Source organism: Variovorax boronicumulans, assembly GCF_019352895.1.
Taxonomy (GTDB): Bacteria; Pseudomonadota; Gammaproteobacteria; order Burkholderiales; family Burkholderiaceae_C; genus Variovorax; species Variovorax boronicumulans_A.
The window spans coordinates 607,144-722,154 of record NZ_JAAAFX010000009.1; the positions used below are offsets into that span (position 1 = coordinate 607,144).

The following is a 115,011-nucleotide window of genomic DNA, read 5'->3' on the forward strand; positions in this document are numbered from 1 at the left end:
ACACGCGCTGGAGCGCGACCGAGATGGTGCATTCGCTGGACGACTGCGGCACTGCGATCCTGTGCGCCGACGACGCCTTCGTGCCCCTGCTCGGCAGCTTGCGCGCGCAATCGAAGGCGCTGCGGACCTGCATCTACATGGGCGAGGGCACGGCGCCCGAAGGCCTGCACGACTGGGAAACCCTGCTGCGCGAGAGCGAAGCGGTGCCCGATGCGCTGCGCAACGGCGAGGACCTGGCGGGCGTGTTCTACACCGGCGGCACCACGGGCCGGCCCAAGGGTGTGATGCTCAGCCATTCGGCGCTGGCGCTGAACTCGCAGATCTCGCTGCTCGGCGCTTACTTCGATGAGAGCGCACGGCTCTTGCAGGTGGCGCCGCTGTTCCACCTGGCCGGGCTGTCCTTCCTGCTGCGCGGCGTGGTCGCGGGCTGCACACAGGTCATCGTGCCGGGCTTCTCGGTCGACGCCATGCTGGCCGCCATCGCGCGCGACCGCAGCTCGCACCTGATGGCGGTGCCCGCGATGCTGCAGGTGCTGGTGGACGACCCGCGCACCGCCCAGGCCGACCTGTCGAGCGTGCAGTTCGTGGGTTACGGCGCCTCGCCGATCACCGAGGCGCTGCTCGAACGCGCCTTCGCGATGTTCCCGCAGGCCGAGTTCGCGCAGGGCTACGGCATGACCGAGCTCTCGGCCGGCGTGAGCTACCTCACGAGCCGCTACCACACGCCCGAGGGCCGCAAGCTGGGCAAGCTGTCGTCGGCGGGCCAGGCGCTCGCGGGCGTCGACCTGCGCATCGGCGACGCCGACGGCCGCGAGCTGCCGCGCGGCGAGGTCGGCGAACTGATGGTGCGCAGCCCCTGCGTGATGCAGGGCTACTGGAACCTGCCCGCGCAGACCGCCGCCGCGCTGCGCGACGGCTGGATGCACACCGGCGACGCCGGCCGCATGGATGCGCAGGGTTTCGTCTTCATCGTCGACCGCTTCAAGGACATGATCGTGAGTGGCGGCGAGAACGTCTACTGCGCCGAGGTCGAGGGCGCGCTCGCGGGCCACCCCGGCGTGGCGGCGGTGGCAGTGATCGGCGTGCCCAGTGCGACCTGGGGCGAGGGCGTGCACGCGGTGGTGGTGCGCAAGCCCGGCGCCAGCGACGAGGCCGAGGCGCTGATCGCCCACTGTCGCACGCTGATCGCGGGCTACAAGTGCCCGCGCAGCATCGAGTTCGTCGATGCGCTGCCGATCTCGGGCGCGGGCAAGGTCATGAAGTACAAGTTGCGCGAGCCGCATTGGGCCGGGCACGACCGAAGAGTCGGCTGACGCACCCGTAGAAACACAACGAAAGAGGAGACAAGCGACATGATCCTGACCCAACCCCTGCACAAGGGCCGGCGCGAGAAGCCCGAAGCCATGGCCGTGGTCTTCGGCGAGCACCGGCTGAGCTTCAGCCGTTTCACCGACCGCGTGGCCCGCCTGGGCGCCGCGCTGCGCGCGCTCGACATGGGGCCGGGCGACCGCGTCGGCATGATGAGCTTCAACTCGCATCGCTTCGTCGAGTTCTTCTTCGGCACCTGGTGGGGCGGCGGCGTGATCAACCCGGTCAACATCCGCTGGAACCCGAAGGAGGTCGCGTACTCGCTCGACGACTGCGACACCCGCATCCTGCTGGTCGACGACGCCTTCGCGCCGCTGGCGGCCGAGCTGCGCGCGCTGTCGAGCTCGCTGCGCACCGTGGTCTATTGCGGCGACGGCCCGGTGCCCGAGGGCATGCTGGGCTACGAGGCGCTGCTCGAGAAGAGCGCGCCCTGCGAGGATGCGCCGCACAGCGCCGACGAGCTGGCCGCCATCATGTACACCGGCGGCACCACCGGCCGGCCCAAGGGCGTGATGCTCACGCACGGCAACCTCTACATCGACGCGCTGGGCTCGATCGCGGCGCTGCCGCGCACCGCGCAGAAGCCCGCGATCGTGATCACCACGCCGATGTTCCACGTGGCCGGCTGCGGCCTGTCGATCCAGGCGATGCTGCGGCTCGCGCCCCAGCACGTGCTGCCGATGTTCGACGAGGTGGGCATCCTGCAGGCCATCGAATCGGCCCGCGCGACCGAAACCTTCCTGGTGCCGACCATGATCAAGCGGCTGATCGAGCATCCGCGCTTTGCCGAGTTCGACCTCTCGAGCCTGGACCTGATGCTCTACGGCGCCGCGCCGATCGATGTGCCGCTGCTCGAGAAGGCCATGCTGGCGCTGCCGCGCGCGGGATTCTCGCAGGCCTACGGCATGACCGAGCTCTCGCCCACGGTGGCGGTGCTGCAGCCGCACTGCCACCTGTCGGGCCCCGACCGCGAACGCCTGCTGCGCTCGACCGGCACGCCGCTGCCCATGGCCGAGATCCGCATCGTCGACGGCGAGGACAACGAGGTGCCCACCGGCCAGATCGGCGAAATCGTGGCGCGCGGGCCGATGGTCATGCGCGGCTACTGGAACAAGCCCAGGGAAACCGAAGAGGCGCTGCGCGGCGGCTGGATGCACACCGGCGACGGCGGCTATGTCGATGCACACGGCTTCCTGTTCGTGGTCGATCGCATCAAGGACATGATCGTGAGCGGCGGCGAGAACGTCTACTCGGCCGAGGTCGAGAACGCCATCGCGCAATTGCCCCAGGTGCTGATGTCGGCCGTGATCGGCGTGCCCGACGACAAGTGGGGCGAGCGGGTGCACGCGGTGGTGGTGCTGCGCCCGGGCGCGACGCTCGAGGCGGATGCACTGATCGCCCATTGCCGCAGCCAGATCGCGGGCTACAAGTCGCCGCGCAGCGTGGAGTTCCGCGATGCGCTGCCGCTGTCGGCCGCCGGCAAGCTGCAGAAATTCCAGTTGCGCGAGCCCTTCTGGGCCGGCCGCGAGCGCCGCGTCGCGTGAACTGAACCACTCAGAAAACAAGGAAAAGACATGCCCATCGACTTCCGCCGCTCCTGGAGCGACGAGGACCTGGAGCTCTACCGCGACAACGTGGTGCGCTTCATCGACACCGAGATGCTCCCGCACGACGAAGCGGCGCGCAAACGCGGCCACGTCGGCCATGAGATCTGGCACAAGGCCGGCGCGCTGGGCCTGCTGTGCGCGGACATCCCCGAGCAATATGGCGGCGGCGGTGGCGACTTCCGCCACGAGGCGGTGTTCTACGAGGAGATGTCGCGCCGCGGCCTGACCGGCATGAGCACCTCGGTGCACGCCATCGTCGCGCACTACTTCCTCAACCACGGCACCGAGGCGCAGAAGCAGAAGTACCTGCCGCGCATGGCGCGCGGCGAGCTGGTCGGCGCCATCGCCATGACCGAGCCCGGTGCGGGCTCCGACCTGCAGGGCATCCGCACGCGCGCGCAGAAGGACGGCGAGGGCTACCTCATCAACGGCTCGAAGACCTTCATCACCAACGGCTTCCTGGCCGGCGTGGTGCTGGTGGTGGTCAAGACCGATCCGACCCAGGGCGCCAAGGGCACCTCGATCCTGATCGTCGAAACAGAGGGCTGCAAGGGCTACCGCGTGGGCCGCGTGCTCGACAAGATCGGCATGAAGGCGCAGGACACCTCCGAACTCTTCTTCGACGACGTGCGCGTGCCGGCCGAGGCGCTGCTGGGCGGCACCGAAGGACAGGGCTTCTTCCAGCTCATGGGCGACCTGCCCTACGAGCGCACCATCATCGGCGTGACCGCGCTGGCGACGATGGAAGGCGCCTTCCAGGCCACGCTCGACTACGTGCGCGAGCGCAAGGCTTTCGGCAAGCCGATCGCCGAGTTCCAGAACACCAAGTTCAAGCTGGCCGAGATCGCGACCCAGATCAAGGTCGGCCGGGCCTTCATCGACCGCTGCGTGGAAGACCTGGTGGCCGGAAAACTCGACACCGCCACCGCCTCGATGGCCAAGCTCTGGGGCTCGGAGACCCAGGGCCGGGTGGTCGACGAATGCCTGCAGCTGTTCGGCGGCTACGGCTTCATGAACGAGTACATGGTCGCGCGCATGTACGCCGACGGACGCATCCAGCGCATCTACGGCGGCACCAACGAGATCATGAAAGAGGTGATCTCCCGTGCGCTTTGACACCGTGACGCGGGAGCTGCTGCGATGAGCGTGCTCGAACTGCGCGAGGAGGGTGGCATCGCCTGGCTCACGATGAACCGGCCCGAGCGGCTCAACGCGATGAACCCGGAACTGGTGCAGGCGCTGCGCGACTACTTCGAGGGCCTGAACGCCCGCAGCAGCGCGCGCGTCGTCGTGCTGCAGGGCGCGGGCCGCGCCTTCTGCGCCGGGCTCGACCTCAAGGACCAGGTCGGCGGCCCCGAGAAGCCCTCGGTGCCCGAGGTGCTCGACCAGCAGAAGAGCATCCGCGACATCATGCTGGCGATGCGCGGCTGCCCGCAGCCCATCGTGAGCGTGGTGCAGGGCTCGGCCAGCGGCGGCGGCTTCGCGCTGGCCCTGGCATCCGACGTGCGGCTGGCCACGCCCGAGGCGCGCATGAACGCGGCCTTCATCCGCATCGGCCTGTCGGCCTGCGACGTGGGCGTGAGCTATTTCCTGCCGCGCATGGTGGGCAGTTCGGTCGCGGCCGAGTACCTGCTCACCGGCCGCTTCATGGACGCGCAGCGCGCCTACGCGCTGGGCTTGGTGAGCCGCGTCGCGCCGCTGGCCGAACTGCAGGCCGAGGCGCAGGCGCTGGCCGAGGACATGCTGCATGCCACGCCGCTGGCGTTGCGCCTGACCAAGGACGCGCTCAACTTCGCGATCGACGCGCCCAGCATGGAGGCGGTGATCGCGATGGAAGACCGCAACCAGGTGCTGTGCACCCAGACCGCCGATTTCCGCGAAGGCATGCAGGCCTTTCTCGAGAAACGCGCACCCAACTACGCCGGCCGTTGAACGGCCCCAAGGATTCCACGACATGACCCTCGACGACCTGATGTACAAGCCCGGCCTGCTGGCCGGCAAGCGCTACCTCGTGACCGGTGGCGGCAGCGGCCTGGGCCGCGTGATGAGCGAGGCGCTGCTGCTGCTGGGCGCCGAGGTCTACATCTGCGGCCGGCGCGAGCCCCTGCTCGAACAGACCGCGGCCGAACTCATGGCCGCGCACGGCGGGCGCGTGATCCCCAAGGCCTGCGACATCCGCCACGAGGCGCAGATCGGCACGATGCTCGACGAGATCTGGGCCGACGGCGGCGCGCTCGACGGCCTGATCAACAACGCGGCCGGCAACTTCGTGAGCCGCACCGAGGACCTGTCGCCGCGCGCCTTCGACGCCATCTCCAGCATCGTGTTCCGCGGCAGCTTCTGCATGACGCTGGACTGCGGCAAGCGCTGGCTGGCGGAGGGCAAGTCGGCCTCGGTGCTGTCGATCCTCACGACCTGGGTCTGGAACGGCTCGCCCTTCACCGTGCCCTCGGCGATGTCGAAGGCCGGCCTGCATGCGATGACGCAATCGCTGGCGGTCGAATGGGCCGGCCGCGGCATCCGCTTCAACGCGATCGCGCCGGGCCTGTTCCCGACCGAGGGCATGAGCGCGCGCCTGAATCCCGGCGGCGGCGAGCACAAGGCCGACCGCAACCCCATGGACCGCAACGGCCGCATGCCCGAACTGGCCAACCTCGCGGCCTTCCTCATGGGCCCGGGCTCCGAATACGTCAACGGCCAGACCATCGCCATCGACGGCGGCCAGTACCAGGCCACGGGCGGCAATTTCTCGCGCATGGCCGAATGGACCGACGGCGATTGGCGGCGCGCGCGCGAGAATATCGCCGAACGTGACGCCAAGGACCGGAGACAACGCCATGCCAACGACTGAGACCCAGAGATTCCACGACCGCGTGCAACTGCAGCTGGACGGCGACGGCGTCGCCCAGCTGCGGCTGTCGCGCCCCGACAAGATGAACGCCATCGACGCCGGCATGTTCGCCGGCCTGGTGGCAGCCGCCGAGCATCTGGCCGGCGTCCGCGGCCTGCGTGCGGTGGTGTTGCACGGCGAGGGCCGGGCCTTCTGCGCCGGCCTCGACATGGCGAGCTTCGACCGCATGAGCGAAGGCGGCGTGGTGGCCGACGGCCTGACCGACCTGCTGGCGCGCACCCACGGCCTGGCCAACGCGCCGCAGCAGGTGGCCTGGGCCTGGCGCGAGCTGGCGGTGCCGGTGATCGCCGCGGTGCATGGCGTGGCCTTCGGCGGCGGCCTGCAGATCGCGCTGGGCGCCGATGTGCGCTACCTCGCGGCCGACACGCGCATGTCGGTGATGGAGATGCAGTGGGGCCTGGTGCCCGACATGGCCGGCATCCCGCTGATGCGCGAACTGCTGCGCGCCGACGTGGCACGCGAACTGGTGTTCAGCGCGCGCATCGTCGAGGCCGAGGAAGCCTGCCGCATCGGCCTGGGCACGCGCGTCTGCGCCGACCCGCTGGCCGAGGCGCTGGCCTTCGCGCGCGGCATCGCGGGCCGCAACCCCGACGCGGTGCGCGGGGCCAAGCGGCTGCTCAACCAGTCGGCCGATGGCGATGCGGCCTCGCTTCTGATGGCCGAGTCGGTGGAGCAGGCCAAGCTCATCGGCAGCGCGAACCAGCGCGAGGCGGTCAAGGCGGCGATGGAGAAGCGGGTGCCGCGCTTCCAGGACTAGGCACGTTCCAGGAACGACGACGGCGCGCGCCCCAGCCGCTTGCGGAACATGGTCGAGAAGGCGCCCGGGCTGTCGTAGCCCAGCTCCAGCGCCACCGTGGTCACGGGCGTGCCCGAGGCCAGCCGCGACAGCGCGGCCAGCAGGCAGGCCTGCTGGCGCCATTCGCCGAAGGCCATGCCGGTCTGCTGCCGGAACAGGCGGCTGAAGCTGCGCTCGCTCTTGTGCAGCTGGCGCGCCCAGTCGCCGGGCGCGGCGTGGATCAGCGGCTGGTGCAGGAAAGCGATGCACAGCGCGGCCAGGCCCGGGTCGCGCGGCAGCGGCGCGAAGAAGGGCAGCGTCTCAGCGCGCGCCAGCTCGTGCAGCAGCAGCTGCATCAGCACGCCGTCGCGCGTGTGTTCCTGGTAGTCGGCCCGCGTGTCGGTGGCTTCCAGCAGCAGCTGGTGCAGCAGCGCCGAGACCTTGAGCACCGCGCACTGCGTGCCGGCGCGCGGCGCCGCGGCCGGTTCGATGTAGAGGCTGCGCGTGCTCACGCCCACCATGCGCACCCGGTGCGGCTGGCCGGCCGGAATCCAGACGCCGCTGTAGGGCGGCACGACCCAGGCGCCGTCGTCGGTGCCCACCTCCATCAGGCCGGTCGCGCCGTAGAGGAACTGCGCGCGGCGGTGGCTGTGGGTCTCGAGCATCACGCCTTTCGCATAGTCGGTGCCGATGGCCAGCACGGCCTGGGGCAGGGCGTCGACATCGGCGAGGGGCACGTTGCGCATGGGTGGACGAGTTTGGCTGAACGGCGAACATTATTGGCGAATCGGCGCAGGCGGGCCGGGCGTCGGGTCCGGACACTCGGTCTCTTTAGCGAAGAGGTTGCCCGTGTCCTTCTATGTCCTGCTCGGCGCGTTCGGTCTTCTGGCCGGCGTCACCACCGTGTTGTTCGGCTTCGGCGGCGGTTTCGTCGTCGTGCCCTTGCTCTACCGGATGCTGCTGATGGCCAACGGCGAGCAGAGCGCGGTCGGCCGCTCGGCCATGCAGATCGCGGTCGCGACCTCGACCTGCGTGATGGTCTTCGGCGCCGCGCTGGCCACGCGTCGGCACCAGCGCGCGGGCACGCTCGACTGGGCCCAGGTGCGGCCGCTGCTCGCGCCCATCGCCGTGGGCGCGGCGCTCGGTGCCTTGGCCGCGAGCGCGGCGCAGGGCGAGTGGCTGCGCTGGGCCTTCGTGGGTTACCTGGTGCTGACCATCCTCGACAGCGTGTTCCGCCCGGGCTTTCTCTCGCGCCGGCCCGCGCTGGCGCCCGAGCCCTCGGGGCTCGCGACCGCCGCATCGGGCCTGGGCATCGGCACCGTGGCCGCCTTGCTGGGCGTGGGCGGCAGCGTGATGACGGTGCCGCTGATGCGTCGGCGCGGCGTGGCCATGACCCAGGCCACGGCGATGGCCAACCCGCTGTCGCTGCCGGTCGCGCTGGCGGGCGCCGCGACCTACGTCGCGCTGGGCTGGCATGCGAGCGCCTCGCTGGGCACGGGCTACATCGGCCTGGTGGACCTGCGCGCGCTGGCCGTGCTGGTCGCGGGCTCGTGGGGGGGCATCCGGCTGGCCGCGCCGCTGATCGGGCGCATTCCCGACGCGGTGCACGCCCGGGTCTACCTGGGCCTGCTCACGGCCGTGCTGCTGGCGATGGTGCTGCGCTGACGAAGCTTCAGCGGATCACGCCCAGCTTGCGCGCGATGGCCACCGCCTGCGTGCGGCTCTTGGCGTCGAGCTTCATGTTGATGTTGCGCAGGTGGGTGCGCACCGTGCTGTCGGACACGAAGAGCTTCTCGGCCATCGCGTTGTTCGAGTAGCCCTCGGCCAGCAGTTGCAGCACCCGGATCTCCTTGCGCGTGAGCGGCTCCTTGTTGCCGTCGGCGCTGGGCGCCTCGACATTCGGCGCGACCATCGGGCCCAGCACCTGCAGCAGGCGCTGCAGGTACTCGGCCAGGATCGGGTCGCTGCGCCCGTCGGCCGCGCTGCGTTCCTGCGCCGCGGTGGCGTAGCGCTGCACCAGCAGGCCCACGGCCGGACCCTCGTCGAGGATCAGGCGCATGAAGCCTTCCTGGCTCGCGGTCTGCAGCACGGCGCCGATCTCCTCCAGGGCCGCGGCCACGTCGCCCGCGCGCTGCAGGGCCAGCGCTCGCAGCACGCGCAGCTTGAGCGCGCGGCGGCTGCGCGCGGCGGCGATGGCGGCGTGCAGTTCGGCGTCGAGCGCGGTGAGCGCGACGCGCGGGTCGCCGAAGCTGATCTCCCAGCGCGCCCGCGCCAGCGCGAGGTAGTCGAGGTCGTGCGCGGGCAGGCGCTGGCGGCGCTCGCGGTCCCACAGGGCCGGGTCGTCGGCGCGCGCCAGCTCGTCGCGCGAGGCCGGGCCGTTGCCCTGCAGCAGCAGCATGCGCGAGCGTTCGAGCTTGGCGCCCGCCACCACGCGCGGCAGCTGGCGGTGGTGGCCCAGGTACTCGAGCTCGGTCAGCGCCTGGAAGGCGGCGTCGATGTCGCCGGTGTAGAAGGCGATGCGCGAGCGCATCACATGGCTCAGGATCATGTGGTCGGGCAGGCCCACGTCGCGCGCCAGCGGCAGGTAGACGTTGAGCAGGTGGTCGGCCTGCGGCAGCTGGTTGGCCTCGTAGACCACGCCCGCGTACAGCACGCCGGCCCAGGCGTTGCCGTGGCTGTGGTTGTACGAGACCGCATGGGTGGAGTCGACCGCCATGCGGAAGCGCGCCGTGGCCTGGCGCAGCCGGCCGCCGTGCAGGTCGAGCATGCCCTCGAGCGACTCGGTGTACATGCGGTTGAAGGTGCTGTTGCCCTGGCGGCTGCGCGCCGCGTCGAGCAGGCGCTGCGACTCGTGCTGGTCGCCCACCACCGAGATGATGTTGGCCATCGCGTTGAGCAGCGCGCTGTCGGCGAAGGGCAGGCCGGTGGGCAGCCGGGCCAGGCTCTCGCGGCCGGCCTCGTAGGCCTCGTCGTAGCGGTCCTGCATGGCCAGCAGCAGCGGGGTCAGCGTGTGGGCGCTGGCGCGCACCTCGGGGATGCCACTCTCGGCGCAGCCCGACTGCTCGAGCTTCTTCATCGCGTCCCAGGGGCCGTAGGTGAAGCAGGCGGCCCACAGCGCGATCAGCTGCAGGAAAGGGTGGGCGCGCAGCTGGTGCTCGGGGATGGCCGAGAACCAGCGCGAGAGCATGCGCATGCGGCCCTGCTCGAGGAATTCCTCGGCGTAGCTGTCGAGCAGCGTGAGCGCATGCGGATGGTCGCCGCCCTCGATCGCGTGGTCGATCGCGGGCACCGGCCGGCCCTGCGATTCGTACCAGCCCGAGGCCGCGAGGTGCAGCCGCGCGAGTTCGTCGGGCCGCTCGCGCGCCAGCTGCGCGCGCAGGAAATCGGCGAACAGGCTGTGGTAGCGCCAGGCCGGCGTGTCGCTGGCCACCGGCGTGAGGAACAGGTTGGACGCGGCCAGCTGGTCGAGGATGGCGGCGCAGTCGACGCGCGGGTTCAAGGTCTGGCAGACCGAGGCGTCGAGCTGGCGCAGGATGCTGGTGCGCAGCAGGAAGTCGCGGATCTCGCGTGGCTGGTGCGCGAGCACGTCCTCGGCCAGGTAGTCGGCCACCGCGCGGTCCGAGCCCGAGAAGCGCTCGACGAAGCCGGTCTCGAGGCCGTGCCGCTCCAGCGCCATCGAGGCCAGCCAGATGGCCGCCACCCAGCCCTCGGTCTTGCGGTGCAGCTGCGACAGCATGTCGGCCGGCAGCGCCTGGCCCGCGCGCTGGCCGAAGAAGGCGCTGGTCTCGTCGATGTTGAAGCGCAGGCGGTCGGTGTCGATCTCCATCAGCTGGCCGCGCGCGCGCAGCCGGCCCACGCCCAGGTCGGGCAGGCTGCGCGAGCCGATCACGATGCGGCCGCGGCGCGGCAGGTGGTCGATGACCTCGCGCACCAGGCCCAGCACCGCGGGCTCCTGCACCACCTCGAAGTCGTCGAGGAACAGCGTGAAGGGCGAGTCGTGCGCGGCCAGCGCGGCCACCGCGTCGAAGGGCGCGTTGGCCGGCGGCTCGTCCACGCCCAGGCGCTGCACCGCTTCGCCCAGGCAGATCAGGAAGCGCGAGACGTCGTTGTCGGCCCGGTCGAGCGTGAGCCAGGCGGTGGCCACGCCGTCGGCCTCCATGCGCTGGCGGCTCTGCGCCATGGCCGTGGTCTTGCCGAAGCCCGCGGGCGCGCGCACCAGGACCAGCTTCACCGCCGCCGCCGCGATCTGTTCGCTGATCGCGGTGCGCAGCACCTGCGTGACGACCACGGCCGGCGGGTTGAGCTTGGTTTCCAGGATGCGGGGCGAGGTGGGGGGCATTGCGGGTGGTTGGAAGAAGAAGGAAAAAGGCGGATCGGGGCCGCGCGCCAGGGCGCGGCGGGCAGGGCAGCGGTGTTGTAGCGGGCTATCGCCTCGGGTCTTGTCTCCTTGGGCGCAGCGCTTCGGGCCAGGCACCGCGAGGGACCCATTGTGGGGGTCGCCCGGGCGGGGATTTCCGTCGCTTCCGACGATTTCGCGCTTCGATTCTGCTTTCTAGACTGGCCGCCGACCCACTGAAAAACCCTTGCAGACCGAGGCGATCCGGGCTGCAGCGCACCGACATGACCGACGTATTCCTCTATGACCACGTGCGCACGCCGCGCGGCAAGGGCCGCCCCGACGGCGCCCTGCATCCCATCACGCCCGTCCAGCTCGCCGCCCAGGTGCTGCAGGCCCTGCGCGAGCGCAACGGGCTGGACCCGACGCAGATCGAGGACGTGGGCCTGGGCGTCGTGATGCCGGTGGGCGAGCAGGGCGCCGACATCGCGCGCTTCGCGCTGCTGGCCGCGGGCTACGGCGACAGCGTGGGCGGCTACCAGCTCAACCGCTTCTGCACCTCGGCGCTGGACACGCTCAAGATGGGCTTCGGGCTCGTGGCCTCGGGCCAGGCCGACGCGGTGATCGGCGGCGGCGTGGAGTCGATGTCGCGCGTGCCCATCGGCAGCGACGGCGGCGCGGTCTACACCGACCCGGCCATCGGCCGGCGCTTTCCCTACATCCCCAACGGCGTCGCGGCCGACCTGATGGCCGCGCTCGACGGCGTGGGGCGTGAGGCGGTCGACGCCTATGCGGTCGAGAGCCAGCGCCGCGCGGCCCAGGCCCAGGCCGAAGGCCGCTTCGACCGCTCGCTGGTCCCGGTGCGCGACGTGCTCGGGCGCACCGTGCTGGCACGCGACGAGGCCAACCGGCCCGGCACCACCATGGCCGACCTCGCCAAGCTCAAGCCGGCCTTCACCGCCGCGGGCGAGCAGGGCTTCGACGCGATCGTGCTGCAGCGCTACCCGCAGCTCGAGCGCGTGCCCCACATCCACACCGGCGGCAATTCCAGCGGCATCGTCGACGGCGCCTGCGCGGTGCTGCTGGGCAACCGCGCCTACGGCGAGCGCAACGGCCTGAAGCCGCGCGCCCGGCTGGTGGCCGCGGCCTCCTGCGCCGACGAACCACTGCTGAGCCTGGGCGGTCCGTTGCCCGTGACCGAGCGCGTGCTCGCGCGCTGCGGCATGGCCATCGGCGACATCGACCTGTTCGAGGTCAACGAGGCCTTCTCGGTGGTGCCGATGCGCTATGCGCGCCATTTCGGCATCGACCCGGCGCGCATCAACCCCAACGGCGGCGCGATCGCGCTGGGCCATCCGCTGGGCGCGACCGGCGCCATCCTGGTCGGCACGCTGCTCGACGAGCTCGAACGCAGCGGCCAAGCGACCGGCCTGGTCACGCTGTGCGCCGCCGCGGGCCAGTCGACCGCGCTGGTGATCGAACGGGTCTGACCCTCTCCTGAAGCCTTCCTCCCCATGACCCAGACCCCCAACCTCCGCTTCGAGGTCGACGCCGACGGCATCGCCCTCATCACGCTCGACGTGGCCGACCGGCCCATGAACGTCTTCACGCCCGGCTTCTCGGCCGACCTGCGCGCGGCGGTGGCCGAGCTCACGCGGCGCGAGGACGTGCGCGGCGCCGTCATCACCTCGGGCAAGCGCAACGGCTTCCTGGCCGGCGCCGACCTCAAGGATTTCGTCGGCTTCCATGCGCGCGGCGCCACCGCCATCGAAGCCGCCGAGCTGATCGCGGAGAGCGCCCAGCCGCTGCGTGCGCTCGAGCGCTGCGGCAAACCCGTGGCCGTGGCCATCAACGGCCTGGCGCTGGGCGGCGGTTTCGAGCTGTGCCTGGCTTGCCACCACCGCGTGCTGGTCGACGACCCGCGTGCCGTGGTCGGCCTGCCCGAAGTCACGGTGGGCCTGCTGCCCGGTGGCGGCGGCACGCAGCGGCTGCCGCGGCTGATCGGCATCGAGCGCGCCTTGCCGCTGCTGCTGACCGGGCGCCATGTGGCACCGGCCGAGGCGCTGGCGCTGGGCCTGGTCGATGCCGTGGTGCCGGCCGACGAACTGCTCGCCACCGCGCGCCGCTGGGTGCTCGCGCATCCCGGGGCGCAGCAGCCCTGGGACGTGAAAGGCTTCCGCGTGCCCGGCGGCACCGGTGCGCTGGCGCCGCATGCCAACGGCAGCTTCGGCGCCACGGTGGCGCGCATCCGGCGCGAGACGCAGGACAACTACCCCGCGCCGATGGCCATCCTGTCGGCGGTCTACGAGGGCACGCAGCTGCCGATCGAACTGGGCCTGCGCATCGAGGCCCAGTACTTCGGCCCGCTGCTCGCCGGCCCGGTGGCGCGCAACCTGATGCGCACGCTGTTCGTCAACCGCGGCGCCGCGCAGAAGCTCGCGCGCCGGCCGGCCGGGGTGCCGCGCCAGCCGGTGCAGCGCCTGGGCGTGCTGGGGGCCGGCATGATGGGCGCGGGCATCGCGCAGGTCGCCGCGGCGGCCGGCATCGAGGTGGTGCTGGTCGATGCGACGCAGGCTGCGGCCGAGGCCGCCAAGGCGCGCATCGCGACCGCGTATGCCAAGGAAAAAGGTGCCGATGCCGCACAGCGGCTGGCGCGCATCACCGCCACGGCCGACCTCGGCCTGCTGCGCGGCAGCGACTTCGTGGTCGAGGCGGTGTTCGAGGACCGCCGGGTCAAGGCCGATGTCATGGCCCGCGCGGCCCTGGCGCTGGGCGACGTGCCCGCGCATTTCGTCTGGGCCAGCAACACCTCGACCCTGCCCATCGACAGCCTGGCCGCGCACTGGCAGCAGCCGGCGCAGCTGATCGGCGTGCACTTCTTCTCGCCCGTGCCGCGCATGCCGCTGGTCGAGGTCATCCTGGGCCCGCAGACCGCACCGGCCGCGCTCGCGCGCGCGCTGGACTTCGTGCAGCAGCTGCGCAAGACGCCGATCGTGGTGCACGACAGCCCGGGCTTCTTCACCAGCCGCATCTTCTGCGCCTACATCGACGAAGGCATGGCGATGCTGGCCGAGGGCGTGGCACCCGCGCTGATCGAGAACGCCGCGCGCCAGGCCGGCTTCGCGACCGGGCCGCTGGCCGTGACCGACGAGGTCTCGCTCGACCTGCAGCAGCAGGTGATCGACCAGGCGACCGCCGACGGCCTCGATGCGCGCTTCCTGCGCGGCCATGCGCAGGCCGTGGTGGCGCGCATGAACGCGCTGGGCCGGCTGGGCCGCAAGAGCGGTGGTGGTTTCCATGACTTTCTGGCCGAGGGCGGCAAGCAGCTCTGGCCGGGATTGGCGGATGAATTCCCGTTGGCGGCCGATCAGCCCGCGGTCGAGGCACTCAAGCAACGCCTGCTGGGCATCCAGGCGCTGGCCTCGGCGCAGTGCATGGAGGAGTGTGTGGTCACCGAGGCGGCCGACGCCGACCTGGGGTCGATCCTGGGGCTGGGCTACCCCTCATGGACCGGCGGCACGCTGTCGTACATCGAGACCGTCGGCCTGCGCGAATTCGTGGCGCAGTGCGACGCACTGGCCGAACGCCACGGCGAACGCTTCCGCCCCTCGGCCTGGCTGCGCGCCCGCGCCGAGGCCGGCCAGCCCTTCCATCCCCCGGCCGCGCAGGCCGTCGATCCTCATGCCCTGGAGAACGCATCGTGAGCAGCATCCGCACCCGTGTCACCGAACAGTTGGGCATCGCCTACCCGATCATCCAGGGCGGCATGCAGTGGGTGGGCGTGGCCGAGCTCGCCGCGGCCGTGTCGAACGCCGGCGGCCTGGGCATCCTGACCGCGCTCACCCAGCCCACGCCCGAGGACCTGGGCCGCGAGATCGCGCGCACCCGCCGGATGACCGACAAGCCCTTCGGCGTGAACCTCACGATCCTGCCCTCGATCAAGCCACCGCCGTACGCCGACTACGTCGAGGCGATCGTCGAAGGCGGCGTGCGCATCGTCGAGACCGCGGGCAACAGCCCCAAGGAATTCATCGCGCGCTTCAAGGAACGCGGCATCACCATCGTCCACAAGTGCACCACGGTGCGCCACGCGCTGTCGGCCGAACGCAATGGGGTGGACATGGTGTCCATCGACGGCCTCGAGTGCGCCGGTCATCCGGGCGAGGACGACGTGGGCGGCCTGGTGCTGATCCCGGCCGCGGCGCGCGCGCTGAAGATCCCGATCATCGCCTCGGGCGGCATCGCCGACGGCCGCGGCCTGGCCGCCGCGCTGGTGCTCGGCGCCGAGGGCGTGAACATGGGCACGCGCTTCTGCGTGACGCAGGAGGCGCCGATCCACGACAACATCAAGCAGGCGCTGGTGCGCGGCTCGGAGCGCGACACCGCGCTGCTGTTCCGCACGCTCAGGAACACGGCGCGCGTGTTCCGCAACGCCATCGCCGACGAGGTGCGCGCCATCGAGCAGCGCCCGGGCGGCTGCGAATTCGAGGACATCCGCCCGCTGGTCGCCGGCGCGCGCGGCCGTGCGGCGCTGGCTTCGGGCGCCGTCGACGACGGCGTGATCTCGGCCGGCCAGTGCATCGGCCTGATCGACGACGTGCCCAGCTGCGCCGAGCTGATCGCACGCATGGTCGCCGACTGTCGCGAGCGCCTCGACGTGGCCCGGCGTTTCGTCTCGTGAGCCCCTGGAGCGAAGGCGAGCGCGGCGCCGCGCTGCAGGCGCTGGTCGCGCAGCTGCGGCTGGAGCAGCTCGAGCACAACCTCTTTCGCGGCAGCAGCAGCGACATCGGCGCACCGGCCGTGTTCGGCGGCCAGGTGCTGGGCCAGGCGCTGATGGCCGCGGCCCGCACCGTGCCGCAGCATGCGGCGCACTCTCTGCACGGCTACTTCCTTCGGCCCGGCGACAAGGCCGCGCCCATCGTCTACGACGTCGACCGCATCCGCGACGGCGCGAGCTTCACCACCCGCCGCGTGGTCGCGATCCAGCACGGCGAGCCGATCTTCCACATGTCGGCTTCCTTCCATCGGCGCGAGGAGGGCGTGTCGCACGCGCCCGCGATGCCCGAGGTGCCGGCCCCCGAGCAGACCCGCCCGCGCGAGGCGGCGCTGCGCGCGGTCGACGAGGTCTTCGACCTGCGCTTCGTCGACCCGCGCGACCCGGCCACCGCGGGCCCGCGCCCGGCCGTCAACCGCGCCTGGCTTCGCACCGCCGAAGCCTTGCCCGACGACCCGGTGCTGCACCAGGCCTTGCTGGCCTACGTGTCCGATTACAGCCTGCTGGGGGTGGCGATGCAGCCGCACGGCCTGCACTTCAAGCAGCCTGGCGTGCAGGGCGTGAGCCTGGACCACGCGATGTGGTTCCACCGCGATTTCCGCTGCGACGACTGGCTGCTCTACGACACCGAGTCGCCCTCGGCCGCGCATGCGCGCGGCTTCTGCCGCGGCAGCCTGTTCAGCCGCGACGGGCGGCTGGTGGCGTCGGTGGCGCAGGAAGGCCTGATCCGCGTGCGGGGCTGAAGCCGCACTCAGGCCGTCATGGGCTGGCGCGCGAGGAAGGGCGCGATGTTGCGCATCGCGCGCTCGACATAGGCTTCCTTCTCGCCCACCGGCGCCACGTAGTGCAGGGCGCCGCGGGCCGCTTCGTCGCCCTCCAGCCGCGCGATCATCCAGGCGGCCAGGTACTGCGCCGCCAGGCAGCCGCCCGCGGTCGCCACGTTGCCCTTGGCCACGAAGGGCCGGTCCAGCACCTCGATGCCCGCATCCTGGACCCAGGGCCTGGTCGTCAGGTCGGTGCAGGCCGGCAGGCCGTCGAGCAGGCCCAGCCTGGCCAGCACCAGCGTGCCCGAGCACTGCGCGCCCAGCAGCTGCCGGGCCGGGTCGAGCTGCAGCTGCGCCATCAGGGCCGGGTCGGCGACGACGTCGCGCGTGAGCCGGCCGCTGCCGACGATCACCGCATCGGCCGCGCAGGCCTCGCGCAGCGTGGACTGGGCCTCGACCACGACGCCGTTCATCGAGCGGACATGGCTGGCGGGGCTGGCGAGCGACACGCGCCAGCCGGGCTTCTGGACGCGGCGCAGGATGTTCAGCGCGATGAAGGAGTCGAGTTCGTTGAAGCCTTCGAAGGTGAGGATGGCGATGTGCATGAGGGTGTTCCGGCGAGCGGTCGTGGGTGGAGGGTTCCGGCATCGTAGGAAGTGCGTTCAATACAATCAAATAATTGTCATGAATACACTGGTCCATGGCCCACGCCCGCTACAAGTCGCTGGTCGACACCCTCGCCGCCGAGATCCGTGAGGGCCGCCTCGTGCCCGGCACCCGGTTGCCTACGCACCGCAAGCTGGCGGCGCGCGAGGGCGTGGCGCTGGTCACCGCCACCCGCGTGTACGCCGAACTCGAGGCCATGGGCCTGGTCAGCGGCGAGACCGGCCGCGGCACCTTCGTGCGCGAAACCCTGCTGCCGCGCCACCTGGAGATCGACCCGTACGTCGTGGCGGCCGACACCACGGACCTGAACTTCAACTACCCCGCGCTGCCCGCCCAGGCCGGCATGCTGCGCGCCGCGCTGCGCCAACTGGCGGCCACGGGCGACCTGGAATCCCTGTTGCGCTACCAGCCGCACGGCGGTCGCATGTCGGAGCGGTCCGCCGTCGCTCAGCACCTCGCGGACCGAGGCCTGGCGGTGGATGCGGCCCAGGTCGCGATCGTGGGCGGCGCGCAGCACGGCCTGGCGACGACGGCCATGGCGCTGCTCCAGCCCGGCGACGTGGTGGCGGTCGATGCCTTGACCTACCCGGGCTTCAAGCTGCTGGCGCAGGCGCAGCACCTCGAACTGGCGCCGCTGCCCGCGGCCGGCGCGGGCCCGGACCTCGATGCGCTGGAGGCGCTGTGCCGGCGCCGGCGCGTGCGCGCCGTGTACGTCATGCCCACGCTGCACAACCCGCTGGGCTGGGTGGTGAGCGCCAGCCGCCGCCGGCAGCTGGTGGCGCTGGCGCGCCGGCACGGCCTGCTGCTCATCGAGGACGCGGCCTATGCCTTCCTCGCCGCCGATCCGCCGCCGCCGCTGGCCGCGCTGGCACCGGAGACCACCGTCTACGTCTCGGGCCTGTCGAAGAGCGTGGCCACCGGGCTGCGCGTGGGCTTCGTCGCGGCGCCGACCGCTTGGATGCCCAGGATCGAGCGCGCCATCCGCACCACGACCTGGAACACGCCCGCCGTGATGACGGCCATCGCCTGCGGCTGGCTGGAGGATGGCACGGTCGCGCGGCTCGAGGCCGAGAAGCGCGCGGACGCGATGCGCCGGCAGGCGATCGCCACGGACGCGTTGGCCGGGCTGCGTTGCTTGCGCCATCCCGCGTCGTACTTCCTGTGGCTCACGCTGGCCGAGGAGGTGCGGGCCGACCGTGTGGCCAAGGCGCTGCTGGCCGAACGCATCGCGGTCTCGACAGCCGAGCCCTTCGCGACCACGGCGCACGTGCCACATGCCTTGCGCCTGGCGCTGGGGTCCGTCCCGCTGGAAGGCCTGGGGGCGGTGCTGCGGACGGTCCGACAAGTGATCGAGGCGCAGACATTCTGAGGGTGTTCGGAGTCTTGAGCGCCCGCGAGTTCAAGCCCCTTTTTTCCGTGGTGACGGCGGGTGCGTGTGCGAGCCGCCCAGAGGCACGACAACAGGTGTCAGCGTCGAGATAACAGAAAAGTAACACGATAACAGCTGTTATGTTATTGTGCGGAATTCGAGTTACCAAGGAGGGGATGTGAGCACCCTCGCAACTGGCGTTCTACGCTACTTTGAAGAGGTCCTGGGTGTCGAAGCCTCAGGTTTCAGGCCGTGGGCGCATTCGAACGAACTGCCGTACTTCCTGCGCGACGCTTTCGCGTTTCATGAGCTGGCGTTGCTGGGCCAGCCCATCCTCCTCGCGACCGGGCGCGTCGAAGCGAAGCAGTCGCTCAAGGACGTTCGGATCTGGCTGGACAAGGTCAAGTCCTTGACAGGATTGCCGGTGGTCTATGTGACCGATGCGCTGGCCTCGTATGACCGTCGGCGCCTGATCGCGCAAAAAGTCCCCTTCGTCGTTCCGGGCAACCAACTCTATCTGCCGGACCTGGGTTTGGACCTGCGCGAGTACTTTCGGAAACGCGCGCCAGCCGCGGACACGGCGCTGAGCCCGTCCGCCCAGGCGATGCTGATCACGGCCTTGCTCCGCCAGCCGTGGCAAGCCGATTGGCAGCCCTCCGCGGTCGCGGTCGCCTTGGGCTACACGCCCATGACGCTGTCGCGCGCCGTCAAGGAGCTGACGGCGACCGGACTGGCCACTGCCTACACGGTCGGCCGCGCGCGTTGGCTGCGCATGGAACTTCCGCCCGCACAGACCTGGGAGCGTGCGAAGCCTGCGTTGCGCACGCCGGTCAAACGCACGGTCTGGGTGGCAGGCCATGGGCATGACGCGGAGCGGACTCGCCGGGTGGCCGGGCTGAGTGCACTGGCGCTCGGCTCCATGCTGGCCGAGCCGAGATGGCCGGTGTATGCAGTGACGTCTGCCGAATGGAAGGCAGCGACGAATGCCGGTGTTCGGGCATTGCCTGAGCCCGAAGCGGGCGCACAGGAATGGCAGCTGTGGCGCTACAGCCCGGCGCTGATCCCTGACGTCACCACGGTGGATCCGCTCTCGCTGATGCTCAGCCTGGAAGACAACGCCGATGACCGCGTCCAGCTCGCACTGGACGAATTGAAGGCGCAGCTCCCATGGTGAGAGGGCTGCGTGTTTTCCAGGAGAGGTTTGCGCCTTACGTCGACCAGTACGTGCTGATCGGGGGCACGGCAGCGAGCCTGACGATGGAGGAGGCCGGGCTGGAGTTCCGGGCCACCAAAGACCTGGACATCGTGTTGCACGTGGAGGTGCTGACGCCGGCATTTGGCGAGGCCTTCTGGCAATTCGTCGAGGACGGCGGCTATGAGATCCGCCAGGCCAGCGACACGGGACGCCCGATCTTCTATCGCTTTCAGAAGCCTGTTGACGATCGCTACCCGGCGATGGTCGAACTGTTCGCCAGAGCGCCCGACGGACTGCGGCCCGCTGAAGGCAGTCGACTGACACCGATACCCCTGGACGAGGCCGTCTCCAGCTTGTCCGCCATCCTGCTGGACGAGGGCTACTATGCTTTCGTCATGGCCGGGCGCCGTGAAGTCCTGGGCCTGCCCTGCATCGCAGAGGATCGACTCATCCCGCTCAAGGCCATCGCCTGGCTGGAACTGACGGCGCGGAAAACGCAAGGCGCCCAGGTGGATGCCAAGGACGTCCGCAAGCACCTGAACGACGTGCTGCGACTCTCTCAACTGCTGACGCCCGTCACACGCATTCCGCTCGATCCAAAGATCAGCAGCGACATGAAGCGCTTTCTGGTCGCGGTGGCAGCCGATACGTCCATCGACCTCAGGGCGCTCCAGCTTGGGAAGCTCGCAATGGGCGATGTGGTGACCCGTCTCGCACAGGCCTATGGCATTGAACTGCCACCGCAAGGGGGCGGATGACAAGCGATCGGGCGCAGGGACTGTCGACTCGTCGCTGACCTCGCACGCATCCATGCAAAATGACCCGCATCAATGCATGGAACGAGCGAATGAACGGCCCCGACAACGAAGCGCGAGAAGAAGACGGAAGCAACCCGAATACCGCCTCTGAACCGGGCCAGCCGATCCCCTCGACCGGGCCGGTGGCCGTCGAGATCGAAGCCGACCCCACGCTCGGCTACGCCTCCATCCAGAACGCCGTGCCCGTGGTGCGGGCCCTTCGGATCAGGAACAGTGGCGCCCACGCGCTGGAACACATCGAAGTCGTCGTGAGCTGCAACCCGCGCTTCGCCGAGGGCATCATGCTGCGCTTCGAGCGCCTGGCGCCCGGCGAATCGCGCCGCATCTCGCCGCTCGACCTCCAGCCGGACCATGCCTACCTGGCGCAATTGCAGGAGGCTGTGACGGCCACGATCGGCGTCACCGTGCGCTCCGGTACGACGGAACTGGGCCAAGCCAGCCAGGCGGTCCAGGTGCTGGCCTACGACCAGTGGGCCGGCACCCGTGCCTTGCCCGAACTGCTGGCGGCCTTCTGCATGCCCAACAATCCGGCGGTCGACGTGTGGGTCGGCAAGGCCTCGGCGCTGCTGCGCGGTGCGCACCACGAGCTCTTGATGAACGGCTACCAGTCGAAGAGCCGCGAGGTGGTGTGGAAGCAGGTCTCGGCCGTCTACAGCACGCTGGCCGCGGCGGGCTTGCACTATGCCGAGCCGCCGGCCTCCTTCGGCAGCGACGGCCAGAAGATCCGCACGCCCGACCGCATCCTGGACGCCGGCGTGGCCACCTGCCTGGACCTGGCCATGCTCTTCGCCTCCTGCTTCGAGCAGGCCGGCCTGCGGCCGGTGGTGCTGATCAAGGAAGGCCATGCCTGGGTCGGCGTCTGGCTGCACCCCACGAGCTTCCCCGATCCGCTGACCGACGATCTGCTGGCCGTGCGCAAGCGGGTCGACAGCGGCGAGCTGCTGGTCTTCGAGACCACCGGCATCGCGCGCCACCACAGCCAGCGGCCCAGCCTCCGGATCGCGATGGAATCCGGCGGCGAGCATCTGCGGGACGAGGAGGGCTTCCGCTATGCCATCGACATTCATCGGGCGCGTGAAGTGCAGATCAAGCCGCTGCCCTCGCGCGCGGTGCCGGTCGCGCCCGGCGACGGTGCCACCGAGGTGCAGCCGGGCGCGGTCATCGAACCGATGCCGCATCTGCCCGAACTCGACGCGGCCAACGCCGTCATCGACTTCCCGGTCGACGACACGCCCGAAGGGCGCCTTGCCAAGTGGAAGGCGCGCCTGCTCGACCTCACGCTGCGCAACAAGCTGCTGAACTTCAAGGTCACGAAGACCACGCTCAAGTTCGTCGCGCCCGAGCTGGCCCGGCTGGAAGACGTGCTGGCCGAGGGCAAGGACTTCAAGCTGCGCGCCGTGCCCGCGCTCATGGAAGGCGCCGACCCGCGCATGGCGCAGGTGCATGCGAACCGCGGCGGGCGTTCGCCGCTGGACGACATGGCGCTGCAGGCCCTGGACAACCGCGAGCTGCTGGCGGAGGTCAAGGCCGAGGAGCTCGACGCGCGGCTGCTGGCGATCCACACCGCCGCGCGCACCGGCCTCGAGGAAGGCGGCGCCAACACGCTGTACCTGGCGATCGGCCTGCTGCGCTGGACAGAGGACGAGAAGTCCGAGCGCCGGAACATGGCCCCCATCCTGCTGGTGCCGGTCACGCTGCAGCGCCAGTCGGTGCGTTCGGGTTTCCGTCTCACGCGGCACGACGACGAGACCATCGTCAACCCGACCCTGCTGCAGTTCCTCAAGAGCAGCTTCGAGCTGCGCATTCCGGGGCTCGATGCGCTGCCCAGCGACGAGAAGGGGGTGGACGTCGAGCGCGTGTTGCAGGCCTTCCGCCTGGCCGTGGCCGAGATCAAGCATTGGGAGGTGCGCGAGGAGGCCTGCCTGGGCCTGTTCTCCTTCACCAAGTACCTGATGTGGAAGGACCTGCAGGACCGCACCGCGCAGCTCAAGGCCAACCGCGTGGTCCGGCACCTGATCGAGAACCCCGGCCAGCCCTTCGAACGCGACGGCGAGGCCGGCGAGTTCGACCGGCTCGACCAGAGCTTCAAGCCGCAGGACATCCTGGCGCCGCTGCTGTCGGATTCGTCGCAGCTGAAAGCGCTGTGCGCCGTCGACACCGGCCGCGACCTGGTGCTCGAAGGCCCGCCGGGCACGGGGAAGAGCCAGACCATCACCAACATCATTGCGCACAGCCTGGGCAAGGGAAAGACCGTGCTGTTCGTGTCCGAGAAGATGGCCGCGCTGTCGGTGGTGCATCGGCGGCTGGAGGCCATCGGGCTCGGGCCCTTCTGCCTGGAACTGCACTCGTCGAAATCGAAGAAGTCGGAGGTGCTGCAACAGCTGGGCATCGCGCTCGACGTGGCGGGCCAGCGCAGCACCGAGGACTGGTCGCGCGAGGCCGAGCGCCTGGCGCAGCTGCGCCAGGAACTCAACGGCCTGGTCGACGCGCTGCACCGGGCCTATCCCAACGGCCTGACGGTCTTCGACGCGATCGGCACCTGTATCGGCTCGCCCAGCAAAGAAGCTTCGGCCATGCCCTGGTCGGACGCGCTGACGCACCAGCGCGCAGAGCTCGACCAGCTGCGCGAGATCGCGCGCAGCATGGCGACGCTGGCCGGCTCGATCGGCGGCCTCGATGCCCATCCGCTGCGCCTGATCGGCATGACCGAGTGGAGCCCAACCTGGAGCGACACGCTGCTGGCGGCCGGCCAGCAGTTGGTGACGCGGGTCGACGCGCTGCAGGCACGGTCGGCGGCGCTGGAGCCCGTGCTGGGCTTGCCGCTGACCGGCCTGAGCATGGAAGGTTTCGCGCATCTCGATGCACTGGCCGACGAACTGCTCGGCGCTCCGAAGGTGCCGGTGAGCCTGGCGCGGCAGGCGCACGACAGCGGCGCGCGGGCGCGCGTGAACGCGCTGGTGCGCCATGGCACGGCGCGGGCAGGACATTGGGCGCGCATCGGCGCGGGATGGACGCCGACCCTCGCCAAACTGAACGGCACCGAACTGCTCGCCGAATGGTCGGCGGCCCGCGCGGCCTGGTGGTTGAGCGCCTTGCTCAGGAAGCGCGCCGTGACCGGCAAGCTCGCGGCCTTCCGCACCGACGGCCAGCGGCCCACGGCCGCGCAGGTCGAGGCCATGCTGCAGCCGCTGGTCGACCTCAACGAAGAAGACCAGGTGCTGCGCGCGATGCAGGCCGAGGCGCAGAGCCTGCTCGAAGAGGTCTACCATGGCACCGGCACTGACTGGAACACCTTGGCTTCGCACGAGGCCTGGACCCACCGGTTCGCGGACGCCGTCGTGCGCCTGGCGGCCGGCGACGATCCGCGGGCCGCCGCGCTGCGCGCTTCGCTGCAGCCCCTGGTGGCCGAGAGCCGGGCCCTGCTCGAACCCGGCGCACGCATTGGCCGCGATCTGCTGGCCTATCGCGCGGCCTGGCGCGAGATGCGCGAAGGCCTGGCCGAGGTCGAGGCACTGGCCCGGCCCGCCGCGCCGATCGTCGGCGATGGCCATGCCGATGGCGCGCTGGAACGCGTGCGCGGCGTGCTGGCCGGATGGCAGTCGGCCAGGCCGCGCCTGCAGACCTGGTGCCTGTGGCGCAATGCGCGGGACCGCGCCATTGCCGGCGGGCTGCAGGGACTGGTCGCCGACCTCGAGGCCGGCAAGGTCGCCCTGCAGGACATCGAAGCGCACTTCGAGTTCAGCTACCGGAACTGGTGGGCCAAGAAGGCCATCGACGTGGACCCGATCCTGCGCAACTTCGCGAGCGCGGAGCACGAGCGCAAGATCCGCGAATTCCGTGCCGCGGATGCCAACTTCCAGAAGCTCACCGAGCAATACCTGGCGGCCACGCTCGCGGCCAAGGTGCCGTCGTCGGCCGGCGTGGCCGCCAAGCCCACCAGCGAGATGGGCCGGCTGCTGCGCGAACGGCAGAAGCAGCGCGCCCACATGCCGGTGCGCCAGCTGGTGCAGGCCATGCCGACACTGCTGCCGCAGCTCAAGCCCTGCCTGCTGATGTCGCCGCTGTCGGTGTCGCAGTACCTCGATGCAGGCTTCTCGCAGTTCGACCTGGTGATCTTCGACGAGGCCTCGCAGATCCCGGTCTGGGATGCCGTGGGGGTGATCGCGCGCGGCAAGCAGGTGGTGGTGGTGGGCGACCCCAAGCAGCTGCCGCCGACCAACTTCTTCAACAAGTCCTCGGACAGCGACGAAGCCAGCGCGGCCGACGACGAGCGCGTGGAGGACCTGGAGAGCATCCTCGACGAATGCATGGGCGCGGGCATGAACAAGCTGAGCCTGCAATGGCACTACCGCAGCCGACACGAGAGCCTGATCACCTTCAGCAACCACCGCTACTACGACGACTCGCTGATCACCTTCCCGTCGCCGGTCACGGACGACCTGGCGGTGAAATTCCAGCGCGTGGCGGGCGTCTACGACCGCGGCGGCAGCCGCACCAACCGGGCCGAAGCCGAGGCGATCGTCGAAGGCATCGAGGCGCACTACCTCGATCCGAAGAAGCGCGAGCTGACGCTCGGTGTCGTGACCTTCAACCAGACCCAGCAGGCGTTGATCGACACCTTGCTGGATGCGCGCCGGCACGCCAACCCCGAACTCGACCGCGCCATCGCGGCCCAGGTGCGCGAGAAGCTCTTCGTCAAGAACCTGGAGAACGTGCAGGGTGACGAGCGCGACATCATCTTCTTCTCGATCACCTACGGCCCCGACGCCGCGGGCAAGACGACCATGAACTTCGGGCCGCTGAACGGGGAGGGCGGCCATCGCCGGCTCAACGTGGCGATCTCGCGGGCGCGCGAAGGCGTGGTCATCTACAGCAGCCTGATGCCCGAGCAGATCGACCTGGCACGCGTGCGCGCGGCCGGCGTGCGCGACCTCAAGCACTACCTGGAATTCGCCATCCGCGGTGCACGCGCATTGGTGGAGCAGAAGGTGCCGACCGGGGTCGACCCGGAGAGCCCCTTCGAGGTGGCCGTGATCAAGGTGTTGCGCGAAGCCGGCTGGACGGTGCATCCGCAGGTGGGCTGCTCGGGCTACCGCATCGACCTGGCGGTGGTCGATCCACGGGCGCCGGGCCGCTACCTGGTCGGCATCGAATGCGACGGCCGCGCCTATCACTCCGGCGCCACCGCACGCGACCGCGACCGGCTGCGCCAGCACGTGCTCGAAGGGCTGGGCTGGCAGATCCATCGCATCTGGTCGACGGACTGGTGGCTCGATCCGGAAGCGGAGGTGCGCAAGCTCAGGCTGTTGCTGGAGGGCTTGACGGCCGACGCAGCGGAGCCAGCACCGGCGGCCGAGGTGGCGGCCGCGCCCTGAGCCCTGAGCGAGGGCGCGGCCGGCGGTCCGAAGCGCGCTACGGTCGCTTCGGGTCCCGATGCGGATTCGGCCACCGGTCCTGCGGCCCCTCGGTGCGCAGCAGCGCGTCGGCAGGTTGCCGGTAGTCCTCGTCCTTCCATTCGGGCGGCCTGCGCCAGATGGCGTGCCAGAGGGCGACATGGAGCGGAAGCGCGTCAGCCTTGACGCGTTCCCAGTCGTGCTTGAGCAGCAGGGCGATGCGCTCGATGAACACGTCCATGTCGGTCGCGTCCTGGAAAAACAGGCGGTCGAAGTGCTCGAGGATCTCGACGTCGAGCGGGTCCTTGGGATTGAGCGAGGTCGCCAGCTTCGCGCGGAGCTTCCAGATCCGCCCGGGCATCGACGCCTGGACCGGAAGCAGCTGGAACTCTGCGATCTCCGCGGCGAGCGCGCGCATGTCGCTGCGCCACTTCGCTCGTTCGCCGCTCACGCTGGCGATCTGGATCGCATGCGCGTCCTTGCGGAAGGCGATGAAACCGACGGCCACGCCAGCCAGCGCGGGCCAGAGGGTGGCCGCCTTGAAGAGTTCGATCATGTTCGATGCCAGGGCGAGGCAGATGCCTGGCCCATTCTGCCGCTTTAGTCCGCGGTCCGTGGAGACGCGCTGCGCGGCGCATCGTGGCGCGACGGCAGGTGCCCGAATCCCCGGGACAAGGCGGCGCCCCTGGCTGCGGGCAAGAGTCCGGGCGCGTTGAGACAAGAAGCGCACGGTCGATCCGCTTAGCCTTTCCCGGCAGGCCGGCGCCCCGGCCGCGATCCCCTGTCCCCCGGAGAAAAGCACCGCCATGACCTACATCGCCGCCGCCGAGCGCTACCAACAAATGCACTACCGTCACACCGGCCGCAGCGGGCTCAAGCTGCCCGTGCTGTCGCTGGGCCTGTGGCACAACTTCGGCGACAGCACGCCCTTCGAGCGCCAGCGCGACATGCTGCGCACCGCCTTCGACCTGGGCATCACGCACTTCGACCTGGCCAACAACTACGGCCCGCCCTTCGGCAGCGCCGAGAGCAACTTCGGCCGCCACCTGAAGGAAGACTTCCGCACGCACCGCGACGAGCTGGTGATTTCCACCAAGGCCGGCTGGAGCATGTGGCCCGGGCCCTACGGGCGCGGCGGTGGCTCGCGCAAGCACGTCCTCGCCAGCCTCGACCAGTCGCTCGGGCGCATGGGCCTGGACCACGTCGACATCTTCTACTCGCACCGTTTCGATGCCGACACGCCGCTCGAGGAGACGGCCGCCGCCTATGCGAGCGCGGTGCGGCAGGGCAAGGCACTGTATGTGGGCATCTCCTCGTACTCGGCCCACAAGACGCGCGAGTTCGCGGCGCTGCTGGCCTCGCATCAGGTGCCGCTGCTGATCCATCAGCCGGCCTACAACATGCTCAACCGCTGGATCGAGCCGGAGCTCACCGGCACGCTCGAGACGCTGGGCGCGGGCTGCATCGCCTTCACGCCGCTGGCACAGGGCCTGCTCACGGACAAGTACCTGAACGGCATCCCGGCCGATGCGCGCATCAACCAGCCGGGCGGCGATTCGCTGCCGGCCTCGCACCTGAGCGAACGCAACCTGGCGGCCGTCCGCATGCTCGACGAACTGGCCCGGGGCCGCGGCCAGACGCTGGCTCAGATGGCGGTGGCCTGGATCCTGCGGGATCGGCGCATGACCTCGGTGCTCATCGGTGCCAGCAGCGCCCGCCAGATCCGGGAGAACGTGAAGGCGCTCGAACGCCTGGACTTCACCGCCGCCGAATTGGCGGAGATCGATCGGCACCTGATCGATGGCGGCGTGAACCTCTGGGAAAAGCCTTCGACCGACCAGCGGATCTGATGCATGTCCGTGTGTCGCATCGATGTCCGACTTGATTGCAAATGAACGGAAAACCGCCAAAAGAAGCCGATGCGGCAATTTGCAAGTTGTTGAACGTATTGGAACAAGAGGGAGCGCGGTGGCCTGAAATAACCTGAAAGCACCGGCATGACACGAGAGGAGGAATCAATTCCATGTGCGTGCCGGAGCTGCGTTTTTCCCACGTTGAAAACGCATGGTTCTTTCATCTCGGAACACTGAAGGTATTGAAATGATCAAGCGTTGTATTTTGGGTGCTGTCGCTGCCATCTCCTTTTCTGCGCACGCCCAGAGTTCGGTCACCATCTACGGGATCATCGATGCCGGCCTGACCTACATCGACAATGAACGCGGCTACAGCGAATACCGGTTTGCGGACGGCGCCAATTACGGCAACCGCCTCGGATTCCGCGGCGCGGAGGATCTGGGCGGCGGACTGCGCGCGCTGTTCAACCTGGAAATGGGCTTCAACCTGAAGAACGGTACCTTGGCGCAGGGCGGCCGCGGCTTCGGCCGGCAGGCCTGGGTCGGCCTCGAGAGTGCGTCGCTGGGCACCCTCACCGCCGGCCGCCAGTACGACTTCGTGCGGGAGTACCTGACCCAGTTCAACTACGGCGGCTTCGCCAGCGTCTACGCGGGCCACCAGGGCGACTACGACCGCATTTCCGGCAAGCAGATGGACAACTCGGTGAAGTACCTGAGCCCGAATTTCGGCGGCTTCACCTTCGGCGCCATGTTCGCTTTCGGCGAGCAGATCGACGCCTTCAAGAAGAAGAGCCAGTTCAGCCTGGGCAGCGGCTACCGGAACGGCGCGCTCACCATCGGCGCGGCCTACGTGCGCATCAACGACACCACGGTCTTCCCGTACGCCCAGACCGGCGTGTACTCGTTCATGGGCCTGCCCTCGGCGGCGCAGGGCCCGACGCCCAACAGCGTGGTCGACTTCTACCCGGTCACGGGCGCCGGCTTCACCGTCGACAAGCAGGAGGTGGCCGGCATCGGCGCGAGCTACAAGTTCGAGAAGTTCCTGCTGGCGGCGAACACCACGGCCACCCGTTTCACCAAGGGCGCCAACAGCACCACGCAGAACGTCTACGAGATCGGCGGCATGTACTTCCTCGACGGCCCGTGGGCGCTGGTCGGCGGCTACCAGCACGTGACCATGGAAGACGACAAGTGGAACCAGTACACCGGGGCGGTGCGCTACAGCTTCTCGAAGCGCACCACGGTCTACGCCTCGGTGTCGTACCTGCGCAGTTCGTCGAAGGTCAACGCCTCGCAGGGAGCGGCCTTCTACATGCAGCCATCGAGCGACAACGCGCAGACGACCTACCGCGTCGCGCTCGTGCACTCGTTCTGAAAGAAGGGTGGGGCGCATGAATCCGACCATGCCATTGCGCTACTGGTGGCTGTGCATCTTCAGAACGCGGCCAGCCTTTCTCGCCACGGCCGGCATGTGACTTGCTCGCCCGCATGACATGCGGCATTCCGATTGCCGCCCCCCTTTGAACGCTCCGTCCGAAAGAACCCCATGACCACCGTCGACACCCTTTCCATCCGCAAGCTCAAGGACAACTACGGCGCCGAAGTGCTCGGCATCGACGTGTCCGCCGGCGACGCCGAGACCCTGCAGGAGGTGGTCAACACCTTCAACCTGCACGGCGCGGTGCTGCTGCGCGGCCAGTCGCTCACGCCGGCGCAACTGGTGAACTTCGCGCGCGCCTTCGGCGAACCCGAGGGCCACACCATCAAGGAGCACACGATGCCGGGCTTCCCGGAGATCTACATGCTTTCGAACCGCGAGGTCGGCGGCAAGCCGATCGGCAGCCACCGCGACGGCGTGGGCTGGCACACCGACTACTCCTACAAGGAGCAACCCGTGATGTGCACCATGCTCTATGCGGTCGAGGTGCCGGCCGAGGGCGGTGACACGCTGCTGGCCGACATGTGCGCCGCCTACGACGCGCTGACCGAGGAGAAGCGCGCCGAGCTCGACGGCCTGAAGGTGCACCACAGCTACGAGCACCTGATGACCACGCGGCTCTATGCCAAGCGCGAGCTCTCGGCCGAGCTCAAGGCCGAGAACCCCGACGTGATCCATCCGCTGATCCGCACCCATCCGGCCAACGGCCGCAAGGCGCTGTGGCCCAGCAGCGGCACGGTGAAGGGCGTGGTCGGCATGGACAACCCCGAGGGCGTGGACCTGGTCGAGTCGCTGGTCGAGTACGCGACGCAGCCGGAGTTCGTCTACCGCCATCGGTGGCAGGTCGGCGACCTGCTGGTCTGGGACAACCGCTGCTCGCTGCACACCGGCTCCCTGTTCGACGACAAGAAGTACATCCGCGAGGCCCATCGGCTCTGGGTCAAGGGCGACAAGCCTTACTGATCCGCTGCACCGACCTCCGCCGCACCCGTCGCGCCGGAGGTTTTCTTTCCCCGCTGAGGAACCGCCATGATCCATCGCCGCCAATTCACGCAGTCCGTTTCCACCGGCCTCGCCGGCCTGCTGCTCGCGCAATGGGGCCTCGACGCCAGCGCGGCGACCGAGCAGGTGCGCATCGCCTATCCGATCGACGTGCCGAGCTGGGACCCGAGCCGCAGCGCCGCGCCCAACCCCACCGCGCTGTTCAAGTGCGTGTTCGACCAGCCGCTGGAATACACGGCCGATTCGACACTCCAGCCCGGCGTGGTCACCGCCTGGGAGTGGCTCGACAAGGAAGGCCTGGTGCTGCAGCTGGACCTGCGCGACGACGTGTACTTCCACAACGGCGACAAGCTGACGTCGGCGGATTTCAAGTTCACCTTCTTCGAGCGGCTGCGCGCCGAGAAGGGGCTGCAGCTGAGCTTCATCTGGAGCGGCATCACCGCCATCGACACGCCGACGCCCAAGCGGGCGATCGTCCGCTTCGCCAAGCCGATGGTCACGGCGCCGCAGTTCCTGGGCTACAGCGCGGCCTTCATCCTGCCCAAGGCTTACTTCGAGAAGGTCGGGCTCGACGGCTTCCTCGCCAAGCCCATCGGCTCGGGCCCGTACCGGCTGGTCGACCATCAGCGCGATGCGAGCATCACGCTCGAGGCCTTCGACAAATACTGGCGCGGGCCGGCGAAGATCAAGCGGTTGGTGTTCCAGGTCGTGAAGGACCCGACCACGCGCGTCTCGGCCGTGCAGTCGGGGCAGGTGCAGGTGGCCGTCGCGCTGCCGATGCGCGAGGCGCTGCGCCTGGGCCAGAGCAAGGGCCTGGCCAACAGCCTCACGCCCACGGTCGACACCTACCTGATCCAGATGGTCAACAGCGGCCCGCTGGTCGACAGGAACGTGCGGCTCGCGATGCACCACGCGATCGACAAGCAGGCGATCTCCAAGGCCTTCTTCAACGGCATCGCGGCGCCGCTGTCGACCGCGGCAGCGCCGGGCACGCCGGCCTATGCGCCCGACTACCGCTTCGCCTTCGATACCGCCCAGGCGCAGGCCCTGCTCAAGGCCGCGGGCTACGGGCCGCAGAAGCCGGTGCAGTTCCGCTTCTTCGCGACCAACGGCATCTACCCGAACGACTTCGAGATCGCGCGGGCCATCGTGCAGATGTGGAAGAAGGTGGGCATCGAGGCGGCGCTGGAAGTCATCGAGACCGCGCAGTACTACCCCAAGGTGCAGGCCGGCAAGCTCGAGGGCCCGACGCTCTGGTTCTGGACCAATGCCACCGGCGACCCGGAGCTCTCGGCCGGCTACTACCTCGATCCCAAGAAGAGCTTCTCGGTCTGGCGCAGCGCCGACGTGTCGACGCAGCTCGATCCGCTGCTGGTCGAGCTCGACGACCGGAAGCGCATCGAGGGCTACCGGAAATTCCACGTCTGGGCGGTGGAACAGGGCTATTCGTTGCCGCTGGTACAGGGTGTCTCGACGGTGGCCTATGCGAAGGCCGAGGCCGCCTACAGGCCCTTCAAGAACGGCTGGATCCTGCCGTATTACTGGCAGGCCTGACAGCCGACGCCGATCCTGCAAAAGCCGCGGCACCGCAATGCCGCGGCTTTTTTTGCGTCTGTATTCAGGCGGTGGCGCGGTTCTCGCTATGGGTCGAAACCGATGTCTCGCTGCACGCCGCTCTCGATCGCCCACGGCCCAAGATGGTGCGCACCCAGGCCATTGCCCGTGCGCCTGACGCCAAGACCCATTCGGGGGCGACTCCTAAGATCATTGCATCCAAAAGCCTTTCTTTTCGGAAATTCCAATTCCTCCAAAAGAATTCATTCTGAAAGCGCAGCAATGACTTTTCATCCCACGGACCAATTCTTCGAAGAACTCGACAGCTCGGTCCTGTCCGTTCAAAAAGCGCGGGCATTGCCCCCGGTCTGCTATACCGATCGGAATTTCTACGAATTCGAGAAGGAAGCCGTTTTCAACCATGAATGGCTGTGCGTCGGCCGCGAATCGTGGGTGGCGAAGGCCGGCGACTATTTCACGACGAAGATCATCGGCGAGCCGCTGGTGATCGCGCGCAACCGGCTGGGCGAGATCAAGGCCATGTCCTCGGTCTGCCAGCACCGCGCCATGCTGGTGGCCGAGGGCCACGGCAACGCCAAGGCCTTCCTGTGCCCGTACCACCACTGGGCCTACTCGCTCGACGGCGAACTGATCGGTGCGCCGGCCATGGAGCAGACCGTGGGCTTCGACAAGAAGGCCTTCTGCCTGCCGACGCTCCAGGTCGAGGTCTGGCAGGGCTTCGTGTTCGTGAACTTCGATCCGGCGGCCGCGCCGCTCGCGCCGCGCCTCGCGGAAGTGACCGAGGCGCTGGCGAACTTCGACTTGGCCAACCTCGATGGCCCGCGGCCTGACAAGCCGGCGCATTTCGCCTGGAACTGGAAGGTCATGTTCGAGAACAACAACGACGGCTACCACGCCAACCGGCTGCACCACGGCCCGCTGCACGACTTCGTGCCGAGCGCGATGGCGAGCTTCCCGGAGCTGCCCGAGACCACCGCCGGCTACTACCGCTTCAACGGCACGCTGCACCAGGATGCGAGCTTCAACGCCACGCAGAAGGCGATCCTGCCGGTGTTCCCGAAGCTCACGCTCGAGGAGCGCAACCGCATGATGTTCGCCAACATCCCGCCCACGCTGTCGCTGGTGATGATGAGCGACATGGTGATCTACATGATCCTGCGCGCCGACGGCCCCGAGACGCACGAGATGGACACCGGCCTGCTGTTCGCGCCCGGTGCCATGCAGGACCCGCTGTTCCAGCAGCGCATGGCGATGAACATGCACGCGGCCAACGAGATCATCGCGCAGGACCTGCATGTCGACGAGCTGGTGCAGGTCGGCCTGCGCTCGCGCTTCGCGACCCGCGGTCGCTACTCCTGGCAGGAGCAGGCGCAGCGCGAGTTCAACAACTGGCTGGTGCCGCGCTACCAGTCGACCTGGAAGGCCGGCGGGAAGAAGGGCGTGCGCATTCCCATCCGACCCGTCGCCGACACGGCAGCGGCGCACAGTTGCTGAGCGCTACCGCGGAACGCCTCGCCATGTCCACTTCCTCTGCGCTTCCCCGCCCGGTGCCGGCCGGTCGCCCGGGTGCCATTGCAGGCCGCGCCCTCGGTGCCCTGCCGACGCTGTGGCGCATCCTCTGGCGCATCCCGATGCTGCTGTTCCTCGCGGCGCTGGTATTCTTCGTGCTGCGCGTGCTGCCGGCCGACCCGATGGGCATGCTGCTGCCGCCCAGCGCCACGCCGGCCGACGTGCAGGCGCTGACCGCGGCGCTCGGCCTCGACAAGCCGATCCCGGTGCAGTTCGGCATCTGGCTGGGCCACGCGCTGCACGGCGACCTGGGCCGCACGATGCAGTCGGGGCTGGCGGTCACGCCGCTGATCCTCAAGGCGCTGCCCACCACGCTGCAGCTCATCGCCTGCGGCCTGCTGCTGGGCATGGTCTTCGGCATCGGCGGCGGGCTGCTGGCCTTTCGCTACCGCGGCACGCGCATCGAGCGCGCGGTCGAAGTGATCAACAGCATCTCGATCTCGGTGCCCGAGTTCCTCTGGGCGATCCTGCTGATCCTGGGCGTGGGTATCGGCCTGCAGTGGCTGCCCTTCCTCGGACAGCTCGATGCCGGCCTGAGGGTGCAGCCCGTCACAGGCTTCCTGCTGGTCGATGCGCTGGTGGCGGGCGACTTCGCGGCGCTGTGGAGCGCGATGAAGCACCTGGCCTTGCCCTCGATCGCGCTGTCCCTGGGCATCGCGCCGCCGCTGATGCGCATCCTGCACTCGAGCCTGCTCGACGCCTACACCGAGGACTACGTGGCCGCGGCGCGCCTGCGCGGCCTGAGCGAGAACCGCATCCTGATGCGGCACGCCTTGAAGAACGCGGCGCTGCCGACGGTCAGCATGCTGGGCATCCAGGCCAGCACGGTGATCGGCGGCACGCTGCTGATCGAGACCATCTTCGGCTTTCCCGGCATCGGCAGCCTGATGGTCAACGCCATCGGCGGCCACGACCTGCCGATGATCCAGGGGCTGGCGCTGACCTATGCCGTCGCCGTGCAGGCGGTGAACATGGTCACCGACGCGGTCCTGCTGCTGCTCAACCCCCGACTGCGAACGCCATGAGCACCTTGTCCCTCTCCGCGCCGGCGCCGCTGCGGCGCGTCCTCGGCGAACCTCGCGTCGTGATCGGCGCCGGCCTGTTGCTGCTGCTGATCGCGCTGGCGGTCTTCGCGCCCTGGCTCGCGCCGCACGGCCCCAACGAGCAGGACCTGCTCAGCACCTTGCTGCCGCCGGCCTGGGCCCCGGGCGGCGACCGGGCCTTTCCGCTGGGCACCGACGCGCTCGGCCAGTGCGTGCTGTCGCGGCTGATCTACAGCACCCGCGTCACCGTGATCATCGCGCTCACCGCGCCGCTGGGCGCCGCGCTGCTGGGTTGCACGCTGGCGCTGGTCGCGGGCTACCGCGGCGGGCGCACCGAATGGGCGATCCTGCGCATGGTCGACCTGTGGATGTCCTTTCCCGCGATCGTGCTGGCGCTGGTGCTGATGGTGGCGCTGTCGCCGGGCCTGCTGAACGTGATCATCGCGATCATCCTGGTCGACTGGACGCGCTTCTGCCGCGTGATCCGCGCCGACGTGGTGGTGCTGCGCCGCAAGGACTACGTGGCCGCCGCGCGCATCACCGGCGCATCGCACTGGCAGGTGGTGATGAAAGACATCGTGCCGGGCATCCTGCCCACGCTGATCTCGCTGATCAGCCTGGAGATGGGCATTTCGGTGGTGGCCGAGAGCATCCTGTCCTTCGTCGGCATGTCGGTCGAGCCCAACGTGCCGACCTGGGGCGTGATGATCGCCGACGGCCTGAAGAGCGTGTTCAGTTCGCCCTGGGGCCTGATCGCGCCGGTGCTGTGCACGGTGCTGACCGTGCTCGCCACCACCTGCCTCGGCGACGGCCTGCGCCGCACGACCGATCCCCGCCTGTTCAACCGTTCGGGGAGCTGAGCGATGAGCCTTCCTGCCCATGCCATGCCCCTCGAGACCGCGGTGCCGCCGGTGCCGCCCGCACTGACCCGACCCGCCGGTGCCGTGCTGCTCGAGGCCCGCGGCCTGACCGTGTCCGCACCGGGCCGGCCCGAGCGGCTGCAGGTGCTACGCGACCTGAGCTTCACCTTGCGGGCCGGCGCCACGCTGGGCCTGGTCGGCGAGTCCGGCGCCGGCAAGAGCATGATCGGCCGGGTGCTCGCGCGACATCTGCCCGAGGGCTTCGCGGTCGACGCGGGCACGCTGTGCTTCGGCGACGACGACCTGCTCGGCATGCCGGCCGAGGACCACCGGCGCCTGCTCGGCGCGCGCATCGCCTTCATCCCGCAGGAGCCGATGACGGCGCTGAACCCGGTGCTCACCATCGGCCAGCAGCTGCAGGAACACCTGCTGCGCCTGGGCATCGCCAAGGACGAGTGGCGCGAGCGCGCGACTGCGATGCTGGCCGAGGTGCGCATCCACCAGCCCGCGCAGGTGCTCGACAAGTACGCCTTCCAGCTCTCGGGCGGCATGTGCCAGCGCGTGATGATCGCGATGGCCTTCGCCGGCGATCCGCAGCTGGTGGTGTCCGACGAGGCCACCACCGCGCTCGATGCGAGCACGCAGGCGCACATCGTCACGCTGATCCGCGGGCTGCAGGAACGGCGCGGCACCGGCGTGGTCTTCGTGACGCACGACCTGGGCCTGGCTGCGCACGTGTGCGACGAACTGGTGGTGCTCTACGCGGGCGAGATGGCCGAGCGCGGCCCGGCCAAGCGGATCTTCACGCGCTCGCTGCATCCCTACACGCAGGCGCTGCAGCGCGCCAACCCGCACCTCACCGGCCCGCGCCGGCTGCTGTTCTCGCTGCCGGGCCAGATGCCGGGCATCAGCGACTTTCCGTCGCTGAAAGGCTGCCGCTTCCAGCCGCGCTGCGCGGTCGCGACCGAGGCCTGCGCCACCAGCGTGCCGCCGATGCGCGAGGTGCTGCCCGGCCACCATGTACGCTGCGTGCACGGCGCCGCCGCGCCCGAGCCGCTGCTGGCGGCGGACGCGAGCGACGCGACCCTCTTCCAGGCGCCGCGCATGAGCGAGTCGCCGTTCCTGCAGGTGCAGGGCTTGTCGAAGACCTACCGGCCGCGCGGCAGCTGGCTGCGTCGAGACACGCCGGTGCAGGCGGTGAAGGACGTGCACCTCAGCATCGCGCCCGGCGAATTCGTCGGCATCGTGGGCGAGAGCGGCAGCGGCAAATCGAGCCTGGCCCGGCTGGTGATGGGGCTGGAGAGCGCGAGCGAAGGCACGATCCTGCTCAACGGCCGGGCCCTGGTCGCCAAGGCCGAGGACTGGGAGCGCCGCATCGCCTCGATCCAGATGATCTTCCAGGACGCGCGCTCGGCCCTCAATCCGCGGCGCCGCGTGCAGAGCCTGGTCACCCAGTCGATGGAAAGCCGGCCCAACCTCCACAGCGACCGCGAAGCGCGCGCCCGCGAGCTGGTGGGCGACGTCGGCCTCGCGCCCGACATGCTGACGCGCTTTCCCTCCCAGATGTCGGGCGGCCAGCGGCAGCGCGTGAACATCGGCCGCGCACTGTGCGACCTGCCACAGCTGCTGGTGGCCGACGAGATCGTCTCGGGGCTCGACGTGTCGGTGCAGGCGCAGATCCTCAACCTGCTGCTGCGCATCCGGCGCGAACACAAGATCTCGCTGTTGTTGATCTCGCACGACCTGGCGGTGGTGCGCTACCTCTGCAGCCGCGTGCTGGTGATGCACCAGGGCGTGGTGGTCGAGAGCGGCGAGACCGAGCGCGTGCTGGCCGACCCGCAGCACGACTACACCCGCAGCCTGCTGGCGGCCGTGCCGCCGCGCGACCTCGGCCAGCGCTGGCCGGCGTGAGGCCCGGGCCGGCGCCGCTTTCCCTCAAGTCGCCATGCGCGGCGATGCAAGAGGAATCGGGTGGCGCCGCCCAAGAATGAAGTCCTTCAGGAGTGATTTGTTCATGCAATACGAGACGATCCAGGTGGCGCCCATGACGCTCACCATCGGCGCCGAGATCGGCGGCGTCGACCTCACGCAACCGCTGCACCCGCAGCAGGTGCACGAGATCCACGAGGCGCTGATGACGCACCAGGTGGTGTTCTTCCGCGACCAGAAGCTGGACTTCGAATCGCACCAGCGCTTCGCGCGCCACTACGGCGACCTGGTGCTGCACACCGGCGGTTTCGGCGTGGAAGGCTATCCCTACGTGGTGCCGATCCATGGCGACGCGAACTCCAAGTCGGTGGCCGGCGAGAGCTGGCACTCCGACCTGAGCTGCAACGAGGAGCCGCCGATGGGCAGCATCCTGCACCTGCACATCGTGCCGCCGATCGGTGGCGACACCCTGTTCTCGAGCCAGTACGCGGCCTACGAGGCGCTGTCCGGGCGCATGAAGGCCTACCTCGAAGGCCTGACCGCCGTGCACGACGCCGAGCACATCTATCGCAAGTACACCAGCGACCCGAGCAAGCGCTTTCCGGCCACCGCCCAGCCCATCGTGCGCACGCACCCGGTCACGAAGCGCAAGTGCCTGTTCGCCGATGCGCAGTACACGACCCACATCGTGGGCCTCGACAAGCCCGAGAGCGATGCGGTCCTGCGCTTTCTTTTCGCGCACTGCCAGAACCCGAACTTCCAGGTGCGCTTCCGCTGGCAGCCGCATTCGGTCGCGTTCTGGGACAACCGCTGCGTCGAGCACCACGCGGTGTGGGACTACTACCCCCAGACCCGTTCGGGCCACCGCGTGACCATCCAGGGCGACAAGCCCTTCTGAACCGACTTTCCTTCACGGAGCGCTTCTTCCCATGACCCACCGCAGAGATTTCGTCACCAAGCTGCCGCTCGCGCTGTTCGGCGCGACGATGGCCACCACCTTCGGCACCGGTGCGTTCGCGCAGGACGCGCGCACCGTGACCGTCGCGTTCCCGATGGACATCCTGAGCTGGGACCCGGTGTCGCTCAATCCCACGCAGTCGGCCGTCATCAAGTGCGTGTATGACCAGCCGCTCGAGCTCGCGCCGGACCTCCAATTCGCGCCCAGCGTGGTGTCGGATTTCAAGTGGCTCAACAAGGACTGCACGCTGCTGGAATTGAACTTCCGCGACGGCGTGACCTTCCACAACGGCGACCGGCTCACGTCGGCCGATTTCAAGTTCTCCTTCCTCGACCGGCCGCGCGCGCAGAAGGCCTCATTGCTGGCGGGCGTGTGGTCGGCGATCGAATCGATCGACACGCCGACCCCGCTCAAGGCGGTGGTGAAGTTCAGCACGCCGATGGCGATCGCGCCGGTGATGTTCGCCGACATCCCGGCCTATATCCTGCCCAAGGCCTACTACGAGAAGGTGGGCAAAGACGGCTTCGAGGCCAGGCCGATCGGCTCGGGCCCGTACCGGCTGGTCGAGTACCAGCGCGACCAGCGCATCGTGCTCGAGGCCTACGAGGGCTACTGGCTCGGGCCGGCCAAGGTGAAGCGGCTGGTGTTCCAGGTGACCAAGGACCCGACCGCCCGCGCCGCCGCGATGCAGGCCGGCCAGGCCGACCTGACGATGAACATCCCGGTGCGCGAGGCCGAACGCCTGGGCGCGCTGCCGGGCCTGTCGCCGCACCTGGACTCGACCACCGGCGTGATCTTCCTGCAGATGGCCAACAAGGGCATCCTCACCGACAGGAACGTGCGCCTGGCCTGCCATCATGCGATCGACAAGGCGGCGATCTCGAAGGCGCTGTTCGGCGGCCATGCGACCGCGGTCTCCATGCCCGCCGGGCCGGGCTTCCCGGCCTATGTGCCGGACTTCAGGATCGTCTTCGATCCCGAGAAGGCCAAGGCGCTGCTGGCGGCTTCGGGCTACAACGCGGCCAACCCGGCCAAGCTCAATTTCTACACGAGCAAGGGCGTGTTCGCGAGCGACTTCGACACCGCGCGCGTGATCGCCCAGATGTGGCAGAAGGTCGGCATCGAGGTCAACCTGCAGGTGCTCGACAGCCCGGCGCTCTACGAGTACCAGCGCACCGGCAAGTTCGACGGCCCGGTGCTCAAGCCCTTCAATCCGGCCGCGGGCGACCCGGGCACCTATTCGGGCTACATGCTCGACCCGAAGATGAGCTTCTCGATCTGGAAGGGCGAGGACATCCCGCCCAGGCTGTATCCGCTGATGGGCGAGCCCGACTACGCCAAGCGCATCGAGGGCTTCAAGGCCTTCGACATGTGGCAGGTGGCGCAGGGCTATTCGATCCCGCTGTTCCTCGGCCTGAGCACCATCGTCGCCAAGAAGTCCCTGGGCTTCAAGCCGTACCGGAGCGGCATCCTGATTCCCTACAGCTGGGTCTGAGCCGTTTTTTTCCTCGCCGCATCGCCGCGGCACCTTCCAACCCCCATCCTCTTTCTCAAGGACATCCACATGACACTCACCATCGTCGGTTACGGCAACGTCGGCTCCGGCCTCGCCAAGCAATTCGTCAAGGCCGGCCACCGGGTGACGCTGACCGGCCGCTCGCTCGACAAGGTCCAGGCCGTGGCCGAATCGCTGGGCGCGCAGGCGCTGCCGCTCGACCAGGCCGCGAAGAACGTCGAGGTGCTGGTGCTGGCCGTGCCCTACGACCAGGCGCCGGCTGCGCTCGCCGCGCTGGGCGACCTCAAGGGCAAGGTCATCGTCGACGTCTCGAACCCGCTGACGGCCGACTACATGGGCCTGACCGTGGGCTTCAGCACCTCGGCGGCCGAGGAGATCGCCAAGGCCGTGCCGACCGCGCATGTGGTGAAGGCTTTCAACACCCTGTTCGCGCAGGTCATGCATCAAGGCGCGGGCTTCGGCGACGCCAAGGGCAGCGTGTTCTTCGCCGGCGACGAAGCCAAGGCCAAGGACACGGTCAAGGCGCTGATCGAGAGCATCGGTTTCGATGCAGTCGACGCGGGTGGCCTGAAGAATGCGCGCTACCTCGAGCCGGTGGCGGGCCTGAACATCTACTTCGGCTACGGCGCGGGGTTGGGCACGCAGATCGCGCCGGCCTGGCTCCAGCGCTGAGAGCAGGCGAAAACGGGCGCGAAGCCCTTCCCACCGACCCGGCAGCCGCCGGGTTTTTTTGCGCCAGGCCGCCGCTTCAGTCGCCCTGCGCCTCGGCGCTCTCGCTCTCGACGAGCCCCAGCTGCGCCTGCCGGTAGGCCCGCGGCGTGGTCCCGAACTCGGCGCGGAAGCTGCGGCTGAAATGGGCCGGGTCGCTGAAACCCCAGCGGAAGCAGATGTCGGAGATCGACAGGTGGCGATGCAGCGTACTTTGCAGGTCGGAGCGGCAGCGCTCGAGCCGCCGCTGGCGCAGGTAGTGGCCGAAGCTGTGGCCCGCGGCCTCGAACAGCTTCTGCACATAGCGCAGCGAGGCATGCTGCTCGGCGGCGATCTTTCCGACCGTGAGCTCGGGGTCGCCCAGCTGGTTCTCGATCGACTGGCAGATGCGCTGATAGTGCACGAGACGCGCCGCGCTGCCGAAGGTCTGCAGCGCGGTGCTGCCGGCCAGGCTCACCACCACGAACTCGGTCAGCGCCAGCTCGATGGGGCGCAGCTCGGCGGCGTCGAGCGCCTCCATGTTGTCGGCCACCGAGGCCAGCATGCCGGCGAAGATGCGGTTGATGGCCTTGTGCCCCGACAGGGTGCCGGTGCGCAGCGAGCCCAGGTTGACCAGCCGCGGATGCAGCATCAGCTGCGGGATCTTCACGTAGAGCATGCGGAAGTCGCTCTTGAGCGTGAGCGTGGAATCGACACCGGTCGGGCCGTAGATGATGTCGCCGGGCATCAGGTCGATGATCGGCTCGCCCTGGCTGCCGCCGAAGGCGAAGCGGCCCTCCATCAGGATCGACAGCCAGACCGAGAAGGGCTGGTCGGCCGAGCGGCCCGAGATGGTCTGCGGCGAGGCGCTCATGCGGGCGAATTCGATGCCCTGCGGCGACACCAGGCTGGCTACGTCGCCGTGGAAGGCGGAATGGGTGCCGAGCTGGCCGACGGCAGGCAGGTGCAGGCGGGTCAGCGCCTGCTGCCAGACGCGCGAGCGTTCGCCCTGTGTGTAGGTATGGGTGGAAACATTCCATGCATTCACGGTGGACCTCCGGTGGCTGGTTCTGAACGGTGCGGATGCGGCCGTTCTTCGACTTGCGTCAAGGTCCTGAGCAATTTTCCGGCCACCGCGAGGGCGGAGGCGCCGATCGACAAGTCGCCGTGCGTGCCGTGGCGACTGGGCGCCGGTTCGGCGTTGCGCGTCGGGCTGCGCGTCGGTTGCTGGCCGGGAGGCGTGCCGCGCTGTCAGGTGATGTGCCTGACGGCGCGCACCGTCGCCAGCCTGGTGCCGCGGTGGCCGCCGTTCAGGCACTTCAGGGGCGTGTGCACCGCAATGGTGTTCTCGTCGCCCACGAAACGGTACGCGCCCCCCCGGGAGCGCAGGCCCGTGATCGGCGACGCGGGCCTGCGGTCGAAGCGCTGTCCGGGCCGGTCGCCCAGCGGATCATGGTGCGCGCCGGCTCAGAACCCCTTGGGCGGGAAGATGTCGCGCGGGATGCGCACATGCGCGCCCTGCGTGGCGTCGACCACCTGCGTCACGCCGAAGTCGGCAGCCACGCTCATCAGCGAATAGCTGTCGTTGCGCGACAGGCCGTGGTGCTCGTTCAGGAGCTTGAGCATGTCGAGCGCGGCGTTGCGCGTGGCCACGTTGAGGTCCGGGTCGAAGCCGTGGACGATGAAGGAATCCTCGGTCTCGAGCAGTGGTGAGGGGAAGAAGAAGTCCTTGCGCAGGATGATCTGCATCGTCACGTTGAGCGAGCTCTCGATGGCCGTGCCGCTGATCTCGCCGTCGCCCTGCGACACGTGCGGGTCGCCGATGGAGAACAGCGCGCCGTCGACCTGCACCGGGTAGTACATGGTCGCGCCCGCGCCGATGCGCCAGTTGTCGATGTTGCCGCCGTGCAGGCCCGGCGGGATGGTGCTCACGCGGCCATGCACGTTGGGCGCCACGCCGGCCGTGCCGAGGTGGGGGCGCACCGGCACCCGCACGCCCTTGAGCGCTTCCTGCCGGTCGCACACCGGGCATTCGGTGACCGTGCCGGGCACCAGGTACTTGCCGGGGAAGTCGTAGGCGTACATCGCGCGTGCATTGTTCGAGTTCGGGTCGAGTTCGTAGATGGTCACGCGTTCCTTCTCGTCGAATTCCTTGTAGAGGTAGCCCCAGTTGGCCGCGAGGTTGGAGCCGTAGTTGTTGCGCGGCGTCATGCGGTGGTAGCGCACCTCCAGCATGTCGCCCGGCTTGGCGCCTTCGACATGGATCGGGCCGGTCATGATGTGCACGCCGGGGTTGCGGTCCTCCTCGGGGATCTCCTTGAAGATCTTCCAGACCGCGTCGTCCATCATCAGCTCGGGGGCATCGCCCGCATGGTGCGTGATGGCCTCGGCATGCACCAGGTCGCCGCTCTTGACCTTGAGCGAGGGCGCCTGCGCCGGATCGAAGTAGCCCCAATGCACGTTCTGTGGCGTGGCACGCAGGATGTGCAGCGCGCCGGGTTCGACAGGGGCGCGGCGTTGGTTGTGTTCGCAGATGAGGGCCATCGGGGTGCTCTTGGCGGTGGTGGAGGAAACAGGGGAGGAGGGCGGGCGCTCAGAGGTCCAGGACCAGCAAGGGCGTCTTCGAGCGCGAGCAGCAGGGCGTGAACGCGGTGTTGGCCGCCTGCTCCTCGGCACTCAGCAGCAGGTCGCGGTGGTCGGGCACGCCCGCCAGCACCCGCGTACGGCAGCTGCCGCACACGCCGACCTCGCAGGACACCGGGATCTGCACGCCAGCTGCGGCCAGGGCCTGCGTCACGCTCTGGTCGGCCGCGACGGGAATGCGGCGGCCGGTCGACGCGATCTCGACCTCGAAGGCTTCGCAGCCGCCCTCGACCGGTGCCGGCGCGGGCGCGCCGAAGCGTTCGAAATGGATGTGGTCGCCGGCCCAACCCTGTTCGCGGGCGATGCGGTCGGCCGCGTCGATCATGCCGCCGGGCCCGCACACGTAGAGGTGGCGTCCGGGGCGTCCGCGGCCCAGCAGGGTCGGGAGGTCCATGGCGCCCACGCCCCTGCCGTCGTCGGCATAGAGATGTACCCGGTGGCCGAAGAGGCCCGAGCGCAGCAGCGGCAGGAAGGCCATGTGCTCCAGCGAGCGGCCGCTGAAGTGCAGTTCGAAATCGGTACCAGCCGCCGTCAGGGCCAGCGCCATGCTCAGCACCGGTGTCACGCCGATGCCGCCGGCCAGCAGCAGCGGCGGCTGTTCGATGGGCGCGTGCAGGGCGAAATGATTGAGGGGGCCGCGCACCGTCAGCGTGTCGCCGGCCGCGGCGGTGTCGCACAGCTGCATCGAAGCACCGCGACCGCCGACTTCCCGCTGCACCGCGATCCGGTAGCGCGCACGATCGGCCGGCGGGCTGCACAGGGAGTAGTGCCGGATCAGCCCGGCGATCTTCACTTCGAGGTGGGCGCCGGCGCTGAAGGCCGGCAGCACGGCGCCGTCGGCGCGCGCCAGGTCGAACACGACGATGTCACGCGTCTCGTTGCGCCGGGCCACGACCTGCAGCGCGAACCATGGGCTCGGATCGATCGGCGACGCGGGGGCCGCGGTGCACTGGATGAGGGGTGCGGAAGACATGCGGTGAAGGGGGTGGAAGGTCGCTTGGATCACTGTGGGGTGATGCTAGGGACGCCGCTTGAGGGTGTCTTGCGCGTGGGTGCACGGGGGCTTGTTGCCGGGCCGCCGTGCGGCGGGCGCGGCTCGGCGATGCCGTACAGCCAGCGAGGCCTCGACCGGCGCTACGGATGTCGTGAAGGCGAACGCACGGCTTCCGCCGGCACGTCGCGTTCCAGCCACCGCAGGCCCGCCCAGGCCGCCACACCGAGGTAGATGAAGCCGCCCGGCACCCACATCACCAGGCCGGCCATCTGCTGGTCCCAGAGCTCCCGCGATTCGCGCCAGTACAGGGGCGTGCTCGCGAAGGTGAGCAACGCGCCCAGCATGCCGGTGTGGGTGGCGGTGAAGAGCAGCGCCATCGCGGCGGCCGGTGCGCCACTGCGGCCGGCCTGCAGCACCGACCACCAGAAGAGCCAGCCGGTCAGCAGGAAGGACAGGTGCTCGAGCACGTGCAGGCCGGTGTGGACCACCGCGGCCATGTACGGTCCCGGCGCATGCCAGATCCAGATGGCCGCGGCATGCAGCAAGGCACAGGTGCCCGGGCGACGGCCCAGTTGAAGCAGCGGACGCCAGACCACGTCCGACGACGGGCCGAGCAGCGCACGCCACTGCGGCAGCGGGCGCGCCACCACCAGCAGCGGCGCCACGACCACCATCAGCAGCATGTGCTGCACCATGTGAAGCGCACTGCTGGATTCGGCCCAATCGTCGAAGGGCCCGAAGAGGGCCAGCCCGGCCACCAGCATGGCGCCGTGGAAGGCGAGGCGTCGGCCGAAGCTGGGGCGCTTCCGGGCCGCGCCGAAGGGATAGGCGAACCACGCCACCACGAAGACGGCCTGCGACAGCCAGATGGGCGCGTGCGCGGCGTCACCCGAGAAGATGGCACCGTGGGCATGCGCGGACGTCGCGCCCAGCAGCACGGCCAGCGCGATGGCGATGCGCCCGCTCAGATGCATGGCCAGAGCAGCAGCAACGGGAAGCCCACGAAGAGCGTCGAGAGGGCGGCGACCACATGCAAGGCCGACGCGCAGCGGGCGATGAACCGCCCGACGCCGCCGTCGGCCGCCCTGTCGATGCGCGAGGCCGCGCGTCCGCAGGCGAGCGCGGCCCATGCGAGGCCGCTGGCGGTCGCCAGGGTCACGGCGGCGAGCAGCAGGTTGATGCCGCTGAACACGCCACGCTGCGCCGTCGCGTCCGCGGAGGCTGCGCTGCATGCCACCGACAGGCCGCCATACACCACGACGAACCACAGCGCCCAGACGCTCAGGCCTGCCAGCAATTGCAAGGGATGGGTGGCAAAAGGCATGCGCATGATCGCGGCAAGCTCAGCGTGCAAACGCCAGCGGGACGAACGCGAAGGCCACCCAACCCACGCCGGCCGCGCCGAGGGTGAAGGACCAGAAAACGGCGACCACTCCCGGCTCGTAGGGCGCGTGGGCTCCGACGTGGCCGCGCTGCACGCGCACCGCCTGCAGCGCGGCCAGCACCGTGGCCAGGCCGGTATGGAAAAGCAGGAAGCACAAGGCGAAGGCGATCATGGCGTCGTGCGCGCTGGCCGTCGGTTCCAGCGGCGCCGTGGCGAGCAACCGCACGAGCAGTCCACTCGCGGCCAGGCCGCAGAGCGCGGCCGCCCAGAGCAGCGTGGCGAGCTGGCGATCCAGGCCGGCACGCAGTTGACGCTGTACACGCCCGAACAGCCATCGGCCCATCGCGAGTGCCACCACGGTGGCGGGAAGCACCCAGCTGCCCAGCGGCGACACGGCGGGCGGCTGCCATTGCGGCGCCACCGTCCACAGGAAGAACCAGCCGAAGACCAGCGAGCCATAGAGCGCGCCATCGGCCATCATCGTGAGCCCCATGCCCCACAGCCCGGGGCCGTCGAAAGTGAAGGGGTGGAGCCTCAGCCCGGCCGGTCGCGCGTGCAGGGCGTCGTCTCCGGCACCCACCACGCTCGGGTGGGCGCCGTTGACCCACGACCAGCGCAGCAGGACGATGGCCGCGATGACGCTCACCGCGAGCGCCGGGACGTACGCCTTCGTCAGCAGCATCACGCACAGCGCCGACAGCAGCAGGCCGGCGACCAGCGGCAACCAGGAGTTGTTCGGCAGCAGGAGGACCTCGCGTGCCTGTCCGCTGACCGGGTCGGTGCCCAGCGTCTCCCGCCGGTCGTGCCCGGGTTCCGCCAGGGCATGGCGCCCTTGTGAAATGCTTTGCGGCAGGGCCGCGTCGTCCCACAGCGGGTGCCGCGTGGCGATGGCCGGCTGGCTGGCGAAGTTGTAGGCCGCCGGCGGCAGGCGGGTGGCCCATTCCAGCGTGTCCGCATCCCAGGGGTTCGCGGGCGCCTTGCGCCCGAAGCGGAAGTGCAGCGCGATGTCGAGCAGCACCGTGGCGACGCCGAAGGCCATCAGGAAACTGAACACCGACGAGACCAGGTTGGGGAGGTCCCAGCCGAGCCCGGCGTCGTAGGTGTAGACGCGCCTCGGCATGCCCAGCAGTCCGGTCCAGTGCATGACGAGGAAGGTGCCGTTGAAGCCGACGAAGGTGAGCCAGAAGCCGATCTTCGACAGCCGCTCCGAGGGCATCCGGCCGCTGAAGTGCGGCAGCCAGTAGTAGACGCCCGCGAGCAGCGGGAACAGCATCCCGCCGACCAGCACATAGTGGAAATGCGCCACCACGAAGTGGGTGTCGTGGACCTGCCAGTTGAAGGGCACGAGCGCGAGCATCACGCCGGTCAGTCCGCCGGCGACGAAGACCGTGAGGAAGGCGCCGATCCACAGCATGGGCGCGCGCCACACGGGGCGGCCGGTCCAGAGGGTGGCGATCCAGGCGAACAGCTGCACCCCCGTGGGGATGCCCACCAGCATGCTCGCGGCCGAGAAGAAGGCCTGCGCCAGGGCCGGGATGCCGAGCGTGAACATGTGGTGCACCCACAGGCCAAAGCTGATGAAGCCGATGCTGATGAGCGACACCACCACCCAGCGGTAGCCCACCAGCGAGCGGCGCGCGAACACCGGCACGATGGTCGACACGACACCGGCCGCGGGCAGGAAGACGATGTAGACCTCGGGGTGGCCGAACAGCCAGAAGAGGTGGGCCCAGAGCAGCGGGTCGCCACCGCGCGTGGGGTCGAAGAAGACCCAGCCGGCGGCGCGTTCGAGCTCGAGCAGCATCGAGCCGAGGATCAGCGGCGGAAAGCCCAGCACGATCATCATCGAGGTCACGAGCATGGCCCAGGCAAAGATCGGCATCTGGTGCAGCGCCATGCCCGGCGCGCGCGTGCGCAGGATCGACACGGCGATCTCGATGGCGGCGGCCATCGTCGAGATCTCCACGAAGGTGATGCCGAGCAGCCAGAAGTCGGCATGGATGCCGGGCGAGTAGACGTTGCTCGACAGCGGCGTGTACATGAACCAGCCGGCATTCGGCGCCAGGCCGAACAGCAGGCTGCTGGTGAAGATGAGGCCGCCGAACAGGTAGCACCAGTAGCCGAAGGCCGAGAGCCGGGGGAACACCAGGTCGCGCGCGCCGAGCATCTTGGGCAGCAGGTACGCGGCCAGCCCCTGCAGGATCGGCACGGCGAACAGGAACATCATCATCGTCCCGTGCATCGTGAAGGCCTGGTTGTAGGCCTCCGCGCCCATGAACGCGTGGTTGGGCAAGGCCAGCTGCGCGCGCAGCAGCATGGCGAGCACGCCGGCGATGAGGAAGAAGACGCCGCCCGTCACCAGGAAGCGCAGCGCGATGGTGCTGTGGTTGACCGCCGCCAGCGCGCCCCAGCCGCGCGGGTTGCGCCAGATGCGCTCCAGCCGTTCGTGCAGGGCCTGGGCCTCGCGCTCTTGCGACAAGGTTCCCGCAGCGTTCTCGCTCGACGTGCTCATGGCACCTTTCCTTCTTCAGCGGCGGTGCCGGATCGGGCGCGCAGCCAGGCGTCGAAGGCCTCGGCCGGCACGACGTGCGCCATCATCGTCATGTGGGCATGGCCGGTGCCGCAGAACTCCGCGCACTGGCCGCGGTAGCTGCCGACGCGGTCGCCCTGGAGCCGCACGGTCAGGGTGCGGCCCGGCACCGCGTCCAGCTTGCCGCCCAGCGCGGGCACCCAGAAGGAGTGGATGACGTCGCTGCTCTTCGTCAGGATGTCCACCGGGCGACCGGCGGGCAGGCGCAATTCGTCGCGCAGCACGACGCCGTCGGGGTAGCGGATCTCCCACCACCACTGGTGGCCGATGGCTTCGATGCGCAGGGGCGCCGCGGCGCCGCCGGGCAGGGGCAGCTGGTGGAAGCCGGCGGGCGAACCGAAGATCAATAGCGCCGTCACGCTGACGGTCGGCAGCACCAGGCCACCCCCGACCAGCCAGCGGCGCTCCACGCGCCGTGCGCGCGTGGCGTCAAGGGCCGCGCGCGGGCGCATGGCCAGAAACCATGCGATGACGACGCCGGCGATCACCAGAAGCGCGACCGCGAACATCCACCACCACACGGCGGCGATGGCGCCGGCCGAAGGCCCCGCCGGATCGAGCATCGATTGCGGGCCCTTGCAGCCGGCGAGCAGCACAGCGCCCACGCACGGCAGAATGAATGCATGACCGACGCCGCTTCCGATCCGATCCTCAGCCGTGCCGCCATCGCGGGCCATCCCCTGCATCCGATGCTGATCCACTTTCCGGTGGCGGCCCTGGTGGGGCTGGTCGGCGCGGATGCGGCCTTCCTTCACACCGACGATCCCTTCTGGTCGCGCGCGGGATTGTGGTTGTCCGGTGTCGGTGCCGCGGGCGGCTGGGTGGCGAGCATGGCCGGCCTGATCGACCTGCTCACCGTGCGACGGATCCGGCGCCTCGTCACAGCCTGGGCGCATGCGCTGATCGCCGTGATGATGCTGTCGATCGCTTCGCTGAACTGGTCGCTGCGCTGGGGCGACGACCCCGGCGCAGCCGTCGCGCCCTGGGGCGCGGCGATGACCTTGCTCACCGCCGTCTTCATCGCCGTCGCGGCGTACCTGGGCGGTCGGCTGGTCTACGAGAAGGCGGTCGCGGTCGACACCACGGACTGAGGGAGAAGACGGGGCCATCGGGTGGGTGTTCAGAAGGGTTTGCGCAGCACCAGCCACGCGATGGCCGCGAGCCACAGCAGCGAGCTCAGCGTGAGAAGCGGTGCGAAGCCGCGCGCGACAGGCTGGCCGCGCTCGGCCTGCAGCAGCAGCACGGCGCACGAGGCATGCCCCAGGACCAGCAGGCTCACCAGCGCGAGCTTGACCATGAGCCAGTGTGCAAGCAGACCGCTCCACAGGAAGATGGCGGTGCCCGACGCGATCGCCACCAGTGCCGCCGGTGTGGCCAGGTTCACGAACACGCCGCGCAGCAGGTGCCGGGGCAGGGCCTCTTCATCCGATTCGCCGCGCCGCGAGGCCGCGACGATCACCGCGGGCAGGTAGAGCAGGGCGCCGATCCAGGCGATCACCGCGCAGACATGGAGCAGCTTGAGCCACGGCATGCTCAGCGCGCGCCGTGTCCACAGGGATGGGGTTGGAGACGCGATGCGGGAGATCGTGCAGTCATTGGCATGGGCGGCAAGCGTGATGTGAGGCGCCTCGGCGCGCGCGTCGGTCTTCAGGAGAACACGGCAACGGGCAAAGGCCACGGCCGTGGATCACGCGATGTATGCCGGAAGCATCGAAGGCCAAGTGCGTGGCCGACGTGCACCGTGTGTTGTTGGAGCGCGTGCAAAGTCTGAATGAAGACGCGGCATGCGTGTGTAGGAATGCATCGCCTGGCGCAGGCGCTGCATGCGGCCGCAAGGGGACTGACGGAGAGCGCCTCGGCGCCATGCAGGACAAGCCCGCATTCATTGCCCCGGGACGCGTGGGGTGTGCGTTGCTATGGCAAGGTGTCCCCGTCGGCGCAGCTTTCCCTGACGGGAGCACAGCAGTGCCGGTGATCGTGGCCTGACCAGAACAACCAACAGAACCTGGGTCTTTCTCCAATGAGGTCGTCCGCTCCCGTGGACGCCTGCGCTTGCAGAGGACATCTGGTGTCTTTGAAGTCGAACGATTCCCGCCGCGATCGCGCGAGCACCTGGGCCTTGCGCCTCTATGCCCTTCTCATCGCCGTCTTCGGCCTCGCGCTCTTGGTGCTCGGTATCCGGTTGGCGCGGGTCGGAGGTTCCTGGTACTACGCGGCGATGGGGCTGGCGACGATCGCCAGCGGGGGCCTGATCTGGCGCGGCCATCGCGCCGGCATCGCCGTCTTCGGCCTTGCCACCCTGGCCACGATCGCGTGGTCCCTGTGGGAGGTCGGACTGGATGGCTGGGCCCTCATCCCGCGTCTCGCCTGGCTGGCGGTCCTGGGCTTCGTGCTGCTGGCGTTCTGGCCCGTGACCTTGCGGCAGCTCCCGGGCTTGGACCGGCGCCTCTACGGGGCGGTGGCGGGGGTGCTGCCCCTGGTCGCGGCACTGCTGATCGCGCTGCCGATCTTCTTTCCACGCGCCGTCGAGCTCGCGTCGCCCCAACTCGCTGCGGCACGCGCCCCGGAGGCTTTCAGCAGGGGCACGGTCGCGTCGCCGGACGGCAATGTCGCAGCCAGCCATGACGCGTCGAGCTGGACTTCCTATGGCGGCTCGAACCTGTCCAACAAGTTCAGTCCGTCGTCCCAGATCACGCCGCAGAACGTGAAGACGCTCGAAGAAGCCTGGCACTTCCGCACCGGCGACCTCAAGCCGGACGATGCCGACTACGCCTACGCCTTCCAGAGCACGCCGCTCATGATCGATGGCACGCTGTACGTGTGCACGCCGAGCCAGATCGTGATCGCGCTCGACGCGGCCACCGGCACCGAGAAGTGGCGCTTCGATCCCCAGGCCGATCGCAAGGCCATGGCGAACATCGCGGCGAGCACCTGTCGCGGCGTCGCCTACCACGAGGCGCCGGCCGCCGGCACCGAAGCGTGCCGCGCCCGCATCCTGGTGCCGGTGGTCGACGGACGCCTGGGGGCCATCGATGCGAAGACGGGCGCGCTCTGCATCCAGTTCGGCCAGGGCGGCTTCGTCGACCTGAACGAAGGCACGGGCAACACGCTGCCCGGCTTCGTTGCGCCCACATCGCCGCCGCTGGTGATGCGCGGCGTGGTGATCATCGGCACCGGCCAGATCGCCGACGGCGAGGAGCGCGCCGCCCCCTCGGGCGTGGTGCGCGGCTACGACGCCGTCACCGGTGTGCAGCGCTGGGCGTGGGACCTGGGGCGGCACGATGCGAACGCGGCGCTCGCGCCCGGCGAGATCTATACGCGTGGAACGCCGAACGTGTGGTCGCTGCTGGCCGGCGACGACGAGCTGGGCCTGGTCTACCTGCCCACCGGCAACCCGGCCAGCGATTTCTACGGCGCCGACCGGACCGAACTGGAAGACGAGTACACCGCGTCGCTGGTGGCCCTGGACGCTGCCACAGGACGCAAGCGTTGGCACTTCCGCACCGTGAACCACGACCTGTGGGATTTCGACCTGAGCCCGCAGCCGAACCTGGTGGATTTCCCGAGCGCGCAGGGACCTCGTCCCGCGGTGGTGCAGGCCACCAAGAACGGGCAGGTCTATGTGCTGGACCGCGCCACGGGCGAACCGATCCTGCCCGTCGTCGAGGCGCCGGTGCCGCAGTACGTCGACACGGATGAGCGCATTGCGCCCACCCAGCCCCTGTCGCCCGGCATGCCGAACACCGTGGGGCGGCCCGACAAGCAGATGGAGGTGCTGCGCGAAAGCCACGCGTGGGGCATCACGCCGCTGGACCAGCTGCTGTGCCGGACGGAGTTCCGCCAGCTGCGCTACGAAGGCGCCTACACGCCACCCACCCTGCAGGGCTCGCTGGCCTTCGCCGGCAACCACGGCGGCATCAACTGGGGCGGCATCTCGATCGACGTCCAGCGCGGCATCATGGTCATGAACAGCAACCGGCTGCCGTACACCGAGCAGCTCTTCACGCGCGAGGAGATCGACGCGATGGGCGTGCGGTCGGTCTTCCGCGGCGTGAGCGAACGCCCGGCCTACATGCCGCAGGTCGGGTCCACGTACGGGGCCCTGAAGAAGCCTTGGATGTCGGTGCTCAACACGCCCTGCATCGCGCCGCCCTGGGGCTACATCTCCGGCACGGACCTGCGGACCCAGGAAATCATCTGGCGCCGTCCGCTCGGCACCGGCTACGACTCGGGCCCGCTGGGCGTGCCGTCGCGGCTCAAGCTGGAGATGGGCACGCCCAACAACAGCGGCTCGGTCACGACGGCCGGCGGCCTGACCTTCATCGGCGCGTCGCTCGATCGCTTCCTGCGCGCCTTCGACACCGAGACCGGCGAACTGCTGTGGGACGTGCGCCTGCCGGCCGGTGCGCAGGCCAACCCGATGAGCTACGAGATCGACGGTCGTCAGTACGTCGTGGCCGCCGTCGGGGGCCATGAGCGGATGGAGACCCGCCTGGGCGACAGCGTCATTGCCTGGGCCTTGCCCAAACGCTGAAGCGACACCCCTTCAATTCACCCTGGAAAAAAGGAGCATTGCGATGAAAGACGATCCCACCACCGATGCCTCGTGCCGGGAGCAGATGCGCAAAGCGGAGGAGGAGGGCCGGCGCCTGCCCCAGCGTGGGCGTCGCCAGCCCGCGGATGCGCAGGATGCGTCCCTGGACGAGGGCAAGGCGTGCGAAGAGGGAAAGTCCGATGCGGAACCGGTCTCGACCGACCAGAAGAACAAGGGCGGCTCGGACCCCGCGGCGCGCGGGCGCGATGCGCCGGTCGACGTGCGTTAGCCACGGCCACGGCCATCCGCGGCGGCGCCTGGCTGCCATGCGACCGGCGACCCGGGAAAACCGCGCGCCGTGCCGCGCATCGCCCTGGCGCTATGGCACGATCGCCCGATGCCAGAACCCTCTCGACGCGTCCCGTACCGCAGCTGGCCGGGCGCGCTCCTCGTCGTGCTTGCCATCGGCTTCTATGTCGGGGGCCTGGGCTACTGGGACCGCCGCACGCCCGGCGCCCAACCCCTGCCTGTAGGCGAAACCGTCGAGGTCGGCCAGGCCCGCTTCGTGCCGGCCGAGGGCTGGGAGATGGACATCGCGCGCTCGCGGGCCGGACGTTCATTGATGCTGTTCAAGGGCGGCCACCGTTTCCTGGTGACGACGCTGCCCTGGGCCGGCGGGCCCGACGGGCCGATGGCAAGGCAGCAGCGGCTGATGGAGCGCGGGCAGGGCATGCGCCTGGAGGGCGAGGTGGCCGGCTTCGTCACCTCGTGGGGCCTGCAGGGCGTGACCTTCGCCTACGACGGGCCGAACCTGTCGGGCCGCTTCTGGCAGATGGTCGACCTGCAGCGCCGTTCGCTGGTGCAGGTCAATTTCTACGGCAGCAACGACGGCCTCAACGAGGCGCTGGCCGAGGCGCGCCGCATGCTGGACTCGATGGACCTGGAGGCCTCGATTTGAGCGCGCCGCTGTTCGACCCGGATGCCAACCCCTGGCCCGTGGGCACCGACTCCTTCTTCCAGCCGCGCCGCGCCGCCTTCTGGCTGCTGGCGGTGCTGATCGTCAACGGCCTGTTCTACACGACCCAGATGTTCGCGATGGGCTTTCGCGTGGTGCCGGTCACGGCCTTGCTGGGCTCGCTGGTGTGGGGGCTCTACACCCTCGCGTTCCTGCTCGTCTTCCGCACGCTGGACCTGCTCGAGCAGCACCCGCCCGAGGGCTACCTGCTGGCCTTCGCCTGGGGCGGCCTGGGCGCGGTCTACTTCGCAGCGCCGGCCAACATCGCGATCCAGAGCCTGTGCGCGAAGCTGGTCTCGCCGGAGTTCGCGGCGGTATGGGGCGCCGCGGTCGCGGGGCCGATCACCGAGGAGTTCCTCAAGCTCGCGGGCGTGATCCTGCTCGTGCTGGTGGCGCGCAACCAGTTCCAGACCTACCTGTCGGTGCTGATCGTCGGCGCGATGGCGGGGCTGGGGTTTCAGGTGGTGGAGAACCTGAGCTACACGATCAACGCCTCGATCTCCTTTCCGCTCGAGAACCAGGTCTCGCCGGTGCTGGTCAACCTGCTCACGCGCGGGTTGCTGAGCGGGCTGTGGAGCCACGCGGCCTACACCACCATCGCGTCCTTCGGCATCGCCTGGTTCCTGTTGCATCCCGAGCGGCCGATGGTTGCCAGGCTGGGCGTCGCGCTGTTGTGCTTCGCGCTGGCCTGGGGCATGCACTTCGCATGGAACTCGCCGCTGCTGGAGAACGTGCTCAACGACGGCTACGGCGAGATGGCGATCCTGCTGGCGATCAAGGGCATCCCGGCCATGCTGGCGGCAGCCCTGTTCTGGCGCGTGGCGGCGCAGGAGAACGGGGCCTACCTGCATTCGCTCGCCAGCTGGTTCGTGCCCGAGCGCGAGCTGATCCGCGACGACGAGTGGGTGCGCCTGGGCGCGCCGCTGCAGCGCTACCGGATCCGCCGCGAGACGGGCCGCGACTTCGGGCTGCGCGCCCGGCTCACGCGGGCCCGCCTGCAGCGCGAGCAGCTGCGGCTGATCCGCAAGGCGGCGGTCTACGGACGCGGCGCGCAGACGTTGCGGCACGAGGTGGCGATCCGGCGCCTGCGCATGCGGCTGGCCCTGCTGACGCAGCCGCAGGCGTCCGCGGTCGCCTGAGTTCCAGCCGTTCTGCGAGCGTTCAGGCGGCCGGGGCTCGCGCGCTCTTCTTCGTCGACTGGATCGCATCGAAGAAGGCGCTCACCATGCGCGCCCCGCGCCGCTCCCGCAGGCACAGCAGGTGCGCATAGGTGAAGATCTTCGCGTCGCTGATCGCGATCAGGTGCAGGCCCGGCCCGGGCACGAACTCGACCGTCGACACCGCCGCGATGCCCACGCCTTCGAGCACCGCTTCGCGAATCACCTCGCGGCTGCCGATCTCCATCACGACCTTGGGCTTCACGCCCGCCGACTGCAGCGCCAGCTCCAGCGCCTTGCGCGTGGTCGAGCCCTGCTCGCGCACCACCATGCGCTCGTCCTGCAGCTCGCGCAGCTTGATGCTGCGGCGCTGGGCGAAGGGGTGCGCGCTGGACGCGAAGATCGCCACGGGCTGCTTGCTGAAGGGCACCGACAAAAAGCGGTCGTCCTGGACCAGCTGGGCCAGCACGCCGACGTCGGCCCGGTAGTCCAGCAGCCGGTCGAGCACGTCGCGTGAATTGCCGGTGCTCACGCTGACCTTGATGTCGGGGTAGTGCAGGTTGAAGTCGGCCAGCATCTTCGTCACGTGGTAGGGGCCAACGGCCGCCACGCGCAGCTCGCCCGAGCGCAGTTCGCCCGAATCCTTGAGCAGGCTGACCGCGTCGGCCTCGAGCGTGAAGATCTGCTGCGCGAGCTGCAGCAGCTGTTCGCCGAACTGCGTGAGCTTCACGCGCTTGCCGCTGCGGTGGAACAGCTCGACGTTGTAGCTCTCCTCCAGGAAGCGCACCTGCGTGGTGATGGTCGGCTGGCTCACGTGCAGGTGGGCGGCCGCCTTGGTGAAGCTGCCGGTCTTGGCCACCGCATGGAACGAACGCAGCTGTGTCAGACGCATGGGGGAGGCCCTCCGGATGTATTCAGAAATTCTATAGAAGACGAGAAATCTTTGAATTTGTCGAGAGGCTTGGGTGATGATTTACTGCCCCCAGAGCGCGACGACCGTCACCAGAACGGCGAGCGGCATCTGTGCTTCAGGCCATCGGCGTTCCGGCGGCCCGATGGCGACGGGGCGGGCACTTTCGCCAACAGCGGAAGGACGCTCATGCATCCATAACTGACAGGAGACAAGACCATGATGAATCGAAGAAATCTGGTGTTCGGCGCGGCCGCCGCGGTGGCCGGCGGCATCGTTCTGCCGGCCCGCGCGCAGCAGCAGGTGCTGACCGTCGGGCTGATCCCCTCGGAAGACTCGCGCGCCATGATCGCCAACAGCCAGAAGATGATGGACATGCTGTCCAACGCCCTGGGCATGCCGGTCAAGCCCTTCGTGGCGGCCGACTACAACGGCGTGATCGAGGCGCTGCGTTCCAAGCGGCTCGACGTCGCCTACCTGGGCCCGTTCTCCTATGTGCTGGGGGCCAGCATCGCGAGCATCGAGGCCTTCGCGGTGGCCGAGACCAAGAAGGCCGGGCGCACCTCCTACTACAGCCAGATCGTGGCCCACAAGGACAGTGGCATCCGGAAGGTCGCCGACCTCAAGGGCAAGACCTTCGCCTTCGTCGACCCCACCTCCACTTCGGGCCACCTGTTCCCGAAGGCCGGGCTGATCAAGGCCGGCTTCAATCCCGACAAGGATTTCGGCCGCGTGATCTTCTCGGGCTCCCACGATTCCAGCGCCATCGCCGTGCAGAACAAGAAGATCGAGGCCGCCGCCATCGCCGACCGCATCCTCGATGCCGCCATCGCCAAGGGGCTGGCCAAGCGCGAGGACCTGGTCGAGGTCTGGCGCTCCGACCCGATCCCGGAATCGCCCACCGTGTGGCGGCGCGACCTCTCGCCCGATCTCAAGAAGCGGGTGCAGGCGGCGTTCCTCGAGGTCAAGGACATCCCGTGGTCGGACCAGGGCCTGCTCAACGGCTTCCACCCGACCAACGATGCGGCCTACAACATCATCCGCGAGACGGCCAAGATCCTGAATCTCGATCTCAAGGAGATGAAATGATCGAGATCCGCAACCTCAGCAAGCGCTACGGCGACTTCGTGGCGCTCCACGACGTCAGCATGACGGCCAAGAAGGGCGAGTTCGTGGTGATCCTCGGCGCCTCCGGGGCCGGCAAGTCGACGCTGCTGCGCTGCATCAACCACCTGGCCGACCCGAGCGCGGGCGAGATCCGCGTCGATGGCGAGCTGTCGCGCGGCGACCGCGCCGGGCTGCGCAAGGTCCGGCGCGACGTGGCGATGATCTTCCAGCACTACAACGTGGTGCCGCGGCTGTCGGTGCTCAAGAACGTGCTGACCGGCCGGCTCGGCTCGATGCCGGCGGTGCTGTCGTGGTTCCAGTGGTTCCCGAAGGCCGACATCGACGTGGCGCGCGAATGCCTGCGCCGCGTCGAGATGGCCCACAAGGCCGACGAGCGCACCGACACGCTGTCGGGCGGCCAGAAGCAGCGCGTGGGCATCGCGCGCGCGCTGGCCCAGCGCCCCAAGGTGATCCTGGCCGACGAGCCGGTGGCCAGCCTCGACCCCAAGACCTCGCGCAAGGTGCTGCGCTACCTGCAGCAGGCCAGCGTGGAATCGGGCATCACGGTGATCTGCAACCTGCACCAGGTCGACTACGCGCGCGAATTCGGCCAGCGCGTGATCGGCGTGGCGGCCGGCCGCATCGTCTTCGAAGGTCGGCCCGACGAACTCACCGAAGAGGTGCTGCAGCGCATCTACCCGGGCGGCATGGAAGAGGCCGGACCCGAGAAGGCGGGTGAAGCCGCCGCCACCGCGGCCCTGGCATCGGCTGCGTCGCCGGCCCCCGTCGCCCATCACCTCGCCCTGGAGCAATCATGATCAGCATCGGACGCTACAACCTGCTCGTGGCCCGCAGCAGCGGCAACGAGGGCTGGTGGAAATACGCGGGTGCCGTGGTGATCGGCTTCGCCGTGCTCTGGTGGGCCGCGCTCGGCAGCCAGGTGAGCTTCGGCGAACTGGTCAAGGGCATGCCTTGGATCGCCGACTTCCTCGGGCGCATGGTGCCGCCCAACTGGGAGTTCATGCAGAGCCTGGTCAAGCCTGCGATCGAGACGGTGCAGATCGCCATCTGGGGCACGCTGCTGGCCATCGTGCTCGCGGTGCCGGTGTGCTTCCTGGCGGCGCGCAACATCTCGCCCAACCTCGCGGTGTTCCACCTGATGCGGCAGGTGCTCAACATCGCCCGCGGCATCAACGAGATCATCCTGGCGCTGATCTTCGTGGCGGCGGTGGGCCTGGGCCCGTTCCCCGGCGTGCTGGCCCTGGCGCTGCATGGCGCCGGCATGCTGGGCAAGTTCTTCGCCGAGTCGATCGAGGACATCGACCAGGGCCCGATCGAGGCGCTGCGTTCGACCGGCGCCGGCCCCATCCAGATCATCATCTTCGGCGTGCTGCCGCAGGTCGTGACCGCCTGGATCGCTGTCGTGCTCTATCGCTTCGAGACCAACCTGCGCCAGGCCACCGTGCTCGGCATGGTGGGCGCGGGCGGCATCGGCTTCGAGCTGGTCGGGAGCATGAAGCTGTTCCAGTACCGCGACACCGCGACCTGCATCCTGGTGATCGTGGCCATGGTCATGGCGGCCGACTACATCTCCAGCAAGTTGCGCGCATGGATTCAACAAGGGGCACGTTAATGAAATCGGACAACTTCACGCTCACGGTCAATGGCCGCGACTACGGCAAGCCGGCCCAGCCGGTGGTGGTGGTGTGCGTCGACGGCTGCGAGCCGGACTACATCACCCAGGCGATCCAGGCCGGTGTCGCGCCCTTCATGGCCCGGCTGCTCGACAAGGGGACATCGCTGCTCGGCGACTGCGTGGTGCCCAGCTTCACCAACCCGAACAACCTGTCGATCGTCACCGGCGCGCCGCCCTCGGTGCACGGCATCTGCGGCAACTTCTTCCTCGACCCCGCGCTCGGCAAGGAAGTGATGATGAACGACCCGGCCTACCTGCGGGCCGGCACCATCCTGGCGGCCTTTTCCGATGCCGGCGCCAGCGTGGCCGTCGTCACCGCCAAGGACAAGCTGCGCACCTTGCTGGGCCACGGCATGCACGGCATCTGCTTCTCGGCCGAGAAGGCCGACCAGGCCACGCTCGCCAACGGCGGCATCGACGATGTGCTGGAACTGGTGGGCCGGCCGGTGCCCTCGGTCTACAGCGCCGAGCTGAGCGAGTTCGTGTTCGCCGCCGGCGTGCGGCTGATGGAGACGCGGCGGCCCGACCTGATGTACCTCTCGACCACCGACTACGTACAGCACAAGTGCGCCCCCGGCACCGAAGGCGCCAACGCCTTCTACGCGATGATGGACGGCTACCTCGCGCAGCTCGACGCGCTGGGCGCCGTGATCGCCATCACCGCCGACCACGGCATGAGCCCCAAGACCGATGCCGCCGGCCAGCCGCGCATCGTGTTCCTGCAGGAGGTGCTCGACGGCCTCGACGGCGGCCGCGCCAACCGCGTGATCCTGCCGATCACCGACCCCTACGTCGTGCACCACGGCGCGCTCGGCTCCTTTGCCACCGTCTACCTGGCGCCCGGCGTCGACCGCGCCGCCACGGCCCGGGCCCTGCGCGGCGTGGTCGGCATCGAAGGGGTACTGACGCGCGAGGAGGCGGCCGAGCGCTTCGAGCTGCCGCCGGACCGCATCGGCGACCTGGTGGTGGTGTCGGACCACCTGACCGTGCTGGGCACGCGCGCGGCCGAGCACGACCTGAGCGGCCTGACCGTGCCGCTGCGCTCGCACGGCGGCGTGTCGGAGCAGAAGGTGCCGCTGCTGTTCAACCGCCGGCTGCAGGGCGTCGACGCCACGCGCCGCCTGCGCAACTTCGACGTGTTCGACCTCGCGCTGAACCACGCGGTGCGCGTCCTCGCCTAGGAATCCGCATGAACGCCCATTACTTCAACCCCGTGCACAGCGTGTACGGGGCAGGGGCCCTGTCGTCCCTGCCGGAACTGCTCGACGGCCGCCGCGCCGCGGTGGTCACCTTCCCCGAGGCGCGCGCACTGGGCCTGGTGGCGCGGCTCGAGGCCGTGCTCGGCGACCGGCTGGCCTGCGTGATCGACTGCATCTCGCCCAACCCCGACGTGCAGGAGCTGTCGCAGACCTACGAGGATTTCTGGCGCACCTGCGCCGAGGTCGAGGTGATCGTGGCCGTCGGCGGCGGCAGCGCCATCGACACCGCCAAGGCGCTGATGGTGGCCGACGAGAGCGGCCGCTTCGATGCGCTGGTGAGCGGACTGGCCGGCGAGAAGCCCTTCACGCCGACGCGCTTCAAGCGCCTGATCGCGGTGCCGACCACGGCCGGCACCGGCAGCGAGGTGACGCCCTGGGCCACCATCTGGGACCGGGCGCGGCAGAAGAAGCACTCGCTGCACCTGCCGCAGACCTGGCCGGAGTACGCGGTGATCGACCCCGAGCTGATGCTCTCGCTGCCGGCCTCGGTCACCTTGCAGAGCGGGCTCGATGCGCTGTCGCATGCGCTGGAGTCGATCTGGAACGTCAACGCCAACCCGCTCTCCGACACCATGGCCTGCTCGGCCGTGCACGAGATCCTGGCGGTGCTGCCGGCGCTGATGCAGCAGCCGCAGGACCTGGGCCTGCGCGGACGCATGGCACTGGCCGCGCTGCAGGCCGGCATGGCCTTCTCCAACACCAAGACCGCGCTCGCGCATTCCATCTCCTACGAGATGACGCTGCGCTACGGCCTGCCGCACGGCATCGCCTGCTCCTTCTCGCTGCCGATGGTGCTGCGCAGCGCCATCGGCCAGCGGGCCGACCGCGACGCGGTGCTGGAGCGCGCGCTGGGCGCGCCGCTGGCCGAGGCGCCCGAACGTCTGGAACGCTTCATCGAGGGCCTGGGCGTCAAGACGCGCTTCGGCGACTACGGCGTCTCGGCGCAGGAAGCCCGGGCCATGGTGCTGCATGCGCAAGGCGGCGCACGCGGCAAGAACTTCATCGGTCGCCCCACCCCCACGGAGACACTCACATGAACGCACGACTGCCCTTGAAGGACAGCCCGGATTTCCGCGCCGAGACCCTGCGCATCGGCGGCGAGCGCGTGGCGCGCGAACGCACCCTGGACGTGGTGAACCCGTTCACCCGCGAGCGGGTCGGCACGGTGCCGCTCGCCAGCCTGGACGACGTGCGCCACGCCTACCGTATCGCGCATGCGTTCCGCCCGCGGCTCTCGCGCTACGAGCGCTCGGCCATCCTGCAGCGCGCGTCGGTGATTCTGCGCGAGCGTGCCCACGAGGCCTCGCGGCTGATCACGCTGGAGTCGGGCCTGTGCGTGAAGGACTCGATGTACGAGATCGGCCGTGTGGCCGACGTGCTGGTGTTCGGCGCCAACGAGGCGCTGCGCGACGATGGGCAGGTGTTCTCCTGCGACCTCACGCCGCACGGCAAGCGGCGCAAGGTCATCACGATGCGTGAGCCGCTGCAGGGCGTGATCACCGCGATCACGCCGTTCAACCACCCGATGAACCAGGTCGCGCACAAGGTGGTGCCCAGCATCGCGACCAATAACCGCATGGTGCTCAAGCCGTCGGAGAAGGTGCCGCTGTCGGCCTATTTCCTGGCCGACGTGCTCTACGAGGCGGGCCTGCCGCCCGAGATGTTCCAGGTGCTCACCGGCGACCCGCGCGAGATCGCCGACGAGATGCTGACCAACGCGCAGGTCGACCTGATCACCTTCACCGGCGGCGTGCCGATCGGCAAGTACATCGCGAACAAGGCCGGCTACCGCCGCATCGTGCTCGAGCTCGGCGGCAACGACCCGCTGATCGTGATGGAGGACGCCGACCTCGAACGCGCGTCCGACCTTGCGGTGCAGGGCTCGTACAAGAACTCGGGCCAGCGCTGCACCGCGGTCAAGCGGATGCTGGTGCAGGCCTCGGTGGCTGAGCGCTTCACCGAGCTGGTGGTCGAGAAGACACTGCGCTGGAAGCACGGCGACCCCAGCGACCCGTCGATGGACATGGGCACGGTGATCGACGAACAGGCGGCCCGCCATTTCGAGGCGCTGGTCGACGAGGCCGTGGCGCAGGGCGCGCGCGTGCTGGCCGGCCACCGGCGCGAGGGCGCCTTGTACGCACCGACCGTGCTCGACCGGGTGCGGCCCGAGATGACGCTGGTGCGCGAGGAGACCTTCGGGCCGGTGTCGCCGATCCTGACCTTCCGCGACATCGACGAGGCCATCGCGATCTCGAACGGCACGGCCTACGGCCTGTCCTCGGGCATCTGCACCGACCGCATGGACCATGCGACGCGCTTCGCGCAGGAGCTGAACGTGGGCACGGTGAACGTCTGGGAGGTGCCCGGCTATCGGATCGAGCTCACGCCCTTCGGCGGCATCAAGGACTCGGGCCTGGGCTACAAGGAGGGCGTGCAGGAAGCGATGAAGTCCTTCTGCAACGGCAAGACCTTCACGATGCCCTGGTAAGGCGGCATCGTCGATGGTGAAGGCCGGGGCGCAAGGCGCTCCCGGCCTTTTTCCATGCGCTCAGATCTTGATCCCGTTCTTCTGGATCAGCTGGCCGAAGTACTCGTGGTCCCGCTTCATGGCGCGCTCGAAATCGGGCGCATCGAGGTAGGCCAGGCCCAGGTTGAGCTTGGCCAGGCTGTCCTTGAAGCCCTGCTCCTCGACGGCCTGTCGCGCGGTGGCGCGCAGCATGTCGATCACGGGCCTGGGCGTGCCCCTGGGCGCGGCCAGCCCGCGCCAGGTGCCCAGCGCCAGGTCGATCCTGCGTTCCTTGAAGGTCGGCACGTTGCCGAAGGCCGGGATGCGTTGGTCGGCCATGATGCCCAGCATCTTGAGCTTGCCGCCCAGCACATGCGTGCCCACCTCGGCCGGGCTCACGTCGAGCGCGTCGATGTGGCCGCCCAGCAGCGCGATCACGGCCGGCGCGGCGCCGGAGTAGGGCACGTGGTTGAACTTCACGCCGGCCTGGTCCTCGAGCCCGATGGCCGAGAGGTGGTAGACCGAGCCGGTGCCCGCATTGCCGAGCTTGACCTCGCCGGGCTGCTTGCGGGCCGCGGCCAGGAACTCCTCGAGGGTGTTCCACGGCGCGTCGGCGCGCACGGTGATCGCGGCCGGGTCGGCATTGAGGCGCGCGATCGGCTCGAATTTCGTGTAGTCGAACTTGGCCAGGCCCAGGTTGGGCAGCGTCGTGACCTCGGCGATCACCATGCACAGCTTGTAGCCGTCGGCGCGGCTGGCCAGCACGTCGTTCATGCCGATCGCGCCGCTGGCGCCGGGGCGGTTGTTGACCACGATGGGCTGCGGGAACAGCTTGCGGGTCGCTTCGGCGAAGGCGCGCGCCAGTGCATCGGTGCCGCCACCGGCCGAAGCCGGCACCACGAGTTCGACCGGCTTGCCCGGGTAGGTCTCGGCCAGCGCCGGCCAGGAAAGGGGCAGGGCGGCGGCGCCCATGCATTGCAGCAGGCGGCGTCGGCGCCGGTCGTGCGGCTCTGATCCCGCGATCGATGCCGTGGCGTGGGGGGCTGGGTTGTTGGCGCTCATGGTTGTCTCGTGCTGTTGTTTTGGATGGAGAGGGCTGGGGAAAAGAGGGCCGTGCGCGCAGTGGCGTCAGGCGAAATTCCGTCGGTAGGTGTCCTCGAGCAACTTCGTGGCGGCCCTGGCCGCGGCCTCGGGCTTGCGTTGCTCGATCGCGCGGAAGATGGCGGCGTGCATCGCCATCGAGTGGCCCATGCCGCCGAATTCCTCGAAGGTCTTGGGCACGCTGACCTCCAGCGCCGCGCGGATCACCGAGGCCACCGGCATCAGGAAGCGGTTGTGGGCCGCGGCGATCACCTGCAGGTGGAAGTCGATGTCGGCCTCCATGGCGCGCTGCGCACCCAGGCGCTCGTCGCCCATGGCCTGCAGCGCCGTGCCGATCCGCGCCAGGTCCTCGGGCGTCGCGCGCTCTGCCGCGAGCCGGGCGGCCATCGGTTCGATGGCCAGACGGATCTCGAACAGCTCCTGCGCCAGCGCGCCCGGCGCACCGGTTTCGCCATGCCAGGCCATCACCGTCGGGTCGAGCGTGTTCCAGTGCGCCCGCGCACGCACCCGCGTGCCGATGCGCTGCTTCGCTTCGATGAAGCCGTTGCTGGCCAGCACCGCCAGGGCTTCGCGCAGCGTGGTGCGGCTGACTTGCAGTTCGGCCAGCAGCTCGAGTTCCTTGGGTAGGGTGTCGCCGGGCTGGAGTTCGCCCTGCAGGATGCGGCGCCCGATCCGGCCCGCAATCTGTGCCGGCAGGCCGCGCTCCAGCTCGCGGGGGCCGTCGTCGCCCGGGAGCTTCATGCGGCAGCCGATCGCCGGTCGACCAGCGGGCCGAGCGCCGCGGCGAAGCGCGCCACCATCGCCTCGCCAGCGGCCACGGGCTGCTGCGCGGGCGCACGGTCGTGGGTCGCGATGCCCGCGCGCGCGCCGAACAGGCGCTTGCCGTAGCAGAGGAAGTTCTCGATGCCCTGCATGACGAAGACCACCGCCGGCAGCATGGCCTGGTAGGCGCGTTCGGCGGCCGGCTCGTCGCAGCGGCGAAAGGCTTCGTAGGCCGCAACCGCATGGTCGATGCAATCGGGCGCGAGGATCATGCCGCGGCAGCCGGCACGCAGGTTGTCGATCAGCTCCAGCCCCCCGCGTCCGTTGAAGACGGGCACGCGGCCTGCGGTCCGCTCGATCAGTCCGGCGATCTCGACCACCGAGCCTTCGCCCTTGAGCAGCCGGATGTTCGGATGCTGCGTCACCAGGTCCCGGATCTCGTCCGCACTGAGCCCGCGCCCGAAGAAGGCGGGCGCATTCTGGATCGCCACGGGAAGGCTGGTCGCGTCGGCGACGCGGCCGAAGAAGCGGATGTACTCCGAGGCCGCGAACGCGCCCGCCGCGGGCGGCTGCAGGATCACCCAGTCGGCGCCGACCGATTCGGCGTGGCGCACCTGCGAGAGCTGCTCCGCCACCGAGGACCCGAAGATGGTGAGGGCCAGCGGCACGGCACCGGCCGTGTCCTCGGCGACCCAGTCCATCACCGTGCGGCGTTCGCCCTCGGTCAGCTTCGCCACCTCGGTCGCGAGCCCCAGCGCCGACATGCCATGCACGCCGCAGGCCAGGCAGGCCTGGACCTGGCGCCGCATGGCCGCCCGGTCGAGCTTCTCGTCGGCGTCGTAGAGCGCATAGAGGATGGCGTGGATGCCGTGAAAGCTGTCGGGGGGGAATTTCGGCATGGGTGGGCCCGGTTCGGATCGGTGATCTGTATCTGCGAATAAATAATATTATCGGAGTTATTAGCCAAAGGGAAGCGCCGCAGCCGATGCGTCGGCGCACTCACAGCGCAACCGGCGGCTCGGCGCGATAGGCGCGATGGAGCAGGTCGACGAAGGCCGGCGCCGGCGGCATCTCGACGCCGCCGATCTGCCGCACCGCGATGCCCGGCGACCAGGAGTTCATGACCACGGCACCCGCGAGTGACTGCAGGTCCTGCGCGCGGATCTCGCGCTGCGTCTGCGGAACGCCCATGCGTTCCAGCTGCCGCATGAGGATGCCCAGGCTGGTGCCCCGCAGCATCTCGGCCTCGGGCCAGACCACGCGCTGGCCGTCCCAGAACGCGAGGTTCCAGATCGAGCCTTCGCTGAGGCGGCCCTGCCGGTCGACGAAGGCCGCGTCGTCGAAACCCGCAGCGACGGCTTCGCGCAGGAACCAGGTCTTGGCGACCTCTCCGACGTGCTTGATCCGCGGCAGCGTTCGTTCGTGCGCGAACGTGGCCAGGCGGAGCGGCCCGGCGGGGCCCGACGAAGCGGGCAGGGCGCGCACGAGGATCTGCGGCACGGCTTCGGGGCCGGCCACCGTGAACTCTCCGGCCGGGGAGTAGACCGTGGCGGTCAGCGAGAAGTCGTCGGGGGCGAAGGGCCGCACCGCGCGCAGCGCCGTGCGCACGTCGTCGTCTGGCAGGGCGTGGCCGAACAAGGCCAGCGAAGCCGTCCGCAGTCGTTGCAGGTGCAGGTCCAGCCCGCGGACTGCCCCGCTGCGCACCTGCATCGCGGTGAAGTGCGCATAGCCCGCGAAGGCGAGCGGCGCCAGTTCCTCGGCCGAGGCCGGCCGGCCGTTGCGCAGGGCCGTGGCGGCCTGCCGTTCTTCATGGTCTGCATCGATCATCTTCAAGCACCTTTTCATCAGGAGCTCGAGGCTAAACTTTGACAGTGCTGTCAGAGTCAAGTGGCTCGAAGGAAGACATCGATGCGGATCGGAGAACTCGCGCGCCGTGCCGGCGTGAGCGAAAGAATGCTGCGTTACTACGAGCAGGCCGGCCTGCTGCGGCCCGCGCGCACGGACGCCGGCTACCGGGACTACGGCGACGCCGAACTCGAGGCCGCGCGGCGCATCCGCCTGCTCAGCGCCTCGGGCCTGAAGATCGAGGCCATCCGCGTGCTGCTGCCCTGCATGGTCGACGGTCCGGATGTGTTCATGCCCTGCGACGAGATTCGCGCGACGCTGCACCAGGAGGTCGAGAAGCTCGACGAGAAGCTGCGCGGCCTGCGGGAGAGCCGGCGCATCGTGGCGAGTTTCCTGAAGGGGCTGGATGCGGCGCCTCGGGTGACGGAGACCGCGTCGTAGCGCGGGCCGCATTGCTTTGGCCAAGGAGCCACGTTTCACTGTCAATCGGCCTTTCTGCCTTTTGCAGTGAAACGCTTTTCAAATCAACAGCTTGGATGGTGCGCACCCCAGTCTTGTCAGGCCGTCAGCCGCGCCTCCAGCTCATGCCGCTTCACCTTCCCCGTTGCACTGCGCGGGAAGTCCTCGAAGGCGATGAACACCACCGCCTTGGGCAGCTTGTAGCCCGCCATGCGGCCGCGGCATTGTGCGATCAGCGCGTCGGCATCGGGCGCGGCCTCGCTGCTGGCCACGAAGGCCACCGGCACCTCGCCCCAGCGCGCATCGGGGCGGCGCACGACCACGGCTTCCTGCACGCCGGCGCAGCCCAGCAGCACGCGCTCGATCTCGGCCGGGTAGATGTTCTCGCCGCCCGACTTGATCAGGTACTTGCGGCGGTCGACGAAATCGAGCGTGCCGTCGGGGTTGCGCACGAAGACGTCCCCCATGTGGAACCAGCCGCCGCGGAAATCCTTCGCGTTGGCTTCTTCGTTGCCCCAATAGCCGCTGAACAGGCTCGGGCCGCGGAAGGCGAGTTCGCCGGGCTGGCCGTCGGGCACCTCGAGGTCGTCGGGGTCGACCAGCCGGATCTCGCAGTAGGAGTTCTGCTGCTTCGACAGACGCGTCGGCGCCTCGCCGACCGGGACCAGCCCGCGGCTCGCGGGTGCGCTGCCGGTTTCGGTCGAGCCGAAGGAGTTGCGGAAGGGGGCGTTGTAGAGCGTGGTGACGCGCGCGATCTGCTCGGGCGGCACCAGGTCGGCCATGCAGCCGATGCTGCGTGCGCCCTGGGGCTGCAGGCCGCTGCGCTCGATTTCAGCGATCACGCGGTCGACCATGCCGGGCATCAGCGTGAGGTGGCCGATGAACTCCCGCGCCGTGATGCGCACCAGCGCCTCGACCTGCAGGCCGTCCATCACGATCACCTTGCCGCCCTGGAGCAACGTGCCGAACACCGGGTCGGTCGAGACCATGTGGAACAGCGGCGCCCAGGCGATGAAGCTGTCGGTGGGCTGTGTGGCGCCGTCGACGCGCGAGATCATCGTGCGCGCGAGCATGGCACGCTGGCTGATGAGCGCGCCCTTGGGCATGCCGGTGGTGCCGCTGGTGTAGAGGATCACCAGGCCGGCCTCGGGGTCGATGGCTTCGGCGGCTTCGGCGTTGTCCGCATCGGCGAGCAGTTGCTCGTAGGCCTGCTCGATGCACAGGCATTGCGCCACACCGTGGTCGAGCCGCGCCGCGGTCTCGGCGTAGCGCTGCGAATGCACCAGCAGCCGGGGCGAGACCAGGCGGATGCAGTACTGCAGCTCCTCGTCGGACTGGCGCCAGTTCTGGCACGCGAGGATCAGGCCCAGCTTGGCGGCGGCCAGTTGCATCTCGACGTACTCGGGGCGGTTCTCGCTGAGCATCGCGATGCGCTCTCCCGGTTGCAGGCCCCGTGCGCGCAGGCCGTGCGCGAGGCGGTTCACGCGCGCGTCGAGTTCCGCGTAGCTGCGTTGCAGCGCGCCGCATTCGAGCGCGATGCGTGTGGGCGTTCGGCGCACCTGCTGCAGGAACAGGCCGGTCAGGCTGGGCTGTGCCGCGCGAATGGGCAGGGACGGGGGCAGAGGCAGGGCGGAAGTAGGCATGCCCGCACTCTAGGCAGGCACCGCGCCGCTGCCTTCGTCGTAAGCGACGAAATTGCCGGCCGGATTCGTCCGATCCGACGATGGTTGCGGCACCCCCGCCTTCCTACGATGCCGGCTCGATCCAAGAACAGATGGAGACACGCATGAAGAAGATCTCGCGCCGGGCCTGCATGGCCCTGGCCGCCGCTGGCTGCCTGCAATGCCTCGCACCATGGGTCCATGCGGCCGATGCACCGGCCACCACCTTCCCCGACAAGCCCGTGCGCCTGGTCATGCCCTTCCCCGCGGGCGGCATGGGCGACGTGGTGGCGCGGCAGATCGCGCTGGACCTGAGCAAGCTCTGGGGCCAGCCGGTGGTGGTCGACAACCGCGCGGGTGCCTCCGGGATGATCGGCAACGAATTCGTCGCGCGCTCCGCACCCGACGGCTACACGCTGCTGCTGGGCATCAGCCAGCTGGTGCTTGCGCCCTCGATCTATCCGAAGATCCCCTACGACGTGCAGAAGGACTTCGTGCCGCTGGTCCGCGTGGCCGATGCGATGGCGGTGTTCATCACCAACGACCCCGACATCCATTCGCTGAAGGACTATGTGGCGCTGGCCGCGAAGTCGCCCGACAAGTACAGCTACGGCACCTACGGCGCGGGTTCGCCGGCGCACATCCATTCCGAGATATTCAACCGCAACAACAAGATCAAGACCGTGCACATTCCCTACAAGGGGGCCGCGCCGCTCATGACCGACCTGCTGGCCGGCCATGTCACGCTGTCCTTCAGCGACCTGGCCACGCCGCTGCCCTACATCCAGTCGGGAAAGCTGCGCGCCTATGCGGTCAACGGCAGCCGCCGCGCGCCGCTGTTGCCCGACGTGCCGACCTTCGAGGAGCAGGGCTACAAGGGCCTCGACGTGCTGGGCTGGTATGGCATGTTCGCGCCCGCGAAGACGCCGCCCGCAGTGGTGAAGAAGCTGCGCGCGAGCCTCGATCAGGTGCTCAAGGCGCCCGAGCTGCAGGCCCGGCTCACGGCCCTGGGCCTGCTGCCCGTCACGGCCACACCCGAGTCCTTCGAGCAGAAGGTGGCCAGCGACCTGGTCTACTGGCAGAAGAAGGTGGCCGAGAACGAGCTCCGGATCGAGCAATGAGCGCGGCCCCGCGACCCGAGGTCGCCGCGGTCACCGGCGTCGGCGAGACCGTCTACGAGCGCGGCATCTCGGCGCGCAGCAGCCTCGCGCTGCAGCTCGACGCAGGCCTGCGCGCGGTGCGTGACGCCGGCCTGGCGCCGGGCGACATCGACGGCATCCTGCCCATGGCCTCGGGCTCGGCGATGGCCGAGGACTTCATCCAGAACTTCGGTATCCGCGACCTGCGGCTGTCGGCCACGGTGCCGATGGGCGGCGCGAGCGCGGTGGCCTCCCTGCAGCTGGCCTGCGCGGCCATCGGCGCGGGCATCTGCCGCCATGTGCTGCTGGTGGCCGGACGCGACGGCCGGGGTGGCGCGATCGGCGACCGGCTGCGGCTCATGCCGCAGTTCCGCAGCGTGGCCGAGTTCGAGACGCCCTCGGGCGCCTTCGCGCCGGTGCAGCTCTACGCGCCGATGGCCAGGCGCCACATGCAAACCTACGGCACATGCAGTGAAGACCTGGCGCACATCGCCGTCACCATGCGGCGCCATGCGATGGGCAACGCCAACGCGATCATGAGAAAGCCCATGACCGTGGCCGACCACCAGGCCTCGCGCATGATCTCCGACCCGTTCCGGCTGTTCGACTGCAGCCTGGAAAGCAGCGGCGCCGCGGCGGTGGTGGTCAGCGCGCGCGAAGCCTCCTTCGACCGCCCGCACCGGCCGGTGCCGATCCTGGCCGCGGCCGAGGGCCACCCCGACGCGCCCTCGGCCATCACGCAGCGCGCCGACCTGCTGCAGCTGGGCATCGCCAAGGCCGCGGCGCGCGCCTTTGCTTCGGCCGGCGTCTCGCACGCAGACATCGACCTCGCCCAGATCTACGACTGCTTCACCTACATCGTGCTGTGCCAGCTCGAGGACCTGGGCTTCTGCGCCAAGGGCGAGGGCGGGGCCTTCGTGCGCGACGGCCGGATCGGGCTGGGCGGCCAGTTGCCGGTGAACACGCACGGCGGCCTGCTCTCGCAGGCGCACATGGTGGGCATGAATCACGTCGTCGAGCTGGTGCGCCAGCTGCGCGGCGAGGGCGGCGACAACCAGGTGGCCGGGGCCGAGGTCGGCCTGGTCACAGGCTATGGTGACATGGGTGACGGTGCGGTCGCGATCCTGCGCCGCGGAGGATGATGAAGATGCGCTTTCCCGCTTCGGTCGACACCCAACCCTACTGGGACGCGCTGGACGCCGGCGAGCTGCGCGTGCAGCGCTGCACGGCCTGCGGCACCTGGCGCCACTACCCGCGGCCGATGTGCACGGCATGCCACGACTTCGGGCACGCCTGGCTGCCTGTGTCGGGCGCGGGCACGGTGCACAGCTGGACCGTGACGCACCAGAGTCCGCTGCCAGGCTTCACCGAGGCGGTGCCCTTCGTGCTGGTCACGGTGGACATGGCCGAGGGCATCCGCATGCTGGGCCTGCTCAAGGACCTCGATCCGGACAGGCTGCACATCGGGCTGCCGGTGCGCGCCTCCGTCGAGACCGTGCCCGGCGGCGAGCCGCAGCCGGTGTTCCGGCCTGTCTGAGCGCATGGATTCGTCGCTTCGGACGATGCCGGCGCCCGGGGTCCGTCCCTAAACTTTTTCCCCAGGGCCGGCGTGTCGCCGGCCATGAGGAGATTCTCTTGTTCCAAGGCGAAAGCATCAGCGTCCTGCCGCTGACCGAAGGAGGGCTGGTCGAGCTGCGTTTCGACCGCCGCGGCGAGGCCATCAACAAGCTGGACGCACGCACCGTCGACGAGTTCCGCCAGGCCACCGCGGTGATCGCGGCGGCGCCCGAGGTGCGCGGCGTCCTGGTCACGAGCGCCAAGGACGTGTTCATCGTGGGCGCCGACATCACCGAGTTCGGCGCTACCTTCCAGCAGGCCGAGGCCGACATCGCCGCCGGCGTGCGCGCCAGCAACGAGCTGTTCAATGCCTTCGAGGACCTGTCGGTGCCCAGCGTGGTCGCGATCAACGGCTTCGCGCTGGGCGGCGGGCTCGAGCTGGCGCTGCTGGCATCGCTGCGCGTGATGTCCGACACGGCCCAGGTCGGCGTGCCCGAGGTCAAGCTGGGCCTGTTCCCCGGCTTCGGCGGCACGGTGCGGCTGTCGCGCGTGGCCGGCCTGGCCACGGCCGTCGACTGGGTCGCGAGCGGGAAGCCCGCCAAGGCCGCCGCGGCGCTGGCCGCGGGCGTGGTCGACGTGCTCGCAAGCCCCGACACGCTGCGTGCCGAGGCCTTGGCGCTGCTGCAGCGCGCGGTGCGCGGCGAGGTCGACTGGCAGGCCGCGCAGCAGCGCAAGCGGGTGAAGCTCTCGATGCGCTCGCAGGAAGCCGAGGGACTGGTCGAGACCGCGCGCACCGCGCTGCTGGCGCGCGGCCCCAAGCACCAGCCGGCCGCCGTGATCGCGCTCGAGATGATGGCCCAGGCCGCGGGCCAGGACCGCTCCGGCGCGCTCGACCTCGAAGCCGCTGCCTTCGGCCGCGTCGCCAAGACCCAGGCCGCGTCCTCGCTGGTGCAGGCCTTCCTCAACGACCAGGCTTTGAAGAAACTCTACAAGGCCCATGCGCGCGAAGGCCGCCAGGTCGCGCAGGCGGCGGTGCTGGGCGCGGGCATCATGGGCGGCGGCATCGCCTACACCAGCGCGTTGCGCGGCACGCCGGTGCGCATGAAGGACATCGCGCAGCCGCAACTCGACCTGGGCATCGCCGAGGCGAGCAAGCAGCTGGCCAAACAGGTCAAGAGCGGCCGGCTCGCGCAGGCGCGCGCCGACGCCGTGCTCGCATCGATCCGGCCGCAGCTCGACGAGGTCGGTTTCGACGCCGTCGATTGCGTGATCGAGGCCGTGGTCGAGAACCTCGCCGTCAAGCGCAAGGTGCTGGCCGCGCTCGAAGGCACGGTCCGGCCCGGCACGGTGATCGCGTCGAACACCTCGAGCCTGCGCATCGACGACATCGCACAGCCGCTCGCGCGGCCCGAGGATTTCGTCGGCATGCACTTCTTCAACCCGGTGCCGGTGATGCAGCTGGTCGAGGTGATCCAGGGCTCGCGCACGCGGGCGTCGGCGGTGTCCACGGCCGTGGGCTATGCGGTGGCCATGGGCAAGACGCCGATCGTGGTCAAGGACTGCCCCGGCTTCCTGGTCAACCGCATCCTCACGCCCTACATCACGGCCTTCACCCAGCTGGTGGCCGACGGCGCCGACTTCGAGCACATCGACTGCGTGATGGAAGCCTTCGGCTGGCCCATGGGCCCGGCCTACCTGCAGGACGTGGTCGGCATGGACGTGGGCGCGCACGTGGGCGACGTGATCTCGGCCGGCTACCCGCAGCGCATGCGCCCCACGCAGCGCGACGCGGTCAAGCTCATGGTCGCGAACCGGCGCTACGGCCAGAAAAACGGTGCCGGCTTCTACCGCTACGAGAACGATCCCACCGGCCGGCCGCGCAAGTTCTCTGCGCCCGAGGCGCACGCGCTGGTGGCCACGCTGCAGCCCGAAGGGCGGCGCGACTTCTCCGACGCCGACATCGTCGAACGCATGATGCTGCCGCTGATCGTCGAGGCCGCGCATGCGCTCGAGGAGGGCGTGGTCGCGACGCCGGCCGAGCTCGACATGGCGCTGCTGCTGGGCATCGGCTTCCCGGCCTATGCGGGCGGCGCGCTCAAGTACGCCGACTGGCTGGGCCTGGACCGCGTGGTCGCGCTGAGCGAACGCCATGCGGCCCTGGGCCCGCAGTACGCCGCCACGGCGCGCATGCGCGAGATGGCGGCCAGCGGCGCGCGCTACTACCCAGTCTGATTTCTTCCTCTTTTCTCCCTCCCAGATCCATTCCTCAAGGACTCCCGATGCAACTCGATTCCAGCATTGCCGCCGTCGTCACGGGCGGCGCGTCCGGGCTCGGCGCGGCCACCGCGCGGCGCCTGGCCAGCCACGGCGTGAAGGTCGCGCTGTTCGACCTCAACGAAGCCCAGGGCGAGGCCCTGGCGGCCGAGCTCGGCGGCGTGTTCTGCAAGGTCGACGTGACCTCCGACGAACAGGTCGACGCGGCCTTCGCCAAGGCGCGTGCGGCCCACGGCCAGGAGCGCGTGCTGGTCAACTGCGCCGGCACCGGCAACGCGGTCAAGACCGCGAGCCGCGACAAGGCCTCGGGCGAGGTCAAGCACTTCCCGCTGGCCAACTTCGACCGCATCATCCAGATCAACCTGGTGGGCACCTTCCGCTGCATCGCCAAGTCGGCCGCCGGCATGCTCTCGCTGGCGCCGGGCGTGGACGGCGAGCGCGGCGCCATCGTCAACACCGCTTCGGTCGCGGCGCAGGACGGACAGATGGGCCAGGCCGCCTACACCGCGTCGAAGGCCGGCATCGTCGGCATGACCCTGCCCATCGCGCGCGACCTGATGGGCGAGGGCATCCGCGTCAACACCATCCTGCCGGGCATCTTCAACACGCCCCTGCTGCAGGGCGCGCCCGACAACGTGAAGGAAGCGCTGGCCGCCTCGGTGCCTTTCCCCAAGCGCCTGGGCGACCCGGCCGAGTACGCGACGCTGGCCGAGCTGATGATCACCAACGGCTACTTCAACGGCGAGAGCGTGCGCCTGGACGGCGCGATCCGCATGGCGCCGCGCTGAGCCCTCAGCCGGCCTGCTGCCGCCCGCGCGCGCTCACGGTCGCGCGGCGGGCCTCCAGCGCTTCGGGCTTCAGCTGCTCGGCCCAGCGCTGGCTGGCCTGCTGCTCGAGCCGCATGGCATCGTCGAAGGGCAGGCCGTAGCCCTCGTCGATCAGCCGCTTATAGGGCGCGACGATCTCGGGCAGCGCGCCCGCGATGTCGGCCGCCAGGGCCAGCGCCTGCGGCATCAGGTCTTCCGGCGCCACGACCCGGTTGACCAGGCCCCAGCGCTCGGCTTGCTCGGCGCCGATGAAGTTGCCGCTGAAGGACAGCTCCTTGGCGCGGCCGATGCCGATCAGCCGGCTGAGCTTTTGCGACAGGCCCCAGCCCGGGATCACGCCCACGCGGCCGTGCGTATCGGCGAAGCGGGCCGCGCTCGAGGCGATCAGCATGTCGCAGGCCAGGGCCAGCTCGAAGCCGCCAGTGATGGCCGCGCCGTTGATCGCGCCGATCACCGGGCGCGGAAAATGCGCCAGCGCCGTCACCGGGTCGTTGGCCGGCGAGGCGATGTCCAGCGCCTGCCGGCCCAGTTCGCGCAGGTCGAGCCCCGCGCAGAAGGCCTTGCCGGCACCGGTGAGGACCAGCACGCGCACGCTCTCGTCGCGCGCCAGGTCGTCGAGCGCACGCACCAGCGCCATGCGCAGCGCGGTCGACAGCGCATTCATCGCCTCGGGCCGGTTGAGCGCGAGGCAGGCGCAGCCCGGTTGCGGCCGCGTGAGGGTCAGCAGGGGTTCGCTCATGTGCCGTCGCCGATCGGTTCGCCCACTGGCACCCACTTCGCGCCGTCGAACTTCTGCAGCTGCATGCGGCGGAAGCCCGTGTAGTCGTCGGGCTTGAAGCTCAGCGTAACGCCGGGCACCAGCATGGGCGCGGCGTAGTTGCGCAGCGTGGTCAGGCGCTTGAGCACCTCCTCGCGCGTGGGGTTCGGGCCGGCGACGCGCAGCACGTGGACCATGGTGTTGTTGGCCACGTAGGCGTAGACGTTGCTCATGTTGCTGAGATCGCCCTTGGGGTAGTACTTCTTCATCCAGGCCAGCCACTCGAGGTAGTCGGCGTCCTGGTGCCAGCGCGTGTCGGTCGGGTCCTTGATCACGGTGGCGGTCAGGATGCCCACCGATTTCTCGAGCCCGGCGTTGACCAGCGTGGGCGAGACCGCGGCGGAGATGTAGCTCAGGTAGATGGTCGGCTTCCAGCCCAGGTCGTGGATCTTGCGGATCGCCTGGCTGGTCTGCTTCGACAGCGAGCCCATCACCAGCGTGTCGACGCCCGCGGCGCGCAGCGCGACGATCTGCGAGTCGACGGTCGGGTCGGTGAGTTCGTAGCTCTGCTCGGCCACCATCAGCTTGGCGGCCTGCGCGCCCAGGCCGGCCTTGATGCCGCGCAGGTAGTCCTTGCCGAAGTCGTCGTTCTGGAACAGCACGCCGACCTTGGCGTTGGGCGTGTTGCGCAGGATGTGCGTGGCGTAGGCACGCGACTCGGCGTAGTACGAGAGCAGGCCGGGCACGGTCCAGGGCGTCTTGTCGGGCGTCTGGAACACATGCGAGCCCGACATCACGAACAGCTGCGGCACCTTCTTCGCGTTGAGGTACTTCTGCACCGAGGCGTTGGCCGCCGTGCCCTGCGAGGCGAACATCAGGAACACCTGGTCCTGCTCGACCAGCTTGCGCGTCTGCTCGACGGTCTTCGAGGGTGTGAAGGCGTCGTCGAGCGCCAGCAGCTTGAGCTTGCGGCCATGGATGCCGCCCTCGTCGTTGACCTTGGCGAAGTAGCCCTCGGTCGCGAAGCCCACGCTGCCGTAGGCCGAGGCCGGCCCGCTGAAGGGTTGCGTCGAGCCGATCAGGATCTCGCTCGCGCTGATGCCGGGCTCGGCCGCGTGCAGCGACGAGCAGGCGAAGGCCGTGCCCACCAGGGCAGCGATGAAATGGCGTCTGAAGTGCATGGGATCTGTCTCCGTCGCCCCGTCGAATGCGGGGCGTCGGGCAGTGTTGGCCCGGCGCGCGGGTGCGCGCATCGTCCGAACCGACGAATACGGCGGGCCCGATCCGGGCGAGACTGGCATGGCGGCCGGCATCGTCGATGCGCGCAGGCGCAGCACAGGAGGAAGGTGTGTCACCGGTCACGTTGGCGACCGGAAATGCCAGGCGCATGCCGACAATCGAAGCCACTCTGGTGGCCTCTCCGGCCGCCCCTGATCGAACACACGACAACGAAAACGAAGACCGAATGGATTTCAGCCTGTCTCCCGCGCAGTTGGACCTGCAACAGCGCACCCGCCGCTTCATCGCCGATGAAGTGATCCCCCTGGAGTCGGACCCGCGCCAGGGTTCGCACGGCCCGAGCGAGGAACTGCGCAACGAGCTCGTCGCGCGCGCCCGCCGCCACGGCCTGCTCACGCCGCATGCCTCGAAGGCGCACGGCGGGCTCGGCCTGTCGCACGTCGACAAGGCCATCGTGTTCGAGGAAGCCGGCTACTCGCCGCTGGGCCCGGTCGCGCTCAACATCCACGCGCCCGACGAAGGCAACGTGCACCTGATGGAAGAGGTCGCGACCGCCGCGCAGAAGGCGCGCTGGCTGCAGCCGCTGATCGACGGCCATGTGCGTTCCTGCTTCTGCATGACCGAGCCGCCGCCGGGCGCGGGCTCCGACCCGTCGATGATGCAGACGATGGCCGTGCGCGATGGCGAGCACTACGTCATCACCGGCCGCAAGTGGTTCATCACCGGCGCCACCGGCGCGGGCTTCGCGATCATCATGGCGCGCATGGAAGACGGCTCGTCGACCATGTTCCTGGCCGACATGGACCAGCCCGAGATCGTGATCGAGCGCCAGATCGACGCGCTCGACAGCTGCTTCACCGGTGGCCACGGCGTGGTGCGCTTCGACGGCCTGCGCGTGCCGGCCGAGGACGTGCTGGGCACGATCGGCGAGGGCTTCCGCTACGCGCAGGTGCGGCTCGCGCCCGCGCGCCTCACGCACTGCATGCGCTGGCTGGGCCAGGCGCGCCGCGCGCACGAGGTGGCCAGCGACTACGCGCGCAAGCGCCAGGCCTTCGGCCAGCCGCTGATCGAGCACGAGGGCGTGGGCTTCATGCTGGCCGACAACGAGATGGACCTGCACAGCGCGCGGCTGGCGATCTGGCATTGCGCCTGGGTGCTCGACCAAGGCCAGAAGGGCCGCCACGAATCCAGCCTGACCAAGGTGCTGTGCTCCGAGGCCGAATGGCGCGTGGTCGACCGCTCGGTGCAGATCCTGGGGGCCAGCGGCGTGTCCGACGAGACCATCGTGGCGCGCATCTTCAAGGACATCCGCGCCTTCCGGATCTACGACGGCCCGTCGGAAGTGCACCGCTGGAGCATGGCGAAGCGGATCTCGCGGCTCTGAGCGTCGGCGGGGGCCCTGTGCCTGCGCACAGCTGGTACACCGCGCGGGAAGCCGCGTGACCAGGCAGGGCTTGGCGAGCCCGCAGTCCTCTTCACGCGCTGGATTCGACGCTCACATGCAGGTCCCTTCCCGCCAGCATCCCGACGAAGGCGGCGACCAGGGCAAGGCCGGCGCAGAGCAGCAGCGGAACGCGCCAGCCTCCCAGCACGTCATGCAGAAAGCCCATCGCGATCGGGCCCGTGGCGGCCAGCACATAGCCCACGCTCTGCGCCATGCCCGAGAGTGATGCCGTCTCCTGGGGGTGCCGGGTGCGCAAGCCGATGAACGCGAGGCCCAGGATGAAATGGGCGCCGGCGCCGAGCCCGAAGAGCATGGCCCAGACGAAGGCGTACTGGGGAGCGGCCTGAATACCGATCAGCGCGATCCCCGACAGCGCGGCCACCGAAGCCGCGGCGAGTCGCTGATCGCGCATGCGGCGCAGCACCGGCCCGAGCAGCAGCCCGGGCACGGCGCTGGCCAGTTGCATCACGCCATGCAGCGAGCCGGCCTGCGCCGCAGACAGCCCGGCATCGGCGAGGATGGTCGGGAGCCAGCCGATGACCACGTAGTAGATGGTCGAGTTCAGGCCCAGGTAGAGGGTCACCTGCCAGGCCAATGCGGAGTGCCACACCGCACCGCCATGGGGAGGTGTCGCGGTGCCGGCAGCAGGCCGGGTGCGCGCCGCGAGCTGCGGCAGCCAGACCGCCAGCGCTGCCAGGGGCAGCACCAGGAAGGCCAGCAGCGCGGATTTCCAGCCCCAGGCCGCCGCGAGCGGCGCGACCACGGCGGAGGCCAGCGCCGCCACGATGCCCATCGCCAGCGCGAAGGCCCCGGTGACGGTGGCGATGCCGTGCGGGAAGTCGCGCTTCACCAGGCTGGGCAGCAGCACATTGCCCACGGCAATGCCCATGCCGATGACCCACGTACCGACATAGAGCGCCCACGCGGTGCCGCTCGACCGGAGGGCGATGCCGATGGCAACGATGGCCATGGCGCCGAAAAGGGCGCGCTCCAGCCCGTACTCCCGGGCGAAGCCGGCGCTGAACGGGGAGAGCAGCGCGAAGGCCAGCAGCGGCAGGGTGGTCAGCGCGCCGGCGGCCGTGGTGCCCAGGCCCAGGTCGACGCGAATGAAGCCCAGGATGGGGGGCAGGCCGGTCACCGGCGCGCGCAGGTTGGCAGCGATGAAAAGGATGCCGATGAACAGCGCTGTGCGCGTCATCGTCCGGCGGTCGGTCAGGGTCGTCATGTCTTTCCTCGGGTTGAGCGACAAATTTAGGAGGGAGTCGTTCGGACCTGATAGAGAAGGAAAGACAATGTGTCGCTAAAACATGCCACGCCTTGGTCCGCTCTCCCTTGCCCTGCGCGGCCGCGATCCCGATACGGACGTTCGGCCGGTGGCGGCGCTGCACCTGGCGCTCGACGAGCGCGACGTGGAGCAGCCGGTGCATTTCCACCGCAAGGGGCAACTGGTGCTGGCCCTGCACGGCGGCGTGACGTGCGAGGTGCCGAAGGCCATGTGGATGGTGCCGCCGCACCACGCGGTGTGGATTCCGGGCGGTGTGCCGCACAGCAACCGGGCCACCAGCAACGCCGAGATCTATTTCCTCTTCGTCGAGCCCGGTGCGGCGGACATGCCCACGGCGTGCTGCACGCTGGCGATCAGCCCGCTGGTACGGGAGCTCATCAAGCACCTGGCCGTGCTGGGGCAGGACTACCCTGACGACGGACCCACCGCGCGCCTGGTGGCGGTCCTGCTGGAGCACTTGGTGGCCGCTCCCGTCGAGCAACTCCATCTGCCCGTCTCGGGACATCCGAAACTGCGTCGTATCGCAGATGCCTTGGCGCAGGACCCTGCCGACAGAAGGACCTTGGCCGACTGGGCAAGCCGGCTGGCGGTGAGCGAAAGGACACTGGCCCGCCTGGTGCTTCGCGAGACGGGACTGAGCTTCGGGCGATGGCGCCAGCAGTTCCACCTGATCGTGGCCCTGCGGCAGCTCTCCGAGGGCGCCAGCGTGCAACAGGTTGCGGGCAGCCTCGGCTACGAGTCGGTGACCGCCTTCATCACGATGTTCAGGAAAGCGCTGGGCGAGCCGCCGGCCCGGTACTTCTCGAAGCTTCGCTAGGACGCCACCCGGCGGCGCATCACTCCGCCGCTTCTTCCGCGCCGCCCTGCGCGTTGTCCACCCGCTGCATGTTCTCGAGGATCTTCAGCAGGTAGTGCAGGGTGTGGGTGACATCGTTCACCGAGAACCCCTCGAGCACCTCGTCGTAGTAGGCGTAGATCTTCGGCTGCGCCTCGACCACCCACACGTGCTGGCCCGACGCGGTCATCGTGACCAGGCGTGAGCGCCGGTCGCGGCTGTCGGGGGCGGTCTTCACATGCCCGTCGCGCTCCATGCGGCTGACCAGGCCCGACAGGTTCTGGCGGCTGACCTTCAGGTAGCGCGCCAGGTCGCCAACGCTCATTCCCCCCTCGGCCTCGTCCCTCGACAGCGCGCCGAGCACCGCCCATTGCTGCGTCGTCAGGCCCTCGGCCTCGACCGCGCGGCTGCCTGTTTTGTGCAACATGTTTGCGCATTGATACAGGCGGAAGAACACCCGATTGGCCAGCGCCATGCGCGCTGCATCGGTGTTTTCACTAGGTTTAACCATTATTTCTCTTTCGGAAAGGCTTGCGCAGTGCTTCGTTGGATCAGCATAATGCGTCAATGTATTGACATAAATATCCAGGGCGAAGCGCCGAGTCGCCCAACGATATCGCAAGCCCCGTATCCAAGGAGAACCTGATGCAACGATTCCAATACAAGACAGTCCTCGTCACCGGCGGTGGCGGCGGCATCGGCGGCGCGACGTGCCGCCGTTTCGCCCGCGAAGGCGCCCGCGTGGCGGTGTTCGACATGAACCTCGAGGCCGCCGAAACCGTGGCCGCGCAGATCCGTGCCGACGGCGGCCAGGCCCAGGCCTTCCGCTGCGACATCACCGAGCGCGCCGCCGTCGACGCGGCCGTGGCCGCTGCGCAGGAGCGCTTCGGCCCGATCGACGTGCTGGTCAACAACGCCGGCTGGGACGTGTTCAAGCCCTTCACCAAGACCGAGCCCGCGCAATGGGACAAGCTCATCGCCATCAACCTGACCGGCGCGCTGCACATGCACCACGCGGTGCTGCCCGGCATGGCCGCGCGCAAGGCCGGGCGCATCGTGAACATCGCGTCGGACGCGGCACGCGTCGGCTCCTCCGGCGAGGCGGTGTACGCGGCCTGCAAGGGCGGGCTGGTCGCGTTCTCCAAGACCATCGCGCGCGAGCATGCGCGCCACGGCATCACGGTGAACGTGGTGTGCCCGGGCCCGACCGACACCGCGCTGTTCGCCGACTACAAGCAGGGCGCCGGCAACCCCGAGAAGCTGATGGAAGCCTTCACGCGCTCCATTCCGCTGGGCCGCATCGGCCAGCCCGACGACCTGCCGGGCGCCATTCTTTTCTTCGCCAGCGACGACGCGGCCTTCGTGACCGGGCAGGTGCTCAGTGTCTCGGGCGGGCTGACGATGAACGGCTGACCCTCGCATCCGCTCACTCAAGGAGACACGCATGACCCCCACCGAATTCGAAGACATCCTCTACGACGTGCGCAACGGCGTGGCCTGGATCACCATCAACCGCCCCGAGAAGATGAACGCCTTCCGCGGCCAGACCTGCGACGAACTCATCCGCGCGCTGAACCGCGCGGGCTACGACCGCGCGGTGGGTGCCATCGTGCTGGCCGGTGCGGGCGAGAAGGCCTTCTGCACCGGCGGCGACCAGTCCGCGCACGACGGCAACTACGACGGCCGCGGCACCATCGGCCTGCCGATGGAAGAGCTGCACGACGCCATCCGCAACGTGCCCAAGCCGGTCATCGCACGGGTGCAGGGCTTCGCCATCGGCGGCGGCAACGTGCTGTGCACCATCTGCGACCTCACTATCGCGTCCGAGAAGGCCATCTTCGGCCAGGTCGGCCCGAAGATGGGCTCGGTCGACCCGGGCTACGGCACGGCCTTCCTGGCACGCGTGGTGGGTGAGAAGAAGGCGCGCGAGATCTGGTACCTGAACCGCCGCTACAGCGGCGCCGAGGCCGTGGCCATGGGCCTGGCCAACGCGGTGGTGCCGCACGAGCAGCTCGACGCCGAGGTGCAGAAGTGGGCCGAGGAGATCTGCGAGCGCAGCCCGACGGCCATCGCGATCGCCAAGCGCAGCTTCAACGCCGACACCGCGCACCAGGCCGGCATCGCGGGCCTGGGCATGTACGCGCTCAAGCTGTACTACGACACCGAAGAGTCGCGCGAAGGCGTGAAGGCCTTGCAGGAACGGCGCAAGCCCGAGTTCCGCAAGTTCGCCAAGTAGCCGCAAACCAGGGAACACCGCGATGAACCCTTACATCGACGACGACCTCGCCACGCTGGCCGAGCATGCGCGCCGTTTCGCCACCGGCCGCGTGGCGCCCGGTTTCCTGGAGCGCGACGACACCCGCGTGCTCGACCGCACCTTGATGCGCGAGATGGGCGAGATGGGTTTCATCGCGCCCGAGCTGGCGGAAGCGCACGGCGGGCAGGGCATGGGCTGCCTCGCGGCGGGCGTGATCCACGAGGAGATCGCGCGGGCCGACCTGAGCCTGAGCTACATCAACCTGCTGGCCTCGCTCAACGGGCAGATCCTGGCAGCGCACGGAAGACCCGAGGTCGTCGCGCCATGGTTGAAAAAGCTCACGCGCGGCGAGGCGCTGCTCGCCATCGCGCTGACCGAACCGCGCGGCGGCTCGGACGCGGCCAACCTGCGGCTGCGCGTCGAGCGAATCGGCGACGAGTACGTCATCAACGGCGAGAAGACCTCCATCTCCGCGGCCGACCAGGCCGATGCGGTGGTGGTGTTCGGCCGCACCGGCTCGGTGGAATCGCAGGCGCACGGCGTGACCGCGCTGCTGGTGCCCACCGATGTGCCCGGCCTCACGCGCAACCGCTTCGACTGCCATGGCCAGCGCGCCATCGGCCGGGGTTCGCTGTTCTTCGAGAACGTGCGCGTGCCGGTCGACCACCGCCTGGGTGACGAGAACAAGGGCTTCGTGCAGGTGATGCAGGGCTTCGACTTCTCGCGCGCGCTCATCGGCCTGCAGGTGCTGGCCGTGGCGCGCGTGGCGCTGGAGGAGGCCTGGGACTACGTGGCGCAGCGCGAGGCCTTCGGCAAGCCGCTGTCGGCGTTCCAGGGCGTGTCGCATCCGCTCGCGGAGTTCGCCACCCAGATCGAGGCCGCGCGGCTGCTGTGCCTGCAGACGCTGTGGCTCAAGGACAGGGGCGCGCCGCACACGGCCGAGGCCGCCATGTGCAAGTGGTGGGCGCCCAAGCTGGCCTACGACGCCATCCACCAGTGCCTGCTGATGTTCGGCCATGGCGGCTACGACCGCGGGCCGATGGAGCAGCGCCTGCGCGACGTGCTGGGTTTCCAGATCGGCGACGGCACGGCCCAGATCATGAAGACCATCGTCGCGCGCACGCGGGCCGGTCGCAAGGCGGTGCCTGCCTGAGTTTTCCTGTCGGACGGTTTCACACAACAAGAGGAGACAAGACATCATGGAATTCGACGCTGTACTGCTGCCCGCGCGCCGCGCGCGCATGGTGGCCCAGGGGCTGTGGCACGACCGCACCATCAACGATTCGCTGGACGCGTGCATCGCGCGCAGCCCCGGCAAGCTGGCGTTGACGGCCCTGAGGCTGGAAGAGGGCACGACCGAGCGCTTCACCTACCAGGAGATGGGCCGCATGGCGGACCGCATCGCCGTCGGCCTCGCGCGGCTGGGGGTGGGGCGCAACGACGTGGTGGCCTGCCAGCTGCCCAACTGGTGGCAGTTCACGCTGACCTACCTGGCGTGCTCGCGCATCGGCGCCGTGATGAACCCGCTGATGCACATCTTCCGCGAGCGCGAGTTGTCTTTCATGCTCAGGCATGGCGCGGCCAAGGTGCTGATCGTGCCGTCACGCTTTCGCGGCTTCGACTTCGAGCAGATGGCGAATGGCTTGAAAGCCGACCTGCCCGAACTGGCGCAGGTGGTGGTGGTCGGCGGCCGCGGCGCCAACAGCTTCGATGCCTTGCTGAGCGGGCCGGAATGGGAGAACGCGCCCGATGCGCAACAGGTGCTGCAGCGCAGCCGCCCCGGCCCCGACGACGTCACGCAGCTCATCTACACCTCCGGCACCACCGGCGAGCCCAAGGGCGTGATGCACTCGGCCAACACCACCATGGCCAACATCGTGCCCTACGCGCAGCGGCTCGGCCTGGGCGCCGACGACGTGGTGCTCATGGCCTCGCCCATGGCGCACCAGACCGGCTTCATGTACGGCCTGATGATGCCCATCATCCTCGGTGCTTCGACGGTGCTGCAGGACATCTGGGAGCCGCGGCAGGCCATTGCCGCCATCAACGCCGAGGGCGTGAGCTTCACGATGGCGTCAACGCCCTTCCTCTCGGACCTGGCGAAGACCGTGGCCGAGTCGGGCGTTGCCGTGCCCACGCTGCGCGTGTTCCTCTGCGCGGGCGCGCCCATTCCGGGCCCGCTGGTCGAGCAGGCGCGCCAGGCGCTGGGCGCGAAGATCGTCTCGGCCTGGGGCATGAGCGAGAACGGCGCGGTCACGCTCACGCAACTGGCCGACGACGACGAGCGCTCCATCCAGACCGACGGCTGCCCGCTGCCCGGTGTGGAGATCCAGGTGGTCGACGTCGACGGGCACGCGCTGCCTGCGGGCGAGGTCGGCAAGCTGCTGCTGCGCGCCTGCTCCAACTTCGGCGGCTACCTGAAGCGCCCGCACCTGAACGCCACCGATGCGGACGACTGGTTCGACACCGGCGACCTCGCGCGCATCGACGCGCGCGGCTACGTGCGCATCGCGGGCCGCACCAAGGACGTGATCATCCGCGGCGGCGAGAACATTCCGGTGGTCGAGATCGAGTCGCTGCTTTACCGCCACCCCGACATCGCCATGGCCGCCATCGTGGCCTACCCCGACGAGCGTCTGGGCGAGCGCGCCTGCGCGGTGGTGGTGCCCAAGCCGGGGCGCAGTGTCGACCTGCCGTCGATCTTCGACTTCCTCAAGGCGCAGAAGGTGGCCGTGCAGTACATCCCGGAGCGCCTGATCGTGCGCGAGTCGATGCCCTCGACACCCTCCGGAAAGATCCAGAAATTCAAGTTGCGCGACCTGTTGCGCGCGGATGAATCGGGCGGCGCGGGCTCGGCCTGAAGTCGCCTGGGTGTTTCGACGAACAACGACAACGGAGACAGAGACATGCCTTTGAAGACTTCATTCGTGCACCTGCGCACGCTGGCCCTCGCAGGTGGCGCCGCCTTGGCTGTGGCGGCCGGCGCGCAGACCGCCGCACCGGCACCATCGGGTTCGGCCGGCACGTGGCCCGCCAAGCCCATCCGCGTGGTCGTGGGCTTCGCGCCCGGTGGCAGCACCGACGTGATGGCGCGCATCCTCGCGCAATCGCTCTCGGAGTCGCTGGGCCAGACCGTGCTCATCGACAACAGGCCCGGCGCCAGCGGCAACATCTCGGCCGCCGAGGTGGCGCGGGCCGTACCCGACGGCCACACCTTCCTGATCGCGCCGACCTCGGTGGAAACCGCCAACCCCTCGCTCTTCAAGTCGACGTTGCTGCCCTCGCGCGACCTCACGCCGGTGGCCACCATCGGTCGCACCCAGATGTACCTGGTCGCCAAGCCGCAGCTGCCCGCCAGGGACGTGCGCGAACTGATCGCACTGACCCAGGCCAAGCCCGGGTCTTTCTCGTACGCCTCGGCCGGCACGGGCACGCCGCCGCACCTGGCCTGCGAGCTCTTCAAGCAGGCCACGGGCGCCGACGTGCAGCACGTGCCGTACCGCGGTGCCGCGCCCGCGCTGCAGGACGTGCTCTCGGGCCAGGCCGACTTCGTGTGCGACCCGGGCATCGCGTTTCCGCACATCCGCACCGGCAAGGCCAAGCTGCTGGGCATCGTGAGCGCCAAGCGCTCCCCGTTCTTCCCGGACGTGCCCACCGTGGCGGAACAGGGCTTTCCCGGCGCCAATCTCGACATCTGGTTCGGCCTGTGGGCGCCCAACGGCACGCCGCCCGAAGTGCTGGCACGCATGAACAGCGAGCTGGCCAAGGCGCTGGCGCTGGCCTCGGTGAAGGCGCGCTACGCCGACCTGGGCGCGGAGCCGGTGGCGATGAGCACGCCCGAGTTCCGCAAGCTGCTGGCCGAGGAAGGGGCGGTGCTGTCGGCGCTGATCGCGAAGCAGAAGATCGTGGTCGATTGAGCGTGCGCGGGGGAGGGCGATCCCCGGGCCCGGTGGCCGAAAATCGTCCGTTCCGACGACGCTCCGTATCGGCGTGGCGCCAACAATTCTCCGAACCCCTGACACCACCGGAGAACCTCTCATGCCCGAAGCCTATATCGTCGCCGCCGCCCGCACCGCCGGTGGCCGCCGCAACGGCCGCCTTGCCGGCTGGCATCCCGCCGACCTGGCCGCCCAGGTGCTCGATGCGCTGATCGCGCGCGCCGACGCCGATCCGGCGCTGATCGAGGACGTGATCATGGGCTGCGTCGGCCAGGCTGGCGAGCAGTCCAACAACATCGCGCGCAACGCGGTCATGGCCTCGCGCCTGCCCGAGTCGGTGCCCGCCACCTCGGTCGACCGCCAGTGCGGCTCCTCGCAGCAGGCGCTGCACTTCGCGGCCCAGGCCGTGATGTCGGGCGCGATGGACATCGTGATCGCCGCCGGCGTGGAAAGCATGACCCGCGTGCCCATGGGCACGCCCAGCATCCTGCCCTACAAGAACGGCCTCGGCACCTATGTGAGCCCCGGCATGGCCGCGCGCTACCCCGGCGTGGAGTTCAGCCAGTTCACCGGCGCCGAGCAGATCGCGCTCAAGTACGGGCTGTCGAAGGACCAGCTCGACGCCTACGCGCTGCACAGCCACCAGAACGCCATCGCCGCCACCCGCGGCGGGCATTTCACCGACGAGATCGTGCCGGTCGCGGTGCGCCTGGCCGATGGCAGCGAAACCGGCGAGATGCACACCACCGACGAAGGCATCCGCTACGAGGCCACGCTGGAGAGCATCGCCGGCGTCAAGCTGATCGCCGAGGGCGGGCGCTGCACCGCGGCCACCGCCAGCCAGATCTGCGACGGCGCGGCCGGCCTGCTGGTGGTCAACGAGCGCGGCCTGAAGACCCTGGGCGTCAAGCCGCTGGCCCGCGTGCACCACATGACCGTGATCGGCCACGACCCGGTGATCATGCTCGAGGCCCCGATCCCCGCCACGCAGCGCGCGCTGCAGAAGGCCGGCATGAAGATCGACGACATCGATCTCTACGAGGTCAACGAGGCCTTCGCACCGGTGCCGCTGGCCTGGCTGCAGACGCTGGGCGCCGACCCGGCCCGCCTCAACGTGCACGGCGGCGCGATCGCGCTGGGCCATCCGCTGGGCGGCTCGGGCGCCAAGCTCATGACCACGCTGGTCCACGCGCTGGGCCAGCGCGGCAAGCGCTACGGGCTGCAGACGATGTGCGAGGGCGGTGGCCTGGCCAACGTCACGATCATCGAAAGGCTGTAGGCCCGGCCCGAGGACGGAGAGCCTGGGCACACCGGGCCAGCCGGCCCCCTTGTGTGGCCTGTACCCCCTTGCAGGGGGCGACACCAGCGGCCCGGCAGAGCCGGTTCCGCGGTGTGCCTGGCCAAGAGAACACCGTGGTCGTCGACCTCGGTCCACCCCATAAAAATGAGATCGAAGCATGACCCATGACAACGATCGCGGAGACAAGGCCCTGCTGCACATCGACGGCGTTTCGGTGCGCTTCGGCGGCATCGTGGCGCTCGACGGCGTGTCCTTCGACGTGCAGCGCGGGCAGATCTGCGGACTGATCGGCCCCAACGGGGCCGGCAAGAGCACGCTGTTCAACTGTCTGTCGCGTCTCTACGAATGCAACACCGGCCGCATCACCTTCGACGGCCATCCGCTGTCGACGATGCCACGCCACCGCATGGCGGGCATCGGCATCGGCCGCACCTTCCAGAACCTGGCGCTGTTCCGCACGATGACCGTGCGCGAGAACGCGCTGGTGGGCTGCCACAGCCAGCACCACGCAGGCTTCCTGCGCAACGCCTTCCGGCTGCCCGGTGCGGCGCGCATCGAGGCCGAGGCGCGTGCACGCGCCCAGGCGCTGATCGACTTCCTCGACCTGGGCAGCGTGGCCGAGCGCACCGTAGCCGACCTGCCTTTCGGCACGCAGAAGCGCGTCGAGCTCGCCCGCGCGCTCGCGGCCCAGCCGAAGCTGCTGCTGCTGGACGAGCCCGCGGCCGGCCTCAACCACGAGGAGTTGGAAAGCCTGGGCGCGCTGATCCGCGACATCCGCGACCGCCTCCAGGTCACGGTGCTGCTGGTCGAGCACCACATGGGGCTGGTGATGGGCGTCTCCGACAAGGTGGTGGCGCTCAATTTCGGCAAGAAGATCGCCGAGGGCACGCCGGCCGAAGTGCGTGCGCATCCGGAAGTGATCCGCGCCTACCTGGGCGCGGACGAGGAGGTCGCCGCATGAGTTCCATCCTCGAAGTGCGCGGCCTGCGCGCGGCCTATGGCGCCACGCGCGTGCTGCAGGGCATCGACCTCGACATCGCCGACGGCGAGATCGTCGCGCTGCTGGGCGCCAACGGCGCGGGCAAGACCACCACGCTGCGCGCGCTGTGCCAGGCCATGGTCTCGACCGAAGGCAGCATCACCCTGGTCGGCCAGCGCATCGACGGCCGCTCGACCGAGCAGATCGCCAAGCTGGGCGTGGGCCATGTGCCCGACGGCCGCGGCACCTTCCTGGGCCTGACGGCCGAGGAGAACCTGCGGCTGGGCGCCTACGCGCGGCCCAGCAGGGCCGGCGCCGAGGCCGACATGGAGCGCATCTACGGCTATTTCCCGCGCCTGAAGGAGCGTCGCGCCCAGCAGGCCGGCACCTTGTCGGGCGGCGAGCAGCAGATGCTGGCCATCGGCCGCGCGCTCATGGGCAAGCCCAAGCTGCTGCTGCTCGACGAACCCTCGTTCGGCCTCGCGCCACTGATCGTCAAGGACATCTTCGCGATCATGCGGCGCATCAACCAGGAGGAGCGCGTGTCGATCCTGCTGGTGGAGCAGAACGCCAAGCTCGCGCTCGACCTCGCCGATCGCGCCTACCTGCTGGAGACCGGGCGCATCGTGCTGTCCGGCCCCTCGAACGACATCCGCCGCGACGACGCAGTGCGCCGCGCTTACCTCGGGGAATAACGCATGAACGCTTTCCTGCATCAACTGCTCGCCGGGCTCGCGTCCGGCGGCATCTACGCCAGCGTCGCGCTGGCCCTGGTGATGATCTACCAGGCCACGCACCACATCAACTTCGCCCAGGGCGAGATGGCGATGTTCTCGACCTTCATCGCCTGGATGCTGATCCAGGCCGGGCTGCCGTACTGGCTGGCCTTCGTCGCGACGGTGGTGCTGTCCTTCGTGCTGGCGGCGGTGGTGGAGTTCACCGTGATCCGGCCGATGCACGACAAGCCCGCGCTTTCGGTGGTGGTGGTGTTCATCGGCCTGCTGGTGATCTTCCACAGCCTCGCGGGCTGGCTGTTCGGCTACACGATCAAGCAGTTCCCGAGTCCGTTCCCGTCCGATGCCTGGTATGGCAGCGCCATGATGTCGGCCCACGAGGTGGGCGCAATCGTGGTCACGCTGGTGGTGGTCGTCGCGCTGTTCTCCTTCTTCCGTTTCACGCCACTGGGCCTGGCGATGCGCGCCGCGGCGCAGAACGCGGCCTCGTCGCGGCTGGTGGGCATCAACGTCGGGCGCATGCTGATGCTGGGCTGGGGCCTGGCCGGCGCGATCGGCGCGGTGGCCGGGATGATGGTCGCGCCGGTGGTCTTCCTCGACCCCCACATGATGACCGGCGTGCTGCTCTACGCCTTTGCCGGCGCGCTGATCGGCGGCATCGACAGCCCCATCGGCGCGGTGCTCGGCGGCTTCCTCGTGGGCGTGCTGGAGAACCTGATCGGCACCTACGTCGTGGGCACCGAACTCAAGCTGTCCGTCGCGCTGGTGCTCATCGTCGGCGTGCTCATCGTGCGCCCGGCGGGCCTGCTCGGCCGCACCGTCGTCACCCGCGTCTGACCCAGGATCTCCGCACATGAACTCGATCAACGCCACCTCCCGCGCGCCCCTTGTCACGGCTGCCGCGCCAGCCCCCACCACCGCACGCCGCATCGGCGGCTTCGCACCCGGCTGGATCGGCACGCTCGCCGTGCTGGCCCTGCTCGCCATCGGCCTGACCTTCGTGGCCAAGGGCTTCCAGCTGTTCCAGGCCACGATGGTGCTGTCGTACGCGATCGCGCTGTTGGGTCTGAACATCCTGACCGGCTACAACGGCCAGATCTCGCTGGGCCACGGCGCCTTCTATGCGATCGGCGCCTACACCACGGCCATCCTCATGGAGCACGGCGGCATGCCGTACTGGGCCACGGTGCCGGCCGCGGCCGTGGTCTGCCTGGTGGTGGGTTACGCCTTCGGGCGGCCCGCGCTGAAGCTCGAGGGGCTGTACCTCGCGCTCGCCACCTTCGCGCTGGGCGTGGCGATGCCGCAGCTGCTGAAATACAAGCACCTCGAGGCCTGGACCGGCGGCGTGCAGGGCATCGTGCTGATGAAGCCCGATGCGCCCTTCGGCCTGCCGCTCACGCCCGACCAGTGGCTCTACCTGTTCGCGCTCTTCGTCACGGTGGTCATGTTCGTCATCGCGCACAACCTGCTGCAGAGCGGCACCGGCCGCGCGATCCGTGCGATCCGCGACCATGCGATGGCGGCCGAGGCCATGGGCGTGGACAACAGCCACTACAAGTCGATGACCTTCGGCGTGTCGGCCGCCTACACCGGCGTGGGCGGCGCGCTGTCGGCCATCGCGGTGCAGTTCGTGGCACCCGATTCGTTCACGCTGTTCCTGTCGATCTCGCTGCTGGTGGGCATCGTGATCGGCGGCGTCGGCACGCTGTGGGGCGCGATCTTCGGCGCCATCTTCATCATGTTCGTGCCCTCGCTGGCGGAGAAGGTGTCGAAGGCCGCGCCCTGGGCCATCTACGGCGTGGTGTTGATCGCGATCATGTTCGCGATGCCCGGCGGCGTAGTGGGCCTGCTGCGCAAGATCCAGGCGCGCTTCAAAGCCCATGGATGATCCCGAGGCGATCGCCGCCGCGCTGCAGGCGATCGCTGCGCTTATTGCTCCCGGCGGGCGCACGGTCGACGGCCTGCGCCGGCTCTCGGGCGGGGCCAGCCAGCAGACCTGGGCCTTCGAGCTGGGCACCGAGGGTCAGGGCGCGCTGCCGCTGATCCTGCGGCGCGCCCCCGGCGTGCAGGGCCCGCGCGACCACGGCTCGGCCGGCCTGGCAACCGAGGCCGCGCTGATCGACGCCGCCCGCGCGTTGGGCGTGCCGGCCCCCGCCGTGAGCCATGTGCTGCAGCCCGCCGACGGCCTGGGCGAAGGCTTCGTGATGGCGCGCATCGAGGGCGAGACGCTGGGCCGCCGCATCGTGCGCGATGCGCGCTTCGCGCCGGCGCGCCGCGTGCTCGCGCAGCAGTGCGGCCGCGCGCTGGCACGGATCCATCGCGTGCCGCTCGCGGGCCTGCCGCCGCTGCGCCGTTCGGGCGCGCACGCCGAGCTCGATTTCCAGATCGCGCTGCACCGCGGCCACGGCACGGCGCGGCCGGTGTTCGAGGCCGCGTTCCAGTGGCTGCGCCGGCATGCGCCGGCCACCGAGGCCGCGCTGGTGCTGGTGCATGGCGACTTCCGCAACGGCAACCTGATCGTCGGCGAGGAGGGGTTGCGCGCCGTGCTCGACTGGGAGCTGGCCCACATCGGCGACCCGATGGAGGACCTGGGCTGGCTCTGCGTCAACGCCTGGCGCTTCGGCCGCGACGAATTGCCCGTGGGCGGCTTCGGCACGCTGGCCGAGCTGTTCGAGGGCTACACCGCCGAAGGCGGCACGGTGGACGCGGAGCGCCTGCGCTACTGGCAGGTGCTGGGCACGCTCAAGTGGGGCATCGTCTGCGAGGCCATGGCGCATGCCTGGCTCAGCGGCAGCGAGCGTGAGCTCGAGAAGGCCGTGATCGGCCGCCGCGCGTCCGAGGCCGAGATCGACCTGTTGGCGCTGATCGCGCCCCAAGGAGGAGCCTGATGCAGGACCGCCCCAGCCCCACCGAACTGCTCGAAGCCGTGGCCGCCTTCCTGCGCGAGCAGGTGGTGCCTGCTTCGAGCGGCGCACTGGCCTTCCATGCGCGCGTGGCGGCCAATGCACTCGACATCGCGCGCCGCGAGCTGCTGGCCGAGGCCGACACCTCGCAGGCGGCCGAGGAACGCGCTTCGCTGCAGGCCCTGCTGGGCAGCACCGAGCCCGACCTCGACGCGCTGCAACGCACGCTGTGCCGGCGCATCGCCGACGGCGCCCTCGACCTGGCCACGCCCGGCCTGGCCGATCACCTGTGGCGCACCACGCGCGCCAAGCTGGCCGTGGACCAGCCCGGCTACGGCAGCTACCGGCGCAGCCTCGACCCCACATCCCCCGGAACACCGACGCCATGAACTTCGATCTGCCGCCCGAACTTGTCGCCTACCTGGGCGAGCTCGACGCCTTCATCGAACGCGAGATCGTGCCGCTGCAGGCGCAGGACGACAACGAGCGCTTCTTCGACCACCGGCGCGAATGGGCGCGCACCGACTTCGACAACGGCGGCCTGCCGCGCCCCGAGTGGGAGGCGCTGCTGGGCGAGGCGCGCCGTCGCGCCGACAAGGCCGGCCACCTGCGCTTCGCGCTGCCGAGCGAATTCGGCGGCCGCGACGGCGGCAACCTCTGGATGGCCGTGATCCGCGAACACTTCGCGGCGCGCGGGCTGGGCCTGCACAACGACCTGCAGAACGAGCATTCGATCGTCGCCAACAACCCCTTCGTGCTCGCGATCCGCGACTTCGGCACGCCTGCGCAGCGCCAGGAATTCATCGCCGGCATGCTTGACGAGAGCGTGCACCTGGCCTTCGGCCTGACCGAGCCCCAGCACGGCTCGGACGCCACCCACATGGAGACCCGCGCCGTGCCCGAGGCGCACGGCGGCCGCGCCGGCTGGCGCATCGACGGCGAGAAGATGTGGACCACCGGCATGCACGTGGCGACGCACTGCGTGGTGTTCGCGCGCACCAGCGGCGAGGACGGCGCCGCGCGCGGCATCAGCGCGCTGCTGGTCCCGGCGCAGGCCGAGGGCGTGAAGATCGAGGAGTACCTCTGGACCTTCAACATGCCCACCGACCATCCGCGCGTGAGCTTCACGAACGTGTGGGTGCCCGAGGACGCAGTGCTGGGCCCGCTCGACGGCGGCCTCGCGGTGGCGCAGCACTTCGTGCACGAGAACCGCATCCGCCAGGCCGCCTCGAGCCTGGGCGCTGCCGACTACTGCGTGCGCGAGAGCGTGAAGTACGCCCGCGAGCGCAAGCCCTTCGGCGAGGAACTGGCGCGCAACCAGGGCATCCAGTTCCCGCTGGTCGAACTGGCCACGCAGGTCGAGATGCTGCGCCTGCTGATCCGCAAGACCGCCTGGGAGATGGACCGCATGCCCAAGCCCGAGGTCGAGAAGCAACTCTCGGACAAGGTCTCGATGTGCAACTTCTGGGCCAACCGGCTGTGCTGCGAGGCCGCCGACCGCGCGATGCAGGTGCATGGCGGCATCGGCTATTCGCGCCACAAGCCCTTCGAGCACATCTATCGCCACCACCGCCGCTACCGGATCACCGAGGGTTCGGAGGAGATCCAGATGCGCAAGGTCGCGGGCTACCTGTTCGGCTACATGGGGCCGAAGAAAAACCAAGGAGACAAGGCATGAACTCACGCATTCCACCGGCGCGCCGGCGCACGCTCGCGGCCCTGGCTGCATTCACCCTGGCAGTGGCACTGCCCGCCGCGGCCCAGAAGAAGTACGACCCCGGCGTGACCGACACCGAGATCAAGCTGGGCATGCCCATGCCGCTGTCGGGCCCGGTCTCGGGCTACTCGGTGGTGGGCAAGGTCGCGCAGGCCTATTTCAAGAAGCTCAACGAGGCCGGCGGCATCGGCGGGCGCAAGGTCAGCCTGCTGATCTACGACGACCAGTACTCGCCGCCCAAGACGGTCGAGGTGGTGCGCCGCATGGTCGAGGAAGACCAGGTGCTGGCCATCTTCGGCAACCTGGGCACCGCGCCCAACACCGCGATCCAGCGCTACATGAACACCAAGAAGGTGCCGCAGCTGTTCATCCAGAGCGGTGCGGCCCAGTTCGACGATGCGGCGAAGTCGCCCTGGACCGTGCCCTTCCTCGGCAGCTACCAGGGCGAGGGCAGGGCCTTCGCGCGCCACATCCTGGCCAACCGGCCCGACGCCAAGGTGGCGGTGCTGATGCAGAACGACGACCTGGGCCGCGAAGTGCTCAAGGGCCTGCAGCAGGGCCTGGCCGGGCAGGCCAAGGCGAAGGTCGTGGCGCAGGCCACCTTCGAGGTCACCGACCCGACGGTCGATTCGCAGGTCGTGCAGCTCAAGAACTCCGGCGCCGACGTGCTGGTGATGGCGGCCACCGCCCGCACCGCCGCCCAGGCCATCCGCAAGACCGCCGACCTGGGCTGGCAGCCCGACCGCTACCTCAACTTCGCTGCGGCCTCGGTCAAGATGGCCTTCGAGCCCGCGGGCGCGGAGAAGTCGAAGGGCGTGATCTCGCTGGCCGTCTACAAGGAACCGATGAGCCAGCGCTGGGGCCGCGACCCGGAGGTGCTGGCCTACCTCGAGCTGCTCAAGACCCATGCGCCCGACGTCGACGCCAGCAACGGCAGCGGCGTGTCGGGCTACCTGGTGGCCGCGCTGATGGCGCATGTGCTGCAGGCCGCGGGCGACGACCTCTCGCGCGACAACGTGCGCCGCGTGGCCAGCAACCTCAAGGACGTGCGCCTGCCGATGCTGCTGCCCGGCGTGCTGATGGCCAACTCGGCCAGCGACCTGCACGCCTACGCCTCCATGCAGCCAGTGCGCTTCAACGGCATCGAGCTCGACCCGCTCGGGCCGGTGCTGCAGATGAAGTGAGGGCGTCCGGCGCCCCCTGTCCCGCATCGGTCTCTTGTCCAGTCAGTTCCACAGCAGAATCTGCAGGGATCGAATCGTTCGGGCCGAGGCGCCGGTCGGCGACGTGATCAAGGTCCGCTGAAGGCCGTCGGGCCGTCCCCGTGTTCCCAACCATCAGAGAGGCAGACATGAACGAAAACACAAGCGAGTCGTCCCTTTTGTACGAGCGCGACGGCGACGTCGCGATCCTGAGCCTGCATGTGCCGACGCGGCTCAACCCGCTGACATTGGACATCCAGCGCGGCCTGCGCGACCGCCTGGCGCGGCTGTGCGACGAGGGCACGACGCGCGCGCTGGTGATCACCGGCGCGGGCAAGGCCTTCTGCGTGGGCGCCGACTTGTCGAGCATGGGCCCGGGCGAGGGCGGCGGCAGCCTGGGCCAGCGCACGGCCGACACCATGGCCGAGCTGTCGAACCGGCTGATCGCCGACATCCGCGCCTTGCCTTTCCCGGTGGTGAGCGCGGTCAACGGCCCGGCCGCGGGTGCGGGCGTGGGCCTGGCGCTGGCGGCCGACGTGGTGCTGGCGGCGCGCTCGGCCTATTTCTACCTGCCCTTCATGCCCCGGCTGGGCATCGTGCCCGACCTGGGCACCACCTGGTTCCTCGAGCGCTCGATCGGCCGCGCACGCGCGGTCGCGCTGACCTTGCTGGGCGACCGGCTGAGCGCCGAGCAGGCGGCGCAGTGGGGCCTGATCTGGTCCTGCGTCGACGACGCGGCGCTGCGCCAGGAGGCGCTGGCCACCGCGCAGCGGCTGGCGCGCCTGCCCGCGCATGCGGCGCGCGAGATCCGCAACGCCTACGAATCGGCGGGCAGCGTGCCGCTGGAGGCGCAGATGCACTACGAGGCCGAGCGCCAGCGCGAACTCATCGACCGGCCCGAGTTCGCCGAGGGCGTGAAGGCCTTCGGCGAGAAGCGCGATCCGGTCTTCGGGCGCCACTGAGCCATGGCGAGCGAGAACCACACCGCGGCCACCGTGCCCGAATTCGACGCCGAACGCCTGGCCAGCCACCTGCGCGCCCAGATCCCGGGCCTGAGCGGCCCGATGCGCCTGGCACGCATCGGCGGCGGCCAGTCGAACCCGACCTTCTTCGTCGATTTCGACAACCGCGCGCTGGTGCTGCGCAAGCAACCGCCGGGCGAGCTGCTGCCTTCGGCCCATGCGGTCGACCGCGAGTACCGCGTGCTGCGCGCGCTGGCCGGCACCGACGTGCCCGTGCCCCACGCGGTGCTGTACTGCGACGACCGCAGCGTGGTCGGCACGCCGTTCTACGTGATGGACAAGCTCGAGGGCCGCGTGTTCCCGCACTACACGCTGCCCGAGATTCCTGCGGCCGAGCGCCGTGCCTACTACTTCGCCATGGCCGAGACGCTGGCGCGCCTGCATGCGGTCGACTGGGCCGCCGCGGGCCTGGGCGACTACGGCCGGCCCGGCAACTTCTTCCAGCGCCAGGTCACGCGCTGGACGCGGCAATGGGAAGCCTCGCGCACCCGCGAAGACGCCAACATCGACCGGCTCATCGCCTGGCTGCCGGCGAACATCCCGGCCGGCGACCACACGACCATCGCGCACGGCGACTTCCGCTTCGGCAACCTGATGTTCCACCCGACCGAGCCCCGCGTGATCGCGGTGCTCGACTGGGAGCTGTCGACGCTGGGCCATCCGCTGGCCGACGTGGCCTACAGCTGCATGGCCTGGCACACCGGGGCCGACGAGTTCGAGGGCATGCTGGGCGTCGACCTGGCGGCCGAGGGCATCCCGACGCAGGCCGAGTACGCCGCGCACTACCGCCAGGCCGGCGGCCATGCGGAGCCGGTGACGAACTTCCACCTGGCCTTCTCGCTGTTCCGCTTCGCGGTCATTCTCGAAGGCATCGCGGCGCGCGCACGCAGCGGCAGCGCGGCCGCCAGCGACGCCGTGCAGGTGGGCGCGCAGGCCGCGGGCTTCGCACGACGGGCCGCGGCGCTGATCGACTGAAGGGGCGCACAGGGAGAGGTGGGAAAATCCCGCTTCTCCATGACCGACGCTCTGCTCCTCGATTCCCCCTCGCCGCTGCTCGACCGCCTGCAGACCCTGGCCGACTGCCCGCGCGCCGAGGGCTATGCCTGCATCACGGCGCGGCGCGAGCATGGCGCGAGCTCGGTGACCATCGAGGGGCCGACGCTGGCCATCGTGCTGTCGGGTCAGAAGTGGCTGCGCGGCGCGGGCATCGACCTCACGATCGACCCCGGCCAGCTGTTCCTGGTCACGCGCAGCTGCCGCATCGACGTGATGAACCGGCCCGATGCGCAGAGCGGCCTCTACCTCACGCTGACCATCCCGCTGTGCGCCGAGGTGCTCGACGCGGCGCGCCTGCTGTGGTCGGTGCCGGTGGTGCAGGGCGGCGACAGCATCGTCGCCATGCCCGCGGCCCGGCTCGAGGCCGACCTGATGGCCTGGAGCGGCGCGCTGCAGGCCGCGCGCTATGGCGAAGCGCGGCTGGCGCTCGCGGCCATGCTGGTGCGCCTGTGCGGCTGGGGCCACACCGCGATGCTGGTGCCGCCGCCGCCGAGCCTGGCGGCACAGGTGCAGGCCCTGGTGGCCCCGCAGCCCGAGCGCGACTGGCGCTCGGTGGATTTCGAGGCCGCGCTGGGCATGAGCGGCGCCACCTTGCGCCGGCGCCTGGCGGCCGAGCACACCTCGCTGAGCGACGCGATCACCGAAGCCCGCCTTGCGCACGCGATGACGCTGCTCTACACCACGCGCTGGCCGGTCAAGACCGTGGCCGGGCGCGTGGGCTACCGCTCGAGTGCGAGCTTCGTGCGGCGCTTCGTCGCGCGCTACGGCCTGCAGCCCGGCGACATCGGCAACGCCGAGGCCTGAGCCCGGGGCGAGCGTTTCACGCACGAAGTTGAGCGCCTCGCAAGGCGCGTCGCACCGAGGATGAGGCTTCCTTGTCCCTGGACCTTTTTCATGCCGCTTCATGCTTCTTCCCGCCTGCGCCTGCTCATCGCCGCCGCGGCCACGACCTTTGCGCTCGCCGCGCCGGCCCAGCCGAACGCACAGGTGCCCGGCTACTACCGCCAGGCCATCGGCGACTTGCGCGTGACCGCGCTGTTCGACGGCGTGGTGCCGCTGCCGCGCGCCCAGCTCACCGGCATCGCGCCCGCGCAGGTCGATGCGCTGCTGGCCGACCGCCATGTGCCCGAGGGCGAGAAGGGCCTGCAGACGGCGGTCAACGCCTACCTGGTGGAGCGCGGCGGCCTGCGGGTGCTGGTCGATGCGGGCACCGCGCAATGCTTCGGCGCAGGCCTGGGCCAGGTGCTGGCCAACCTGCGCGCGGCCGGCTTCCGGCCCGAGGACGTCGATGCGGTGCTGATGACCCATGCCCACCCCGACCACCTCTGCGGCGTGCTCGACGCGCAGGGCGCGGTGGCCTACCCGAATGCCACGCTGTGGCTCGCGCGTGAAGAGGCAGCCTATTGGGAAGACCCGGCCTCGGAGGCGTCCACCCCCGAATCACTGCGCTTCCTGTTCGGCATGGCGCGGCGCGCGATCGCGCCCTATGCGGCGGCCGGCAGGCTGCGCCGCTTCGGGCCCGGCGATGTGCTGCCAGCCGGCTTCACGGCGCTGGCCTCGCATGGCCACACGCCGGGCCACACCTCCTTCCTGGCCGACGGCGGCAAGGACGGTGCGCAGAAGCTGCTGGTCTGGGGCGACGTGCTGCACTACCACGCGGTGCAGTTCGCGGTGCCCGAAGCCTCCTACGAAGCCGACACCGACCGACCGCAGGCCATCGCCTCGCGCCGCGGCCTGCTCGAGCGCGCGACCCGCGAAGGCTGGTGGGTGGCGGGCGCGCACCTGCCGTTCCCGGGGCTGGGCCATGTGCGGCGCGAAGGGCCGGCCTTCGCCTGGGTGCCGGCCGAGTTCTCGCCGCTGTCGGCGGGGCGTTGAGGGATCGTCAGCCGACTTTTCTGTCGCGGCCGGCCCAATGCGGCTCGCGCAGCTTGTACTTGAGGATCTTTCCCGCCGGCGACAGCGGCAGTTCGCTCGCGAAAGCCACGCTGCGCGGGCACTTGTAGCCCGCGATCAGCGTGCGGCAGTGCGCGATCAGCGCCTCGGCCGTGAGCGCCTGGCCTTCGCGCAGCACCACCACCGCGTGCACGCGCTCGCCCCAATGCGCGTCGGGCACGCCGACCACGGCGCACATCGACACCTGCGGCAGCTGCGTGATCGCGTTCTCGACCTCGGCCGAGTACACGTTCTCGCCGCCGGTCACGACCATGTCCTTGAGCCGGTCGACGATGTAGAGAAAACCGTCGTCGTCCATGCGGCCGCCGTCGCCGGTGTGCATCCAGCCGTCGCGCAGCGCCTCGGCGGTCTGCGCGGCCTTGTTCCAGTAGCCGGCCATCACCATCGGGCCGCGCGCCGCGATCTCGCCCACCGTGCCGTGGGGCACCGGCAGGCCTTCGGCATCGACGATGCGCACTTCGGCGATCGGCACCGGCCGGCCGGCCGAGCGGCGGCGGTGTGCCGGCTGCTCGGGGTGGTGGCACCAGGCGGGCAGCACGGTCACGACGGGCGAGAGTTCGGTCATGCCGTAGAGCTGGCAGAAGCCGGCCTGGGGCAGCTTCTCGATGGCCTGCATCAGCAGCGCGTCGTCGATGGGCGCCGCGCCGTAGAGCACCAGCTGCAGGCTCGAGGTGTCGTAATCGCCGAAGCGCGGATGCTCGATCAGCCGCTTGACCATGGTGGGCACCATGAAGGTCTCGCTGGCGCGCTCGTTCTGGATCGCCTCCAGCACCTGGACCTCGTCGAAGGCGGGCATCACGATCTGGGTGCTGAGCCGCAGCATGAGCTGCAGCGTCAGGCCCACGCCGCCCACATGGAACAGCGGCGCCATGTTCAGGCCCACCGCGTCGACTGGCCGCGTGGCCGCCATGTTGGCCGAGAGCTGGCCCGCATAGAGGTTGGTGTGCGTCAGCATCACGCCCTTGGGCTGGCCGGTGGTGCCGCCGGTGTACATCACGGCCGCGAGGTCGGCGCCGCCGCGGCGCGCGTCGGCCACGGGCACGGCCTGCGCCATCAGCGCCTCGGCATCGTGCAGGCCCTCGGGCGCGGGGCCGTCGTCGAACCAGACCAGCGTCTGCAGCGAGCGTGACAGGCCGTGCTGCTGCGCGCCCAGCGCCGCATGCTTCGCATCCACCAGCAGCAGCCGCGTGTCGCAGTCGTCGAGCGAGTAGGCCACCTCGCGCGCGCTCCAGCGGATGTTGACCGGGTTGACCACCGCACCGGCCCACCAGGCCGCGTAGAAGAACTCCACATAGCGGTCGGAGTTGAGCGCCATCATGCCGACCCGGTCGCCGGGCTGCACGCCCTGGGCCTGCAGCACCGCGGCCAGCCGCGCCACGCGGTCGACGAAGACGGCGAAGCTGCTGCGGCGCGTGCCGCAGACCAGGGCCGTGGCCTGGGGTTTTTCCTGCAGGGCCTTGTGCAGGGGCTGGGTGAGTTCCATGAAAAGCGGTCTCCGGGAGGGCGTGAAGGGGCGGGGCGCGTGAGGGTCCCGCCCGGCCTCGATTCTTGTGCGCCGGCTGCGGCTTGGCTGTCGTCCGAATCGACGATTCGGCGCGTGGCGTGCGATGGGCCCTCACGGGTGAGCACGCCAAATTCGTCCCTTTGGACGAGCGTTCGCCACGATGCAGCGGCCGAGAATTCTCCGGGGCCGCAGCACGCGGCCTGCGACACACCGGAGACAAGACAATGCCCAACCCAACCGCCATCCGCGCCGCCGATCTCTGCAAGCGCGGCTTCTGCCGCGGGGCCATGGCCGCCGCCGCGGCCGTGCTCTCGCTCTCGTTCCACGCACAGGGGCAGGCACAGTCCGCGGCGCCGTTCCCGTCGAAGCCGATCACGCTGCTGCTGCCCTTCACTGCGGGCGGCGCCACCGACGTGCAGATCCGCGCGCTGGCGCAGGCCGCCTCGCAGACGCTGCGCCAGCCGGTGGTGGTGGTCAACCAGCCGGGCGTGGCGGGCACCATGGCACCGGCCGCGATGGCACGCAGCGCCGCGCCCGACGGCTACACGATCTCGATGATCCCCTCGACGCTGTTCCGGCTGCCGCATGTGCAGAAGGTCAACTACGACCCGGTGGCCGACTTCACTTACATCATCGGCGTGACCAGCTACAGCTTCGGCATCGTCGTGGCCGCCGACGCGCCCTGGAAGACGCTGCCCGAACTCATCGCCGCGGCCAAGGCCACGCCCGACAAGATCTCCTTCGGCGCGATCGGGCAGGGCAGCTCGGGCCACATCGGGATCTCGCGGCTGTCGCGGGCCGCGGGCTTCCCGCTCAACTACATCCCGTTCAAGGGCGCCTCCGAGGTGGTGCAGGCCACCATGGGCGGCCACATCCAGGTCATGACCGAGGCCGGCTGGGGCAGCATGGTCGAGGCCGGCAAGCTGCGCCTGCTGGCCGTGATGGACGAGCAGCGCTCGCCGCGCTGGCCGCAGGTGCCGACGTTGAAGGAACTGGGCTACGACATCGCGGTGCGCTCGCCGGTCGGCCTGGCCGGCCCCAAGGGCATGAGCCCGCAGGTCGTGAAGACGCTGCACGACGCCTTCCTTGCCGCCAGTTCCGACCCGCAATTCCTCAAGGCGCTCGAGGTGCAGGGCCAGCCCGCGGTCCACATGGACAGCGAGCAGTACCGCCGCTTCGCCGTCGCGCAGACGGCCAGCGACAAGCGCTTCGTCGAGGAACTCGGCTTCAAGCTCAACGAATGACAACGCAATGAATCAAGCATCCTCCTCACTGCACCGTTTCCTGCACCCGCGCTCGATCGCCTTCGTCGGTGCGACCGAACGCTCGGTCTGGTCGAACGCTGCGCACGCCACGCTGCAGAAGCTCGGCTACGACGGCCGCCTGTACCCGGTGAACCGCCGCGGCGGCGAGGTCTACGGCCGCCACGCCGCCACCTCGGCCAAGGCCATCGGCGAGCCGGTCGACATGGCGCTGCTGATGATCCCGGCCGAGGCGCTCGATGAAGCGCTGGACGACCTGCACGCGGCCGGCATCGGCAATGCGGTGCTGCTGAGCTCGGGCTTCGCCGAGGCCGGCGCAGAGGGGCGCGAGCGCCAGCAGCGCCTGAGCGCCATGGCGCGCGAGCGCGGCCTGCGCATCCTCGGGCCCAACTGCCTGGGCTTCATCAACTACGTCGACCGCTCGGCGGTCTGGACTGCATCCATCCGCGACCCGCTGCCGGCCGGCACGCTGGGCATCGTGTCGCAGAGCGGCGCGCTCGCGGGCCAGCTGTCGTTCATGGCGCAGGTGCACGGCATCGGCCTGAGCCGGCTGGTCTCGACCGGCAACGAGTCGGACATCCACATCGCCGAGGTGATCGACTACCTGGTCGACGACCCGCACACGCAGTCGATCGCGGTCTTCGCCGAGACCGTGCGCGACCCCGCGCGCTTCGCCGCCGCGGCCGAGCGCGCACTGGCCGCGGCCAAGCCGATCGTGGTGCTCAAGATGGGAGCAGCGAGATCACCGCCCAGGCCGCGCAGGCCCACACCGGCTCGCTGGTGGGCGACGACCGCGTGTTCGACGCGGTCTGCCAGCGCCTGGGCCTGATGCGCGTGCGCGGAATCGAGGACCTGGTCTTCACCGCCGCCTTCGCCAGCCAGACCGGTGTGCTGCCGGCCGGCGGCGTGGCCGCGGTCTCGATGTCGGGCGGCATGTGCGAGATCATGGCCGAGCGCGCCGACGAGGAAGGCCTGGCGTTGCCCGCGCTGGCGCCCGCCACCGTGGCCGCGCTGGGCGAGGTGCTGCCGGGCTACGGCACGGCCCACAACCCGCTGGACGTGACCGGCGCCGCCATGCTCAAGCCCGAGCTCTTCGGCGACGCGCTCGCCGCGCTGGTGCGCGACCCGGGTATCGGCCTGGCCGTGGTGGTGGCCGACGTGCCTAACGCGCCCGTCAACGACACGCCGCTGACCGGCGCCGTGCTGAAGGAAGTGGCGCGCGGCCTGGCGCGGAGCCCCGTGCCCGCCATCGTCTGCAGCCACTACGTGATGCAGGTCACCGAGCGCTCGCGCGCGCTGATCGAAGAGAGCGGCGTGCGCCACATCGCCTGCGGCATCCACCACGCGATGAGCGCGGCCGGTGCGGTGCGGCGCTGGTCCGACGCGGTGCACCGTCATCGCCAGGCACAGGCATCCATCGCTGCAACAGCGCCTTCGACCGACCGCCCGGCCTCCGAGCGCGAGACCCTGGCCTGGCTGGGCGCGCGCGGCGTGCCGGTGGTGCCCATGCAGCTGTCGCGCGACGTCGACGAGGCCGTGCGTTTCGCGCGCGGGCTCGAGGCGCCGGTGGTGCTGAAGATCGCCTCGGCACAGATCCCGCACAAGACCGAGGTCGGCGGCGTGGCGCTGAACCTGCAGGGCGACGCCGCCGTGGCCGAAGCCTGGACGGCGATGCACGCCCGCGTGCGCGCGGCCCGGCCCGATGCGCAGATCGACGGCATCCTCGTGGCACCGATGCGCCGCGACGGCCTCGAACTCTTCGTCGGCACGCTGCGCGACCCGCAATGGGGCGCGGTGCTGGCCGTCGGGCTGGGCGGCATCTGGGTCGAGGTGCTGCAGGACACCAGCCTGCGCGTGCTGCCCGTGACCCCGGGGGACGTGAAGGACATGCTGGCCGAGCTGCGCGGCAGCCGCCTGCTCGACGGCTGGCGCGGCGCCCCCGCGGCCGACCGCGACGCCATCGCCGAGGCCGTGGCCGCGATCGGCAATGCCGCGCTGGCCTTGGGTCCCGCGCTGGTGTCGCTCGAGGTCAACCCGCTGCGGGTGCAGGGCCGCACGGTCGAGGCGCTCGATGCGCTGGCCGTGTGGGGCTCGGCCGGCTGACGCGCCGCATCCATCGAAGAACCACAGGAGACAGACCCCATGCTGCAACGACGACGATTCGCCCAATGGGGCGCCAGCGGGCTGCTCGCCCCCGCCCTCGGCGCGCTGCCCGCGCGCGCGGCCGAGGCCTACCCGACCCAGCCCATCAAGGTGATCGTGTCCTCTGCCGCCGGCGGGCTGGTCGACGGCATCGCGCGCACGATCGCCGAACGCATCGCCAAGCCGCTGGGCCAGCCGGTGCTGGTCGACCCGAAGCCGGGCGCCAACGGCGCCATCGCCGCGTCCTTCGTGGCCAAGGCCCCGGCCGACGGCTACACGCTGCTGTTCGCGGTCAATTCCTTCGTGCTCGCGCCGCTGCTCATGGCCAAGCCGGGCTACGACGTGTTCAAGGATTTCGCGCCGGTCTCGCTGTCGAACTACGGCCTGCTGGTGTTCACCGTGGGCGCGTCGGTGCCCGCCAACAACATGCGCGAGTTCATCGCCATGGCCAAGGCCCAGCCGGGCAAGCTGAGCTTCGGCTCGGCCGGGCAAGGCTCGTCGGGCCATCTCTACGGCGAGAAGCTGATGCGCGACGAGGGCCTGGAGATGACGCACGTGCCCTACAAGGGCGGCGCGCCGCTGATGGTCGACATCCTGGGCGGCCAGGTGCAGGGCGGTTTCCTCACCATGGGCGAGGCGCTGCCCCACGCCAAGTCGGGCCGCGCCAAGCTGCTGGGCGTGTTCGGCACGCGCCGCATGCCGCTGGCACCGCAGATCCCGACCTTCACCGAGCAGGGATTCAAGGGCTACGAACATGGCGGGTTCTGGGGCTTCTTCGCGCCCACGGGCACGCCGCAGCCGGCGATCGACAAGGTCGCCGTGGCCGTGCGGCAGGCCGTGGCGCAGCCGGACCTTCAGGAACGGATGATCGGACTGGGGCTCGAGCCCTCGGGCGAGGGTCCGGGCGAGCTGATGGCGGCGGTGCGGCGGGAGAACCTGCTGTGGTCGCGGCTGATCAAGGATTTGAATCTGCGGGTGGAGTGAGGCGCTTGCTCCGGTGGACCGCGATGGTTGCGTGGCCTCAGGGCTGGGCCTCCGGCTGCTTCACGCACACCACCTGCCGCGCCACCCCGGTCTTCTGGTTGCCCCCGGTGATCTTCTTGATCTCGCCCGCGGGGCAGCGGCCATCGTCGACGTAGAGCACATCACCCTGGCGCACGGTGCCGTTCGGCGGCATTTCCTTGAGCACTTCGATCGGCGCCGATGCGGCCCAAGAGGCGACGACGGCGAAGAGGAGGAGGGCGGCCGCAACCTTGAGGGCACCACGATGATCGATGTGCCGGACCTTGCACTGCTGTTCGTTCACGGTGTGCTCCTTCGAGGCTTTGCTCGTGGTCGGATTCTGCAATGAAGCCGGCGCCACGTGTGCGCCGTCCCTTTAACGCATTACTCCGCAAAGTTCTCGGTGTAGCCCAACAGCAAGGTCTTGCACCCCGTCAGCAGCGACGCGAGCGAGTTCCAGGCCTCGGCCGCCGCCGCCGCTTCGTCGGAAGGGTAGACCTGCGCGAGATCGTCCACCAGGCGGCGCGCCTGCGCTTCGTCCGGTGCCTGCGCGCGCACGAAGCCCAGCCATGACGCACCGATGCCGAAGAAGCGGTAGCCGTGCGTGGTGGAGAGGTGGCGGATGAGCGCGTGGTTCTGGAACACGTCCCAGTCGGCACTGAAGTAGCCGTTGGGCAGGCCGGCGATGCGCAGGTCGGCGATGCGCAGGTCGTCGCGCGGCACCGGCACGCGCTGCACATAGACGATGTCGTCGTGGGCCAGCAACTGGTCGGGGTCGCGGTTCATCGCGAGCAGTGCGTCCACGTCGTCCTGCGAACTCAAGCGCGCCTCGGCCAACGCGCGCCAATCTTGGCGCAGCGCGGGCGCGTCGAGCTGGGCCGCCACATGCGCGAGCTGCCGGGCCTCGTGGCCGTGCAGCGCGACTGGATCGTCGTAGTCCAGGTCCTCGTCCGCGCCGTCATCGTCGGGCGTGAGCCGCGCATCTTCGCGGGCGTGCATGCTGGTGTAGCAGCACTGATCGATGTCATCGAGCGTGCAGAGGAATCGCTGCGCCGGTTCGCGGCTTTGCAGCGCGTCCAGGCAAGCCAGCACCTCGGCGAGCGAGCGCACCTCGCTCAAGCGCAGGTGGCTGAAGGTGTTGACCGGCCTGAACGGCGAGGTGTTGCGGAAGTCGATGGCGTCTTCTTGCATGGCGGTTCTCCTGAGGGCTGGTGCGCCCTGACAGACCGAGCGTAGCGGAGCAGGAAGACGCTCCGCGCGACGACGACGGCTGCCATGCTTTCAGTTGGCTTTCGAATTACCGCCGCTGCAGCAATGCGGAGCATCCGCAAGCCTCTTTCCTACATCGGCCGGCAGCAGGCGACTTCATCATCGAGGCTCGCAATCACAACAAGCGGTCTCATGGCCGCACACAACGCGATGAAAGACGAGTCCTTTGCCGACCGGCGCAGCTTCCTGCGCCGCTCCATCGCCATCGTGCCGGCCGCCACGGCCTTCGGCGCCGGTGGCCTCACAGGCGCCACGCTGGCCCAGACCACCGCGCCGGCCCCAGCTTCGACAGCCGCACCCCCAGGCGCCCCTTACACACCGGTCTACTTCAACGCCACCGAATGGACCTTCGTCCAGGCCGCCGTCGCGCGCCTGATCCCTTCGGACGATGCCGGCCCCGGCGCCATCGAAGCCGGCGTGCCCGAGTTCATCGACCGCCAGATGGAAGGGGCCTTCGGCCACGCCGCCACCTGGTACATGCAGGGCCCCTTCATCGAGGTGTCGCCGCTCTTCGGTTACCAGAAGAAGATGCCGCCGCGCGAGGTGTACCGCGCGGGCATCGCCGCCACCGACGCCTACTGCCGCAAGCAGTACGCCGACAAGGGCTTCGCCCAGCTCACGGCCGCGCAGCAGGACGAAGTGCTCACGGGGCTCGAGGCTGGCACCGTCACGCTCGACGGCGTGGGCGCCAAGGACTTCTTCGGCTTCCTGTTGCAGAACACCAAGGAGGGCTACTTCAGCGACCCGATCCACGGCGGCAACAAGAACGCCGCGGCCTGGAAGATGATCGGTTTTCCGGGGGCTCGCGCGGACTACGCCGACTGGGTCGACCGCCCCGGCGTGAAGTACAACCTGCCGCCGGTCAGCATCAGCGGCCCGCAAGGCTGAAGGACGACACATGGCCAACATCAAGAAGCCCCGTGTCGATGCGGTGCTGGTCGGCTTCGGCTGGACCGGCGCGATCATGGGCATGGAACTCACGTCCGCCGGCCTCCAGGTGCTGGCGCTGGAGCGCGGCGAGAACCGCGACACCCAGCCCGACTTCGCCTACCCGCGCATCACCGACGAGCTCAGCTACGGCATCCGCGGCAAGCTGTTCCAGAACCTCTCGCGCGAGACGGTGACCATCCGCCACACGCCGGCCGAGATCGCCGTGCCGTACCGGCAGCTCGCGTCCTTCCTGCCCGGCGACGGCGTGGGCGGCGCGGGCGTGCACTGGAACGGCCACCACTGGCGCCCGCTGCCCAGCGACCTGCGCATTCGCAGCACCTACGAAGAGCGCTACGGCAAGAAGTTCATTCCCGAAGGCATGACCATCCAGGACTTCGGCGTGAGCTACGAAGAGCTGGAACCGCACTTTGACCAGTTCGAGAAGATCTGCGGCACCTCGGGCAAGGCCGGCAACATCGGCGGCAAGATCCAGGCGGGCGGCAACCCCTTCGAGGGCGCCCGCGCCAACGAATTCCCGCTGCCGCCGCTGGCCTCGGTCAACAGCGCCAAGCTGTTCGAGAAGGCCGCGCGCGAACTCGGCTACCACCCGTTCCCGCAGGCCGCGGCCAATGCGTCGCGTGCCTACACCAACCCGCATGGCGCACAGCTCGGGCCTTGCAACTTCTGCGGCTTCTGCGAGCGCTACGGGTGCTATATGTACTCCAAGGCCTCGCCGCAAACCACGCTGCTGCCGGTGCTGATGAAGCGGCCCAACTTCGAGCTGCGCACCAAATCGCATGTGCTGCGCGTGAACATGTCGCCCGACGGCAAGCGCGCCACCGGCGTGACCTACATCGACGCCGAAGGCAACGAAGTCGAGCAGCCTGCCGACCTGGTGGTGCTGTGCGCCTACCAGTTCCACAACGTGCGCCTGCTGCTGCTGTCGAACATCGGCAAGCGCTACGACCCCGCCACCGGCGAAGGCGTGATCGGGCGCAACTACGCCTACCAGCTCAATGGCGGCGCGAGCCTGTTCTTCGACAAGGAGCAGCCGATGAACCCCTTCGTCGGCGCGGGCGCCAGCGGCTCGGTCATCGACGACTTCGACGGCGACAACTTCGACCACGGCCCGCTGGGCTTCATCGGCGGCGCCACCATCAACAGCATCAACACCGGCGGGCGGCCGATCCAGCAGATGAGCCTGCCGCCCGGCGCGCCCAACTGGGGTGCTGGCTGGAAGAAGTCCGTGAAGGAGAACTACCTCTACATGGCCAGCGTGGGCAGCCAGGGCTCGGTGATGGCCTACCGCGACAACTACCTCGACCTGGACCCGACCTACAAGGACGTGCACGGCCAGCCGCTGCTGCGCATGACCTTCGACTGGAAGGCCAACGACCTCGCGATGACCCAGTTCATCGGCACCAAGGTCGAACAGATCGCCAAGGCCATGGGACCGAAGCAGATGAAGACGAACTTCCAGAAGCCCGACGCCCACTACGACGTGCGCTTCTACCAGTCGACCCACAACACCGGCGGCGCGCCCATGGGAACCGACCCGAAGACCAGCGCCGTCAACCGCTTCCTGCAGGTGTGGGACGTGCCCAACGTGTTCGTGATGGGCGCAAGCGCCTTCCCGCAGAACTTCGGCTACAACCCGACGGGCATGGTGGGCGCGCTGGCCTACTGGTCGGCCAAGGCCATTCGCGAGCAGTACCTGAAGAACCCGGGAGCGCTGGCATGAACGCGCGTCGTGTGTACGGTGGCATCGCCGCGGCCGTGGTGCTGTTGGGCGCCGGGGCCTGGGCCATGGCGCAGAAGAGCGATGCGCCTGGCGCAGCTGCGTCGGCGCCATCTGCGTCTGCCCCCGCAACGCCGGGCACTCCGGTCACCACCTCAACCGCTGCACCCGCCGCCGCCGACCCCGTGTTCGAGCGCGGCCGCTACCTTGCCCGTGTGGCCGACTGCGTCAGCTGCCACACCGCGCCGGGCAAGCCGGCCTTCGGTGGCGGCCTGCCGATGAAGACGCCTTTCGGCACCATCGTCTCGACCAACATCTCGCCCGACCCGCAGGCGGGCATCGGCGCCTACACCGAGGCCGACTTCGCCCGCGCGCTGCGTGAAGGCGTCGCCAAGGACGGCCATCGCCTGTACCCCGCCATGCCGTACCCCTCGTTCGCCCGCGTGAACGACGAGGACATGCACGCGCTCTTCACCTTCTTCCGCAACGGCGTGCAGCCAGTGGCGCAGCAGCCGCCGCTCACCAACCTGCCATGGCCCTTCAGCATGCGCAGCCTGATGATCGGCTGGAACTGGCTCTACCTCGACAAGGGCACGTTCCAGCCCGACAGCGCACGCAGCGCCGAATGGAACCGCGGCGCCTACCTGGTGCAGGGCCTGGGCCACTGCGGCGACTGCCACACGCCGCGCAGCGTGCTCGGCGGCGTCAAGGCCGCCAGCGACCGCAAGGGCGAGCTGTACCTGTCGGGCGCGATCATCGATGGCTGGTACGCGCAGCCCTTGCGCCATACCGACCGGCCGACGATGGCGCAATGGTCGTCCGAAGACATCGTGCAATACCTGCAGACCGGCCGCACCGGCCAGACCGCGGCCTTCGGTGCGATGGTCGCCGTGGTACAGAACAGCACGCAGCACATGTCGACGCCGGACCTGCAGGCCATTGCCGTGTACCTGCAATCGCTGGGCGCCAAGTCCGGGGACTCGACCGTGCCGACGCAGGCGACATTGGTCGCCGCCGCGCCGCAGCACCCGACGACGCAGGCACTGCGCAACGGCACGGTCGAGGCCAACAGCGGGGCGATGGTCTACCTCAACAGCTGCAACGCCTGCCACCGCTCGGACGGCACGGGCGCCAACAAGACCTTTCCCGCGCTCGCGGGCAACAGCGTGGTGAATGCCAAGGACCCGACGTCACTGATCCGCCTCGTGCTCGCGGGCTCGGCCATGCCAAGTACCGCGCAAGCACCGTCGCCTATCGCGATGCCCGACTTCGGTTGGCGTTTGACCGATGCGGATGTGGCCAGTGTGTTGAGCTTTGCGCGGGCCAGTTGGGGGAACCAGGGGGATGATGTGACGGCGGGGCAGGTGGCGAAGGTTAGGGAGTCGCTTAAACCTGTGGCTACGGCGAAGGGACCGTGAGACGCTGTACCTGATCTGCGGGGGCTTTTGTTCGGGGCGCGTGCACAGGCCACCGGGCACTCCCCTCCGCGAATGTCCCCCGCCTTCGGCTCCTCCTTTATTTCGCTGCGGGGAGCACCCGATGGCCTGTGCACTGGGGCAGGCCGCTGATAAGCGCGCGATCAAAGACCGCTGCTCACTACGCTCATGTCGATTGGGTGACCTGCAGGGGCTGCGCGCCGCTGACAGTCGACAACCGAGGCAGCCAAGTGCAGAGCGGCTTCGTCACCATTGGCGAAGCACTGCCGCACACCAAGTCGGGCTGCGTCAAGCCGTTGGGCGTGTTTGGTACCGGTCGCATGCCGTTGGCGCCGCAGATCTCCACTTTCACGAAGCACGGTTTTAAAGGCCATGAGCATCGGCGTTCTGCAGCTTATTTGCGCCGGCGACTACGCCGCAAGCGGTGATCGACAGAGTTGCAGTGGGGCAGACGGTGACGCAACCAGATTTTCAAAAGCGGATGGTAGGGCTGGGCTTGTCAGGGGAGCTGAAGGAGGGGAGAGGTGGGGGAAGACCAGTTGCGGCTGATCGAGGATCTGAGCTGCAGATGAAGTAAGCCTCGGAGTTTCAAAGCGCAGCAACCAATTTGCTGATCGTCCTTGCCCTACGCTTGATAAACGCAAGCGTATTCGATGACACAGCAAAAGGGTGTTTCGCAGCGATTGAGTAAATGCGCAATCGCAGATTGTTAGGCCGCTTCCTGTGCGCTGGGTACCAAGATGGTCGCTTGCCGACTGATTACGTGGAGATCGGCATCGCGGTTTTGCAACGCGGCTCGGCCGCTTAAGGGTATCTGTGCTGAAGCAGCGCAGCGCATGGGGCAAACGACTAGGCCGGTCTCTATGCACTTGCGTCACAATCGGTAACACCCTAACGATTGGAGGCGTCGTGATTCTTATTTCCGCAAAAGTTGGCCCGTTTCGCTCGATGAATACCGAGCAGACTGTACAGATCGATCCCTCTGTGACGGTTTTTGTCGGTATGAACGAAGCCGGTAAGACGGTCCTGCTAAAGGCCTTGCAAAAGTCGGCCGACGCCGTAAAGGAATTTGACTTTCAGCCAGTAGAAGACTATCCCCGAAAAGATCTGTCATCGTACACAAAACGCCATGACAAAGACCCTGCAACAGCCACAGTTTTAACCTACATTCTTGACGAAAAGGAAATCTTGGATATCAATTCTGCTCTAAAAGTCGAGCTCAAGCCGGGGTTCACATTTTCGGTGACCCATCTTTACGACAACACGCTTCGAATTGGGTTGAGCGTTCAAGAGGCGCCTGCCATCAGTGCTTTCGCGAAGACACTTAGTTCGGATGCCGCCACCGCCATGCAAGGAGCCAAGTTATTGCGACAGATTCCGGGCCTCGTTGCCTCCGTAGCACTGACTCCCGGCGATGAGGAAGCGATCGCGGCCTTGAATACGCGTTTAGAGGCGACAAAATGGGACAGCATCATTGGCTCGGAGGCATGGATTCGCCTCGCGTCATCTGTACCAAAGTTTCTATATTTCAGCGATTACGATACCTTGCCCGGAAAGATGAATCTGACCGACTTGGCGTCGCGGGTGGAACAGGCGAAAACTGATCCGAAGCAACTCAAGCCGATCCACCGGGCTGTTCTCGCTCTTTTGAGAATGGCTGATGTTTCCTTTGCAGACTTGGCGACCCCCGGCGGCTATGAAGAGTTAAAGGCAAAAATCGAAGCAGTGTCGATTAGCCTCACCGATCAAGTCATGGAATTTTGGAAACAGAACGAGGACTTGGAGGTTGAAGTCGACATTAAGACTGATCCCGCCGATGACGCTCCGTTCGATGCCGGCCCAAATCTATATCTCCGCATCAAAAATCGGAGGCATAGGGGCGTAAGTACACCTTTCGATCAACGCAGCCGCGGCTTTATTTGGTTCTTCAGTTTTTTGGTCTGGTTCGATACGGTTCAGCACCAACTGGACCCGTCGGGGAAAGCTGCAGGCAAAAAACTCATCCTCTTGCTGGACGAACCGGGCCTCGCCTTGCATGCACTCGCACAGGCCGATTTCCTTCGGTACATAGACCGGCTCGCTGAAGATCATCAAGTTCTCTACACAACGCACTCACCTTTCATGGTGAACTCCGATAGGCTGCATCAAGTGCGGCTTGTCGAAGATCAAAAGACCGTTGGAACTGTTATCTCCTCGAATTTAAACGGCTCTGATCCCCGCACGATTTTTCCACTGCAAGCTGCATTGGGCTGGACGATCGCTCAAAACTTGTTCATATCTGAGCGCAACTTGTTAGTTGAAGGGCCATCGGAGCTCATCTATCTTCAAGTGGCTTCGGGGCTGCTGGAGGCAAAGGGAGGGGTTGGGCTTCGCAGTGACCTCACTATTGTCCCAACTGGTGGGTTAGATAACGTGGCAACGTTTGTTGCGTTGCTCGCTGGAAACGGGCTCAAGTTGGCGGTGCTGCACGACTTTAAGGGTTCGCCAGAGCAAAGGCTGACAGGTCTCGTGCGCGAAAAGCTGTTGGCTGAGAAATCACTCTTTAATGTGTCTCAATTTCGAGACGCAAAGAACTTTGGGAAAAATACGGTCGCTACTGACGTGGAAGACCTCTTTGCGCCGGGCGTATATCTGAAGTATTTCAACTTGGCGTTCGCTTCGCATTTGGCGGGCAAGGATGTTTCAGAAGCGGACCTTCCTCAAGGAGACCGCATCGTTCAGCGTTTAGAAAAATATATTCACTCGACGGGGCTTACTTTGCGTCCTTCAGGGGGGTTCAACCACTACCTTGTCGCCTCCCAGTTCGCAACCTCCCCGCCGAAGTCGCTTGATGCTGCGACCTCGGGGCGGTTCGCCGCTCTGTTTGCTGCAATTAATGATACTTTCGACGCTACGTAAGCGCGTTAGAAGCGCCCGGCACGAAGCAGCGCGTTCCGCCTCGATAACAGTATCGCGACATGCCGCGACAGTACGTCCCTTTGCAGTGACGACTGCTTGGAACTGTATAGACAAAAAAGGATTTCATCACAAATGGCATTCAGGAAACCGACATCGCATGCTGCCGTCCCGGAAAGCCCGGACCGTCTTTTTCGTGACCTGCCTCGGCGCAAGCACGCCAGCCTGTTCGATCATCAAGGCCAAGTGCTGCGCAACTACGTCGCACAGGCGTTAGATGCACCTGATGTCGCACTGCAGTTACCTACGGGCAGCGGCAAGACGTTGGTGGGGCTGCTACTCGCCGAGTGGCGCCGGCGCAAATTCCGTGAGCGCATTGTCTACCTGTGTCCTACGCGGCAACTCGTATACCAAGTCGCGGAAGAGGCGACGGCAAAGTACGGCCTGACCGTCGAGCCCTTCACCGGTCAGATCAAGAACTACACGCCTGAAGCCAAGACTGCTTACCACGACGGCGAGCGTGTGGCCGTAACGACGTACAACAGCCTCTTTAACACCAACCCGTTCTTTGACAGCCCGGACATCATCATCATCGACGATGCTCACGCAGCCGAGAACTACATGGCAAGCCAGTGGACGCTCCGCGTGAGCCGGTTCGAAGCAACTGACGACGCTCTCTTTAAGGCCATGGCCGGTGTCCTCAAGGCTGTACTGCCCGACCACAACTACACCCGGCTCACAGGTGAATGGCAAGGCATTGATGACCTGGGCTGGGTCGACAAGATTCCAAGCCATCTGGTGGGCGAGATTGCAGATGAACTGAGGGCCACGATCACATCCAATGTAGGCGACACGGTGCACCGGTATCCTTGGCGCATGCTGTCGAGCCATCTTCACGCTTGTCAGCTATATGTGTCCGCCAGCGAGATCATGCTGCGCCCGTTGATTCCGCCAACCTGGTCACACGGCCCCTTCGTAGGTGCCAAGCAGCGGATTTTCATGTCCGCTACATTGGGGGCCGGTGGCGACCTGGAGCGCCTGACAGGACGGCCAAGGATTAAGCGCTTGCCAATCCCGGACGGATGGGATCGACAGGGTATCGGGCGCCGGTTCTTCCTGTTCCCTGAGAAGTCACTCACCGAAAACGACACGCTGGAACTGCGCCGCGACCTGATGCGCATGGCCGGGCGCAGCCTGGTTCTGACACCCAGCACGCCTGATGCCGACGAGGTGATTAAGGATGTGGCAGAGCATTTGAAGTACCCGGTGTTCACTGCGGCCAATCTGGAAGTCAGTAAGGCCGACTTCGTCCGGTCCGATCAAGCTGTGGCGGTGATCGCAAATCGCTACGACGGGATTGACTTCCCGGATGACGACTGTCGGTTGCTGTTTATCGAAGGGCTTTCTCGGACCACGAACCTGCAGGAACGCTTCCTGATCAACCGGATGGGTGCGAGCTTGCTTTTCAACGAGCGTATTCAGACGCGCGTGCTCCAGGCTATTGGACGCTGTACGCGCGGCCTCAACGACTATTCCGCCGTCGTGATTACCGGGGACGAGTTACCGGCATACCTGACGGATCGAAAGCGCCGTGCCTTCTTCCACCCCGAGCTACAGGCGGAATTGGAATTCGGCATCGAACAGTCCACGAAGGTCCAGCAGCGGGATCTGCTGGACAACTTCGACACTTTCCTGAAGCACGAAGAGGCCTGGGAGGACGCCAATCAGGGCATCTTGGATGCACGGGAAGCCGCGACCCAAGCGAAGTTTCCTGCCATGGATCAACTCGAGGGCGTCGTGGCTCACGAAATTGCTTGGCAGACAGCGATGTGGAACGAGGACTACGCCAAGGCCTACGATGCCGCTCGGGAAGTTCTGGGCGGCTTGACCGAACCTGCCTTGCGTGGCTATCGGGCGCTATGGCACTACCTCGCCGGCACCTCTGCTGAGGGGGCTGTTAAGGCAGGAGAAGCCGGCTTTGATACACATGCGCGCTCGCAGTACCGCAAGGCGAAAGACGCGGCCGCTGGGATTCCCTGGCTCATCGGACTCGCGCGCGGTGGCGTCGCCGCCGAGCCGACAGCTGAAGAAACTGGGCACGGCACGCTATTGCTGCAGGTCGAACAACTTGAAGCGCACCTCGCCAAGCTCGGCACCCTGCACAACAGGGACTTCTCAGCGTGGGAGAACAAGATTCGCCAAGGCTTGAGCGGGGCGAAGCACTTCGAGCAGGCGCAAGTCATGTTGGGGGAGCACTTGGGCTTCATTGCCGGCAAGCGCGAGGACGATGCCTCGCCTGACCCCTGGTGGATCATCGGCAACGTCGCGTTAGTCTTTGAGGATCATGCGAACGCCAAGGGCGAAACATCGGTCATCGATGCGACCA

General features: G+C 68.9%; 96 protein-coding genes and 1 pseudogene (2 of these 97 cut by a window edge). 72 read left to right on the top strand and 25 right to left on the bottom strand.

Annotation, left to right across the window (positions count from 1 at the left end; translation table 11 throughout):
* The 6 genes in view from K0H49_RS21950 to K0H49_RS21975 are tightly spaced (at most 39 nt apart) and all read left to right on the top strand, a layout consistent with a single transcriptional unit that may run on beyond the window.
* Positions 1-1,313, top strand: partial view of a long-chain-fatty-acid--CoA ligase gene (locus K0H49_RS21950; RefSeq protein WP_219217015.1) — the 3' portion only. The gene continues 250 nt to the left of window position 1, outside the view; 1,313 of the gene's 1,563 nt are visible here — the last part of the coding sequence; the start codon falls outside the window, past its left edge; its stop codon occupies positions 1,311-1,313.
* Between the two features lie 39 nt (positions 1,314-1,352).
* The gene (locus K0H49_RS21955) at positions 1,353-2,912 is read left to right on the top strand and encodes a long-chain-fatty-acid--CoA ligase (protein WP_219217017.1); all 1,560 of its coding nucleotides are present in this window, start codon (positions 1,353-1,355) and stop codon (positions 2,910-2,912) included.
* Positions 2,913-2,942: 30 nt separating this feature from the next.
* A complete protein-coding gene (locus K0H49_RS21960) occupies positions 2,943-4,091 on the top strand; it encodes an acyl-CoA dehydrogenase family protein (RefSeq protein WP_219217019.1) in 1,149 nt (382 codons plus the stop codon).
* A 24-nt stretch (positions 4,092-4,115) separates the two neighbouring features.
* Positions 4,116-4,907 (top strand): enoyl-CoA hydratase/isomerase family protein, encoded by a 792-nt coding sequence (locus tag K0H49_RS21965; RefSeq protein WP_219217020.1) that lies wholly within the window; start codon positions 4,116-4,118, stop codon positions 4,905-4,907.
* 22 nt (positions 4,908-4,929) lie between these two features.
* A complete protein-coding gene (locus K0H49_RS21970) occupies positions 4,930-5,826 on the top strand; it encodes an SDR family oxidoreductase (protein ID WP_219217022.1) in 897 nt (298 codons plus the stop codon).
* Positions 5,813-6,643 (top strand): crotonase/enoyl-CoA hydratase family protein, encoded by an 831-nt coding sequence (locus K0H49_RS21975; RefSeq protein ID WP_219217025.1) that lies wholly within the window; start codon positions 5,813-5,815, stop codon positions 6,641-6,643. The genes K0H49_RS21970 and K0H49_RS21975 overlap by 14 nt, the downstream gene beginning before the upstream one ends.
* On the opposite strand, the gene K0H49_RS21980 is transcribed toward K0H49_RS21975, so the two are convergent.
* A complete protein-coding gene (locus tag K0H49_RS21980) occupies positions 6,640-7,407 on the bottom strand; it encodes an AraC family transcriptional regulator (protein WP_219217027.1) in 768 nt (255 codons plus the stop codon). The two genes, K0H49_RS21975 and K0H49_RS21980, sit on opposite strands and share 4 nt — an antisense overlap.
* 103 nt (positions 7,408-7,510) lie before the next feature.
* On the opposite strand from K0H49_RS21980, the gene K0H49_RS21985 reads away from it, so the two are divergent.
* The gene (locus K0H49_RS21985) at positions 7,511-8,326 is read left to right on the top strand and encodes a sulfite exporter TauE/SafE family protein (protein WP_374122399.1); all 816 of its coding nucleotides are present in this window, start codon (positions 7,511-7,513) and stop codon (positions 8,324-8,326) included.
* Between the two features lie 7 nt (positions 8,327-8,333).
* Here the strand turns inward: K0H49_RS21985 and K0H49_RS21990 are convergent, their stop codons facing one another.
* A complete protein-coding gene (locus K0H49_RS21990) occupies positions 8,334-11,000 on the bottom strand; it encodes a LuxR C-terminal-related transcriptional regulator (RefSeq protein ID WP_219217031.1) in 2,667 nt (888 codons plus the stop codon).
* Between the two features lie 281 nt (positions 11,001-11,281).
* On the opposite strand from K0H49_RS21990, the gene K0H49_RS21995 reads away from it, so the two are divergent.
* The 4 genes from K0H49_RS21995 to K0H49_RS22010 are packed head-to-tail and all read left to right on the top strand — an operon-like array spanning position 11,282 to position 16,514.
* Positions 11,282-12,487, top strand: a complete 1,206-nt coding sequence (locus K0H49_RS21995) for an acetyl-CoA C-acetyltransferase (RefSeq protein WP_219217033.1) — start codon at positions 11,282-11,284, stop codon at positions 12,485-12,487.
* Between the two features lie 24 nt (positions 12,488-12,511).
* Positions 12,512-14,701, top strand: coding sequence for a 3-hydroxyacyl-CoA dehydrogenase NAD-binding domain-containing protein (locus tag K0H49_RS22000; protein WP_219217043.1), 2,190 nt, complete (start codon positions 12,512-12,514; stop codon positions 14,699-14,701).
* 5 nt (positions 14,702-14,706) lie between these two features.
* Positions 14,707-15,678, top strand: coding sequence for an NAD(P)H-dependent flavin oxidoreductase (locus K0H49_RS22005; RefSeq protein ID WP_374122426.1), 972 nt, complete (start codon positions 14,707-14,709; stop codon positions 15,676-15,678).
* Entirely contained in the window at positions 15,675-16,514 is an 840-nt protein-coding gene (locus tag K0H49_RS22010) for an acyl-CoA thioesterase (RefSeq protein WP_219217047.1), read from the top strand. Before K0H49_RS22005 ends, K0H49_RS22010 begins: the two co-directional genes overlap by 4 nt.
* An 8-nt stretch (positions 16,515-16,522) precedes the next feature.
* On the opposite strand, the gene K0H49_RS22015 is transcribed toward K0H49_RS22010, so the two are convergent.
* Positions 16,523-17,140, bottom strand: a complete 618-nt coding sequence (locus K0H49_RS22015; RefSeq protein ID WP_219217050.1) for a DJ-1/PfpI family protein — start codon at positions 17,138-17,140, stop codon at positions 16,523-16,525.
* A 95-nt stretch (positions 17,141-17,235) separates the two neighbouring features.
* Here K0H49_RS22015 and K0H49_RS22020 point away from each other — a divergent pair, with 95 nt between their 5' ends.
* From K0H49_RS22020 to K0H49_RS22035, 4 genes are all read left to right on the top strand, one after another.
* Positions 17,236-18,570 carry an aminotransferase-like domain-containing protein gene (locus tag K0H49_RS22020; protein WP_219217051.1) on the top strand — a complete coding sequence of 445 codons (1,335 nt, stop codon included), beginning with the start codon at positions 17,236-17,238 and terminating at the stop codon, positions 18,568-18,570.
* Positions 18,571-18,748: 178 nt separating this feature from the next.
* The gene (locus K0H49_RS22025) at positions 18,749-19,744 is read left to right on the top strand and encodes a hypothetical protein (RefSeq protein WP_219217052.1); all 996 of its coding nucleotides are present in this window, start codon (positions 18,749-18,751) and stop codon (positions 19,742-19,744) included.
* A complete protein-coding gene (locus K0H49_RS22030) occupies positions 19,738-20,523 on the top strand; it encodes a hypothetical protein (RefSeq protein WP_257625068.1) in 786 nt (261 codons plus the stop codon). The genes K0H49_RS22025 and K0H49_RS22030 overlap by 7 nt, the downstream gene beginning before the upstream one ends.
* Before the next feature lie 89 nt (positions 20,524-20,612).
* Positions 20,613-25,958 (top strand): DUF4011 domain-containing protein, encoded by a 5,346-nt coding sequence (locus K0H49_RS22035; RefSeq protein WP_219217054.1) that lies wholly within the window; start codon positions 20,613-20,615, stop codon positions 25,956-25,958.
* 37 nt (positions 25,959-25,995) lie between these two features.
* Here the strand turns inward: K0H49_RS22035 and K0H49_RS22040 are convergent, their stop codons facing one another.
* Positions 25,996-26,532, bottom strand: a complete 537-nt coding sequence (locus K0H49_RS22040) for a hypothetical protein (RefSeq protein ID WP_219217056.1) — start codon at positions 26,530-26,532, stop codon at positions 25,996-25,998.
* Positions 26,533-26,782: 250 nt separating this feature from the next.
* Between K0H49_RS22040 and mgrA the strand changes: the two genes are divergently transcribed.
* The 11 genes from mgrA to K0H49_RS22095 all read left to right on the top strand — a co-directional run bounded on the left by mgrA (position 26,783) and on the right by K0H49_RS22095 (position 40,391).
* The gene (mgrA, locus tag K0H49_RS22045) at positions 26,783-27,826 is read left to right on the top strand and encodes an L-glyceraldehyde 3-phosphate reductase (RefSeq protein WP_219217058.1); all 1,044 of its coding nucleotides are present in this window, start codon (positions 26,783-26,785) and stop codon (positions 27,824-27,826) included.
* A gap of 250 nt (positions 27,827-28,076) precedes the next feature.
* A complete protein-coding gene (locus tag K0H49_RS22050; protein WP_219217059.1) occupies positions 28,077-29,204 on the top strand; it encodes a porin in 1,128 nt (375 codons plus the stop codon).
* Between the two features lie 171 nt (positions 29,205-29,375).
* The gene (locus tag K0H49_RS22055) at positions 29,376-30,230 is read left to right on the top strand and encodes a TauD/TfdA dioxygenase family protein (protein WP_219217061.1); all 855 of its coding nucleotides are present in this window, start codon (positions 29,376-29,378) and stop codon (positions 30,228-30,230) included.
* A 66-nt stretch (positions 30,231-30,296) separates the two neighbouring features.
* Complete coding sequence (locus K0H49_RS22060; protein WP_219217062.1) at positions 30,297-31,823, top strand: ABC transporter substrate-binding protein; 1,527 nt, start codon at positions 30,297-30,299, stop codon at positions 31,821-31,823.
* Positions 31,824-32,105: 282 nt separating this feature from the next.
* A complete protein-coding gene (locus K0H49_RS22065) occupies positions 32,106-33,338 on the top strand; it encodes an aromatic ring-hydroxylating oxygenase subunit alpha (protein ID WP_219217065.1) in 1,233 nt (410 codons plus the stop codon).
* A 23-nt stretch (positions 33,339-33,361) separates the two neighbouring features.
* The gene (locus tag K0H49_RS22070) at positions 33,362-34,438 is read left to right on the top strand and encodes an ABC transporter permease (RefSeq protein WP_219217067.1); all 1,077 of its coding nucleotides are present in this window, start codon (positions 33,362-33,364) and stop codon (positions 34,436-34,438) included.
* Entirely contained in the window at positions 34,435-35,316 is an 882-nt protein-coding gene (locus K0H49_RS22075; RefSeq protein ID WP_219217069.1) for an ABC transporter permease, read from the top strand. Before K0H49_RS22070 ends, K0H49_RS22075 begins: the two co-directional genes overlap by 4 nt.
* Positions 35,317-35,319: 3 nt before the next feature.
* Positions 35,320-37,227, top strand: coding sequence for a dipeptide ABC transporter ATP-binding protein (locus K0H49_RS22080; protein WP_257625069.1), 1,908 nt, complete (start codon positions 35,320-35,322; stop codon positions 37,225-37,227).
* Between the two features lie 103 nt (positions 37,228-37,330).
* On the top strand, positions 37,331-38,143 hold the full coding sequence (locus tag K0H49_RS22085; protein ID WP_219217071.1) for a TauD/TfdA dioxygenase family protein: 813 nt from the start codon (positions 37,331-37,333) through the stop codon (positions 38,141-38,143).
* A 31-nt stretch (positions 38,144-38,174) separates the two neighbouring features.
* The gene (locus K0H49_RS22090) at positions 38,175-39,698 is read left to right on the top strand and encodes an ABC transporter substrate-binding protein (protein WP_219217073.1); all 1,524 of its coding nucleotides are present in this window, start codon (positions 38,175-38,177) and stop codon (positions 39,696-39,698) included.
* Positions 39,699-39,767: 69 nt separating this feature from the next.
* Positions 39,768-40,391 carry an NADPH-dependent F420 reductase gene (locus K0H49_RS22095; protein ID WP_219217081.1) on the top strand — a complete coding sequence of 208 codons (624 nt, stop codon included), beginning with the start codon at positions 39,768-39,770 and terminating at the stop codon, positions 40,389-40,391.
* Between the two features lie 76 nt (positions 40,392-40,467).
* Here the strand turns inward: K0H49_RS22095 and K0H49_RS30915 are convergent, their stop codons facing one another.
* The 7 genes from K0H49_RS30915 to coxB form a co-directional block, all read right to left on the bottom strand.
* Positions 40,468-41,454: an AraC family transcriptional regulator gene (locus tag K0H49_RS30915; RefSeq protein WP_219217083.1), complete on the bottom strand. Its 987-nt coding sequence runs from the start codon at positions 41,452-41,454 to the stop codon at positions 40,468-40,470.
* Positions 41,455-41,873: 419 nt separating this feature from the next.
* A complete protein-coding gene (locus tag K0H49_RS22105) occupies positions 41,874-42,950 on the bottom strand; it encodes an acetamidase/formamidase family protein (protein WP_219217085.1) in 1,077 nt (358 codons plus the stop codon).
* A 49-nt stretch (positions 42,951-42,999) separates the two neighbouring features.
* Positions 43,000-44,022, bottom strand: a complete 1,023-nt coding sequence (locus tag K0H49_RS22110) for a PDR/VanB family oxidoreductase (RefSeq protein WP_219217087.1) — start codon at positions 44,020-44,022, stop codon at positions 43,000-43,002.
* A 161-nt stretch (positions 44,023-44,183) separates the two neighbouring features.
* Positions 44,184-45,017 carry a cytochrome c oxidase assembly protein gene (locus K0H49_RS22115; protein ID WP_219217089.1) on the bottom strand — a complete coding sequence of 278 codons (834 nt, stop codon included), beginning with the start codon at positions 45,015-45,017 and terminating at the stop codon, positions 44,184-44,186.
* Positions 45,008-45,367, bottom strand: coding sequence for a hypothetical protein (locus tag K0H49_RS22120; RefSeq protein WP_219217091.1), 360 nt, complete (start codon positions 45,365-45,367; stop codon positions 45,008-45,010). The genes K0H49_RS22115 and K0H49_RS22120 overlap by 10 nt, the downstream gene beginning before the upstream one ends.
* 19 nt (positions 45,368-45,386) lie before the next feature.
* Complete coding sequence (gene ctaD / locus K0H49_RS22125; RefSeq protein WP_257625070.1) at positions 45,387-47,939, bottom strand: cytochrome c oxidase subunit I; 2,553 nt, start codon at positions 47,937-47,939, stop codon at positions 45,387-45,389.
* A complete protein-coding gene (gene coxB, locus K0H49_RS22130; protein ID WP_219217093.1) occupies positions 47,936-48,622 on the bottom strand; it encodes a cytochrome c oxidase subunit II in 687 nt (228 codons plus the stop codon). The genes ctaD and coxB overlap by 4 nt, the downstream gene beginning before the upstream one ends.
* Before the next feature lie 18 nt (positions 48,623-48,640).
* Between coxB and K0H49_RS22135 the strand changes: the two genes are divergently transcribed.
* Positions 48,641-49,108, top strand: coding sequence for a DUF2231 domain-containing protein (locus tag K0H49_RS22135; protein ID WP_219217095.1), 468 nt, complete (start codon positions 48,641-48,643; stop codon positions 49,106-49,108).
* 29 nt (positions 49,109-49,137) lie between these two features.
* Here the strand turns inward: K0H49_RS22135 and K0H49_RS22140 are convergent, their stop codons facing one another.
* On the bottom strand, positions 49,138-49,548 hold the full coding sequence (locus K0H49_RS22140) for a CopD family protein (RefSeq protein WP_219217096.1): 411 nt from the start codon (positions 49,546-49,548) through the stop codon (positions 49,138-49,140).
* A 537-nt stretch (positions 49,549-50,085) separates the two neighbouring features.
* Between K0H49_RS22140 and K0H49_RS22145 the strand changes: the two genes are divergently transcribed.
* The 4 genes from K0H49_RS22145 (at position 50,086) to K0H49_RS22160 (ending at position 54,705) form a co-directional block, all read left to right on the top strand.
* Positions 50,086-52,551 (top strand): membrane-bound PQQ-dependent dehydrogenase, glucose/quinate/shikimate family, encoded by a 2,466-nt coding sequence (locus K0H49_RS22145; protein ID WP_219217098.1) that lies wholly within the window; start codon positions 50,086-50,088, stop codon positions 52,549-52,551.
* Positions 52,552-52,594: 43 nt separating this feature from the next.
* On the top strand, positions 52,595-52,840 hold the full coding sequence (locus K0H49_RS22150; RefSeq protein ID WP_219217101.1) for a hypothetical protein: 246 nt from the start codon (positions 52,595-52,597) through the stop codon (positions 52,838-52,840).
* A gap of 108 nt (positions 52,841-52,948) precedes the next feature.
* Positions 52,949-53,509 (top strand): hypothetical protein, encoded by a 561-nt coding sequence (locus tag K0H49_RS22155; RefSeq protein ID WP_219217103.1) that lies wholly within the window; start codon positions 52,949-52,951, stop codon positions 53,507-53,509.
* Positions 53,506-54,705, top strand: a complete 1,200-nt coding sequence (locus K0H49_RS22160; protein ID WP_219217106.1) for a PrsW family intramembrane metalloprotease — start codon at positions 53,506-53,508, stop codon at positions 54,703-54,705. Before K0H49_RS22155 ends, K0H49_RS22160 begins: the two co-directional genes overlap by 4 nt.
* Positions 54,706-54,727: 22 nt before the next feature.
* On the opposite strand, the gene K0H49_RS22165 is transcribed toward K0H49_RS22160, so the two are convergent.
* Positions 54,728-55,615 carry a LysR substrate-binding domain-containing protein gene (locus K0H49_RS22165; RefSeq protein ID WP_219217108.1) on the bottom strand — a complete coding sequence of 296 codons (888 nt, stop codon included), beginning with the start codon at positions 55,613-55,615 and terminating at the stop codon, positions 54,728-54,730.
* Positions 55,616-55,855: 240 nt separating this feature from the next.
* Between K0H49_RS22165 and phnD the strand changes: the two genes are divergently transcribed.
* Genes phnD through phnY form a run of 6 tightly spaced genes read left to right on the top strand, consistent with a single transcriptional unit; the run spans position 55,856 to position 62,183 of the window.
* The gene (gene phnD, locus K0H49_RS22170) at positions 55,856-56,722 is read left to right on the top strand and encodes a phosphonate ABC transporter substrate-binding protein (protein WP_183026010.1); all 867 of its coding nucleotides are present in this window, start codon (positions 55,856-55,858) and stop codon (positions 56,720-56,722) included.
* Complete coding sequence (phnC, locus tag K0H49_RS22175) at positions 56,719-57,558, top strand: phosphonate ABC transporter ATP-binding protein (RefSeq protein WP_219217111.1); 840 nt, start codon at positions 56,719-56,721, stop codon at positions 57,556-57,558. The genes phnD and phnC overlap by 4 nt, the downstream gene beginning before the upstream one ends.
* Entirely contained in the window at positions 57,555-58,373 is an 819-nt protein-coding gene (gene phnE / locus K0H49_RS22180; RefSeq protein ID WP_219217112.1) for a phosphonate ABC transporter, permease protein PhnE, read from the top strand. The genes phnC and phnE overlap by 4 nt, the downstream gene beginning before the upstream one ends.
* On the top strand, positions 58,373-59,617 hold the full coding sequence (gene phnA / locus K0H49_RS22185; RefSeq protein ID WP_219217114.1) for a phosphonoacetate hydrolase: 1,245 nt from the start codon (positions 58,373-58,375) through the stop codon (positions 59,615-59,617). The genes phnE and phnA overlap by 1 nt, the downstream gene beginning before the upstream one ends.
* 8 nt (positions 59,618-59,625) lie before the next feature.
* Positions 59,626-60,732 (top strand): iron-containing alcohol dehydrogenase PsrA, encoded by a 1,107-nt coding sequence (gene psrA, locus K0H49_RS22190; protein WP_183025854.1) that lies wholly within the window; start codon positions 59,626-59,628, stop codon positions 60,730-60,732.
* Positions 60,729-62,183, top strand: coding sequence for a phosphonoacetaldehyde dehydrogenase (phnY, locus tag K0H49_RS22195; RefSeq protein WP_219217118.1), 1,455 nt, complete (start codon positions 60,729-60,731; stop codon positions 62,181-62,183). Before psrA ends, phnY begins: the two co-directional genes overlap by 4 nt.
* Before the next feature lie 60 nt (positions 62,184-62,243).
* Here phnY and K0H49_RS22200 read toward each other — a convergent pair whose 3' ends face one another.
* From K0H49_RS22200 to K0H49_RS22215, 4 genes are all read right to left on the bottom strand, one after another.
* The gene (locus tag K0H49_RS22200) at positions 62,244-63,263 is read right to left on the bottom strand and encodes a Bug family tripartite tricarboxylate transporter substrate binding protein (RefSeq protein WP_257625072.1); all 1,020 of its coding nucleotides are present in this window, start codon (positions 63,261-63,263) and stop codon (positions 62,244-62,246) included.
* A 66-nt stretch (positions 63,264-63,329) separates the two neighbouring features.
* Positions 63,330-64,043 (bottom strand): FadR/GntR family transcriptional regulator, encoded by a 714-nt coding sequence (locus K0H49_RS22205; protein ID WP_219217120.1) that lies wholly within the window; start codon positions 64,041-64,043, stop codon positions 63,330-63,332.
* On the bottom strand, positions 64,040-64,963 hold the full coding sequence (locus K0H49_RS22210) for a dihydrodipicolinate synthase family protein (RefSeq protein ID WP_219217122.1): 924 nt from the start codon (positions 64,961-64,963) through the stop codon (positions 64,040-64,042). The genes K0H49_RS22205 and K0H49_RS22210 overlap by 4 nt, the downstream gene beginning before the upstream one ends.
* Before the next feature lie 100 nt (positions 64,964-65,063).
* Complete coding sequence (locus K0H49_RS22215) at positions 65,064-65,891, bottom strand: aminotransferase class IV family protein (protein WP_219217124.1); 828 nt, start codon at positions 65,889-65,891, stop codon at positions 65,064-65,066.
* Positions 65,892-65,972: 81 nt separating this feature from the next.
* Between K0H49_RS22215 and K0H49_RS22220 the strand changes: the two genes are divergently transcribed.
* Positions 65,973-66,350 (top strand): MerR family transcriptional regulator, encoded by a 378-nt coding sequence (locus tag K0H49_RS22220; protein ID WP_219217126.1) that lies wholly within the window; start codon positions 65,973-65,975, stop codon positions 66,348-66,350.
* A 116-nt stretch (positions 66,351-66,466) separates the two neighbouring features.
* On the opposite strand, the gene K0H49_RS22225 is transcribed toward K0H49_RS22220, so the two are convergent.
* Complete coding sequence (locus K0H49_RS22225; protein WP_219217128.1) at positions 66,467-68,011, bottom strand: class I adenylate-forming enzyme family protein; 1,545 nt, start codon at positions 68,009-68,011, stop codon at positions 66,467-66,469.
* 143 nt (positions 68,012-68,154) lie between these two features.
* Between K0H49_RS22225 and K0H49_RS22230 the strand changes: the two genes are divergently transcribed.
* From K0H49_RS22230 to K0H49_RS22250, 5 genes are all read left to right on the top strand, one after another.
* Positions 68,155-69,150 (top strand): Bug family tripartite tricarboxylate transporter substrate binding protein, encoded by a 996-nt coding sequence (locus K0H49_RS22230; RefSeq protein ID WP_219217130.1) that lies wholly within the window; start codon positions 68,155-68,157, stop codon positions 69,148-69,150.
* Positions 69,147-70,310, top strand: a complete 1,164-nt coding sequence (locus K0H49_RS22235; RefSeq protein ID WP_219217132.1) for a thiolase family protein — start codon at positions 69,147-69,149, stop codon at positions 70,308-70,310. Before K0H49_RS22230 ends, K0H49_RS22235 begins: the two co-directional genes overlap by 4 nt.
* A 5-nt stretch (positions 70,311-70,315) precedes the next feature.
* The gene (locus K0H49_RS22240) at positions 70,316-70,705 is read left to right on the top strand and encodes a Zn-ribbon domain-containing OB-fold protein (protein ID WP_219217142.1); all 390 of its coding nucleotides are present in this window, start codon (positions 70,316-70,318) and stop codon (positions 70,703-70,705) included.
* 98 nt (positions 70,706-70,803) lie between these two features.
* Positions 70,804-72,957, top strand: a complete 2,154-nt coding sequence (gene fadB, locus K0H49_RS22245) for a fatty acid oxidation complex subunit alpha FadB (protein WP_219217144.1) — start codon at positions 70,804-70,806, stop codon at positions 72,955-72,957.
* Between the two features lie 47 nt (positions 72,958-73,004).
* The gene (locus K0H49_RS22250; RefSeq protein WP_219217146.1) at positions 73,005-73,787 is read left to right on the top strand and encodes an SDR family NAD(P)-dependent oxidoreductase; all 783 of its coding nucleotides are present in this window, start codon (positions 73,005-73,007) and stop codon (positions 73,785-73,787) included.
* A 4-nt stretch (positions 73,788-73,791) separates the two neighbouring features.
* Here the strand turns inward: K0H49_RS22250 and K0H49_RS22255 are convergent, their stop codons facing one another.
* Together K0H49_RS22255 and K0H49_RS22260 are read right to left on the bottom strand one after the other, a co-directional pair.
* A complete protein-coding gene (locus tag K0H49_RS22255) occupies positions 73,792-74,565 on the bottom strand; it encodes an enoyl-CoA hydratase (RefSeq protein WP_219217147.1) in 774 nt (257 codons plus the stop codon).
* Positions 74,562-75,764, bottom strand: a complete 1,203-nt coding sequence (locus K0H49_RS22260; RefSeq protein WP_219217149.1) for an ABC transporter substrate-binding protein — start codon at positions 75,762-75,764, stop codon at positions 74,562-74,564. Before K0H49_RS22260 ends, K0H49_RS22255 begins: the two co-directional genes overlap by 4 nt.
* Before the next feature lie 284 nt (positions 75,765-76,048).
* Between K0H49_RS22260 and K0H49_RS22265 the strand changes: the two genes are divergently transcribed.
* A complete protein-coding gene (locus tag K0H49_RS22265) occupies positions 76,049-77,206 on the top strand; it encodes an acyl-CoA dehydrogenase family protein (RefSeq protein ID WP_219217151.1) in 1,158 nt (385 codons plus the stop codon).
* 91 nt (positions 77,207-77,297) lie between these two features.
* On the opposite strand, the gene K0H49_RS22270 is transcribed toward K0H49_RS22265, so the two are convergent.
* Positions 77,298-78,491, bottom strand: coding sequence for an MFS transporter (locus K0H49_RS22270; RefSeq protein WP_219217153.1), 1,194 nt, complete (start codon positions 78,489-78,491; stop codon positions 77,298-77,300).
* Between the two features lie 82 nt (positions 78,492-78,573).
* Here K0H49_RS22270 and K0H49_RS22275 point away from each other — a divergent pair, with 82 nt between their 5' ends.
* Positions 78,574-79,368, top strand: coding sequence for an AraC family transcriptional regulator (locus K0H49_RS22275; RefSeq protein ID WP_219217155.1), 795 nt, complete (start codon positions 78,574-78,576; stop codon positions 79,366-79,368).
* Between the two features lie 19 nt (positions 79,369-79,387).
* Here the strand turns inward: K0H49_RS22275 and K0H49_RS22280 are convergent, their stop codons facing one another.
* Positions 79,388-79,897 carry a MarR family winged helix-turn-helix transcriptional regulator gene (locus K0H49_RS22280; protein WP_219219085.1) on the bottom strand — a complete coding sequence of 170 codons (510 nt, stop codon included), beginning with the start codon at positions 79,895-79,897 and terminating at the stop codon, positions 79,388-79,390.
* A gap of 134 nt (positions 79,898-80,031) precedes the next feature.
* Between K0H49_RS22280 and badH the strand changes: the two genes are divergently transcribed.
* The 18 genes from badH (at position 80,032) to K0H49_RS22370 (ending at position 98,369) form a co-directional block, all read left to right on the top strand.
* The gene (gene badH, locus K0H49_RS22285) at positions 80,032-80,799 is read left to right on the top strand and encodes a 2-hydroxycyclohexanecarboxyl-CoA dehydrogenase (protein WP_219217166.1); all 768 of its coding nucleotides are present in this window, start codon (positions 80,032-80,034) and stop codon (positions 80,797-80,799) included.
* Positions 80,800-80,830: 31 nt separating this feature from the next.
* Entirely contained in the window at positions 80,831-81,622 is a 792-nt protein-coding gene (gene badI / locus K0H49_RS22290; protein ID WP_219217168.1) for a 2-ketocyclohexanecarboxyl-CoA hydrolase, read from the top strand.
* Positions 81,623-81,644: 22 nt separating this feature from the next.
* A complete protein-coding gene (gene aliB, locus K0H49_RS22295; protein WP_219217170.1) occupies positions 81,645-82,796 on the top strand; it encodes a cyclohexanecarboxyl-CoA dehydrogenase in 1,152 nt (383 codons plus the stop codon).
* A 46-nt stretch (positions 82,797-82,842) separates the two neighbouring features.
* Positions 82,843-84,504 carry a cyclohexanecarboxylate-CoA ligase gene (gene aliA / locus K0H49_RS22300; protein WP_219217173.1) on the top strand — a complete coding sequence of 554 codons (1,662 nt, stop codon included), beginning with the start codon at positions 82,843-82,845 and terminating at the stop codon, positions 84,502-84,504.
* Positions 84,505-84,549: 45 nt separating this feature from the next.
* On the top strand, positions 84,550-85,560 hold the full coding sequence (locus K0H49_RS22305) for a Bug family tripartite tricarboxylate transporter substrate binding protein (RefSeq protein WP_219217175.1): 1,011 nt from the start codon (positions 84,550-84,552) through the stop codon (positions 85,558-85,560).
* Between the two features lie 121 nt (positions 85,561-85,681).
* The gene (locus K0H49_RS22310) at positions 85,682-86,860 is read left to right on the top strand and encodes an acetyl-CoA C-acetyltransferase (protein WP_219217177.1); all 1,179 of its coding nucleotides are present in this window, start codon (positions 85,682-85,684) and stop codon (positions 86,858-86,860) included.
* 178 nt (positions 86,861-87,038) lie between these two features.
* The gene (locus K0H49_RS22315) at positions 87,039-87,842 is read left to right on the top strand and encodes an ABC transporter ATP-binding protein (RefSeq protein WP_219217179.1); all 804 of its coding nucleotides are present in this window, start codon (positions 87,039-87,041) and stop codon (positions 87,840-87,842) included.
* Positions 87,839-88,555: an ABC transporter ATP-binding protein gene (locus tag K0H49_RS22320; protein WP_219217181.1), complete on the top strand. Its 717-nt coding sequence runs from the start codon at positions 87,839-87,841 to the stop codon at positions 88,553-88,555. The genes K0H49_RS22315 and K0H49_RS22320 overlap by 4 nt, the downstream gene beginning before the upstream one ends.
* 3 nt (positions 88,556-88,558) lie before the next feature.
* The gene (locus K0H49_RS22325) at positions 88,559-89,431 is read left to right on the top strand and encodes a branched-chain amino acid ABC transporter permease (RefSeq protein ID WP_219217183.1); all 873 of its coding nucleotides are present in this window, start codon (positions 88,559-88,561) and stop codon (positions 89,429-89,431) included.
* Between the two features lie 16 nt (positions 89,432-89,447).
* Positions 89,448-90,482, top strand: a complete 1,035-nt coding sequence (locus K0H49_RS22330; protein ID WP_219217185.1) for a branched-chain amino acid ABC transporter permease — start codon at positions 89,448-89,450, stop codon at positions 90,480-90,482.
* Positions 90,475-91,482: a phosphotransferase family protein gene (locus K0H49_RS22335; protein ID WP_219217188.1), complete on the top strand. Its 1,008-nt coding sequence runs from the start codon at positions 90,475-90,477 to the stop codon at positions 91,480-91,482. The genes K0H49_RS22330 and K0H49_RS22335 overlap by 8 nt, the downstream gene beginning before the upstream one ends.
* The gene (locus K0H49_RS22340; protein WP_219217190.1) at positions 91,482-91,886 is read left to right on the top strand and encodes a DUF6285 domain-containing protein; all 405 of its coding nucleotides are present in this window, start codon (positions 91,482-91,484) and stop codon (positions 91,884-91,886) included. Before K0H49_RS22335 ends, K0H49_RS22340 begins: the two co-directional genes overlap by 1 nt.
* Positions 91,883-93,175, top strand: coding sequence for an acyl-CoA dehydrogenase family protein (locus K0H49_RS22345; RefSeq protein ID WP_219217192.1), 1,293 nt, complete (start codon positions 91,883-91,885; stop codon positions 93,173-93,175). Before K0H49_RS22340 ends, K0H49_RS22345 begins: the two co-directional genes overlap by 4 nt.
* Positions 93,172-94,398: an ABC transporter substrate-binding protein gene (locus K0H49_RS22350; protein WP_219217195.1), complete on the top strand. Its 1,227-nt coding sequence runs from the start codon at positions 93,172-93,174 to the stop codon at positions 94,396-94,398. Before K0H49_RS22345 ends, K0H49_RS22350 begins: the two co-directional genes overlap by 4 nt.
* A 167-nt stretch (positions 94,399-94,565) precedes the next feature.
* Positions 94,566-95,378, top strand: a complete 813-nt coding sequence (locus K0H49_RS22355) for an enoyl-CoA hydratase-related protein (protein WP_219217198.1) — start codon at positions 94,566-94,568, stop codon at positions 95,376-95,378.
* 3 nt (positions 95,379-95,381) lie between these two features.
* Positions 95,382-96,413, top strand: coding sequence for a phosphotransferase family protein (locus K0H49_RS22360; protein ID WP_219217199.1), 1,032 nt, complete (start codon positions 95,382-95,384; stop codon positions 96,411-96,413).
* Positions 96,414-96,452: 39 nt separating this feature from the next.
* Complete coding sequence (locus tag K0H49_RS22365; protein WP_219217201.1) at positions 96,453-97,298, top strand: helix-turn-helix transcriptional regulator; 846 nt, start codon at positions 96,453-96,455, stop codon at positions 97,296-97,298.
* A gap of 90 nt (positions 97,299-97,388) precedes the next feature.
* Complete coding sequence (locus K0H49_RS22370) at positions 97,389-98,369, top strand: MBL fold metallo-hydrolase (protein WP_257625074.1); 981 nt, start codon at positions 97,389-97,391, stop codon at positions 98,367-98,369.
* Between the two features lie 7 nt (positions 98,370-98,376).
* Here the strand turns inward: K0H49_RS22370 and K0H49_RS22375 are convergent, their stop codons facing one another.
* Entirely contained in the window at positions 98,377-99,930 is a 1,554-nt protein-coding gene (locus K0H49_RS22375; protein ID WP_219217203.1) for a long-chain-fatty-acid--CoA ligase, read from the bottom strand.
* A gap of 245 nt (positions 99,931-100,175) precedes the next feature.
* Between K0H49_RS22375 and K0H49_RS22380 the strand changes: the two genes are divergently transcribed.
* The 3 genes and pseudogenes from K0H49_RS22380 (at position 100,176) to K0H49_RS22390 (ending at position 104,339) form a co-directional block, all read left to right on the top strand.
* A complete protein-coding gene (locus K0H49_RS22380; RefSeq protein WP_219217204.1) occupies positions 100,176-101,195 on the top strand; it encodes a tripartite tricarboxylate transporter substrate binding protein in 1,020 nt (339 codons plus the stop codon).
* 87 nt (positions 101,196-101,282) lie between these two features.
* Positions 101,283-103,313, top strand: a pseudogene (locus K0H49_RS30990) (CoA-binding protein); the annotation flags it as partial.
* A 42-nt stretch (positions 103,314-103,355) separates the two neighbouring features.
* Positions 103,356-104,339 (top strand): Bug family tripartite tricarboxylate transporter substrate binding protein, encoded by a 984-nt coding sequence (locus tag K0H49_RS22390; RefSeq protein ID WP_219217206.1) that lies wholly within the window; start codon positions 103,356-103,358, stop codon positions 104,337-104,339.
* Positions 104,340-104,376: 37 nt separating this feature from the next.
* Here K0H49_RS22390 and K0H49_RS22395 read toward each other — a convergent pair whose 3' ends face one another.
* Positions 104,377-104,661: a DUF6719 family protein gene (locus K0H49_RS22395; protein ID WP_219217208.1), complete on the bottom strand. Its 285-nt coding sequence runs from the start codon at positions 104,659-104,661 to the stop codon at positions 104,377-104,379.
* 80 nt (positions 104,662-104,741) lie between these two features.
* Complete coding sequence (locus K0H49_RS22400; RefSeq protein ID WP_219217210.1) at positions 104,742-105,548, bottom strand: hypothetical protein; 807 nt, start codon at positions 105,546-105,548, stop codon at positions 104,742-104,744.
* 210 nt (positions 105,549-105,758) lie between these two features.
* Here K0H49_RS22400 and K0H49_RS22405 point away from each other — a divergent pair, with 210 nt between their 5' ends.
* From K0H49_RS22405 to K0H49_RS22430, 6 genes are all read left to right on the top strand, one after another.
* Positions 105,759-106,514, top strand: coding sequence for a gluconate 2-dehydrogenase subunit 3 family protein (locus tag K0H49_RS22405; protein ID WP_257625075.1), 756 nt, complete (start codon positions 105,759-105,761; stop codon positions 106,512-106,514).
* 10 nt (positions 106,515-106,524) lie between these two features.
* Positions 106,525-108,297 (top strand): GMC family oxidoreductase, encoded by a 1,773-nt coding sequence (locus tag K0H49_RS22410; RefSeq protein ID WP_219217212.1) that lies wholly within the window; start codon positions 106,525-106,527, stop codon positions 108,295-108,297.
* Entirely contained in the window at positions 108,294-109,712 is a 1,419-nt protein-coding gene (locus K0H49_RS22415; protein ID WP_219217214.1) for a c-type cytochrome, read from the top strand. The genes K0H49_RS22410 and K0H49_RS22415 overlap by 4 nt, the downstream gene beginning before the upstream one ends.
* A gap of 248 nt (positions 109,713-109,960) precedes the next feature.
* The gene (locus K0H49_RS22420; RefSeq protein ID WP_219217216.1) at positions 109,961-110,158 is read left to right on the top strand and encodes a hypothetical protein; all 198 of its coding nucleotides are present in this window, start codon (positions 109,961-109,963) and stop codon (positions 110,156-110,158) included.
* 481 nt (positions 110,159-110,639) lie between these two features.
* The gene (locus K0H49_RS30995) at positions 110,640-112,628 is read left to right on the top strand and encodes an AAA family ATPase (RefSeq protein WP_219217218.1); all 1,989 of its coding nucleotides are present in this window, start codon (positions 110,640-110,642) and stop codon (positions 112,626-112,628) included.
* Positions 112,629-112,760: 132 nt separating this feature from the next.
* Positions 112,761-115,011 carry the 5' portion of a DEAD/DEAH box helicase gene (locus tag K0H49_RS22430; protein ID WP_219217220.1) on the top strand. 347 nt of this gene lie beyond the right edge of the window, so only the first 2,251 of its 2,598 coding nucleotides appear in the window; the start codon lies at positions 112,761-112,763; the stop codon falls past the right edge of the window.

Bases quoted from the DNA above. Each gene is read 5' to 3' on its own strand.
- K0H49_RS21955 (WP_219217017.1), top strand. From the start codon at position 1,353: ATGATCCTGACCCAACCCCTGCACAAGGGCCGGCGCGAGAAGCCCGAA.
- K0H49_RS21960 (WP_219217019.1), top strand. From the start codon at position 2,943: ATGCCCATCGACTTCCGCCGCTCCTGGAGCGACGAGGACCTGGAGCTC.
- K0H49_RS21965 (WP_219217020.1), top strand. From the start codon at position 4,116: ATGAGCGTGCTCGAACTGCGCGAGGAGGGTGGCATCGCCTGGCTCACG.
- K0H49_RS21970 (WP_219217022.1), top strand. From the start codon at position 4,930: ATGACCCTCGACGACCTGATGTACAAGCCCGGCCTGCTGGCCGGCAAG.
- K0H49_RS21975 (WP_219217025.1), top strand. From the start codon at position 5,813: ATGCCAACGACTGAGACCCAGAGATTCCACGACCGCGTGCAACTGCAG.
- K0H49_RS21980 (WP_219217027.1), bottom strand. From the start codon at position 7,407: ATGCGCAACGTGCCCCTCGCCGATGTCGACGCCCTGCCCCAGGCCGTG.
- K0H49_RS21990 (WP_219217031.1), bottom strand. From the start codon at position 11,000: ATGCCCCCCACCTCGCCCCGCATCCTGGAAACCAAGCTCAACCCGCCG.
- K0H49_RS21995 (WP_219217033.1), top strand. From the start codon at position 11,282: ATGACCGACGTATTCCTCTATGACCACGTGCGCACGCCGCGCGGCAAG.
- K0H49_RS22000 (WP_219217043.1), top strand. From the start codon at position 12,512: ATGACCCAGACCCCCAACCTCCGCTTCGAGGTCGACGCCGACGGCATC.
- K0H49_RS22015 (WP_219217050.1), bottom strand. From the start codon at position 17,140: ATGCACATCGCCATCCTCACCTTCGAAGGCTTCAACGAACTCGACTCC.
- K0H49_RS22020 (WP_219217051.1), top strand. From the start codon at position 17,236: ATGGCCCACGCCCGCTACAAGTCGCTGGTCGACACCCTCGCCGCCGAG.
- K0H49_RS22030 (WP_257625068.1), top strand. From the start codon at position 19,738: ATGGTGAGAGGGCTGCGTGTTTTCCAGGAGAGGTTTGCGCCTTACGTC.
- K0H49_RS22035 (WP_219217054.1), top strand. From the start codon at position 20,613: ATGAACGGCCCCGACAACGAAGCGCGAGAAGAAGACGGAAGCAACCCG.
- K0H49_RS22040 (WP_219217056.1), bottom strand. From the start codon at position 26,532: ATGATCGAACTCTTCAAGGCGGCCACCCTCTGGCCCGCGCTGGCTGGC.
- mgrA (WP_219217058.1), top strand. From the start codon at position 26,783: ATGACCTACATCGCCGCCGCCGAGCGCTACCAACAAATGCACTACCGT.
- K0H49_RS22050 (WP_219217059.1), top strand. From the start codon at position 28,077: ATGATCAAGCGTTGTATTTTGGGTGCTGTCGCTGCCATCTCCTTTTCT.
- K0H49_RS22055 (WP_219217061.1), top strand. From the start codon at position 29,376: ATGACCACCGTCGACACCCTTTCCATCCGCAAGCTCAAGGACAACTAC.
- K0H49_RS22060 (WP_219217062.1), top strand. From the start codon at position 30,297: ATGATCCATCGCCGCCAATTCACGCAGTCCGTTTCCACCGGCCTCGCC.
- K0H49_RS22065 (WP_219217065.1), top strand. From the start codon at position 32,106: ATGACTTTTCATCCCACGGACCAATTCTTCGAAGAACTCGACAGCTCG.
- K0H49_RS22070 (WP_219217067.1), top strand. From the start codon at position 33,362: ATGTCCACTTCCTCTGCGCTTCCCCGCCCGGTGCCGGCCGGTCGCCCG.
- K0H49_RS22075 (WP_219217069.1), top strand. From the start codon at position 34,435: ATGAGCACCTTGTCCCTCTCCGCGCCGGCGCCGCTGCGGCGCGTCCTC.
- K0H49_RS22080 (WP_257625069.1), top strand. From the start codon at position 35,320: ATGAGCCTTCCTGCCCATGCCATGCCCCTCGAGACCGCGGTGCCGCCG.
- K0H49_RS22085 (WP_219217071.1), top strand. From the start codon at position 37,331: ATGCAATACGAGACGATCCAGGTGGCGCCCATGACGCTCACCATCGGC.
- K0H49_RS22090 (WP_219217073.1), top strand. From the start codon at position 38,175: ATGACCCACCGCAGAGATTTCGTCACCAAGCTGCCGCTCGCGCTGTTC.
- K0H49_RS22095 (WP_219217081.1), top strand. From the start codon at position 39,768: ATGACACTCACCATCGTCGGTTACGGCAACGTCGGCTCCGGCCTCGCC.
- K0H49_RS22105 (WP_219217085.1), bottom strand. From the start codon at position 42,950: ATGGCCCTCATCTGCGAACACAACCAACGCCGCGCCCCTGTCGAACCC.
- K0H49_RS22110 (WP_219217087.1), bottom strand. From the start codon at position 44,022: ATGTCTTCCGCACCCCTCATCCAGTGCACCGCGGCCCCCGCGTCGCCG.
- K0H49_RS22115 (WP_219217089.1), bottom strand. From the start codon at position 45,017: ATGCATCTGAGCGGGCGCATCGCCATCGCGCTGGCCGTGCTGCTGGGC.
- K0H49_RS22120 (WP_219217091.1), bottom strand. From the start codon at position 45,367: ATGCCTTTTGCCACCCATCCCTTGCAATTGCTGGCAGGCCTGAGCGTC.
- ctaD (WP_257625070.1), bottom strand. From the start codon at position 47,939: ATGAGCACGTCGAGCGAGAACGCTGCGGGAACCTTGTCGCAAGAGCGC.
- K0H49_RS22135 (WP_219217095.1), top strand. From the start codon at position 48,641: ATGACCGACGCCGCTTCCGATCCGATCCTCAGCCGTGCCGCCATCGCG.
- K0H49_RS22140 (WP_219217096.1), bottom strand. From the start codon at position 49,548: ATGCCGTGGCTCAAGCTGCTCCATGTCTGCGCGGTGATCGCCTGGATC.
- K0H49_RS22150 (WP_219217101.1), top strand. From the start codon at position 52,595: ATGAAAGACGATCCCACCACCGATGCCTCGTGCCGGGAGCAGATGCGC.
- K0H49_RS22155 (WP_219217103.1), top strand. From the start codon at position 52,949: ATGCCAGAACCCTCTCGACGCGTCCCGTACCGCAGCTGGCCGGGCGCG.
- K0H49_RS22165 (WP_219217108.1), bottom strand. From the start codon at position 55,615: ATGCGTCTGACACAGCTGCGTTCGTTCCATGCGGTGGCCAAGACCGGC.
- phnD (WP_183026010.1), top strand. From the start codon at position 55,856: ATGAATCGAAGAAATCTGGTGTTCGGCGCGGCCGCCGCGGTGGCCGGC.
- phnC (WP_219217111.1), top strand. From the start codon at position 56,719: ATGATCGAGATCCGCAACCTCAGCAAGCGCTACGGCGACTTCGTGGCG.
- phnE (WP_219217112.1), top strand. From the start codon at position 57,555: ATGATCAGCATCGGACGCTACAACCTGCTCGTGGCCCGCAGCAGCGGC.
- phnA (WP_219217114.1), top strand. From the start codon at position 58,373: ATGAAATCGGACAACTTCACGCTCACGGTCAATGGCCGCGACTACGGC.
- psrA (WP_183025854.1), top strand. From the start codon at position 59,626: ATGAACGCCCATTACTTCAACCCCGTGCACAGCGTGTACGGGGCAGGG.
- phnY (WP_219217118.1), top strand. From the start codon at position 60,729: ATGAACGCACGACTGCCCTTGAAGGACAGCCCGGATTTCCGCGCCGAG.
- K0H49_RS22200 (WP_257625072.1), bottom strand. From the start codon at position 63,263: ATGAGCGCCAACAACCCAGCCCCCCACGCCACGGCATCGATCGCGGGA.
- K0H49_RS22205 (WP_219217120.1), bottom strand. From the start codon at position 64,043: ATGAAGCTCCCGGGCGACGACGGCCCCCGCGAGCTGGAGCGCGGCCTG.
- K0H49_RS22210 (WP_219217122.1), bottom strand. From the start codon at position 64,963: ATGCCGAAATTCCCCCCCGACAGCTTTCACGGCATCCACGCCATCCTC.
- K0H49_RS22215 (WP_219217124.1), bottom strand. From the start codon at position 65,891: ATGATCGATGCAGACCATGAAGAACGGCAGGCCGCCACGGCCCTGCGC.
- K0H49_RS22220 (WP_219217126.1), top strand. From the start codon at position 65,973: ATGCGGATCGGAGAACTCGCGCGCCGTGCCGGCGTGAGCGAAAGAATG.
- K0H49_RS22225 (WP_219217128.1), bottom strand. From the start codon at position 68,011: ATGCCTACTTCCGCCCTGCCTCTGCCCCCGTCCCTGCCCATTCGCGCG.
- K0H49_RS22230 (WP_219217130.1), top strand. From the start codon at position 68,155: ATGAAGAAGATCTCGCGCCGGGCCTGCATGGCCCTGGCCGCCGCTGGC.
- K0H49_RS22235 (WP_219217132.1), top strand. From the start codon at position 69,147: ATGAGCGCGGCCCCGCGACCCGAGGTCGCCGCGGTCACCGGCGTCGGC.
- K0H49_RS22240 (WP_219217142.1), top strand. From the start codon at position 70,316: ATGCGCTTTCCCGCTTCGGTCGACACCCAACCCTACTGGGACGCGCTG.
- K0H49_RS22250 (WP_219217146.1), top strand. From the start codon at position 73,005: ATGCAACTCGATTCCAGCATTGCCGCCGTCGTCACGGGCGGCGCGTCC.
- K0H49_RS22255 (WP_219217147.1), bottom strand. From the start codon at position 74,565: ATGAGCGAACCCCTGCTGACCCTCACGCGGCCGCAACCGGGCTGCGCC.
- K0H49_RS22260 (WP_219217149.1), bottom strand. From the start codon at position 75,764: ATGCACTTCAGACGCCATTTCATCGCTGCCCTGGTGGGCACGGCCTTC.
- K0H49_RS22265 (WP_219217151.1), top strand. From the start codon at position 76,049: ATGGATTTCAGCCTGTCTCCCGCGCAGTTGGACCTGCAACAGCGCACC.
- K0H49_RS22270 (WP_219217153.1), bottom strand. From the start codon at position 78,491: ATGACGACCCTGACCGACCGCCGGACGATGACGCGCACAGCGCTGTTC.
- K0H49_RS22275 (WP_219217155.1), top strand. From the start codon at position 78,574: ATGCCACGCCTTGGTCCGCTCTCCCTTGCCCTGCGCGGCCGCGATCCC.
- K0H49_RS22280 (WP_219219085.1), bottom strand. From the start codon at position 79,897: ATGGTTAAACCTAGTGAAAACACCGATGCAGCGCGCATGGCGCTGGCC.
- badH (WP_219217166.1), top strand. From the start codon at position 80,032: ATGCAACGATTCCAATACAAGACAGTCCTCGTCACCGGCGGTGGCGGC.
- badI (WP_219217168.1), top strand. From the start codon at position 80,831: ATGACCCCCACCGAATTCGAAGACATCCTCTACGACGTGCGCAACGGC.
- aliB (WP_219217170.1), top strand. From the start codon at position 81,645: ATGAACCCTTACATCGACGACGACCTCGCCACGCTGGCCGAGCATGCG.
- aliA (WP_219217173.1), top strand. From the start codon at position 82,843: ATGGAATTCGACGCTGTACTGCTGCCCGCGCGCCGCGCGCGCATGGTG.
- K0H49_RS22305 (WP_219217175.1), top strand. From the start codon at position 84,550: ATGCCTTTGAAGACTTCATTCGTGCACCTGCGCACGCTGGCCCTCGCA.
- K0H49_RS22310 (WP_219217177.1), top strand. From the start codon at position 85,682: ATGCCCGAAGCCTATATCGTCGCCGCCGCCCGCACCGCCGGTGGCCGC.
- K0H49_RS22315 (WP_219217179.1), top strand. From the start codon at position 87,039: ATGACCCATGACAACGATCGCGGAGACAAGGCCCTGCTGCACATCGAC.
- K0H49_RS22320 (WP_219217181.1), top strand. From the start codon at position 87,839: ATGAGTTCCATCCTCGAAGTGCGCGGCCTGCGCGCGGCCTATGGCGCC.
- K0H49_RS22325 (WP_219217183.1), top strand. From the start codon at position 88,559: ATGAACGCTTTCCTGCATCAACTGCTCGCCGGGCTCGCGTCCGGCGGC.
- K0H49_RS22330 (WP_219217185.1), top strand. From the start codon at position 89,448: ATGAACTCGATCAACGCCACCTCCCGCGCGCCCCTTGTCACGGCTGCC.
- K0H49_RS22335 (WP_219217188.1), top strand. From the start codon at position 90,475: ATGGATGATCCCGAGGCGATCGCCGCCGCGCTGCAGGCGATCGCTGCG.
- K0H49_RS22340 (WP_219217190.1), top strand. From the start codon at position 91,482: ATGCAGGACCGCCCCAGCCCCACCGAACTGCTCGAAGCCGTGGCCGCC.
- K0H49_RS22345 (WP_219217192.1), top strand. From the start codon at position 91,883: ATGAACTTCGATCTGCCGCCCGAACTTGTCGCCTACCTGGGCGAGCTC.
- K0H49_RS22350 (WP_219217195.1), top strand. From the start codon at position 93,172: ATGAACTCACGCATTCCACCGGCGCGCCGGCGCACGCTCGCGGCCCTG.
- K0H49_RS22355 (WP_219217198.1), top strand. From the start codon at position 94,566: ATGAACGAAAACACAAGCGAGTCGTCCCTTTTGTACGAGCGCGACGGC.
- K0H49_RS22360 (WP_219217199.1), top strand. From the start codon at position 95,382: ATGGCGAGCGAGAACCACACCGCGGCCACCGTGCCCGAATTCGACGCC.
- K0H49_RS22365 (WP_219217201.1), top strand. From the start codon at position 96,453: ATGACCGACGCTCTGCTCCTCGATTCCCCCTCGCCGCTGCTCGACCGC.
- K0H49_RS22370 (WP_257625074.1), top strand. From the start codon at position 97,389: ATGCCGCTTCATGCTTCTTCCCGCCTGCGCCTGCTCATCGCCGCCGCG.
- K0H49_RS22375 (WP_219217203.1), bottom strand. From the start codon at position 99,930: ATGGAACTCACCCAGCCCCTGCACAAGGCCCTGCAGGAAAAACCCCAG.
- K0H49_RS22380 (WP_219217204.1), top strand. From the start codon at position 100,176: ATGCCCAACCCAACCGCCATCCGCGCCGCCGATCTCTGCAAGCGCGGC.
- K0H49_RS22390 (WP_219217206.1), top strand. From the start codon at position 103,356: ATGCTGCAACGACGACGATTCGCCCAATGGGGCGCCAGCGGGCTGCTC.
- K0H49_RS22400 (WP_219217210.1), bottom strand. From the start codon at position 105,548: ATGCAAGAAGACGCCATCGACTTCCGCAACACCTCGCCGTTCAGGCCG.
- K0H49_RS22405 (WP_257625075.1), top strand. From the start codon at position 105,759: ATGGCCGCACACAACGCGATGAAAGACGAGTCCTTTGCCGACCGGCGC.
- K0H49_RS22410 (WP_219217212.1), top strand. From the start codon at position 106,525: ATGGCCAACATCAAGAAGCCCCGTGTCGATGCGGTGCTGGTCGGCTTC.
- K0H49_RS22415 (WP_219217214.1), top strand. From the start codon at position 108,294: ATGAACGCGCGTCGTGTGTACGGTGGCATCGCCGCGGCCGTGGTGCTG.